The following is a 113,510-nucleotide window of genomic DNA, read 5'->3' on the forward strand; positions in this document are numbered from 1 at the left end:
CGTTCGACAACGCCTACCGCACGCTCGGTGTGCTGCCACCCTCGGCGGAACCGCGTGCGACCGGGCACATCACCCAGATGGTGGAGCTGATGCAGCGGTTGATCGATCGCGATCACGCCTACGCCTCCGAGGGCAATGTCTATTTCGACGTGCTGAGCTACCCCGATTACGGCAAGCTGTCCGGGCACCGCCTCGATGACGTGCATCAGGGCGAGAGTGCCGGTCTCGGCAAGCGCGACGGGCGCGACTTCACGCTGTGGAAGGCCGCGAAGCCGGGCGAGCCCAGTTGGCCGTCGCCATGGGGGCCTGGTCGGCCCGGCTGGCACCTGGAATGCTCCGCGATGGCTGAATTCTATCTCGGCTCCGAGTTCGATATCCATTGCGGTGGAATGGATTTGGTGTTCCCGCACCATGAGAACGAGATCGCGCAGTCGAAGGCGGCCGGCGACGGATTCGCCAGGTATTGGTTGCACAACGGCTGGGTGACCATGGGCGGCGAGAAGATGTCCAAGTCGCTGGGCAATGTGCTGTCGATTCCGAATGTGCTGCGACGGGTTCGGCCCGTGGAACTGCGCTACTACCTGGGCAGCGCGCATTACCGTTCGATGCTGGAGTACTCCGACAAGGCGTTGCACGACGCCGCGCAGAGTTACCAGCGCATCGAGGCTTTCGTGCATCGCGCCGTCGACCGTGCCGGTGAGATTCCGGTGGGTAAGTGGACGGATGCGTTCGCCGCCGCCATCGATGACGATCTCGCGGTGCCGAAGGCGCTGGCCGAGGTGCACCGGGTGGTGCACGAAGGTAATCGCGCGCTGGAGGATTCCGAGCTGGACGTGGTGCGTGAGCTGGTCGGACAGGTCCGTGCGATGCTCGGCGTGCTGGGTGTCGACCCGTTGGACCCGCAGTGGTTCACCGCGAGCGATTCCTCGGCGGCGTTGGGTGCGTTGGATGTGCTCGTGCGCGCCGAACTCGACCGCCGCCAGCAGGCTCGTACCGAAAAGGACTGGGCCACCGCCGATTCCGTGCGCGACCGGTTGCAGACCGCGGGCGTAGAAGTGACCGACACGCCGGGTGGTGCCGAATGGGCACTCGGCACCCCGGCACCACCACAGCGAGGAAAGGCCAACTGATGGCAGGCAATTCGCAGCGTCGTGGTGCGATTCGTAAGGGCGGCACCAAGAAAGGCGCGGTAGTCGGTTCCGGCGGACAACGCAGGCGCGGGCTCGAAGCCCGTGGCGCGACCCCGCCTGCGGTGGCCCGCACCAAGCATCCGGCCGCCAAGCGGGCTGCCGCGAAGTCGAAGGCCGAGGCCAAAGCCAATACCGGGCGCGGAGGGTCGGCGCCGAGGCCAGCCGGACGCAAGAACGACGACGCGCCCGAGGTGGTGCTCGGGCGTAACCCGGTGGTGGAGTGTTTGCGCGCGGGTGTTCCCGCGACGGCGCTGTATGTCGCGGTCGGTACCGAGAACGACGAGCGGCTCACCGAAAGCGTGCGGATCGCCGCCGAGACCGGCATCAGCATCCTCGAGGTGCCGCGCACCGACCTGGATCGGCTCAGCGCCAACGGATTGCATCAGGGTCTCGCGCTCCAGGTGCCGCCGTACCGCTACGCGCACCCCGATGACCTGCTCGTCTCCGCGCGCGATTCGGGCCAGCCCGCGCTGCTCGTCGCGCTCGACAACATCACCGACCCGCGAAATCTCGGTGCGGTGATCCGTTCGGTCGCGGCGTTCGGTGGCCAGGGCGTGGTGATTCCGCAGCGCCGCAGCGCCAGTGTTTCCGCGGTCGCGTGGCGCACCAGCGCCGGCGCCGCCGCCCGGCTTCCGGTCGCGCGTGCGACCAATCTCACTCGCACACTGAAAGATTGGGCGAGCAAGGGAGTGCGGGTCGTTGGCTTGGACGCGGGTGGCGACACCTCACTCGATGACTTCGACGGCAGCGATCCCACCGTCGTGGTGGTCGGCTCGGAAGGTAAGGGTCTTTCGCGTCTGGTCAGGGAGAACTGCGACAACATTCTCGGCATCCCGATGTCGGGTTCGGTCGAGTCGTTGAACGCTTCTGTCGCCGCCGGGGTTGTGCTCGCGGAGATCGCGCGGCAACGCAGGCGCTGAGCGGGGTGCAGCGGGTGGCGCACTCGCCCAACGGATCGGCCGCACCGTAGTCGCGCCGACGGTGGCCGGCGCGGAGCCGAACATGACACTGCCGATTTCGGCGGCGTACTCAGTCCGCTCGCCGGTGTAGGCGTCTGTGCGGCAACGCTATTCGACGCCCGGCTGCGGGCAAAGCGTCGGCGGCGCGCGGGCGGTGTCGGTCAGTGCGAGGGCGCGTTCTAGCTCCCATATCCGGCGTCTGCTCGGTGATCCCTTCCGAAGGGTGCGGTAAGAGCGGGTGGTGTGCGAGTAAGTGCGTGGCGTTGGCGAATTCGGGTCGGTGCTCGTCGCATTAGCTCGCGTTCCAGTTCCGGTGTGGGTTCTAGGGCGCGGCTGTGGTGGCCAGATGGTGTGTGCGGGGCGTGGCCAGCGCGCGGATGCGGCCTGGCGCCCGCCACACTGAGGCGCGATCCCGGGGGCTGAGGTGTCCGCGCGGTTGCTTCTGTGGGTGGGATCGTGCCGGTTCCAGGGATGCTGGTGGGTGCCGAGGGGGTAGCCGACTCGGTGAGCAATACCGCAGTCGCCGCGATGGTGGAGGTACCGCACATGATGGTGCCGACGGCGACCGGCACCGCGGAATCCGGATCGATAGCCAACGCTCGACCCAATAGCAATGCTGGTCTGCGGTTGTGTGGCGGACTGTCAGTAGCACTGGGTGGGGTGAGTGGGCCGGACTCTACGATATATCCGCGATATCGGTCGGCCGCGGCGCCGAATAGTGGTGTGCGAGAACTTGTTCAGTGCATCACTCGGCGCGTGGGCGCGGTGCGGTTCCAGGGTCGTCTCGGGTGGGCGCGCAGCGCGCTTGGTCGGCAAAAGACGCGCGAGTGCCGCTGCGCCCCGTAGAATTCGATCGGTGGTGATACCCAACCAAACCATCGGCGACCCGGTCGAGCATCCGAACGCGACGCTCGTGCTCGTCCTCGGCGCGCTCAGCTTGTTCTGCTGCGGCCTCTTCGGGCCGGTGGCATGGGCTCTCGGCAAGCGCGCGCTCAATCAGATCGAAGAATCCGGCGGCGCGCTCGGTGGCCGTACCCAAGTGTTGGTCGGGTACATCCTCGGCGTCGTCGGGACGATCTTCATGGTGATTTTCGCGGTGCTGTTCATGCTGGTCGCCTTGCGCTAGTTCGACATCCGGGTCAGTCCAAGCGTGACCGTCGCGGCTTGTCCTTGCGCTCCCACGTCGGCCATTCGTCGTTGACGCTGCCGGTCCAGTGTGGCGGCCTGCGCTCACGGAAGGCCGACATCGCCTCCCGGCCGTCGACGCTGCGGGCGGTGTGTTCGTTGAGTTCGTTTTCCCACTGCCCGACCATCGTTGGGCTCATGCCGAGCCCTTCCCACAGCAACCGCTTGGACAGCGCCACCGGGAGCGGAGCCGACCCGCCCGCGATGTCCTGGGCGATGGCCAGCGCCTGCGGCAGTACCTCGTCGGCGAGCATGCAACCGTTGGCCAAGCCCATCGCCTTGGCCTCCTCACCGTCGAAAGTCCTTCCGGTGAGCATGATGTCGGCGGCGTTGGCCATGCCGACCAGCCGAGGTAGTGCCCAGTGCGCGTAGCCGTCGGCTACCACGCCGCGACGCACCTGGTTGAGTCCGTACACCGCGTCCCGCGCCATGTAGCGCAGGTCGCATTGCAGCGTCAACGCCAACCCGATGCCGACCGCGTGCCCGTTCACCGCCGCGATCACCGGTTTGCGCACCTGCCACGGCGCCGGATCGAAATTCGCGCTCACCTCGCCGACGCGGTGGGAGAGATCCGCGCCGGCGCAGAAGGCGTTCGGTGTGCCGGTGACGACCACCGCTCGGATCGCGTCCTCGGTGTCGCAGCGACGGAACGCGGCGTTCAACTCGGCCGCCATGGTCGGCGTGAACGCGTTCTGTTGGGCGGGACGGTTGAGCGTGAGTACTGCGATTCCGGCGGAAACATCAACGAGCAGTTCCGAACTCATGCCAGGAGATGCTAGTTGTGTTCCCGATATGGTGGAGCGGAGTATCCGGATTGTGCGCGGGATGCGCGCGGTGTTACCGAAGAAGTTACCGAAGAACTTTCTTGCCGATCGCGTACTTGTGCACCTCGGTCGGGCCGTCGTAGAGCCGGAAGGCGCGCATGTCGCGGAAGATCATCTCCACCACGGTCTCGTCGCTGATGCCGATGCCGCCGAGCACCTGGACGCAGCGGTCGGCGACCTTGAACAGTTCCTCGGAGACGTAGGCCTTGGCGATGGAGCTTTCGTGGCGCGCCTTCTCGCCCTGATCCATCAGCCAGCAGGCGTGCCAGATGGTGAGGCGGCACTGGTGCAGCGCGATCTCGTTGTCCGCCAAGAGGAATGAGACACCCTCGTGCTCGCCGATCGGCCTGCCGAAGGCGGTGCGGGTCTTGGCGTGCTCGACCGCGATGTGTTGCGCGCGTTCGGCGGCGCCGAGCCAGCGCATGCAGTGGGTGAGACGCGCGGGGGCAAGGCGCAGTTGGGCGTAGCGCAGGGCCTGACCGGCCTCGCCGAGTAGTGCGGCTTTGGGCAGCGTCAGGTTGTCGAACCGGACGACGCCGTGGCCAGCGACGTAGTTGCGATCCATGGTGTTCATGGTGCGTTCGATGACGATGCCCTGCTGGTCGCCGTCGGTGAGGAACAGGGTGGGTCCCGCTGGCAGGTGCGGGTTTTCGGCGAGCCTGGCCATGATGATCCAGGTCTTGGCGCCGTTGGCTCCGGTAATGAGCCATTTGCGGCCGTTGATGGTGAAGTTCTCGCCGTCGAAGGTGGCGGAGGTGGACAGCTGGTTCGGGTCCGACCCCGCGCCGTCGGGTTCGGTCATGGCGAACACGGAACGTTGTTCGCCCGCGATCACCGGCGCGAGGTATGTCTGGATCTGCTCCGGGTCGGCGACCTTGCCGAGCAGGAACATATTGCCCTCGTCGGGCGCCGCGCAGTTCATCGCGACCGGCCCGAGCGTCGACCACCCCGCCGCCTCGTAGAGCACCGCTTGTTCGACATGCGTGAGCCCGCGCCCCCCGAATTCCTCGGGTGCCTGAATGGTGAGCAGCCCCGCATCCTTGGCCAGCTGAACGAGCTCTTGGCGCAGCTCGTCGGTGGGCCCGTGCGAAGTCAACCGTGAATCTCGTTCGTAAGGAACAATTTTGTCGGTGACGAACTGCCGAACTCGATCACGTTCGGCAGCGAGTTCGGTAGAAATCGAGAAGTCGATCATCGTAATCACCATTCGTCCGGGGGTGTTCCGTCGAGCATACGAAACACCCACCCACCGACTGAAGGCACCCGCCATCAACGCGTGTACCCGTTGGCACACCAGGGCACCCCCGCGCACCACCGAGCTCACGCCCCAACGGACAACCCGGTGAAACCACCACCACCCGTACCCAACTCAACCCACCCCACGGGCCGCCCAAACACCTGTTCCGAGCGTCAGCGAGACCGGCACGGCAAGTTCGCGGCCGTCTCGCTGTTGAGTGCCCGTTTCGTAGGCGACGCAGGAGCAAGAAACGGGTACTCAACAGCGAGACTCTCCGGCCGCGAACCACGCGGCGCCAGCCGCCAAAAACACAGCGAGGAAGCACTCGCCCCCGCGTACCACCCCGCACCCCTCGAACCCAACCCAAGATCACCGGGACACCCGCGCGCATAACCTCGAACAACCCCACGCTCACGTCCGGGTCACGCGCTAACACCAGTGAGGTTCGCCGACGAGGCCATGCGGTTGGCGGTTGGTTTTGGTGCGCCGGTTAGCGAGCCTTGGCGAGCTTTCGGCGGCGCGTGCCCACCACCCTCGCGACGAGGTAGATCGCGAACGAGATGGTCGTGACGAACGTGGAGACGGGGACGCCGGGGGCCAGGGAGAGCAGAATGCCGCCGACGGCGGCGGCTTCGGCGAACACCACTGCGAGCACGGTGGCGCGGACCGGGTTGGCGGTGAGTTGGGCGGCGGCGGCCGCGGGGGTGATCAGGAGGGCGAGGACGAGGAGCGCGCCGACGATCTGGACGCCGAAGGCCGCGGTGATACCGAGGAGGACGGCGAAGACGATCGAGAGGGCGCGGACGGGGACGCCGCGCGCCACCGCTACTTCCGGGTCGGAGCTGGCGAACAACAGTGGGCGGTAGACGAATGCGAGCACCGCCACCACGCCGACGGTGCACAGGGCGAGCAGGCCGAGGCCGCTGCTGCCCACGCTGACTACCTGCCCGGTGAGCAGTGAGAATTTCGATCCGGCACGGTCGGGGCCGAGCCACAGGAACAACACCGAAAGCCCGAGACCGAACGAGAGCACCACCGCGATCACCGAATCACGTTCGCGGGCACGGGATCCCAGCAGGCCGAAGAGGATGGCCGCGACCACCGAACCGGCGATCGCGCCGATACCGACGCCGACACCGGCCAGCAGTGCCGCCGCGGCGCCGGTGAGCGAGAGTTCGCTGGTGCCGTGCACGGCGAACGACATCTGCCTGCTGATGATCAGCGGGCCGATCACGCCGGAGAGCAAGCCGAGCAGTGCCGCCGCGAGCACGGCCTGCTGCACGAAGTCGTAGGACAGCAGATGTCCGGTGGTGGCGAAGTCGAAGGTCGCGAGGAAGACGTCGGAGAGCTTGTCGATCACCGGGTCGCTCCGCGCGAATGCTCGTGCGCACCCGACAGCGTGCCGAGGTCGATCGGCTCGGGTGCGGTGTGTTCGAGGGGGGCCGGGTGCTCGTCCGCGCCGTGGCAGTGTGGTTCGCCCGCGCCGAGCGCGTCCATGGCGTCGCCGGTGCCGACGACGACGAGCCGTCCGCGTACCCGCAGTACGTCGACCTCGGTGCGGTAGAGCTCCGAAAGCACCTCCGAGGTCATCACCTCGTCGGGTGTGCCGATTCGGAACTTGCCGTCGACCAGGTACAGCACCCGATCCACCAGCGGCAGAATGGGATTGATCTCGTGGGTGACGAACAGCACCGCGGTGTCGTGGGTACGACGCCTGCGGTCGATGAGTTCGGCGACCAAGCGTTGGTTGGCCAGGTCGAGGCTCAGCAGCGGCTCGTCGCACAGCAGCACCTTCGGGTCGCCGACCAGTGCCTGGGCGACGCGTAGCCGTTGCTGTTCGCCGCCGGACAACGTTTCCAGCGGTGCGTTCGCGAAGTGCTGCGCGTCGACGGCGGCGACGGCGGCGTCGACCTTGCGTTTGCGTTCGGCGCGCGAACGCAGGCCGAGACCCCAGCGGTGCCCGTCGACGCCGAGGCCGACCAGGTCCACGCCGCGCAGTTGTACGCCCGCGTCGATGGTTTTCTGCTGTGGCACGTAGCCGATGTCGGGGTGCCCGGTGCGTGCGGGCACGCCCGTGATTCGCGCGGTGCCCGCGCCGAGGGCGAGTTGGCCGAGCAGCACCTTCAGTAGCGAGGTCTTCCCGGAGCCGTTGGGGCCGAGAATGGCGATGAACTCGCCGCGGCGCACCGCGAGGTCGAGGTCGTGCCACAGGGTGCGCTCGCCGAACGACAGCCGGGCGCCGGTCAGCGCGACGGCGACCGAATCACGGGCGGCGCGCGGGTCGGGCGCCGGGTCGGTGTGCTCGGTCAGCGCGGCTCCCTTGCTCGTGGCGTGTTCGCTCGCGCCCGTTTCGGGTGCGCCGGTCGGCCCCATGGGCTCAGGCCAGCGCGGCGGCGAGCGCTTGCGCGTTGGTGGTCTGCCACTGAATGTAATCGACGCCTTCCGGCAGCGTCTCGGTCACCTCCAGCACGGGAATGTTCGCCTTTTCGGCGACCGCGCGCAGGTCTTGGGTGATCTTGTCCTGGGTCTGCACGTTGTAGACGAGCGCGCGAACCTGCTTGTCGGTGAGCAGGTTTCGGGTCGCGGCGACGGTGGCGGGCGCGGGGTCGGTCTCCTGCTCGATGGCCTCTTGGAAGTCGTGCGGTGTGCGGTCGTCGGTACCGGCGGTGCGCAGCAGGTAGTGCGCGAGCGGCTCGGTTTGCAGGATCGGTGTCCTGGGGTGCGCGGTGGCGACCTGCTTCGCGATCGCGTCGATGCCGCCGAGCTTGTCCTTGAAGGTGGTGGCGCGGCCGGTGTAGTCGGCGGCGTGTTCGGGATCGAGTTCGCTGAGGCTGCGGGCGATCTGGTCGGCGACCGTGGCGACGGTGCGGGTGTCGTAGAAGACGTGCTCGTTCTCGTCGTTCTTGTCGGGGCGCGCGTCGAAGGCGGAGACGGTGCGTTGGTCGCCGCCCGCCAGCGCCTTCTCGACGAATTCGTCGTAGCCGCCGCCGTTGTAGACGACCAGGTCGGCGTCGCTGAGGTCGGCGGATTCGACGGCGGAGGTCTCGTGTGAGTGCGGGTCGGCGGACGGGTCGCTGATCAGCGATTCGACTTCGGCGTCGGACCCGGCGATAGTCTCGGCGATGTTGCCCCAGACGTCGGTCGAGGCGACGACCGACGGCTTGCCCGAGTCCTCGGAGCCGGCGCAGGCGGTGAGCGTGAGCGCGGTGGTCGCACCCAGGGTGATGGCTGCGAGTCTCATGGCGGGTCGAATTCTCACGCGGGTTTCTCCTGGCCTTGCTCGGCGGTCGGGCTGAGACCGCTTCAGAACATAATGGAAATCGTTACCGTTAACTTTAGCAGGCGTTCGCGCAGGTCACCCGCGCCGGTGGGCAACCGAACCCGGTACAGCGACATCGGGTCCGCGAGCGGAAGCGGCTCGCGGACCCGATTTGAAAATGGTTGCTTTCAAAGACGCTGGGCGACAACGTCGTTGCTCAGACCAGTACCTCCGCTGGCTTGCCGAGCAGCTGTGCGCAACGCAACAGACCCAGGTGGCTGTAGGCCTGCGGATGGTTGCCGAGCGAGCGTTCGGCAACCGGGTCGTACTCCTCGCTGAGCAGTCCCGTCGGACCGGCGACATCCACCAGTTGCGCGAACAACGCCTCGGCATCCGAGCGCCTGCCGATCAACAGGTACGCCTCCACCAACCATGCGGCACACAGATGGAACCCACCCTCGCCGCCGGGCAGGCCGTCGTCGTGGTGGTAGCGGTACACCGTGGAACCACTGCGCAATTCGGCCTCGGTGGCCACGACCGTCGCGGCGAAACGCGGGTCGGACGGATCGATCAGGCCGCTCAGGCCGATGTGCAGCGTCGCGGCGTCCAGGTCGGTGCCGTCGTAGGCGGCCGTGTAGGACTGCACCTCGTCGTTCCACCCCTTGGCCTTCACCTCTTCGGCGATGGTCTCCCGCAATGTCGGCCACGCGGGGTCGACCTCGCGGCCGAACCGCTCCGCGAGCGTGACCGCGCGATCGACGGTGAGCCAACCCATCACCTTCGAGTAGACGTGATGGCGCGGATTGCCACGGATCTCCCAGATGCCGTGGTCGGGTTCCTCCCAGCGCCGCTGCACGGCGGAAACCATGGCGCGCACCAGGTCCCAGTCCGCGTCCGGCAGCACCAGTGCGGGATCGTCGACCCCCTCGCGCTGTCTGCCGTTGGCCAGATCGGCGATGAGGTCGACGATCGGACCGAACACGTCCAGCTGCACCTGCATGTTCGCCGCGTTGCCGACGCGCACCGGGCGCGAACCCGCGTAGCCGGGCAACTCGTCGATCACGGCTTCCGGGGGCAGCGTCTCGCCGTAGAGCGTGTACAGCGGGTGCAGCCGCTCGGGGCCGGGCAGGGTGGAAAGCACCTGGTGCACCCAGCCGAGGAATTGACCGGCCTCGCCGAGTGAACCGAGCGACACCAGTGCCTTCGCGGTCAGCGAGGCGTCGCGCAGCCAGCAGTAGCGGTAATCCCAGTTGCGTACGCCGCCGATGTCCTCGGGCAGCGAGCTGGTCGCCGCGGCCATGATCGACCCCGACGGCGCGTGCACGAGGCCGCGGAGGGTGAGCGCGGAGCGCTTCATCAGGTCCGGCTTCAGCGGCGGCAGTCGCAGCGAGTTCGCCCAGTGCAACCAGTACTCTTCGGCGAGCTTCCTACGTTCCGGCTCCGCGGTCTGCGCGGGCTCGAGATCGGCCGTGCCACAGCGCAGTTCCAGGACGACCGGCCCGTTCGACGGGTTGATCACCGCTCGTGCGGAGTCGTGGGTGCCGTCGCTGGTGATCTCCCAGTCGAGGCCCGGGGAGCGCAGCACCATCGGGTCGTTGGTGCCGAGCACCCGCAGACCCATGGTGTCGGCGTTGATGGTGACCGGGACCTGGCCGAACTCCGGTCGCGGCGCGAAGGTGACGACGGCGCGCGCGTCACCGGTGATCACCCGGGTCAGGTCGGTGCGGGTCGGCGCGACGTCGTGCGGGAGGTAGTCCACCACTTGCAAACTCGCCCACCGGGTTTCGACGGTCATGGTGCCGTCGACATAACGCTGGGACAGTGGCAGGCCCGGCCGTTCCGGCTCGATGGTGAAGTGACCGGCCTGGGTGCCGCCGAGTAGGTGGGCGAACGCGGCCGCGGAGTCGGGTTCGGGATGGCAGAACCAGGTGACCGTGGCGTCCGGGGTGAGCAGTGCCACCGAACGCGGGCTCGACAGCATCGTGAGGCGTTCGATTCGTGGCGCGCTCGCTCCTGCCAGCCAGGTGCGCCGCTCCTCGAGCAGGAAAGCGAGGGCCCACGAGACTGCCTCGGTGCTGTCGACTCGGTATTTGGCCAGGCTCTCGCCCGCGCCGACCTTGATGCCGACATCCGGTCCCGAGAGCACGCGGAAGGCCTTTTCGTCGGTGACGTCGTCGCCGAAGAAGACCGCGGCCGACGCGCCCGCCTGATGGCGCACGGTGTCCAGGGCCGTGCCCTTGTCGGTTTGCACCACCGCCAGCTCGATCACCGACTTGCCCTCGGTGACCTCGACGCCGAACCAGCTGGCCGGGCCCTGCCGGGTTTGTCCGAGCGCGCGCCGACCGACCTCGGGGGCGGCGTTGCGCACGTGCAGCGCGATGCTCGCGGGTTTGATCTCGACCGAGACGCCGGGGTTGTCCTCGGCGATCGTGGTCAGCGCGGCTTGCAGTTCTTGCAGCAACTGCTTGGCGTCGTTGTCGATGGCGTGTACGAAGCCGACGTCGAATTCCGACCCGTGGCTACCGATCAACTGCACCTCGACCGGGAGTCTGGACAGCGCCGCGAGATCGCGCAGGGCGCGACCGGAGATCACGGCGGCCGTCGTCCCGGTCAGCGCGGCGAGCGCACGCAGCGCGCTCACCGACTCGCGGTGGGGGAAAGCCTTGGTGGGATCGGAGACGATGGGTGCGAGGGTCCCGTCGTAATCCGATGCGATCAACAGCCGTGGCACCCGTGCGGCGGTAGACAGTGCACGGCGAAGTTCCAGTGGCAGATCCTGTGCGCTCACGCAATCCAACCTAATGACCGGAGGAGAAGTTTCATGGGCGGCCAAGACAATACTGGGTTTCGTCGCACACGGTCGCCGCGTGTGACCTACCGTGCTCGTTCCGAGCCCCACCGGTGCGGTCGTCGTGTTCGGCCACCGTCACGGGGCTGCGCGCGGGCGAGGCCCCGTGACGGTCGGCGATCACGGTCGTGAGATATGCAGCATCCTCGCGGCCCTGCGGTAGCCGACGCGCTGGTAGACGCGTTCCTCGGCGGCTCCGACGGTCATCAGGAACGGCGTACCGACCCCGACGCTCGGCGCCGAGCGGGTGAGTGCGGCCGTCACGGCCGCGGCGATGCCCCGACGACGGTGCGAGGCCAGAACCGCGATCGCGGCGATTTCGCTGATTCCGCCGATTTCGTCCGCCGAGCCCGTGCGCTGACCGGATAGGTGCGGCGGACCGAGTTGGCCGGATCCCACCGCGATCCCCGATGCGTCCTGCACCGCGAGGGCGACCAAACCGCCACCGTCGATGACACGCCGCAGCCGCGCCGCGTCGTGGGTCGTCGCGTCGGTGCCGCCATAGGCGAGTGCCTGCACCTGCGCGGCCTGACGAACCTGCGCATCGGTGCTCGCGAACAGCACGGTGATGCCTGCTGTGCTCGGCGCGGACGCCGCCTCGGGTGCGCACGTCAGGATCGGTACCGGAGTCTCGACGGTGAAGCCGGCGGCCATCAGCGCCGATTCCAGCGCGGGACACGCGGCGGGTAGGTACTCGAGTCGCGGCATTCGTGACTTTTCGTGGAAGTGCGCGATCAGTGCGGCGATGTCCTGCGCGGTGGGTTCGAAATCGTCGTCGGGGACGGCGTAGTTGAAGTATCGACCCGAATCGTGCTCGTCGAGTAGGACGAGGAACGAGCCGAGTCGGTGCGTGCGCTGCGCGGCGCTGGCACGCAGATACGCGTGAATATGCTGCTCGAGCATGGGAGTGGTCCTTACTGGCCTGTGGTTCGAACGACGTTGTCGTGCCGCCATCGACCAGCGCCGAGGGTCAGTGCCCCTCGGCGATGCGCGGCGGCCGGTTTCGGCGCGCCGACATAGGCCTCATCCTCCCGAATGCGAAATCCTCGAAGTCTTCGGATGAAGCTAACGCCGCTCGGATCAGCGACGCAACGGATTTTTTCGCGGCCACCGATCCGGTGGCCGCTCAACCACTTTCACCGACCACCCGGGTGTGGCGGGTGGGAAGTGGGTCAGGACTTGTCGCCGAGCAGCAGGTCGACGGTGAGTTCCAGTCGCTCGGTGACGTCGGTCGCCGAGGCACGGCGGGTCAGCCAGGCCACCAGGTTCGACAACCACACGTCGCTGATCACGCGGGCGATGGCCAGTTGGCGCTCGTCGGGATCGCCGTCGTTCATGGCCCTGGCGAACACCCGGTCCATCACCTTGCCGACGCGGTCCACTTCGGCGGCGGCCGAGGCATCGGCGAACATGAACGCCCTGGTCATGGCTTCGGTGAGCAGGGGATCGCGCTGCATCATGCGGGTGATCTGGGTGAGTAGCAGGTGCATTCGGTCGCGCGGTGACTGGCCGACCAGCGGTCTGCGCTTGCTTTCGATCTGCTCGAATTCGCGCGAGAGCGCCGACACCAGTAGGTGCACCTTCGAGGGGAAGTACCGGTAGAGCGTGCCGACGGCGACGTCGGCGCGTTCGGCGACCGCGCGCATCTGCACCGCGTCGTAGCCCCCCTTGGAGGCAAGGGCGAGTGTCGCGTCGAGGATGCGCTTGCGCCGTTCCCGCTGGGCGGTCGAACTCAGCTCGTCCTCGCTGAGCGTCGTGACCGGGTTGGGGCGAGCCGAGTTCGAGTCGGCCGGCTCCGATCGGGAAGGGCTTGCCATTGGCGCTAGTCCTTTCGGTGCGTGGTTTTCGCGCGCGGCGAGCAGGGGCATGCCGTGTCGCCGTCGCCGTTGTGCGGTCGCCGGAGATCGTCGCTTGACTTGAACCCGGCTAGGATATTAGAACATGTTCTAGGTGTGGGAGTCACGCCGGAAAGGCGGTACGGACTGTGACCATCGCCACCAGTGACGAGCATAAAGCCGTTCAAGAGTCGATGAGCGGGTGGGCAGGATCGGTCGGTCCCATTGCAACAATGCGGGTCGACCCGGAAGGTTTCTGGCGTGGATATTGGCCCGCGTTGGCCGAACTCGGGATCTTCCGAGTAGCGGTTGCCGAGGACGCGGGTGGAGCGGGCGGATCGGTCGCCGATCTCGCCGTATTGGTGGAGCAGGCGGCGCACGATCTGGTGGGTGGCCCCGTGCTCACCACCGCGGTGGCCAATCTGATCACCGTTGGCGGCCTCGATGAAGACCTGCCATGCGGCATTGCTATCGATTCGTTGATCGGTCCGTCCGAGAGCGTACCGATCGACCGCGCCGAAGGGGCACGGTTCGACGCATCCGGCGCGGTAACACTCACGGGTGCTTGGGAATTCGTGCTCGGCGCCGCCGACGCGACCGCGGTCCTGCTGCCCGTGACCAGCAGCGAAGGCACCCGCTGGTGTCTGATCCCGCCGAATACCGACGGTCTGCGGGTGGAATCGCTCACGCCGTTCGACCCAGGCACGCCGTTGGCCAAGGTGCGCTGCGCCGACGTGCGCATCCCCGCCGAACACGTCTATGCCCCACCACATCCGGTGGAAGACCTGCTCGTGGTGCTCGCCGCCGCGGAACTGGCCGGTCTCGCGGGATGGTGCTTGTCGACCGCGGTCGAATACGCGAAGGTGCGAACCCAATTCGGTCGCGCGATCGGCTCGTTCCAATCGATCAAGCATCTGTGCGCGTGGATGCTGTGCCGCACGGAACTGATCCGCGCCGCCGCGGCCGATGCGGCGGCGGCCGTCGACGAGGGTGGCGCCGAACTGTCCATCGCCGCGGCCCTCACCGCGACGATCGCGTTGGACGCCGCGGTCGACACCGCCAAGGACTGCATCCAGGTGCTCGGTGGCATCGGCTTCACCTGGGAACACGACGCGCACTTCTACCTGCGCAGGGCGGTGGCGCTGCGGCAGTTGCTCGGCGGCTCGGCGCGCTGGCGGTCGCGGGTCACCGAGCTGACCCGCGCCGGTGCGCGCCGCACCACCGGCGCCGACCGGGTACTCGCCGCCGACAGCGTCGCACCGGTCGACGAGCACAGCGCCGACGCGCTCGCCGCCGAGGTTGCCGCGATCGCGGCACTGCCGGTGGACAAGCAACGCGACGCGCTGGTCGAGGCCGGGTTGGTGATGCCGCACTGGCCGCCGCCCTACGGTCGCGACGCCGGTCCGATGACCGGACTGCTGATCTCGGAGCAGATGCGCAAGGCGGGACTCGACGCTCCCGACCTGACCATCGGCGGCTGGGCCATCCCGACCCTGCTGCGGCACGGCACCGAGGAACAGATCGACCGCTTCGCGATGCCGACACTGCGCGGTGAGGTGGTGTGGTGTCAGTTGTTCAGCGAACCGGAGGCCGGCTCGGATCTCGCGGCGTTGCGCACCGTCGCCAAGCGGGTCGAGGGCGGCTGGTCGCTGACCGGTCAGAAGGTGTGGACCTCGCTCGGTGATCAAGCCAACTGGGCGATCTGCCTGGCGCGCACCGATCCCGACGCCGCCAAGCACAAGGGAATCAGCTACTTCCTGGTGGATATGCGGGCACCGGGTTTGCAGGTGCGCCCGCTGGTACAGATCACCGGGGAGGCGCGCTTCAGCGAGGTCTTCCTCGATGACGTGTTCGTGCCCGACGACTGTGTGGTCGGCGCGTTGAACAACGGGTGGAAGATCGCGCGTTCCACCCTGTCGAGTGAGCGGGTCGCCATGGGCGGCAACGGGATCGGCCCCGCGCTGGAGGAGCTGATCACGAAGCTCCCGGATACGGGTCCCGGCGCGGAATTGGTGAACGACCGACTCGGCGCACTCGTCGCCGACGCCATCGGCGGTGTGTTGCTCGAACAACGCGCCGCGGTGCGCGCGCTCTCGGGCGAGGATTCGGGAGCGCAAAGCAGCGTGCGCAAATTGGTCGGTGTGCGGCATCGGCAGGCGGTGGCCGAATTCGCGGTCGAGACCGCGGGACCGCTCGGCGCACAGGAGGTGGAGGTGACCAAGGAATTCCTCCTCACTCGCTGTCTGTCGATCGCGGGCGGAACGGAACAGATCTTGCTGACCGTGGCTGGTGAGCGGATTCTTGGGCTACCGCGTGACGCGGGCAGCTAGCAGAAGTGACTGGGAGACAAGCGTGGACTTCACCAGGGACGAGGGCCAGGACGCCGTGGCCGAGGTCGTCGTCAGTTTGTTGGAACACGAATCGGCGCGCGATTTCGAGCTGTGGCCGAGCGTGGTCGGCAGCGGGCTACTGTCGGTAGCGCTGCCCGAACGGTTCGGCGGCGACGGCATGGGGGTCGGCGAGATCTCGGTGCTGCTTACCGAGTTGGCTACCGACGCGGTGGCGGTGCCCGCCTTGCCGACCTTGGGGTTCGGCGTGCTGCCGCTCGTGGGCACGGCACCGGAAAGCGTAGCTGATCAGGTATTTCCCGAGGTCGCGAAGGGCGCGATCCTCACGGCTGCCTTGAGTGAGCCGGGAGCGCCGTTCACCGAGGCACCCACGACCCGTGCGGTCGTCGACGGGGATTCGGTACTGATCAGCGGCCGCAAGGTCGGTGTGCCGTATGCCGAACAGGCACGCTGGATTCTGGTGCCGACTGATTCGGGTATCGCGGTCGTCGACGCCAAGGCCGAGGGCTTGACCACGACCACCTCGCCCGCCTCGGGTGGTGCGCCGGAGGCCACCGTGGTGCTGGATCGAGTGCGGGTACCCGCCGAGTGGTTGCTGACCGGAACGTCGGCGCAGTTGCACCGATTCGCGCTGGCCTCGATCGGTTCGGTCGCCGACGGACTGATCAAGGGCGTGCTCGTGCTGACGGCCGAACATGTGCGTACCAGAACGCAGTTCGGCAAGCCGTTGGCGCAGTTCCAGGCGGTGGCACAGCAGATCGCCGACGTGTACGTGGTCGCGCGGACCCTGCACGCGGTCACCGTGTCGGCGAACTGGGCGCTGGCGCAGGAGGACCCGGATGCGGATCTCTTGGCGCGGATCGATGACGACCTCGATGTCCTCGCCTACACCGTGGCCACCGAACTACCGCCCGCCATGCAGAAGTGTCATCACCTGCATGGCGGACTCGGGGTGGATATGACCCACCCGATGCAGCGCTACTACTCACAAGCCAAGGACCTCGCCCGCTGGCTCGGCGGCGCGTCGTTCCGACTCGATCGATTGGGGACAAGATGTTCATCGATCTGACCGTCGAGCAACGTCGACTGCGCGACGAATTACGTTCCTATTTCGCCGATCTCGTGACCGCCGAAGAAGAGGCGCAGATGGCGGTGAACCGGCACGGTGACGCCTACCGCGCGGTAGTGCGCAGGATGGGCAGTGACGGGTGGCTCGGTGTCGGCTGGCCGAAGGAGTACGGCGGCCAGGGTTTCGGCCCGATCGAGCAGCAGATCTTCTTCAACGAGGCGGTGCGCGCCGATGTGCCGTTGCCGCTGGTGACCCTGCTGACGGTGGGGCCGACGCTGCAAGAGTTCGGCACCGAGGCGCAGAAGGAACGCTTTCTGCCCGGAATCCTTTCCGGCGACATTCATTTCGCGATCGGCTACTCCGAGCCGGAGGCCGGGACCGATCTCGCCGCGTTGCGCACCTCGGCGGTGCGTGACGACGCGGGCGACTGGATTGTCAACGGGCAGAAGATTTTCACCACGGGTGCGCACGAGGCGGACTTCGTGTGGTTGGCCTGCCGTACCGGTTCGACGGAGTCCCGGCATCGCGGCATCACCATTCTGATCGCCGACACCACCGACCCCGGCTTCTCGTGGACGCCGATCATTACCTGCGACGGCGCTCACCACACCAACGCCACGTATTTCGACAATGTGCGAGTACCGGCGGACATGCTGGTCGGTGCGCAGGATCGTGGCTGGAAGTTGATCACTACCCAGCTCAATCACGAGCGAGTGAGCCTCGGACCCTCCGGCAAGATCGAGCAGCTCTACGACCGCGCGCGGGCGTGGGCGGTGACCAATGGTGTGCTCGCCGAGCCGGATGTGCGGCGTTCGCTGGGGCGGGTGCACGCCATGGTGCGACTGAACGAGCTGTTGAACTGGCAGGTCGCGGCCACTGTCGACGGTGATCAGTCCGCGGTGATCGCGGATGCCTCTGCCACCAAGGTGTATTCCACCGAGTCCTTGCAGGAGGCGGGTCGACTGGTGGAGGAGATCGTCGGGCGCTACGGCGATCCGGCCGAACCGGCGACCGCCGAGTTGCTGGTCTGGCTCGATCGCAGGACCAAACAGAACCTGGTGGTCACCTTCGGTGGTGGGGTCAACGAGGTGATGCGCGAACTGGTCGCCACGGCGGGCCTCGATTTGCCGCGCGTGCCGCGTTAGCCGCCGATCACCCACCATCCGACAGCAGACGAAGGAGCCGCGCGTGCCGGAAACCACTACGCCGGAAGCGATTATCGCCGCCGCCGAGAAGATCAAGGCGGCGGGGGAGAGTGCGCCGCGGTTGGCCCGCGATCCGGTGAACCAGCCGATGATCAACAACTGGGTCGAGGCGCTCGGCGATACCAATCCGATCTACGTCGACGCCGAGGCCGCGGTTGCCGCGGGGCATCCCGGTATCGTGGCGCCGCCCGCTATGGCGCAGGTATGGACCATGTTCGGGCTCAACGGTTCTCGTCCCGAGGACGATCCGATGGGTGCGGCGACCGAGCTGCTCGATGCCGCCGGATACACCTCGGTGGTGGCCACCGACTGTCAGCAGACCTATCACCGGTATCTGAATGTCGGCGAGGAGGTTTCGGTGACGAGCACCTTGTCGGACATTCGCGGACCCAAGCGCACCGGGTTGGGTGAGGGCTGGTTCGTCACGTTCCAGACCAGCTGGCGGGTCGGCGACGAAGTGGTCGCGGAGATGCTGTTTCGGTTGTTGAAGTTCGCGCCAGGGACGGCAGCGCCGAAACCCGATGCCGGGCAACGGGTTACTCCGCTCGTCTCATTGGATACCGAATTCTTCTGGGCCGGAACGAAAGTCGACGAGCTGCGGATTCAGCGTCTGCCCGACGGCACGCTGCGGCATCCGCCGATCCCCGCGATCTGGCTCGACAAGACCGAGACCACCGATTATCTGGTCGCCTCGGGGCGTGGCACGGTATTCAGCTACGTCGTGCACCATGCGCCGAAAGTGCCTGGGCGCGAACTGCCTTTCGTGGTGGCGCTGATCGAACTGGAGGAGGGCGTTCGCATGCTCGGTGAACTGCGTGGCATCGACCCCGCACAGGTCGAGGTCGGCCTGCCGGTGCGGGTGGAATTCGAGAAGCTGCCCGACGAGACGGTGCTCCCGGTGTGGCGGGTGATCGCGTGAGCGCGACTCTCGACCCGGCGCAGGCGCGAGTCGGCACCGAACTGCCGGAGCTGGTGATCACTGTCGACCCGACCTTCGTGATCAGTACGGCCTTGGCTACCAGGGACTTTCAAGACGTCCATCACGACAGGGACAAGGCCGTCGCGCGTGGCTCCAAGGACATCTTCGTCAATATCCTCACCGACACCGGCCTCGTGCAGCGCTTCCTCACTGATTGGGCCGGTCCGCGCGCGGTGGTGAAATCGATCGCGCTGCGCCTCGGTGTCCCGCTGTACGCGGGTGACACCCTCACGCTCACCGGCACGGTGACCGCACGCGAGGGCGACGACCTACACCTCGAGGTGGTCGGGCGCGACAGCCTCGGTGACCACATCACGGCACAAGCCGTTCTCACCTATCGGAGGGCCTGATGAGCGAGCAGGGTATTTCGGGCCGCGCCGCCATCGTCGGCATCGGCGCCACCGACTTCTCCAAGGAGTCCGGCCGCAGTGAGCTGCGCCTGGCCGCCGAGGCGGTGACCGCCGCGCTGAACGACGCTGGTCTGACACCGGAGGACGTCGATGGTTTGACGACGTTCACCATGGACACCAATACCGAAGCGGCCGTGGCCCGCGCGGTCGGCATCCCGCAGCTGACGTTCTTCAGCCAGATCGGTTTCGGCGGTGGCGCCGCGTGCGCGACCGTGCAGCAGGCCGCCATGGCGGTGGCGACCGGCGTCGCGGACGTGGTGGTGGCTTACCGCGCGTTCAACGAGCGCTCGGTGTCGCGTTTCGGCCAGTTCTCCACCGCGCTCGCGGCGGCGCCGACGTCGTCGGGGATCGACGCGGGTTGGTCCTATCCGCACGGACTAGGCACGCCCGCCGCGCAGGTGGCGATGGTCGCTCGTCGCTACATGCACGTGTACGGCGCGACGAGCGCCGATTTCGGTCGCATCGCGGTCGCCGACCGCAAGCACGCGGCGGTGAATCCCTCGGCGTTCTTCTACGAGAAGCCGATCACGTTGGAAGACCACCAGAATTCGCGCTGGATCGCCGAACCGTTGCACCTGCTCGATTGCTGCCAGGAGTCCGACGGCGGCGTGGCGATCGTGATCACCAGTGCCGAACGCGCCCGCGACCTCCCGCAGCGGCCCGCCGTGATCGCCGCCGCCGCACAGGGTTCCGGCGCCGACCAGTATGTGATGACCAGCTACTACCGCGACGCGATGACCGGTCTGCCCGAGATGGGTTTGGTCGGCGACCAGTTGTGGGCACAGAGCGGGCTACGCCCCGAGGACATGCAAGCCGCGATCCTCTACGACCACTTCACCCCCTTCGTGCTGATGCAATTGGAAGAGCTCGGCTTCTGCGGCCGAGGCGAGGCCAAGGATTTCATCGCCGACGGCGCGATCGAAGTAGGCGGCAGACTGCCACTCAACACCCACGGCGGCCAACTAGGTGAGGCCTACATCCACGGCATGAACGGCATCGCCGAAGGCGTCCGCCAAATCCGAGGCACCTCGGTAAACCCGGTCCCCGACGTCGCCAACATCATCGTCACAGCAGGCACCGGCGTCCCCACCTCGGGCTTGGTCCTCACCGCAGGCTGAACACCAAGATCACCAGGACACCACCGAGGCAGTGGCCCGGGCATCGGCCAGCCCATGTCCTGGTGGCTTGTTCGCGCTGGGGTCACTATGCGTCAGGTCGGTGTTCCGGCGAAGTATGTGCGCAGCAATCGCTCCAGTTGTCGAACGCTGTCCGCGCTCCCGGCCGTCAATTCCCTTCGGCGCCCGGCGAATCGATCGAAGACCGCGCCTTCGAGAAGGGCGAGAAAATCGGCGGCCGCTGTCGCGGGGTCAGAGACTTCCATGGCGCTGAACAACTCTCGCGCGCGCTCGACGGAAAACAAGCTTGCCGTGAGCTTCGCGGTGATCTCGTCGTCATCCAGGAGATCGATGATCAACGCATGCCGAGCGATGAGCTGATCTCGACGTTCGGTGAGGAGCTGGTCGAGCCAGACGGCGATGCCGTGCGCGGCATCGGCTAGGTCGGTGGGTGCGGGGCCGCTGGCTACCGCTGCCTGGAAGTCGGCGCGCGATCGCAGCGTTATTCGGGTGACGACGGCGTCGATCAGTGCCGCTTTGGTGCGGAAATAGTACGAGGTCGACCCGGCTGGCAGGTCCAGGGCGGCGTCCAGGGCGCGGTGGGTCAGTGCCCGGAGTCCGCGCTGGGCGATCAGGGTGATTGCCGCGTCGATGAGCTGTGTGCGTCGGTCGGGTGTGGACACGGTCACCTTTCGTGTTGTTCGTCGAAGCAGTCCTCTACAAATGTAGAGGAAAGGAGCGTGCGATGACACACGACGCGATTGAACTGGACACCGACCAGCATCATGCCGCCGCCATGTTGGGAAAATTGGTCGATCGTCGCGGCAGGCCGATCAAGCGGCACCGGGGGATCTACCTGTGCGGCAGGCCGGGGCGAGGCAAGACCATGCTGATGGATCGCTTCTTCGCCGAGGTCGACTCGCAGCGCAAACTGCGCTACCACTTCCACCAATTCTTCGCCGAGCTGCATAGGGCGGTGTACCGGTCGGGCTCCCTCGACAAGGCACTGGACGCACTGCTCGGCAACGCGCGCCTGGTCTGCTTCGACGAATTCCACGTCCACGACATCGGCGACGCGATGCTGATCGCACGGTTGCTCGACGACCTGTTCGCCCGGCGCATCGTCCTGGTGGTGACCTCGAACTACCCTCCGCGACAGCTTTTGCCGAATCCGCTGTTCCATGACCGTTTCGTGCCGACGATCGAACGGATCGTCGACCACCTCGATGTCGTCTCGGTCGACGGCCCGACCGACTATCGCACGATCGGTTCGCCCGCCGGCTCCGGCTTCGCGTCGGGTCACTATCTGGTGGCAGGTGAATCAGGCTCTGCGACAGGTTGTTCGGTGGCCGATGCGGTGGGAGTCGACGTTCCTGTCGGGGCCAGGACCATCCGGGCGCGCCACGTCCGAGACGATGTCATCACGATCGATTTCACCGCGTTGTGCGCCACCGCGACCTCGGCGGCGGACTATGTCGCACTCGCGCAGCGTTTTCGGCACTGGATCATTCGCGAGGTGCCGTTGTTGCGCGAAGTTCCCGCCGACTGGGCGATGCGTTTTGTGAACGTGATCGACGTTCTCTATAACTCCGATCGTGCGTTGACTCTCGTTGCCGCGGCGCCACCGGCCGAGTTGCTCGACGGCGTGCGCGGTGTTCCCGATATGGACCGGATCGCGAGCCGACTTTGTGAACTCACACAAGCGGACTCGCTACAATTCGGGTAGCTTCCACGCTGCGGTTTCAACCACCATGCGCAGGGATAAAACTGACGTACTCCTAATATCCGATTTCATCACAAACCGGCAGCTGGACATGTAACTATGTCCTGATTGTCTGCCGCGATGCGATCGTGCGGGAGATGTTTGTGCAGTATCGAGGTTTGGTGGTAACGCAGTGGCAGGGGCGAGAGCGCCGATATCGCGCGTGATCGTACTGATCACGCTCCTCGGTCTTGCCGCGTTCGCGGTGCACGGGATCGTTCCCGGCACCACCGAGTCCGCGACGCATTCCGCCCCACCGTCGGCGGTGTCGGTCGCGCTGATGCCGGTGCTGCTCATGGTGTCGGTGGTCGTACTGCTGGCCGGGGTGATCGCCAGTCAGCATCGGCTGCCGCTGTCGATGCCCGAACCGGAGCGCGACGGCGAACGCCAGCCGTGGCGGCTCGGCCGAGGGGGGCTGGTCACCCTCGGGGTCCTCGCCCTGCTCGCGCTGGTGTTGACCGTGGTGGCGGCACTCTGGTTCCTGAACGCGGGCCGCGACACCGAGATCGCCCCGCCGCCACCGGCTTCGACCACCGGCGCGCCACCGGATCACACGCCCGCACCCGCGCCGGATTCCACCACCACGCCCGAACTCACCGGGCCAGCGTTGACGGTGGCCGCTCTCGCCGCGGCCGCGCTGGTGGCGATGGCCGTCGCCGGGCTAACGGCGGTTGGTGTTCAATCGCGGCGACGCAAACAGCCCGAGGCACCCCCGGTCGTGGAATCGGCGCCCGAAACCATGGTGGATTCGCTGACTCGCGCCGCCGAAATGGGCTTGGCCGCCATGAATGTGCCGGGTCAGGACCCGCGCACCGCGATCATCGCCTGTTACGGCGCGATGGAACGCGGCCTTGCCTCCGACCGTTCGGCGGCGCCACTGGACTCCGATACGCCGATGGAGGTGCTCGCCCGCGCGTTCGAACGTGGCGCGCTGCGCGACGCGTCGGCGCGGGAACTGGTCGCGTTGTTCGAGGAGGCTCGGTTCAGTCCGCACTCGATGCTGGAATGGCAACGGATGCGTGCGCAACAACTGCTGCGTATCGTCCTCGCCGATCTGCAAGGGGAGGAGCGGGCCGATGCGCGAACGAGTGTGTGACCCGTCGGCGCGGCGGGCCGCGCGATGAGTCGAATGGGGATAGCGACGGTCTGCGCGCTCGCCGTTCTCGCCCTCGAAGCGGCCACCTTCCGTGAGGCGCGCGGGATCATGGTGTTGCTCACCGGGATTCCGGTCGGGCTGACGCTGCTCTGGCTGATCTGGACGCTGCTGCGGCGCGCGGAACCCCGCGAGGAGACCTACGTCGACGACATGGACAACGGTCCCGCCGACACGCTGCGCCGCTGGCAAGCCAAGTCGACCATGCTGGCCGACCGGGCCGAGGGCACCCGCGCGGATTGGGATCGCCACCTGCGCCCCATGCTGGCCAAGGAGTTCGAACTGTCCTCGGGTCAACGCATCGCCAAGGACCGCAAGGCCACCGTGGCCGCGGGCATCCACCAATTCGGTCCCGAATTGTGGAAGTGGGTCGACCCGACCAATTCGGCGCTACGAGACCAGACGACGAAGGCACCCGGCCGGGCAGCGCTGGACACCATCCTGAGTCGACTGCAAGAAATGTGAAATGGGTTGAGGCAAGTGCGGGTACACATATGACGATGCCGATGGACTTGACCGTCCAGCGCAGCGAGGCCGTGCTCAGGGAGCTTTCCCGGGTGATCGTCGGCAAGCGGGACGAAATGCAGTTGATCATGATCGCCGTCTTGGCCGGCGGACACGTGCTGATCGAGGACCTTCCCGGCCTCGGGAAAACCTTGATCGCCAGATCTTTCGCGGGTGCGCTCGGGCTGCAATTCACCAGGGTGCAGTTCACCCCCGACCTGCTGCCCGCCGACCTGCTCGGCTCGACGATCTACGACATGTCGACCGGACGGTTCAACTTCCGGCGCGGCCCGGTGTTCACCAATGTGCTGCTCGCCGACGAGATCAACCGGACCCCGCCGAAGACGCAGGCGGCACTGTTGGAGGCGATGGCCGAAGGCCAGGTCAGTATCGACGGCGAAACCTTCCCGCTGCCACAGCCTTTCGTGGTGCTCGCCACCGACAATCCGATCGAGTACGAGGGCACCTACCCATTGCCGGAGGCACAGCTCGATCGTTTCGCCATCCAGTTGCGGCTGGGGTACCTGTCCGAACACGATGAGACGCAGATGATCCGGCGCAGACTCGAACGCGGAACCCAGGTCGCCGAGGTGAACCAGGTCGTCGACGCGACCGGGCTGATGGAGATGCGTCAGTCGGTCGAATACGTCACGGTGCACCCGGATGTGGTGAATTATGTGGTGGCGCTGGCCGGGGCGACCAGGGCGCATCCACAGGTAGAGGTGGGTGCGAGCCCGCGTGCCGAATTGGATCTCGTGCAGATGTCGCGCGCGCGTGCGCTGCTGCTCGGCCGCGACTATGTGATCCCGGAGGACGTGAAGGCGCTGGCCGTGGTGGCCATGGCGCATCGCATCACGTTGCGCCCGGAGATGTGGGTGCGGCGTATTCGCGGCGAGGACGTGATCACCGAACTGTTGCGTCGTCTTCCGGTCCCGCGCGCCACCGTGACATGAGGCACAGGGACGCCAGCTCCACCGTCGAGGCCGAGCTGCAATGGCGCCCAGCGCCATTGGTCTACATGCTGGTGATCGCGGCGGCGGTGGCGTTGGTGCTCGCGGTGGCCCTGGGGCGCTGGCAACTGGTGGTGTTCGCGGCACCCATGCTCGGGGTGCTCGCGACCGCGCGCTGGCAGCAGTCCAGCTCCAAGATTCAGGTCGACGGCGACGCGACGTTGCGCTGCTTCGAGTCCGAGCAGGTGGTACTGACTGTCGCGGCCTTCGTCGACCAGGGGCACGCGCTGCTGCGAATGAAGCCGGAACCGTTGGACGGCTTGGCGATCGAGATCGAGGAGGCCAGCGATTCCGGGCTGGCTCCCGCGGGTTTGCGGCTGGCGCTTTCGGCGGATAGGTGGGGTCGTTACCCGGTCTCGGTGCGAGTATCGGCACTGAGTCCCGCGGGGTTGGCGGTCGCGAACGTGGTACTGCCCGCGGGACAGTTGTATGTGTATCCGGTGACCGACCCGCAGCGAATGCGGTTGCCGCGCACCGAACTTCCCGAGCGCCTCGGGGTACATCTGACCAAGCGACATGGCCCCGGCGTCGAGTACGCCGATATTCGGGCTTACGCGCCGGGCGACCAGTTGCGTACCGTGAATTGGCCGGTCAGCGCGCGACGGGGTCGGCTGTATGTCACCGAACGCCTCACCAATCGCTCGGCGGATGTCGTTGTGCTGGTGGATACTTCGATGCAGGCCCCGGGCCCGGCCGCCGATTCGCTCGAACTCTCGGTACGCGGCGCGGCGCAGGTCGTGCAGTCGACGCTGCAAGCCGGTGATCGCACCGCGATCGTGTGCCTCGGCCAGACACCGAGGTGGCTGCACCCGGACATCGGGCGCAGGCAGTTCTATCGCATCGTCGATACCGTGCTCGGCGTCGGGGACGAGCACTTTCCGGTCACCGGCACACTCGCCCCGCACGCGGCCGTCCCGCTGGGCGCGATCATCGTGGCGTTCTCGACCATGCTCGATACCGAATTCGCGTTGGCGATGATCGATCTGCGCAAGCGCGGGCACGTGGTGGTGGTCGTCGATGTGTTGCGCGGCACGCCATTTCAGCAGGAGCTGAACCCGACATTGGCCAAGATGTGGCAGCTGGAGCGTTCGGCGATGTACCGCGATATGAGTACGGTCGGGGTGGATGTCGTGGCCTGGTTGGCCGATACCAGGCTGGATCAGATCATGCGCGCGCTTCCACAGCAGCGCCGTACCGTTCGGGTGCGCCGATGACTCGTTTTCTCGCCATTCTGTCCGGATTGCTGCTGGTGACCGCGGTGACGCTGACCGAACCGCTGGCCGGTGTGCCCGCCTTGGTGCTGGTGGCGCTGGGGTTGTGGTGGCGGCCGGTGGCGGTGTGCGCGGTCTTGCTCGCCGTCGGTGTGTTCGCCTTCGCGGGGTCGGGGGTACTCGCCGCGGCGGCAGCGGGTTTGGTGGCCACCACCTATCTGTTGAACGCGGCGACGGTCACCGCGCCCTACGGTGTCGTGCCGACCACGGTGCCCTCGGTGGTGGGTGCTGTCGCCTTCACCGTGGTCGCGGCGGGGGCCGCACTGATTCCGATCCGGCTGGAATGGGCGCCCGCCGTCGCGCCGATCCTGGTGGTGTTCCTGTTCACCCTGATAATTCAGGGCGTCGCGGTGCGGCGAGTTCGTCAACCGAAACGGTCGACCGAGTTCTGATACTCGAACGCCATTGTTTCGCGCCGTATCGGCGAGAAACAATGGCGTGTCGAGAATTTCGGGGACGATTCAGGAAGTGAATTCCAGTGTGACGTTGTCGAGTACGGGTGCGTCGTCACGTTCGACCGCGCTGGCCGCGATCACCAAGGTGTTGTCCTCGCGCCAGATTCGCGTGCGAATGGTTTCGCCCGGATAGAGCACTCCGGCGAAACGCGCGCCGAATGCGGTCACCCTACTCGCGTCGGAATCGAGCACGGTGTCGGTCGCCGCTTTGCACACGATCCCGTAGGTGCACAGTCCGTGCAGAATGGGCGCGGGAAATCCGGCACCCGAGGCGAATTCGGGATCCGAATGCAACGGGTTACGGTCGCCGGACATGCGATAGAGCAGGGCTTGCTGCGGCAACGTCGCGGTGTGTACGTCGAAATCCGGTGCGCGGTCGGGCAATACCGACTTGTTGCTCGGCCCGCGTTCGCCGCCGAACCCGCCTTCGCCGCGCGCGAAGATCGAGGAGCGCGTGGTCCACAGCGCCGCGCCGTCGGAGCCGGTGACCGTGTTCTCCTGCACGACAACCGCGGCCGAACCCTTGTCCCAGATCTCCACGACCTTGCCGGTACTTGTGGCTTTGCCGTCGGCGGGGATGGGCCGGTGGACGCGCACCTCCTGATGGCCGTGCACCACCTTCGCCAGGTCGATCTCGATGCCGGGGAAGCTGACCTTCGGCGCTTCGGTCTCGTGCACGGTCGCCGCGACCGCCGCGAAGGTCGGCAGCACCTGGGGATCATTGTCGGCGAGGTAGCGCAGCTCGGCCGGATCCTGCCAGCGGGTGCCCGCGCCGAGCCCCAGGTGATAAAGCTGCACATCGGAAGTGGTCCAGGCGAATTCGCGGCTCGCCAGTGCGGCCCCGAGGGCGATGTTCGGGTCGATCGGCATCAGTTCTCCTCGAGGGCGGCTGTCCGGTCGGCGGCGGCGGTGCCACGACCGGCTTTGCGTTCGACGATATCGAGCACGGCGAGGTAGCCGAAGGTCAACGCGGGACCGATGGTCGCGCCGGGGCCCGCGTAGGTGTGGCCCATCACCGGTGCGCTGCTGTTGCCGCAGGCGTAGAGACCCTCGATCACCGTCTCGTCCTCGCGCAGCACGCGCCCTGAGGTATCGGTGACGAGTCCGCCCTTGGTGCCGAGGTCGCCGGGCACGATCTGCACCGCGTGGAACGGCGCCTGCACCAGTGCGCCGAGGCAGGGGTTCGGCTTGTTGGTCGGGTCGCCGTAGTACTTGTCGTAGGCGCTGTCGCCACGGCGGTATTCCTCGTCGACGCCGGTGGCCGCGAAGTCGTTGAATCGACTCACCGTTTCGCCCAGCGACTTGGCGTCGACACCGATCTTCTCGGCCAGTTCGGTGATACTCGGCGCGGAGGTCACGACACCCTTGTCGATCCACCGAGACGGAAAGCGTTGTCCCGGCTGCAATCCCGCGAAGATGTAGCGGTTGCGGTAGCGCTGGTCGAAGATCAGCCAGGCCGGGATGTTCTCGGCTTCGCCCTCGCCCTGGCCGAATTCGCCACCGTACATCGTGTGCACGGCCTCGACATAGGGCGCGGATTCGTTGCCGAATCGCTTCGCGCGGTTGTTGATGATCAGGCTGCCCGGCAGATTGCGTTCGGCGAGGCAGAACCACGGTCCACCGGTCAAGGGCACCGAGGGGCCCCACCACGCGTCTTCCATCAAAGCGACCGCGCCACCGACCTTTTGGCCCGCCCGAATACCGTCGCCGGTATTGCCGGCCGCGCCGGTGGTCCATTCGGTGGTGATCGGTTCGCGCTGATACTGGTGGCGCATCTCGGCATTGTGTTCGAAGCCGCCGGTCGCGAGCACGACGCCGTGGCGGGCGCGCACGAGCACCTGCTCGCCTTCGTGCTCGACGGTGACGCCGGTGACCACGCCGTTGTCGCTGTGCAGTTCGACGAGCGGGGTGTTCAGCAGCAGCGGAATGTTCGCGTCCAGCACGCCCTTGCGCAGCGCGGAGGCCAGCGCCTGGCCGCGTCCGACGAGGCGCTGGCCGAGTGCCTTGGCCTTGAAGGTGCGCGCGCCGACCTTCAGTACACGCACGAAGCCACGTGCGGTGCGCCGGTGCAGGTTGAGCCACTTGTAGTCGGCCTGGGTAACCACGACGTTGAGTGGTGCCTTGCCGAAGTCGGGTTCGAGCTTGGCGGCTTCGGCGCCGAGCACCTTGGTATTGAACGGTTTGGGTTCGACGGAGCGGCCGAGCGCGCGACCGCCGGGGGCCTCGGGGTAGTAGTCGGAGTAACCGGGGACCCACTGCATCTTCAGCGGGGTGCTGCGCAGCAGGAAGTTGAACGCCTCGGGACCTCGGTCGATGTAGGTATCGATGCGCCGCTTGTCGACGATGTCGCCGATGATGCTGTGCAGGTAGGTGCGCGCCGACTCCAGGTCATCGGGGCCCGCATTGCGCAGCGCGTCGTTGGTGGGTATCCATACGCCACCGCCGGAGCGTGCGGTCGAGCCGCCGTAGTACTGCGACTTCTCGACGATCACCACGCTCAGACCCCGGTGCGCTGCGGTGAGTGCAGCGCTCATCCCGCCCGCGCCGCTGCCGACGACCACCACATCGTATTCCCGATCAATCATGTAGAACACGTTATAGAATGAGTGGGCGTTTGGTCTATGTTGTGAGGCAGAAGACTTGAATAAGCCTCCTTTGGTCTGGGAAACTCGTTGCAGTTTCGTGAGGGAGTGAGTGCATGGGGTTCGACGGAGACCTGGTCGCCGACGTTGTAGTGGTCGGATTCGGTGCCGCGGGCGCGTCCGCCGCCCTGGAAGCGGCGGCCGAGGGCGCGCAGGTTCTCGCGCTCGAACGGTTCAACGGCGGCGGTGCCTCCGCGCTGTCCGGCGGCATCATCTACGCCGGCGGTGGCACCAGCGTGCAGCACGAAGCCGGTGTCCTCGACTCGCCGGAAGCGATGTTCGCCTACCTCGAACGCGAGGTCGGCGACGTGGTGGCACCCGAAACGCTGCGCCGTTTCGTCGACGAGAGTCCCGCGTTGATCGATTGGCTGCGCGGCCACGGCGTCCCCTTCGAAGCGTCGCTGTGTCCCTACAAGACCTCGTACCCGAACGACGACTACTACCTCTACTACTCCGGCAGTGAGATCTCCGGCGCGTTCCGCGACATCCCCGCCGCGCAACGCGGCCATCGGGTCAAGGGCAGGGGTACCTCCGGCAAGAAGCTGACCGGCCCGCTCACGGCGTCGGCCCTGCGCAACGGGGTGCGGTTGGAAACCATGACCACCGCGACAAGCCTGATCATCGATGACAGCGGCACCGTCACCGGCGTCGAGTGCCGCACCCTGCGCGACGCACCGGGGCATGTTCGCGCCCGCTATCGGAGGCTGGCCGCGATCGGGGCGAAGCCGGGTATCTATTACCCGCCGCTGCGCAAGGCAATGGACAAGATTTTGGCGCGACTCGACCGCGCATACGGCAAGACCATCCGCGTCACCGCCCGCCGAGGGGTGATCCTCACCGCGGGCGGATTCATCGCCAACCGTGCCATGGTGGCCGAACACGCGCCGAAATACCACGGTGGTCTGCCGCTCGGAAGCAGCGCTGATGACGGCAGCGGAATCCGGCTCGCCCAATCGGTCGGCGCGGACACCGACCGGCTCGGCCGCGTCTCCGCGTGGCGATTCCTGTTGCCGCCCAGCTCTTTCACCGGTGCGCTACTGGTAGATGCGAAGGGCGCCAGGGTGATCGATGAGACGCGCTACGGCGCCGCCGTCGGCCAAGCGCTGGTCGAACAGCACGACGGCAAGGGTTGGCTACTGGCCGACGAGGAGCTCATGCGCACCGCGATCGGCCAGATCGGCAAGCAAGCCGCCTGGTTTCAGCGCGCGCAATTCGAGGCCATGCGCCGCACCGCCTCCCGTGGGCGAACTCTGGAGGCGGCAGCCACGAAAGCGGGTATCGATCCCGACGGCTTACGCGCCACGGTCGAGGAGCACAACGCGGCCATCACCGATGGCACCCCCGACCCGGTCGGCAAACCGGACGAATTCACCAGAACCGTTGGCGCCGGACCATTTTGGCTACTCGATGTGGGTATCAAACCCAGCCTGATCAACCCGTGCCCCATGCTCACCCTCGGCGGCGCCGTTGTCGATGAGGACACCGGCGCGGTGAAAACCACTGCGGGAACAGCTATTCCGGGCCTCTACGCGGCAGGCCGCACCGCACTCGGCATCTGCTCGGACTCGTACGTCAGCGGCCTTTCCTTGGCAGACTGTGTTTTCTCGGGCCGTCGAGCGGGAAAGTTCGCGTCGATCGACCGGGTTTCAGCTGAACCCGTTGCGTGAGTCGTAGCTGCCCGTCGATCCGGCGTGATGAGTACACCGCACGCGTGGGCGGCGGACGTGCGCAATGGTGGGAGCGCACGTTCGTCGCCTACCCGGTCCATGTCAGCCGGTGAACGGCCCGGCTGTCACGCTTGCGGTGAAGGTTGTCCACTCCTCCGGTGTGAACACCAGGGCGGGGCCGGTGGGGTTCTTGGAGTCGCGCACGCCGACAACACCTTCATCGAGGAACGCAACTTCGACGCACTCCTTCGCGGCGTCACTCCGAGTGCTCTTGAACCACTGCGCCTTTGATAGGTCAACATTCACGGTCGAACTCCCTTGCTGCCTGACGAAGCCGGTCCCTGCTGCTTACTGCGTCTAGCGCGGCCGACAGAATCGCCCCGTGTGCTTGATCATACCGGTGCAGGTCATGTTCCTTCTCCAAATACATATCGCCGGTATGGCTCGGTACATACGCCACTCGTGGCTCCTGCGTGCCGCCTCGAACACCGTGCCCGAAGTCGAGAATTATGAACTGCCCGGTGAGCCTGCCTCCAGGCATCCCTGCCGTGAACGGTAGTACGCGAAGTTCAATGTTCGGTCTCGTACTGACGTCCGCGAGGTGGCGCAACTGCGTCGACATGACTCGTCGACCACCGATCACTCGATGCAAGATCGACTCTTGCAGGACAACATTCATGATGGCTGGTCGTGTTCGGCGAGTGATCAGAGTCTGTCGCCGCGTACGCATTTGAACGCGACGAGCGTGGTCGACCTCTGATTCCGCAGGGAATCCGATTTTGATGAGCGCACGTGCGTAGTCCGCAGTCTGGAGCAGTCCCGGAACCAGTTCGACGTGATACGACGTGAAGCTCCGGGCGGCGGCCTCCAATCCCATGTACACGTCGAAGTTCTCCGGGATCAAATCCCCGAACTCATGCCACCACGACTTCACCTTCGCCTGCTGCGCCAGCCCGGTGAGGGCCGCGGTTGTGGTGTCGTCGGCGTCGTAGATGCGGCACAGTGCTTCGACGTCTAGGACTCGGACGCGGTCGGCGGTGCCCTTCTCCAGTCGTTGGAGTGTGCTCGAGCCGCGCTCGATCAAGTCGGCGGCCTCGGAGATCGTGAGACCGGACTCCTGTCGTAGCTCGCGCAGATACCGACCGAGCTGCCTTCGGGGGACAGTGGATTCGATTTCGGGCATCGCAGACGCTTTCTCTGGGTTTCGACCTGTCGTTATCTCGGGTTTCGTGCTGAACGTGCTCGGGAAAATTCACTAGATGGGCCGGGCCGCTCACATGGCTTATGCACCGCTTCCCCTGGAGCGCCCAGAATCGCTTGCCCATCAACGATTCCGGGCCTTTTCTGTATCTCCGATCGGCATCCGGGAGTAGTCGAATGCCGAACAGAATCTCACTCTGTCCCACGATCGGAGACTCAACCTTGATGGATCACATACCTTTTGGTGACACACCTTTGAGTCGGTGTCACTTCTACCGGCGTGTGTGCGACCTGCCCGCCGTGATCGATCCACCCCACCTCGGGCGCATCATCATGCCCGCCACCCACGTATGGGCACTCATGTTACCCGGATTGCTCGGGCAAGCAATCAAAGTTGAAATGCAAAGCACTGAAACGGAACTCGGTCCGATCATCGCGCATCCGCGTTCACGGCGGTGGACGTATCTGGTTCGCCCTGACCTGCCCGAGGAGGACAGCCTGTTCCGGGAGATGTTCCGCCTCAACGTCTCCATCATCCGGTCCGGCGCCACCATCGCGCTGCCTTCACCCACCGACCAGTGCGTCGAATTCCGACGCTGGGTTCAGCCGCCGCGCAGCTTCTACCGTCCGTCCGGGCTCGCGGTCCTCGATGCCATCCGCAGATGTCGTGGCGTTCACTATCGGAGGGCTGCTCTTGACTGACGACGGCGCTGGCAGCGGTCCGTGGATCTTCTGGTCGCACTGCGGGTCCGCGAAGTTCGATCCTCGCACCAACCGGATCACTGAAATAGCTTGCCCCGCACCGTGTTGTGCCATGTGGGTGCCGCTGGTCGAGGACATGATTGTCGAACACCGCCGTATCGATGGCACCCCTTGTCATTGGCACGGCATCCGTGTCATCGATGACCGTGGCGCCGCCCGGTAACGATCATGGTCTCGGCGAACTGTCCACAACCATCCCCACGTCCCGGCGAACCTGACGTTCACCTCACCGTTTTCCTCCACGGCACCCGTTTCGATTTCGTCGCCTGCCGAACCGCCGCGACCGTATTCCTCCACAACCATCACATCCGTCCACACGCGGAAGCGGTAACCGTCCGTGCCGCAAGCGCTGCTGACCTGCCGCGTTTACCGTGTGAGCGCCTTTACCTGGAGTCCTGACCGGCGTCTCCTGGAACCCCAGGTGCGCATAGAGATTCACGGCTTCCACGGCCCGCGACAGGCACAGGTCGTGCGTATGCACGCGGGGTTGGTCGGACGCGTCGCGACGAGCGCACACCAACTCCCCGACTCTGCCGACGAGCTGATGCGCCAACTCCAATCCCGCATCGACGCCGTGCAACGTGCCCGCACTGGCAGTTGGTGACACCGACCTCAAGCACCGCTTAGACGATGCTTTCCTACGGTCGGCGAAGACCCCACCCCCCTGTGGCTGTGATCCGCTGTGTCGCGTGTTAGTCGACTCGTGGTCGATGATCTGACGTAACGTCTTGTCCCGAAAGAGCTCTGGGCCCAATCGATCCGTTGCTGCCCGAGTTCTCAGCGTGTCCGCAGGGCGGTGGCTGCGCCCCGACCGAGGAACGGGGCGGGTGTGCTCATCGCGCCGGTTCGACGGGCAACCACAACTCACACGTCGCGGTACTGAAATCGTCCGCGCGCTCCAGCACCGCGACGATCGAAGGGCCGCGCCGCAACCGCCACGGGTTGGACGGCAACCAGTCGGTCGCGGTGGCTGCCCAGGTGGTCTGCAAGACCTCGGGGTGCGGACCCTCCGTACGGAACACCGCCCATGTGCCCGCGTCGACCTCGATGGTGTCGAGGTCGACGGGGGTCTGTGTGCCGTTCGTGACGGCGACGCCGTGCAGGTAGGTGAGTTCGCTGCCTTCGGTGCCGTCGGGATCTATGTCGTCGCAAACCTGGAGCAGGCCAGCGGGTTCGGTGTCGCTGAGCGCCCTCAGTCGCGCGTGCTCCTGCTCGGGCAATGCGCCGATGTGTTGCTGGATATGCGGATTGATACCGCGGTGGATGAGCGGAACGCGCGCCGCGTGTCCGAGGAGTCGGAACGCGGGGTGCTCGATGATGCGGGTGTCCATGGGCGTGCTCCCTTCGATGGTCAGGCGGAACCTGAGCTGCGGTTGTGTGCGAAGGGGGCCACCGTCGCGGCGCACGTCACCGGGACTCGCGCCATGGACGGCACGGAACGCGCGTCCGAACGCCTCGGTCGAGCCGTACCCGTACCCGACCGCGATACTCAACAGATCGCTCTCGCCGCGGACGACCTCCGCGGCGGCAACGGTCATGCGCCGCCGTCGCACATACTCCGACAGCGGCATTCCGGCCAGCGAGGAAAACATCCTGCGCAGGTGATACTCGGTCGTGCCGAGCGTCCGTGCCAATTCTTCAATGTCGAATTCCTCGCGGAGTTGCTCTTCGACAAGATCGACCAGCCGGTTGAGCGCCGAGATCATATGGCCTCCCTTCGCCGTCGACTCTGCTGGAACACCCGCCTTGCCCGCCCGATCGTTGCGGTCCGATCCGATCATGCGCGCTGCCGCCTGACCTGCGCCGTCGAGGTGGTGCCTCGGCGATCGGTTCGATCGCACGGCAACGTAGGGGTACGACGGGCACTGTATGCCGCTTCGACGTGTACGACGAATGGGTGATGTGCCGTGCGGGCGATCGCTCGACACCGACGCGGCGGCACGCAGGACGTATCTCGGGAGCGGGTATATGCCGCGTTCACCCCTGGCACCGCTGCTGGTTCGGGATGACGAGGGCGCGACTGCTCGCATGGCCGAGGCCGATCACAGCCCCACGGTCGTGACGCAGCATCCGCCTGGGTGTCGAGCCAATGTCACTTTCGGCCGGTGAACAACCTGCGCAACCGGCTCGGGCGTGCAACGTGCTGTGCGCGGGCGCGTTCGTACCAGGCGGGCAAGGGTTCTCGGGCCGAGAGCCAGTCCCGCGGTATGCCGGTCATCGAGTCGGCGCCGGCGGTGTTGGCGGCGATGATTCCACCGACGATGGCACTGGTGGTGTCGATATCGCCGTCTGCGGCAATGCATGTGGTGATCGCGGTGCGGTAGTCGTTCAGGTGCGTCGCGGCGACCCAGATCGTGAACGGCACCGTGTCCTGCGCGGTGACACGCGAGCCGTTGCCCAGTTCGTGTGCGGCATCGGCGGGGGAAGCGCCCAGCAGTGCTTGGGCGCGTTGGATCGCACGACCCGTCTCGCTGTCATTGAGTTGGCCGAGGATGCTTGTGATGAATTCGCTTGGGGTGAGTCGCGTTTCGGACAGTCGTGCGTGAGCTGCGCGCCCTGCGGCCAACGCGACCGCGACGGCGCCGACAACTCCTTCGCGATGCATGTGCGTCACCTGTGCGGACTTCACCGCCTCGGCGACAATCCTTTTCGGGTCGTCTGCGTAGTAGGCGCCCAGCGGCGCGACCCGCATCGCGCCACCGTTCCCGCAGGAACCCTCGTTGCCATAGGCGGCCCCCGCGGCTTCCCGCCACGGCGCACCGTCTCGAATCCGACTCATCGTGCCCACCGCGTGGAACCCGTAATCCCGGCCGGGATCCATCCGCCGCGCGAAGGCGCCTGCCAACCGATCCTGGCCTATTTCCCCGTGTTCCAGCAGCTCGGCGACCACCGAGCACGCCATCTCGGTGTCATCGGTCCACTTCCACGGCCCGTAGGACAGCTCGCCCGCCCGGAGCTCCGCCAGTGAGCGCCGCATCACGGGGAATTCGTTCCCCAACGCGTCCCCCACGGACAGCCCGTCCAAAGAATCGAGCATCAAGTCGATACGCATCGCGTCAAGGATATTCGACGCGCGTTGCCGCGACTACAGCTCGATCTTCATTCCCTCATGACTCGCCACATAGCCGAGTCGTTCATAGAACCGATGTGCGTCGGTGCGCCGCTTGTCGGTGGTGAGTTGAGCGATGCGGGCACCGTGATAGCGACCGTAATCGGCCGCCCACCGCAGCATCGCACCGCCGAGTCCCGCACTACGAGCCGCGGCGGCGACACGCACCCCCTCGATCTGCAACCGGGTCGCCCCCTCCCTGGACAGACCGGGGATAAGGGTCAATTGCATGGTGGCAACCGCTTGACCCCCCGCGTCACGCACGAGCGCGAGCAGCTGCTCCTCGGACCGCTCGATCGCCTCGAACGCGGCAAAATAGGTTGCGAGATCAGTAGATTCACGCCCAGTCCCGAGCACATCATCACGCAACATGTCGACGATCGCGGGCACATCAGCACGCCGAGCCCGCTCGACCACGAAAGTCTCTGCTCCGGCGGCAACCTCGAAACTCAACGCCGTATTGGAATCCACGCGCGACTACCTTACTCGGCGTCCTTGGCTAGCGCAGAGTAGGCGCACGGGGTCACACGGGGCCGGGCGATTCCAGCACCGGGGGTAACACGAGGCCACGTCGTTTCTGTTGGAAAGCTAGCGCGGCACAACCGAACACGGAGTCGAAAGTGAGGTTTCGGTCGAACGCTCGACCGCAGCGAGCGACTTGCGTCATTCTGGTGGTGGTCGGTGACTTGCGTATAGCCGATCCTGCTCGACTGCGAAAGTCTCTGTTCTGGAGACGGTCTCGAAGTTCAGTGCAGCGGTGGAATCCATGTCCGATCGCCGTATCCAGAGCTGTGCCAGCTGTATCACCCACGGCGTTTGCGGGCGATGAGCACGAGCACAACGATGCCGACGAGCGCGAGGACGCCGATTCCGGTCGCGGTGAACAGGATCCAGCTGTTCGATGAGTGCTCACCGGCGACGGTGGGGTCCTCGTGTGCGCTCGTGGCCGACTCGGGTGTCTTGGGCTTGGCGTTCTCGCCGAAGACACCGTCGTTGCTGGTCGCATACGTCGGGCCGTTTTCCTTGGTGCCGTCGACTGTGAGATCCAAGCGCACGGGCACCGCCGACTGGTCACCCTTCTCCGTGAAGGTGGAGCCGACCTTCACGGCGATGTAGTACCACCCGGCCACCGCCTGTTTGCGAGTCTCGGTCGGGGCGGCGTCGCGGTTGTGATAGCGGATCGGCACGGTGCCCGTGGAATTGGTCACCGGCAGCGCGGTATCGCTACCGGTGTAGACGCCGGAGTCGGAATTGATGCGTTCGCGAATCGGGCTGTACAGGGTGGTGGTGAGGTTGGAGACCGAGTCCGAGCCCTTGCTGCCGTTCGGGGCGAAGTGCACCCGGTAGGCCAGGCCGCGACCCCAGTCCAACCGAACCCGGTAGAAGACGAACTCGCCCGGCCGCACGGCGTCGGCGTAACTTCCGCTCTCCGCGAGCGTGGCGGCCGAATTGAACGACCCGCCACCGGTGACCGGTGTCGTTTCGCCCGTGGGTTCGGTGAACTCGGTCTTGGGAAGTGCCGCAACGGGTCCGGCGTCGGTGGCGGCGGGTTCGATGCCGACGAGCAGTTCCAGCGGCAGTTGCTCGGGCACGCCCGCGGACACGGTTTCCCAGTTCAAGGTGAAGTAATAGCGGCCGCCGCCCTTGCACGTGTCACCACGTCCGCCGGTGCGCTGCTTGGTTGCCCCATCCCATGTTTTCGCGACCGTCAGCGCGACTCCATCGCTGGAACTGGTTTTCTGTTCGAAGTCCGAGGCATGACAGTCCTGGCCGTCACTGCCGAAAACCCGTAGCTGGACGACATTGTTGTCATCGACCGAGGGGATGCCCGCCAGTCGCGGAAACGACACGGTGCCACTGAAATACGCGGTGGCGCCCTCGGGCACATCGACGGCCCAGTACTTGGGTGTGTGCTGGCCGAGGGCGTCCAGGTACTGGCCGGGAGTCGCGACGGGCGCCTTGTCGTAGCTCGCGGTGCCGGTGATCGGCGTGCCCGCCGATTGGTAATTGCGCAATGCGGCCGCACTGACCCTCGGCAGAATCCGTTTCAAGGCGGGGCCGTCCGCCGCGTCGGTGTATGTGCCGCCGGTGCTTTGGGCCATGCAGGTCAGTTGGGCGCGCGCGGGGGCGTCCACCGCGAACCCGATCGCATGCACGACGAGGTCGATGCCCTTCTGCTTCAATTCCTGTGCGACAGCGCAGGCGTCGGGTGGCGCGCAGGTGTCCTCACCGTCGGAGACCAGCACGATCGAGCGCGGACCCGACGAAGGCAGCGTCTCGGCGGCCTGCCGCAGCGCGGGCCCCATCGGCGTCCACCCTCGCGCCTCGATGCCGTCGACGGCACCGTTCAACGCGCCCTTGTCCAGCGTGTCCGGCTGGTGCAGCACCCGCACATCCCGGCAGCCCGCCTGCATTTCGGCGTCGGTATTGCCGGTTCCGGTGCCGTAGGTGGTCAGCCCGACCTTCGACTCGGCGGGCGCCGAATCGACGAAGCTGTGCACCGCGTCTTTGGCGGCATCCATCATGGTCCCCGCCGCGTCCGGCCGCTGCATCGATCCCGAAGCATCCAGCACGAGCATGGTCGGGGCATACTGCGGCCCGTCGGTCTGCGCCTGCGCGTACTGCGCGGCCGCGGTCAGGGTGATGAGACCTGCCGCGAACACGGCACAGAGTTTGCTGAATACCGACATTGTCCCTCGCCCCGTTTGTGTCGCTACGTTCTTGCCCGGCACGCGCCCCGGATCAATGCCCAGCTCCACACATGCATCTCGGCCTTTCGGACCGAGCGGTTCCGACCATATCCCAATCGGCCGCTGTGGCAACACGTGTTTTGACCCCACAGCGGGGACGCCCGCCCGCTCGACTAACCGCTCACGGTTGATGCCGAAAAATTGGGGACCTACCTGGTGTTATCTGAGAGAAGTACAGTTCTCATAACTGTAGTTCTCTCAGGAGTGGCATACAGAAGCCGTCGGACGTGTTCTAAGACCTTGCGGCTCGCAACAAAATTCGACACGGCCATGACCCGCCTGCTTTGTTTCTCGGGCGTGGGGTTCACCGCTGATCTGGAGCGAGCGCAGGAGCGAGGAGAGGTGGAGCTGGTTGGACTCGACGAACTGTACGGGCGGTGAACGCCGCTACAGCCAGGTATCCAAGGTCGTGGTGGTGAGGAAATGGTCGAGGTCGGCGCGCCAGGGGGCCGGGGTGGTTTTGGCGGGTTCGATGGCGGTGTATTGGCCCCGGTAGAACAGGAGGGGGCGGTCGGCGGTGGGAGATTCCGCGAGGGTTTGGACTCGGCCGATGGCGATGTAGTGGTCGCCGCCGTCGACGACGCGGTCGACCAGGCATTCGATGGTGGCCAGCGCGCCGTCGAGGACGGGGAGGTCCAGGTCGGAGGTGTGCCACGCGGCGTCGGCGAACTTGTCGGGTTCACGAGAGCCGAAGCGGGCGCACAGCTCTCGCTGCTCCTCGGCGAGCACGTGCACACAGAAGCGCCCGGATTCCTCGATCGCCGCCCAGGACCGTGACTGCTTGGTGGGGCAGAACAGCACGAGCGGCGGATCGAGGGAGAGGGCGGCGAACGACTGGCACGCGAACCCGATCGGCGTGTGCTCGGTGGTGAAGGTGGTGATCACCGTAATGCCGGTGGTGAACTGTCCCAACACATTCCGGAACGCCCTCGGATCAATCTCCGGCTCCCCATCCACGGTCATCATCTCACTCTCCTCTCACTAATCCCCAAGGAACCCAAGGTCATCCCAAAGGAAACCAAAGTGGAATCCTACAAACCACGTTCACTCGGGCCAGGCAATACGCCGAAGGCGTTGGCCCTGCCAGGCAATACGCCGAAGGCGTTGGCCCTGCCAGGCAATACGCCGAAGGCGCTAGCCCCGCCCGCTCGTTCATCCCGAGGCAACCAAAGTCGATTCCGCCAAACCATGGTCACTCGGGCCAGGCAATACGCCGAAGGCGCTAGCCTCGCCTTCTCGTTCATCCCGAGGCGACCAAAGTCGATTCCGCCAAACCACGGTCACTCGGGCCGGGCAATACGCCGAAGGCGCTAGCCATGTTGGCCGATCGTGAAGTCGTGACCCCACAGGCTCACCGCGGTGGATTCCCTGGCGATCCACTCGTGATCGTCGACTTCCAAACCTTCGCAACCGAATTCGACATCGAATCCGCCGGGGGTCTTCATGTAGAACGAGAGCATCTTGTCGTTGACGTGCCGACCGAGCGTCGCCGACATCTTGACCTTCTTGCGCAGCGCGCGGTCGAGGCCGAGGCCGACATCGTCGGAGTTCTCGACCTCGATCATCAGGTGCACGATGCCGCTCGGTGTCGGCATGGGCAGGAATGCCAACGAGTGATGACGCGGGTTGCAGCCGAAGAAGCGCAGCCACGCCGGTTCACCGTCGGCGGGACGGCCGACCATCTGTGGTGGCAAACGCATGGAGTCGCGGAGCCGGTAGCCGAGCACGTCGCGGTAGAACTCGAGCGCGGCTTTGTCGTCCTTGGTGCTGAGCACGACGTGGCCGAGACCCTGTTCGCCGGTGACGAAGCGGTGGCCGTACGGGCTCACGACACGCCGATGTTCCAGTGCCGCACCGTGAAACGCCTCGAGCGTATTGCCGGAGGGATCCTCGAATCTGATCAGCTCGTAGACTCTGCGGTCGGCCAACTCCTGGGCGCTGCCCTCTTTGTAGGGCACCCCGGCGTTATCGAGACGGTCGCGAACGTCTTGGAGCTCTTCGGCATTCGCGGTTTCCCAGCCGGAGACCTGCAAGCGGTCGGCTTCGCCGGGCACGATGACAAGACGGGCAGGGAACTCGTCCATGCGCAGATACAGCGACTCGGGATCGGTGCCCTTGCCCTCGACCATGCCGAGCACTTTGAGGCCGTACTCACGCCAGGCCGCCATGTCGGTGGCCTCAATGCGCAGATACGCCAGTGATCGAATACCCATCACGCCTCCTGTGTCTTGCGGGTGTTCCCGCACCCCGTCGGTGTGATGAGCGCTGCGCGATTGTGTCTCATCACCCCTCCTGTGTTTCGCGGGTGTTCCCGCACCCCGTCGGTGTGATGAGCGCTGCGCGATTATTTCTCATCACCCCTCCTTGATCCCAGCGAGGAAATCAATGGTCAGCCGGTTGAATTCAGTGAACTTCTCCAGCTGCGCCCAGTGCCCGCATCCGCCGAACACGTGCAGTTGGACGCGCGGGATCACCTTGGTGGCGATGAGCGCGCCGTCGAGCGGGTTGACCCTGTCCTCGCGACCCCAGATCAACAGCACCGGCTGGCGCAGCTTGTAGGCGTCGCGCCAGAGCATGCCCTTCTCGAAGTCCGCGCTGGCGAACGACTTTCCCATCGCCCGCGCGGCAGCCAGCGACTCGGGTGTGCTCGCCGCGGCGAAGCGTTCATCGATCAATTCGTCGGTGATCAGCTTCTGGTCGAAGACCATGATGCGCAGGAACGCCTCCAGGTTTTCCCTGGTGGGTTGGTAGCTGAACTTGCCGAGCAGCTTGACGCCCTCGGTGGGGTCGGGGGCGAACAGGTTGGTGCTCAACCCGCCGGGACCCATCAGCACGAGCTTGCCCGCCCGGTCGGGGTAGTCCAGCGCGAAGCGCACAGCGGCACCACCGCCGAGCGAATTGCCCAGCAGGTGTACGCGTTCGGTGATCTCGAGATGGTCGAGCAGGTCGTGCAGGGCCGAGGCACTGTGCACGAAGTATTGCGGGTGCTCGGTGGGCTTGTCCGAGCGCCCGTATCCCGGCTGGTCCACGGCGAGCACATGGAAGTGTTCGGCGAGCACCGCGATATTGCGGGAGAAGTTCGACCACGAGGACGCGCCGGGGCCGCCGCCGTGCAGCAGCACGATCGTCGGCCCGTTGCCGACGCCCGCTTCGTGGTAGTGCAGTCGTAGGTCGGGCCGCACCTGGGCGTACTTCGAGGTGGACTCCGCGGTGAGTTCGGTGGTTGCGGTCACGGGGAACTCCTACACCATGCCGTCGGTGACGGGCAGACCGAACGCGTGCGTGCCGTACATCTGGTACGCGCGCTCGGGGTCGTTGGCAGCGTGTACCCGGCCGGCGTGTGCGTCACGCCAGAACCGTTGCAGCGGTGTGCCGTTGGCGAGCGCGGTGGCCCCCGAGCTCTCGAACAGCTTGTCGATGGCGGCGATGGAGCGTCCGGTGGCGCGCACCTGATCGCGGCGAGCGGCCACGCGCAGGTCGAACGGAATCTCCTTGCCCGCCAACAGTAATGCGTATTCGTCGGCGACATTGCCCGACAGTTGACGCCAGGCCGCGTCGATATCGCTGGCCGCCTCGGCGATGCGCACTTTGGCGAACGGGTCGTCCTTGGCTTTCTCACCGGCGTAGGCCGCGCGCAGGCGCTTGCCCTGATGCTCGACGTGCGCGTCGTATGCGCCGTATGCCATGCCGACGATCGGTGCCGAGATGGTAGTGGGATGGATTGTGCCCCAAGGCATCTTGTACACCGGGTCGGTGTTGTTCTCGAGCCCGCCCGCGGTGAGTTCGTTCATCGAACGGTAGGAAAGGAAGCGGTGCCTCGGCACGTAGGCGTCCTTCACCACCACCGTATTCGAGCCGGTGCCGCGCAGTCCGACCACATTCCACACGTCGTCGACGTGGTAGTCGGTGCGTGGGATGAGGAAGCTGCCGAAGTCGACCGGCTTGCCGTCCTTGATCACCGGTCCGCCGACGAAGACCCAGTCGGCGTGATCGCTGCCCGAAGACCATGCCCACGACCCGTTGACGGTGTAGCCGCCGTCGTCGGTGACGACGCCGGCGCCCATCGGCGCGTAGGAGGAGGAGATCCGCACGTCGGTGTCCTCGCCCCAGACCTCGTCCTGGGCTTGCTGCGGGAACAACGCCAGATGCCAGTTGTGCACGCCGATGATTCCGGCGACCCACCCGGTGGATCCGCACGCGCTGGCGATCTTGCGGACGGTGTCGTAGAAGACGACCGGGTCGGCCGCGTGTCCACCCCACTGTGTGGGCTGGAGTAGCCGGAAGAAGCCGGTCTCTTGCAACGCCTTGATGGATTCGTCGGGGATGCGCCGCAGATCCTCGGCTTCTTGCGCGCGTTCACGCAGCGTCGGCAACAGCGCCTCGACCCGTTCGGTCACTTCTTGCGTCATCTCGGGACCTGCTCCTGCCTGGTCGGTGGGAATAACCGCGATGGCTATTTGCTTCTGAGACTAGAACACGTTCTTATTTCTGTCGAGAACCGGTACTGATGTGTGGCCGGACATGCACATGTGCAGGAAGTGACGGGAATAGCTGGCGTTGAACACGACATTTTTGTAACGTGTTCTAGTACAGATGGAGGAGGAATCGCGATGGCAGTTACCCCACAGGGCAGCGGCGCGAAGATCCGGGAGCTGGATGTCGGGTCCGCCCCGACCCGCTATGCGCGCGGATGGCACTGCCTTGGGCTGGCGGAGTCGTTTCGTGACGGCAAGCCGCACTCGGTCGAAGCGTTCGGCACGAAGTTGGTCATCTGGGCCGACAGCGCAGGCGAGTTGCACGTGCTCGATGCCTACTGCAGGCATATGGGCGGTGATCTCACCATGGGCGAGGTCAAGGGCGACGACATCGCCTGCCCGTTCCACGACTGGCGCTGGGGCGCGAACGGCAAGTGCACCGCGATCCCCTACGGACGCCGCGTTCCGCCGTTGGCGCGTACCAGGAAATGGACCACGCTCGAGCGCAACGGTCAGCTGTTCGTCTGGCAGGACCACCAAGGGACCCAGCCACCGCCCGAGGTGACGATCCCGCACATCGAGGGTCCCTACACCGACGCCGACGGTAATCCGAGCGAAGAGCGCGGCAGCGGGTGGACCAACTGGACCTGGGATTCGTTGCGGATCGAAGGAGCCAACTGCCGCGAGATCATCGACAACGTCGTGGACATGGCGCACTTCTTCTATATCCACTTCGCCTTCCCGACGTACTTCAAGAATGTCTTCGAAGGTCACGTCGCCACCCAGTTCCTGGAGACCAAGGGTCGTCCCGACGTCGGCGCGGCGGCCAAGTACGGCGGCGACACGTTGTTGAAGTCCGAGGCGTCCTACTTCGGACCCTCGTACATGATCAACCCGCTGGTCAACTCCTATGGCGGGTATGAGATCAAAGTGGTGCTGATCAATTGCCACTACCCGATCACGCAGGACTCGTTCATGTTGCAGTGGGGCCTGACGGTCGAAAAGCCCGAGGGCATCGATGACGACGTGGCGCAGAAGATCGCCGAGACCATGGCGAAATTCTTCGGCGAGGGCTTCCTGCAGGATGTGGAGATCTGGAAGCACAAGTCCAAGGTCGAGAATCCGCTGCTGTGCGAGGAGGACGGTCCGGTCTACCAGCTGCGTCGCTGGTATGACCAGTTCTACGTCGACCTGGACGACGTGACCGACAAGATGACCCAGCGTTTCGAGTTCGAGGTGGACACCACCAAGGCCAACGAGGCGTGGGAAGCCGAGGTCGCCGAGAACTTGCGGCGCAAGCGCGAAGCCGACGAAGCGGAAGCGGCGTCCCAGCAAACCACGGAGGCCGGGGTCTGATGACCGCGTCCTGGGCGAAAGCACCCGACTTCGCCGACCAGCCCGAGCGGCGGGCGCAGGTGCGCGCCCAAACCGTGGTCGACAAGACCAGGTACCTGGATCAGGGCCTGACACCCTTGCGGTGTCAGGCCTGCCAGGCCCAGGTCCACGTGCGTAAGAGCAGCGCGCACCAAACCTCGGTGCAGTGGGCCGACAAGCCCGCTGACCATTGCCCGTTCTTCGCCGAGTTGAGCGCGAACGGGAAGGGCCCCGGCCGACCCGATACCTGCCCGAAGCTGGAGCGCACCATCAAATGGGCGGTCGACGAAGGCGTGGTCGAGGTCCCCGAATAATGCACCGGTGTCGTGTCGTGTAAACCGCCGACACACATAATTGCCGCTACGTTGTGCGAAACAAACCGCTGTGCCGGATTCCGGTCCACCCAGGATCGACGGCGCTCTGAAGGGAGTTTCGGCGATGCTGGTGCGCCACCTCGACTGTGCGACGATGTGTCCCGTCGGTGGTCAGGCGCGGTTCGGCGGCAGTGCGCGATTGCGGTCGGATCTCGTCGGCCACTGTCTTGTGCTCGAGACCGACGACGGATTGGTGTTGGTGGACACCGGTTTCGGTACCGAAGACGTCGCCGATGCGCGCAGACTCGGCTTCGGCGTGTGGCCGACGTTGCGCCCGGTGCTCACCCCTGAACGCACCGCGCTGCATCAACTCATCGCACTCGGTTACCGGCGCGAGGACGTACGCCACATCGTGCTGACCCACCTCGATCTCGACCACGCGGGCGGGCTCGCGGATTTTCCCGGTGCCGAGGTGCACATCTTCACCGACGAACTCGCCGCGGCGACGCGCCGCAGGACGATCGGCGAGAAATTGCGGTACCGACCCGGTCACTGGGCGCACGGCCCGAAGTGGCGCACGCACGACGCGGGTGGGGAGGACTGGTTCGGCTTCACCGCGGTGCCCATCCTCGACGACATCATGCTGGTCCCGCTGATCGGCCACAGCAGAGGGCACTGCGGTGTCGCGGTGCGCCGCGGCGCCGAATGGCTGCTGCACTGCGGTGACGCGTATTTCCATCGCTACGAAGTACATCCTTCGAATTTTCGTCCGCCGCTGGAGCTCTCGTTCTTCGAGCGGATCTCCGGCACGCTGACTCAGCAGCGACTGGCGAACCTGGCCCGATTGCGGGCACTGCACATCGAACACGGCGCGGCCGTGCGACTGTTCTGCGCGCACGACCCCGAGGAGTTTCGCCAGCTACGCAACGAGGCGGCGACCGCGGACCCGTCGACGCACCCCGACGCATCGGCCGAGCACACCTCGCCGAGCGTGGAGCATTAGCAGCCGCCGCTGGCCCACCTCACCAGCCGGCGGATGCGCACCGCGGCCGGTTTGTTCCGAGATTTCGACGAGTCGTCGGGTGTTGTCACTCGAAAGGTCGGGTACAGCTCGGAATTCGCTTTCGCCGAGGCATTCGAGCCCGAATACGGTGCTGTGCCCGGCCACTGGTCTCGGTGTGATCCGCTGTCGCTCAGCTGAACGGGGTGCGGGGGCGATCCTGGAGTTCGCCGTCGACGTAGATGTCGACCTTTTCGTTGTAGAAGCACACCAACCCGGCGACCTTCGCGCTTTCCGGTAGCGGCGTCCGGTAACCCCACACGTAGTCGGCGTATTCGGTGTCGCCGATTCGCACGTTCCAGTAGTCGGCGGTGCCCTTGTACGGGCAGCCGGAGTGCGAATCCGATGGTCGAAGCAAATCTTGCCGTACATCGGTCAGTGGCAGGTAATACCTTGCGGGAAGTCCGGTTTCGAAGAGTATTCGGGGGGAGTGCGAGTCGGCGACGGTGACGCCGTCGATCTCCACCCGGATGTGTCGTGAGCTGCCGAGAATGTCGACGCGGGTGTACGGGCTGCGCGGGTGGATGTAGACCGGCTCGTCTTCCTCGAACCATTCGTCCATCGAAGCCCAGTCGAGGCGAACCAATTCGCGCAACTGGGCGAACGGCGAATCAAGATAACGCAGTGCGGCTTTCGGTGCGGTGACGGTGTCGAGGACCACGTCGTAGCCGGTGGCCTCGCCGCGGCTGGGGGAGCGCTCGGTGGTGCCGTTCGGCTCGAGTTTCGCACGCAGATCGGCGACGGGCACGTAATACGTCGGATAGTGCGGGCGCTCCCACACCAGCACCGGCCGCGTCGTATCGGCCACCAACTGTCCACCCAGAAACGCACGCAGCCGCTTCTGGCCCGTTTCGACCCTGACCCGCCCACGTTCAGATTCGGTCATACCTACCGACGGTACCCGCGTCTACCTGCGTGTCCGGGTCGGAAAAATTACTGAACAATGACCGAGGGCAGCCGCGTGCTGCGGCTGCCCTCGGTGTGAAACGCTGTTTATTCGTCGCCGACGGTGATCGCCTGCGCCTCCTCGGCGCTGTGCGGTGCTGGCTCGTGCTCGTCGATGTGCGACAGCGCGTGTCGGCCGACGAACAGCACCGCGACCGCGCCGACTGTGCACGCCGCGCCGACCCAGAACGGCAGTCCGACACTGCTTTCGCCGAGTTTGCCCGCAAGGTAGGGCGCCGCGGCGCCGCCCGCGAAGCGGACGAAGCTGTAGGCGGCCGAGGCGGTGGCGCGCTCGACCGGCGCCGAGATCATCACGGCCTCGGTGATCAGTGTGTTGTTCACGCCGAGGAACAATCCGGCCAGCACGGTCCCGATGATCAGGACGGGCTTGTGCTCGGTGAACACGGCCATCACCGCGAGGTCGGCGGCGAACAGACCCAGCGCCAGCCCCATCATCGGCAGCGTTCCGAACCTGCGCTGTAGGCGCGGCGCCAGGAACACCGACGCCAGCGCGAGCAGGATGCCCCAGCCGCAGAAGATGAAGCCGATCGAGTAGGTGCCCATGTCCAGCGGGAACGGCGTGTAGGCCAGCAGGGTGAAGAACCCGTAGTTGTAGAGCAGTGCGGTGACGCTGACGGTGAGTAGTCCGCGGTGACGTAGCGCGCGGAACGGTGCGAGTACCGAGGTGTGATGGGTGGGCTTCGGGCTCTCCGGCAGGAGCGTGACGATCGCGACCAGTGCGATGGCCATCAAGACCGAAACGCCGAAGAACGGTCCGCGCCAACTGATTCCGCCGAGCACGCCGCCGACCAGTGGGCCGGTGGCGATGCCGACGCCCAGTGCGGCCTCGTACAGGATGATCGCCTTGGCGACGCCGCCGGTGGCCGCGCCGACGATGGTGGCCAGCGCGGTGGCGATGAACAACGCGTTACCGAGGCCCCACCCCGCGCGGAACCCGACGATCTGGCCCACCGTGCCCGACATCCCCGCCAGCGCGGCGAAGACGATGATGATCGACAACCCGGCGAGCAGGGTCTTCTTGGCACCGAATCGGCTGGAGACGACGCCGGTGATCAGCATCGCCACGCCCGTCACCAGCATGTAGCTGGTGAACAGCAGTGATACCTGGGACGGGGAAGCATGGAGCTGCTCGCCGATCGGCTTGAGGATCGGGTCGACCAGGCCGATACCCATGAAGGCGATGACCGACGCGAAGGCGACGGCCCACACCGATTTCGGTTGCTTGAGGATCGAGGTGTTCGCGGGTTTTTCCTCGCCGACCTCGCCGCTGCGAGCCAAGGTACTCATTGCTTGTCCCTTACTGGATTACTTTCTACTACTACGTATTTCGGATCAGCTCGGCCTCTGGGTTCCGGCGTCTTTCATGGCGTCGAGCAATTCGTTGAGTTCGGCGTCGAGAAACATGAGTCGTTCGAGATCGAATCCGGGCAGTCGGGTGAGCAGTGCGTCGGCGAAGGAGCGCCGTGCCGTGCTGAGTCGAGTGCGCCCCGTTTCGGTGAGTTCGACGACAACCGCGCGGGAATCCTCGGGGTCTTTGGTGCGCGTGGCGTAACCGTCGGCGACCAGTCGGCCGATCAAAGCCGTTGCCGCGGGTTGTGAACAACGATCGATTCGCGCGAACTCGCTGACGCGCACAGCTCCGTGCTCATCGAGTACGGCTAGCGCTCGCATCACCGCCCGCGGCAGGTCATCGCCGCTGATGGCCCCGGCTAATCGAGTCAGCCTGCCCGCGGTGACGAGAAGATCGACGACGATGTCATCTGCTGTACCTGTCTGAGCCTGCTGCACCCTGACATTATTACATAAGCTAACTATGTATGTCCGGTGAACTCGCTCACGAATGACGATTCGTCCGTAATGTCTACTTTCGGAAAACGGTAGCACGGTACAAAGCCTCGGGGATTTCTGCCCGGCTGCATCCCTGGATCGTTCAGTTCGATTGTTGCCCTGCTATTTTCGCGCAGCTCGGGAACAACTCGTCCGGGACCCAGTCCGAACGAGCAAGTGGTGGAATCCTCAGACGTGCGAGGTCAGACCTCGCCGAGATCAACCTCGACGGGGAAGGGCGCCGAGGCCTTGACGGTCCCCGTGTACATATCTCCGGTCCGGTACGTGCCTGTCGCAGGGTCGAGCACAGAGGTGTAGACCAGTACGACTCCGGTCGCGGCCTGCTCGACCCGCCAGTAGAAGGCGATGCCCGCCTTCGCGTACTGATCGACCTTGACGATGCGATCGGTGGTCTCCGATCCAGGGGAAACGACCTCCACGACCATCAGTACATGTTCGGGGCGGCTAGGTGTGCGGTCGATGGTGTCCGCGCGATACACCACGACGTCCGGTCGGCGATTGTTCAGCGGAACATCGCGGCACCGCACGTCGAAATCGGTATCGGCGTTCCAGTCCGGTCCCGCCGCGGCATCCAGTGCGTTCGCCAAGATCCGAGCCAGTCGGTTATGGCGCTTGGACGCACCGGGGCGCACAACGACCATCCCGTCCATGTTCTCGATGCCCGCACACTGCTCCTCGGACCAGGAGTCGTACTCGACCGCCGTGATCTGCTGATGCATCCACGCAGGTGTCACGGTCGCTACAGCCATGACACCACTCCTCCCGGACCCCTCGGGGTAGACCCTCATCCGCTGGTTCAGTGTACGAGTTGGTGCCCAGCACGCTGAACGAGTTCCTCGCAGGCAGGCAAACCGGTGCGAGTCTCCACCGAAACGGCGAACTCCCGGCGGTGTGACCACGCGCGGCCACATCGCCGGGAGTTCGGTGCGAGAAGGGTCAGCTCGCCGCCGTCGGGGCGGTGAGGTCGTAGAGGGTGACGCCGTCCACCTCCGTCGCGGTGAAGTTCTCCTGTACCCACTGGGCGATTTGGCTGCTCGCGTTGTTGGAAGAACCGCCGGGGCCGCCGTGGCCTCCGCCACCGATGTAGTAATGGATTTCTCCGTCGGCGACGTACTGCTGGAACTGGGCCAGGGTGGGGGAGGGGTCGCTGCCGTTGAAGCCGCCGGTCGGCATGACCGGGAGTTCGGTGGCCAGCTGGAAGCCTGCGGCGCTATTGGAGCCGGAAGCCGCTGCGGCCCAGGTGAAGTGGTCGCTATTGTTTTCCAGCAGGGCGATCACCTGTGCGCTCGGTTCGGTGGTGCCGAACATGCCGCCCATACCGCCGCGTGCTTCCGATCCGTCGCCGCCGCGCATGCCCTGCGGTTGGCCACCGGGAGCGCCATGGCCACCGGGCCCAGCTTGGCCACCCGGCATTTGCGGCATCTGCCCGCCACCGGGTCCGTCCATGCCGCGGCCGTCACCGCCGGGCCCGTGCTGGCCGAACCCACCTTCGACACTGGGACCGGCCGAGGGAATCGGACTGCTGTGGCCGACGGTGAGTGTGTTCACCGCGTAGGCGGTCGGTCCGGCCAAACCGGCGAACGCGACCGCGAGTGCGGCGACCACCGCCAGTCGCTGTCGCGCCGAGGACACCAGCACGAGGACGGTCGCGACGATTCCGACCGCCAGTACCGTCCACCGCAGCCAGGGCAGCCAGCTCGCGCTGCGCGACAACAACATCCATGCGGTCGCCATAGTGAGTGCTACCGCGAGCGCGAACAGCAGGTTCACCCACGGCCGGTGCCGCTCGCGCCACATCGCCACCGCTCCCGCACCCACCAGCGCGGCGACCGCTGGTGCGAGAGCCACCGTGTAGTACTGGTGGAAGATTCCGGCCATGTAGCTGAACACCAGGCCGGTGACCAGCAGCCAACCACCCCAGGCAATGAACGAGGCGCGGCGGGCATCGGTACGAGCCGCCTTACCGCGCAACAGAATTCCCGCGACCAGCCCGACCAGCGCGGCGGGGATCAACCAGGCGATCTGACCGCCCTGCGCGGGCTCGAACATCCTGGTGATGCCGGTGGAACCCCACATCCCGTTGCCGCCGGGCGGTAACTCGCCGCCGGGGCCGACACTGCCGCTCTCGTTACCGCTGAGGCGACCGAATCCGTTGTAGCCAAGGGTGAGCTCGAGAATCGAATTGTTCTGCGACCCACCGATCCACGGCCGCGACGACGCGGGCCACAACTCGACGGCAAGTAACCACCATCCCGCGGCGACCACCATCGCCGCCGCGGCGGCGAACAATTGCGCGATCCGCTTACCCAGCTTCGGTGGGCCCGCGATCAGGTAGGTCAGCGCAAGCGGCGGCACCACGAGCAGTACCTGCAATTGTTTGGTGAGAAAACCGAATCCGACCAGTGCGCCGGTGAGTACCAGCCAGCGCCATCGCCCGTCGGCGACCGCGCGGCTGATCGCCCACGTGGCCGCGACCATCAGGAACACCAGGAGCGCGTCGGGGTTGTTGAACCGGAACATCAAGGCGGCCACCGGGGTTACCGCGAGAACCAGTCCGGCGATCAACCCGGCGGCAGGACCGAACGGCCTGCGGACCGTCGCCCACAGCACCGCGACCGTCGCGACGCCGAGCAGCACTTCGGGAACGAGAATGCTCCAACTATTGAGCCCGAACGCGCGCACCGACAATTCCATCAACCACAACGAGGCCGGTGGTTTGTCGACGGTGATCGAGTTCGCCGCGTCGGAGGAGCCGAAGAAGAAGGCCTTCCACGATACCGAACCCGCTTGCACCGCGGCGGAATAGAACGAATTGGACCATCCGCTGGCGCTGAGGTTGCACAGGTAGGCGATACCGGTGCCGATGAGCAGCGCGGCCAGCGCCGGGTATTCCCACCGGGTCTTGCGTTCGGGTTTGTGCCGGTGCGCCGCCCCCTCGGGCGGCGCGGTGAGTGTCGCGGTCATCGCGCGTCTCCCTTGGTGTCGGCGGCTACCGCAGCCGCTCCGGATGGAATCGAAGGTGGTTGCGCGACAACGGGTTGCGTAGGGTGCGCGGGTGTATTGCGGAACACCCAGCGCAACCCGACGAAGCGCAGCAAGGTCGCGAGCAGGTTCGCCACCACGAGCACGAACAGCTCCCAGTGCACCGAGGCGTCGCCCGCCCAGTGGTGCAGCGCGAACAGGGACCCACTGGTGAGCGCCAGTCCGATGCCGAAGATCACCAGCCCTTGGAACTGGTGGGAGACCGCACCGGTCGCGCCGCGCACGCCGAAGGTGAACGCGCGGTTGGCCGCGGTATTACCCACCGCCGTGATCAGCAACGCGAGGAAATTCGCCACCTGTGGGCCGGTCATCGGTTGCAGCACGACATACAGCAGCAGATAGGCCAGGGTGCTGAGCGCGCCGACGATGGCGAAGCGCACCAGCTGTCCGACCATGCCGAGCGGGACCCCCGGTACCAACGGTTCCCTACCGACCGCGCGCCGCAGCTCCTCCAAGGGCAGGGTGCCGCTGGCGAGCGCTCGGCCGAGTCTGCCGATGCCGAGCAGGTCCTTGCGCGCGGTGTCGATGATGTCGACGCGGCTGTCGGGGTCGTCGACCCAATCCACCGGCACCTCGTGGATGCGCAGACCGGCGCGTTCGGCGAGCACGAGCAGTTCGGTGTCGAAGAACCACTCACCGTCGCGAACCAGCGGAAGCAGCTCGCGCGCGACCTCGGTGCGGATCGCCTTGAAACCGCATTGGGCGTCCGAAAAGCGCGCGCGCAGGGAAGCTTTCAATAACAGGTTGTAACCGCGGGAGATGATTTCGCGCTTCGGCCCGCGCACGACCCGCGACGAGGAGCTCAGTCGAGTACCGATCGCCAGGTCGGAGTGTCCGGTGATCAGCGGCGCCACCAGCGGAAGCAGCGCGTTCAGGTCGGTGGACAGGTCGACATCCATGTAGGCGACGACCTCGGCGTCGGAATGCTCCCACGCGGCCCGCAGTGCGCGTCCTCGCCCCTTGGCGTCCAGATGCAGCACCCGGATGCCGCCGAGTTCCTCGGCGAGCAGGTTGGCCACCTGCATGGTGTCGTCGGTACTCGCATTGTCGGCGATGGTGATCCGCGTACGGAACGGAAATCCGTCGCTCAGGTACGTGCGTAGCCGGCGCACGCAGACGCCGAGGTCGGCTTCTTCGTTGTAGACGGGGATCACCACGTCGAGGACGGGTGCGCCAACGGGGTCGGCGTGTGCGGCCGCCGTGACGGTCATGGTCTCGGTCATGCCGTCAAGATTCGACCGCGACGCTGGAGCCCAGCTGGGGCTCAGCTGTGAGGTTGCTGGGGACGCGAAATCCCTGGTCCGCGCGCTCGATCGAATCCGGCACCGACGCGGATAGCGTACGGTCGAACCATCGGGACCATTCAGGCCCTGCGAGCGAAGGACGACGATTGTCCGACAAATCTCCGCGCAGCTCGATGACCAAGAAATCCAAGTCGCTCAAGGAAAAGCGAGCAGACAAGGCGGACAAGAAGGGAAAGTCGGTCGACGACTCACCCATCGTCCCCAAGAAGCGCTGAGGGAGCGCACCGCCGTTCTCGCGCCGGGACGCGGACCGGGCTTGATGTGGCAATGATGGGCGGTGTGCGATGACGCCTTCCGCCACAGGGCGGCCCGGTGCGGGCACATCGGGTGTCTTGCCGGGTGCCCCTGGCCCGGATCAGCTTTCGTGTAGCCGCCACAGCGGGGACACCGGGCCGTGACCGGCGCCGAGATCGTAGGCCGCTGAAAGGCAGTGGTAGGTCCAGTCTTTCGCGAATTCAACGGCTGCGGGGACCGGGTAGCCGTTGGCGATGGCGCAGGCGATGGCGGCGGCGAGGGTGTCGCCGCCGCCGTGGTCGTTGCCGGTGGCGATGCGGGGGGCGGTGAACTCGAGGAAGTCGGTGCCGTCGTAGAGCAGGTCCGTGCTGACCTGTGAGGACCGTAGGTGTCCTCCCTTGACGATGGCCCACTGTGCGCCCAGCTTGTGCAGCTCACGGGCGGCGTGGCGCGCCGCGTCGTCGTCCTCCACGTCGACTCCGGTGAGCAGGCGGACCTCGTCCAGGTTCGGCGTCACCACCGTCGCCAGCGGAATGAGGGTGTGGCGCAACGCGTCCAACGCTTCGGTATGCAGCAACGGATCGCCGTGCATCGAAGCGGCGACCGGGTCGACCACCAACGGGATCGTGCCGTTCTTGCCGATACCGACCTCGCGACAGACGTCGGCGACCGCCTCGATGATCGCGGTGGAGGCGAGCATGCCGGTCTTCACCGCGCCGATGCCGATGTCGCCGACAACGCAGCGCACCTGATCCGCGACCACCTGCGGCGGAATCTCGTGAAACCCACTGACGCCCACCGAGTTCTGCACGGTGACCGCGGCGACGGCGACGCAGGCATGCACGCCGCACATGGCCATGGTCCTGGTGTCGGCTTGGATGCCCGCGCCACCCCCGGAATCGGTACCGGCGATGGTGAGCACTCGCACCGGGGTCTGTCCGTTCGAGGGCAGTGGCAGCAGGTTCACGTCAACGACCATACGGCCGCCCGCCCGGTTCGGCGCCGCGGGATTCGAGGGTCACGGATAGTAGAAAATGACAATCGTTATCATTAACGCATGGCTGCTGAAGAACGTCTCCCCGTCACCGTCCTGTCCGGCTTTCTCGGTGCGGGCAAGACCACGCTGCTCAATCACATCCTGGCGAATCGGGAGGGGCGCAGGGTCGCGGTGATCGTCAACGACATGAGTGAGGTGAATATCGATGCCGCGCTGGTAGCTGGGCAGGGGTATCTGGATCGCACCGAGGAGAAGTTGGTCGAGTTGACCAACGGGTGTATCTGCTGCACGCTGCGCGAAGACCTGATCGAGTCGGTCGGCAAGCTCGCTCGCGACGGGCGGTTCGATCAACTGGTCATCGAGTCGACCGGGATCTCGGAGCCGATGCCGGTGGCGGCGAGCTTCGACTGGGAATTCGAGGACGGGTTCACCCTCGGCGCGCTCGCCCGGCTCGACACCATGGTGACGGTGGTGGATGCCTCCACCTTCTTGACCGAGATCGCGCGTGGGCAGGAGCTGGCCGAGCGCAATCTGCAAGCGGGCGAAGGGGATACCCGCACGATCTCCGACCTGTTGGTGGATCAGGTGGAATTCGCCGACGTCGTGTTGGTCAACAAAACCGATCTGGTGAGCGAAAAGGCCGTGGGAATGGTGGAAGCCACTGTGCGCACACTGAATCCACGTGCGCACGTCTTGCGGATCAGCGAAGGGGTTGTCGAGTTGTCCGAGGTGTTGGCGACCGGCCGCTACAACCCGGTGGTCGCCGCCGAATCCGAGGGCTGGGAAGCGGAGTTGGCGGGCGGACACACCCCCGAGACCGAGGAATACGGCATCCGCAGCCTCACCTACACCGCGGACCGCCCTTTCCACCCCGAACGCCTTTCCTCGGTGCTGGGCGAACTGCGAGGCTTGCTGCGCAGCAAGGGTTTCTGCTGGATCGCCAGCCGCCCGGACCTGGCCGCGATCTGGTCCCAAGCAGGCCCGAACCTGACCTTCGAACCGGCCGCATGGTGGTCGTCGCTCGAGGTCCCGCGTGGCCAGGAAATCGTGTTCATCGGCTTACAACTGGACCGAGACGCGGTACGCGCCCGCTTGGACGCCGCCCTGTTGACGGATGTGGAATTCGCCGAAGGTTCGACTGTGTGGGCCGAATATCCCGACCCGTTCCCCGCGTGGGGTGAGCTGCACGAACATGTGTGAGCCGCGGCTACGCATGACCGGGCTATGCCATTGGTCGAGCGTGATATCACTGTGAAAAAGTGCCATCAGTGATGGCTTGCGAGGGGAGATGACAGCTTCGCAGTTGCCAGTCGCGACACAGCGCCGTTCGAGGCCGCCGGGGTACCCGTCATCGACCCGTGGCAATAACCCACCGCACGCGGTTCACTCAGGCGCGCGGTGCGATGTACAGGGTTTGGGTGCTGCGGCCCAGAGGTCCTTTTTCGTCGTAGAGGGCGGATTCGGCGAGGCCGATGCCGTGGGGTTGGGGGAGGGTGGTGGCATCGAGACAGACCCATTCGCCTTCGGGGTGGCGGTGCAGGGTGACGGTGAGGTCGGTGTTGATGAACAGGAAACTCGACCAATCGAGGACCGCGCTGATGCCGTTGCCGGAGTCCGCGGCGGCGAGGGTGCGTTCCAGCGGGCTCGGGGCGTGCCAGCGCACGCACAATCGGTGATCGCCAACGATTTCTCGGCAACCAGCAGTGCCCGGCACCGCCACGACTGTCTGCCTTATGCCCGACCGAAGGCCAGCGCCACGTTGTGGCCGCCGAATCCGAACGAGTTGTTCAGTGCGGCATCGATGCGTTGTTCGCGCGCTGATCCTGTGACGATATCGAGGTCGAAATCTGGGTCGCGATTGTCGAGATTCAGTGTGGGCGGGACTATTTGGTCGCGCAGGGTGAGTAGGGTGACGATCGATTCGAGGGCGCCGACCGCGCCGATCGAGTGGCCGAGTGCGGATTTCGGCGCGTAGACCGAGGCTTCGGGGGTGGTGGCGAGGATGGCGTTGGCCTCGGAGGCGTCCCCGATCGAGGTGGATGTGGCGTGTGCGTTGACGTGTTGGATATCCGAAACATGCAGTCCAGCGGTGGCTATCGCCTTGTGCATGGCCCGTGCGGCGCCGACCCCGGACGGGTCGGAGGCGACGATGTGGTAGGCGTCGGAGGTGATCCCGGCGCCGAGGACCCGGCCCTGGATCGTCGCGTTCCTCGCTCGCGCGTGCCGTTCGGATTCGAGGACGAGCAGCGCACCCGCCTCGCCGAAGACGAAGCCGTCGCGGTCGCGGTCGAACGGACGCGAGGCGCGTTCGGGTTCGTCGTTGCGGGTGCTCATCGCCCGCATCATGGCGAAGCTGGCGATCGGCATCGCGTGGATATGGCCTTCGACGCCACCGGCGACCACGACATCCGCCTCGCCCGTGCTGATCAGTCGCCACCCCTGCGCGATGGCTTCCGATCCGGACGAGCAGGCCGAGACCGGCGTGAATATCCCGGCTTTGGCGCCGATTTCGAGTCCGACGGTGGCGGCGGGTCCGTTCGGCATCACCATCGGCACCGACAGTGGTGAGACCTTCCGGTATCCACCCGTGCGCATGGCGTCGACCGCATCGATCAGTGCGTCACCGCCACCGAGCCCGGTGCCGATGGCGACCGCGAGGCGTTCGCCTGCCACCTCCGGCGCGCCCGCTTGTGCCCAGACGCGGCGCCCGAGCACCAGGGCCATCTGCTCGACGTAGGAATGCCTGCGCTGCTCGATCCTGGTCAACTGCTGGCTCACGGGCGTGCGCAACTTGCCACCGATGCGCACGGGCAACTCGTACTCGTCGACGAAATCGTCGGTGAGCGTGCCGATTCCGCTGTCTCCGCGCAACAGTCGCGACCAGGTGTCGTCCATGTCGTCGGCCAATGACGTGGTGGCCGCGTAGGCGGTGACGACGACGGAACGAGTTTCTGAAGCGTTCGGTACATTCACGATGTCATGAATACCTGTAGCACTCGCTACAGTCAACCTATGGCCCGACCGCTCGACCATCAGAAACGCGCCGAACTCTTGGCCGACGTTGTCGGCTACATCGCCGCGCATGGCCTGGCCGACCTGTCGTTGCGTCCGCTGGCCGCCGAGCTCGGCACCAGTTCCCGGATGCTGATCTACTACTTCGGCACCAAGGAGGAACTGCTGATGCAGGCGCTGGCCACCCATCGCCCCGACATCGCCGCGGTCTTCGCCGACATCGACGACCCGGCCGCACTGCGCGAGCGGCTGTGGGGGTTCTGGCAGGCGAATATCGACGGTCCGGAACGGGTGAGCGTGCGGGTGATGGTCCAGGTGATCGGCGCGGCCTGCGCCTCGAACGGGCCGTACGCGAGCTACGCCAACGAAGCCATCGCGGTCTTCGTCGGCGCGCTCGCGCAGGGTTTACGCAAGATCGGCTTGGCCGAGGATGCCGAAGTGATCGCTACCCTGCTCGTTTCGGGATTGCGCGGAATTCTGCAGGACCGGATGATCACCGGCGACGTTGCGCGGACCGACCGTGCCGCACGACGGTTGATCGAACAGAACATTCGCTGACGGTGGGCGACAGGCGCGTGCCCACACCGGCCCGTATGGACGGCACGCAGGTGACCAACAGGGTGAAGGGGGAGGTTGGCAGCGGCGCGGTGCCGAAACCTGATCGAAACCCTCTGTGATACTGCCTTTTTCGGTCTCGCACACAACTCCGTGAGATCGGCGAGTGCACCGACGGCTCTGTCGGTCGAACAGGGTGTCGCGGGCCGTTCGCCGCCGATGCTTCGGTCCCCGGTGGAGACTCCAGTTACGTGCGCCAGGACGAGCGCACGCTGCCCGACCGGGTGTCGTTTCCGATGGTCGGGTCGACGGCGGTGCTGGCGGCGGTCGGTGCCGGCATGACGGTGTTCGCCGGTCCCGCCCTCGCCATCGCCGACCGTGCCGCCGACAAGTCAGTAGGCAAGGTGACAGTGAGTTGAGCGATCCTCCTGATCAGAACAGCCCACCACCGCCGTGGATGGACTCGCCGGTGATCCACCGCGCGGCGTCAGAGGTGAGAAAGGCGACGACTTCGGCGATGTCGTCGGGTTGGCCGATCCGGCCGAGTGGGGTTTGCGTGGTGACGTGCGCCAACTCCTCTCGGCTTCGGTTCGAGGCCAGCGCCTCGGTCTCCGTCGGTCCCGGCAGCACATTGTTGACGGTGATCTTGCGTCCGCCGATCTCCCGTGCAAGCACCCGAACCAACTGCTCGACCGCGGCTTTGCTCGCGCCGTATACCCCCGAATCAGGGCGGTGGGTCGCGGTGACCCCGGAGGAGATCACCACGATGCGTCCGTTGTCGCGGAGGCGATTGGCCGCCTCGCGCAGCGCGACGAAGGTGGCCTTCACGTTGGTGGCGAACACCAGATCGAAGTCGGCGTCGGTGGCCTCGGCGATCGTCGCGAACCTGGCGACGCCCACATTGTTCACCAGGATGTCGAGCCCGCCGAAGCGCTCTTCGGCCAGGTCGAACAGTCCGCGGAGTTGGCTCACGTCCGTAACATCGGCCTGCGCCGCGATGGCTTGCCCACCCGCGGCTTCGATTGTGGCGACGACCTTGTCGGCCGCGCCGCGGTCGGAATGGTAATTGACGACGACCGAGTCTCCGTTCGCGCCGAGCCGTTCGGCGATGGCGCGGCCGATCCCGCGTGAGCTTCCGGTGACCAAGGCAACCGACATCGGCGCACCTCTTTCAGATAGTCGAGTAACTTGATAGTCGATATCATCGACTAATTGGGTTGAGGGTGTCAATAGTCGACCATCTAAACTATGCGCATGTCCTCGAACGATTCGGATCGCACCGACACCGGCTACGCGTCGGCGTTCTCCACGCTGCACCGCGAGATGACGGTGCTCCACGGGATTGTCGCGCGCCGCTTCGACCTGACGGTCCAGCAGGTTCAGCTGCTGTGCATGCTCAGTCGTCACCAGCCGTCGCTGGGGGAGTTGGCCGAGTTACTCGGCTGCGACAAGACCAATGTCACCGGCATGGTCGATCGCCTCGACCGTCGTGAACTCCTGGTCCGCGCCCCCGACCCCACTGATCGGCGGGTCGCCCGTGTCGTACTGACCCCCAAAGGCGTCGCTATGCGGACGCGCATTCGCGCCGCCCTCGATGCGGAGTTGGCCGCACGCCTGCCGAGGCAGGACCGCGCTCGGCTGGTCGAGCTCGCAAGCTCGGTGTCCCAGAGGCTCGCCGAAGGTCGTTGAGCCGCTGCTGGATTCGCCGAGAGATCGAATGATCGGCGTGCCCGCTGCTGTGTCGCCATTCGGGCTGCACGGCCTGATCGGGGCAACGCTGGTTCAAGGCGCCGCGGCGGTCCGCACGCGAACTCGGACGTGGACTGGCAGGCGGCTCTGATCCTGTTCGACCCTGCCGCGGTGGTGGCACGCCCGCGATCCCGCCTCGGGCGGGCCCCATGAGCGCAAACGCACGCCGATGCTCGAAGGTCGGCATCGGCGCGCGCCCGGCGAGCGGCTACGTACTGACGACGGGCAGATACACCGCATTCCCGTGGTCGGCGAACTCCGCCGACTTTTCCGCCATTCCCGCTTCTATCGCATCCGAGTCGGTAAGCCCTTGGCGCGCCGCGTATTCCCGCACATCGGCCGAGATGCGCATCGAACAGAACTTCGGCCCACACATCGAGCAGAAGTGCGCGGTCTTGGCGGGTTCGGCGGGCAGGGTCTCGTCGTGGAACTCCCTGGCCGTATCGGGGTCCAGTGACAGCGCGAACTGGTCGTGCCAGCGGAATTCGAAACGGGCCTTGGACAATTCGTCGTCGCGATCCTGGGCATGCGGATGCCCCTTGGCGAGGTCGGCGGCGTGCGCGGCGATCTTGTAGGTGATCACGCCGACCTTCACGTCATCGCGATTGGGCAGGCCGAGATGCTCCTTCGGGGTGACGTAACACAGCATCGCGGTGCCCGCCTGCGCGATGATCGCGGCGCCGATCCCCGAGGTGATGTGGTCGTAAGCCGGTGCGATATCGGTGGCCAGCGGCCCGAGGGTGTAGAACGGCGCCTCCTCACACAGTTCCTCCTCCAGGCGAACGTTCTCCACGATCTTGTGCATCGGCACGTGCCCCGGCCCCTCGATCATCACCTGCACGCCATAGGATTTGGCGATCTTGGTGAGTTCGCCGAGGGTGCGCAACTCGGCGAACTGCGCCTCGTCGTTGGCGTCGGCGATGGAACCGGGCCGCAGCCCGTCGCCGAGAGAAAAGGTCACGTCGTAGCGCGCCAGGATCTCGCACAATTCCTCGAAGTGCGTGTACAAGAACGACTCCTGGTGATGGGCCAGACACCACGCCGCCATGATCGAGCCGCCGCGCGAGACGATGCCGGTGACCCGCTTGGCCGTCAACGGCACATAGCGCAACAGCACGCCCGCGTGCACGGTCATGTAATCCACGCCCTGCTCGCACTGCTCGATAATGGTGTCGCGGTACAACTCCCAGGTGAGCTTGGTCGGCTCGCCGTTCACCTTTTCGAGCGCCTGATAGATCGGCACGGTGCCGACCGGTGCCGGTGAATTACGCAGAATCCACTCGCGCGTCTCGTGGATGTTCTTGCCCGTCGACAGATCCATGATGGTGTCGGCGCCCCAGCGCGTCGCCCACACCATCTTCTCCACCTCCTCGGCGATCGAGGAGGACACCGCGGAGTTGCCGATATTCGCGTTGATTTTCACCAGGAACTTCTTGCCGATAATGGTCGGCTCCAGCTCAGGATGACGGTGGTTGGCGGGAATCACCGCGCGGCCGGCGGCCACCTCCTCGCGCACCATCTCCGCCGAAACACCCTCGCGGGCGGCGATGAAACGCATCTCGTCGGTGATCAGACCTTGCCGCGCCCATGCGAGTTGGGTTGGCGGCCCGTCGACTTCGGGGCGCGTCCAGGTGTCGCGCAGTTTCGGTAGGCCCGCCTCCAGATCGATCCGGGCGTTGTCGTCGGTGTATGGGCCGGAGGTGTCGTACAGGTCGAAATGTTCGCCGTTGGTGAGATTGACCCGGCGTACCGGGATGCGCAGACCGTCGACCTCGCGGTAATGCTTGGTACTGCCCGCGATCGGTCCGGTGGTGACAGTGTCTACGGCGGATACAGCTGTGGATTCCATCGAAGTCCTCCCTACGCCGGCATTACCCGGTCAGGTTCATACGGTCGACAGCCCTGGCGCCGAAATCGGCTAGCCGTCCTCTCAGCCCGCTGGTGCGAGCCCCCGTGTGTGTGTAATTTTCCGCCGCCGACCATACCCGGCGACGGGCCGTCCGCGCAGGGCTACGGCGGGCGCCGAGTGTGACGACCACTGCCCGCACTGCGAAAATCGGCTGTCTACAGGTAGATTCGACACAATGAAATTCACTCTGGAAGTGGACCTGGATGCCTTGACCGACGGGGTCGAAGCGCCGGACCCCGCCGGTGAACTCGGCCGCATCCTGCGCTATTGGGCAGCGGGCGTCCGGCATTACCCTTTCGTCGACGGCCGAGGATCGAGCATCTACAACTCCGTCTACCGCGAAGTGGGGTCCTGGCGGATCTGCTGAACCGCCGCTCGACCATTTCTGGCTATTCGTTCTTTCCGTCGTAGGCGTCCCGCAGCGCCTGCAAGTCGATCTTCTTCATCGCGAACATGGCTCTCGTCGCGCGGTCGACCGCTGGTTTGTCGGGGCCCGACAGCAGCGCGTCGGCCGCGTTCGGCCAGATCTGCCACGGCACGCCGTACTTGTCGTTGAGCCAGCCACACTGGACCTCCTCGCCGCCGTCGGCGGTCAATGCCGACCACAGCCGGTCCACTTCGGCCTGGTCGTCGCAGTTGATCAGCAGCGACATCGCGTGCGTGTAGTGGTACTCACCGCCGCCGTTGATGGCGGTGAAGCGCTGCCCGGCCAGCTCGAAGTCCACCGTGAGCGGCAGGTCGGTGGGTCGGCCACCGGACTCGGGGTAGTACACGATATTGGTGACCTGCGAGCCGTCGATCAGCGAACAGTAGAACTTCGCCGCCGCTTCGGCCTCGGTGTCGTACCAGAGGTTGGTGACGATCTTCTGCATGGCGACCTCCGTAGGGGGATTTGGGATGTGTACAAATACCGACGGCGTGCGCGAGTGAGATTCATCGAAATACCGCGCGAGTCGCGACCGAAACCGGCACGCGAGATGGATCATGAACAGTGGCGCGAGTCGGGTCGGTTGGGTCGGCCCGACTCGCGTCACAAGGCAGGGACGGTTATACCGGAGAATGTCGCCCCGAAGCGTCGGTCATGCTCGACGCAGGGCGCGGAAGACAGCGGCGCCGACGAACGCGCCGAGTTCGCGCGGTGTCCACTCGTTGTCCTCGTCGAGCAACGCGCGCACCGCGCCCTCGCCCGCCGCGATCCACTGCTCGACCAGTACCGGGAGCTTGCGCTCGGCCTGCTCGGTGCCCCAGGCGTGCAGCGTCGGCCGCAGCAGTGTCGTGCAGCGCTCCACCACCAGCGCGCGCCCTCGGCCGAACGAATCCGCCACGGCGGGATCGGGATTGCCGTACATCAACCGCCAAGCCGCCGGTCGTGCCGCGACCTTGTCCAATAACGCGCGGTATCCCTCGACGAACACCGTCTCGTCGGCGTTCACATCCCTCGTCGGGAGCACATCGAACATTCCGCTGATCAGATAGCTTTCCTCGCGCTGGATCAGCGCTTCGATCAGCTCGACTCGATCACCGAAGCAGGCATAGACCACCGGTCGAGTCACATTCATCCGTTCAGCGACCGCGGCCATGGTGATCGCGGCGATACCGTCCGCGACGGCGATCTCGAGTGCGGTGTCGAGCACCTGCGGGCGACGGCGACCGGGACCGAGATGTTGGGCTCGCTGACGTGGCCGTAGGCCCGATTCGCTACCCATTCATTGAACATATCAGCGCTACGGCCGGGTTTTCCCTGGTCTGAGCCCTAAAGATCGGGCCGACGAATTGGGTTATCTAACGATGGGCGACAGGTTTACGTGGCGGGGGTCACATCGAATTCGGCAATCACCGGCGCGTGATCGCTGGCGCCCTTGCCTTTTCGCTCCTCCCGGTCGATCACCGCGTCGACGGTGCTCGCGGCAAGCGTGGGGGAGGCGAGCACGTAATCGATGCGCATGCCTTCCTTCCGGGGGAAGCGCAGCTGCGTGTAATCCCAGTAGGTGTAGACGCCGGGGCCAGGAGCCAAGGGCCGCAACACATCCGAGTAACCAGCCGACACCACGGCGGCGAAGGCGTCGCGCTCCGGCTGCGAGATGTGTGTCTTGTCGGCGAAATATTCGACCGACCACACGTCGTCGTCGGTCGGCGCGATGTTCCAGTCACCCACCAGTGCGATCTTGGCTTCCGGCTGCTCGGCGAGCCAGCGTGCGCCGTTATCCCGCAGCGCGGCAAGCCATTCCAGTTTGTAGGCGTAGTGCGGATCGTTCAGCGCCCTGCCGTTGGGCACATACAGGCTCCACACTCGCACCCCGCCGCAGGTCGCGCCGATCGCACGCGACTCGACCACCGGGGTGGTGATCAGCGATTCACCGGCGTTCTTGTCGAAGCCGGGTTGATTCGGGAACGCGAACTCCACGCCGGTGAGCCCGACCCGCGAGACGATGGCCACACCGTTCCACTGGTTCACTCCCAGGTGCGCCGCCGCATAGCCCAACTCCTCGAACCGTTCGAACGGGAACTGGTCGTCACGACACTTGGTCTCCTGGATGGCGAGCACGTCGATGTCGTGGCGGTCCAGCCAGGCGGTCACCCGATCGATTCGGGAGCGGATCGAGTTCACATTCCAGGTCGCGAGGCGCACAGCTCCGTTCTACCTCAGGAGGCGGACTCGTCGACCACCGCGTATCGGTAGCTGTGATGCTCGACGAAGCCGAGGTCCCGATACAGGGCGAGCGCACCACCGTTGTCGGCGGAAACCTGCAGGTAGGCGTGGGTCGCACCACGGTCGTGACCCCAGCGGATCAACTCGGCGCAGACCAGTGACCCGAGGCCGCGCCTGCGGTGCTGCGCGCCGACAGCCACACAGCTCAGACCGACCCAGCGCAGGCCGTCGGAGCCGGTGGTGAGCGCGCCGCGGCCGATCGCGATGGGCTGTGGTAGTCCGAGTGCCGCGAAACCGAGTTCGCCCTCGTGCACCGCGGTGATCACACCGGTATCCGGTATAGGTGCCGAATCCGTCTGCGCGGCAGGGTCTTCGCCCCGAAATCGGTGCATCCGTAACCAGGCGGCATCGGGTTGCGGATGTACACGCACCATCGAAGGACCCTGCGGTAGCACGAAATTCGCGATGTCGATGGCGAGGACGACGACGGTCTCCGAATGCCCGGTCCAACCCGACGGGATCGGCGCGAGTCGATCGGGTAATGCCAGTTCGGCGGGCAGTCCGCGTGCGGCGTACCAGTCCACGATCCGGTCGAGGACCTCCGGTGCGATCGTCGCCGGTTCGGTACTCGAATTACCCAGCGGCAGCGCGGAATTGGCGCGACGGGTGGACCCGTTCCCCGCGCGCACCAGCCAACCGTCGACCCATGCGTGTTCCAGGCCGGGCCAACCGTTCGCGGCCGCGGCCTCCAACGACCGAATCTCTTTGGTGCGAATAGGCCGGGGCCCCAACGCTTTCAGTGCTACTACCTGATCGGCGGCCACCGATACGGTCTGCCCGTCGGCGGCACGCACCGTCGGCGGATCGAGCGATACCAGCTCGCCGATCACGTCGGTCATCGTGTGCGTGTATCCCGACGGCAGTCGGTATCGAAGCACTACCCGCCGACCGAGCGGAATGTCGCCGAGCGAGTCCGGTTCAGTCGTCATCGTCATCATGACCGAAGGGGTCGGCCACCGATCCGGGCAGCCAACTCAGACCCGGTGTACCCCAACCACTTCGCTTGATCGCCTTCTTCGCCGCCCGCGCGTTGCGACCGACCAGCACGTCGACATACAGGAAACCGTCGAGATGACCCACCTCGTGTTGCAGCATGCGCGCGAAGAATCCCTTGCCTTCGATATCGACCGGCTCGCCGTGCTCGTCGATGCCGGTGACCCGCGCCCAGTCGGCCCTGCCGGTGGGGAACTGCTCGCCGGGCACCGAGAGGCACCCCTCTTCGTCGTCGTCCGGGTCCGGCATGGTCTCGGGGATCTGCGAGGTCTCCAGCACCGGATTGATCACCGCGCCCCTGCGGCGGGTGGCCTTGCCGTCGGCGAGGTCGGGGCAGTCGTAGACGAACAGCCGCAGCCCGACACCCACCTGGTTGGCGGCCAAGCCGACGCCGTGTGCCGCGTCGAGCGTCTCGTACATGTCGGCGATCAGCCCGGCCAGTTCCTCCGGCGTCTGCTCGACCCGTTCGGTCGGGTTGTGCAGAACCGGGTCGCCGACGATCACGATCGGGAGGATTGCCATGCCTCGATTATTGCGGTGCCGCCACGCCCGCCCATGCCCAGGGTGGTGCGGGCGCGCCCAGGGCCGTATCGGTGCGTCCGACAGCGGTTTACCCGTCGGTAACGAACACGCCGAGCCGTAGACCGGGCAACTGTCGGGCCGCGTGGTTCAATGATTCGCGACGTATGAGCACCGATTTCGACTGGTGACCACTTGGGCTAGGGAGCAAGATGGACGGCGCAGCGGCGCGGAATCTTTCCGCGATCCAGGACGGCCTCTCCGCGAGCGATGAAGTCACGGTTGCGGTTCCCGCTGCGGCGGAACCGGCGACGAACCCGTACAACACCGCCGCGGACGCGCACAGCACGGCCGCCGAGGACGATCCGCAAGACGGGTTGACCCGTCGCGAACACGAAATCCTCGCCTTCGAACGGCAGTGGTGGAAATACGCGGGGGCGAAAGAAGAAGCCATCCGCGAACTGTTCGGCCTCTCGCCGACCCGCTACTACCAGGTCCTCAACGCGCTGGTCGACCGGCAGGAGGCGCTGGCAGCCGATGCCATGCTGGTGAAGCGACTGCGCAGGTTGCGGGCGAGCCGTCAGAAGGCACGCGCGGCGCGGCGACTCGGTTTCCAGGTCTAACCGGGTGATGCGGGCATCCGCGTCTGGTATGCGACTAGGCTGCGCAGGGTGAGCAACCCGAATCCCACCTCCGGTGGGCCGCCATTGCGTGCGTTGGCGATGGTGTTGATCGCACTGGCCATCGTGTTCGGCGGCCTGGGTGCGATGTCGTTGTCCAGCGCCGACACCGACGATTCGCAAGCCGACGCCGCCCCGACCTCCACCTCGTCCCAGGCGCCCGTCGCCACCGAGGCCCCGGCCCCGGCGCCGACCTCGGATGCCGACGAGCCGAGCGCGGCCCCGACTACCACCAGTGCGGCGCCGACCACCACGACTTCGCCCGTCGCCCAGAGTGTTCCGGTGCGCGTACTGAACAACAGCATGGTGATGGGCCTCGCGGGGAAAACCGCCGATGAGCTGAAGGGCAAAGGGTTCTCGGTCGTCGAGACCGGCAACTATGGCGGCAGCATCCTGCCCACCACGACGGTGTATTACGGGCCGGAGGCGGGGGCGCAGGAGACCGCGAAGCGCATCGCCGATGAACTCGGTGGCGCTGCGGAGCCCGATACCGGTGCGGCGGGCGGCACCGGCACGGGCGTGACCGTGATCGTCACCGGACAGTGAAAACCCACCGCGACTCCGACGCCGTTACCAGCGTCGGTGTTCGCACGGCCGCAGGCCCTGCCACGGCGCGACACGTCGTGCGTGGCATCATTTTGTCACTCGTAACTCGGTACTCGTAAAGGAGTCCCTCGATGGCCCCGTTCACAACTCGTCGCCGGTCCTGGTGGACCGTGACCCCGATGCTCGCCGTCGCGGCGCTCGCTGTCGCGGGGTGCTCGAACAGTCAGGAATCGAGTGACGTCGAGGGCACCACTCCGCCGGTGTGGTCGGCTTCACCCGAACCCGCCGGCGGCTCCGAGTCCGGTGAAAACGAGTCGGGTAGCGAGGGTCTGAAGGTCGACCTGAAGGACCCGGCGGGCATCACCCTCGGCACCGCCGTGTTCGCCGACCAGAGCGGCCACCTGCAGGTCACCGTCGAAGCGCACGGGCTGACGCCCGGCTTCCACGGCCTGCACGTGCACCAGGTCGGCAAGTGCGAGGCGAACTCGGTCGCGCCTACGGGCGGCCCCGCGGGCAACTTCCTCTCCGCCGGAGGGCATTTGCAGGTCGGCGGCGCCACGTCGCACCCGGCCAGCGGTGACCTGACCTCGTTGGAGGTGCGCGGCGACGGCTCGGCCAAGCTCGTCACCACCACCGACAAGCTGACCATCGAGGACATCAAGGACAAGGCCGTCGTCGTGCACGCCGACGCCGACAACTTCGGCAACATCCCCGGCCGCTACACCCGCGCCGACGGCCAGACCGGCCCCGACGAGTCCACGCTGTCGACCGGCGACGCGGGTGGTCGCGTCGCCTGCGGCGTCATCCAGTAGGTACCGACATGGGTCGGGCAAGGATCGAAGAGGTTTCTTTCGGCGGCTCGCCCGAACCCACGCTCGGTGTGGAGTGGGAGATCGCGCTCGTCGACAAGGTGAGCCGCGATCTATCGAATACCGCTGCGGCGGTGTTCGATTCACTCGATGATCCCCGCGCGCACGACGGCACACCGCAGGTCAGCAAGGAACTGCTGCGTAATACGGTCGAGCTCGTCACCGGTGTACATCACACTGTCGGCGAGGCGATCGACGACCTCGGCTCGTCGATGGACCTCGTGCGCCGCGCGGCCGACCCGCTCGGCGTCGACCTCTTCTGCGCGGGCACACACCCGTTCGCGCAGTGGTCGGCCCAGCAGCTGACCAGGTCGACGCATTACGACGAACTGATCGAGCGTACGCAGTGGTGGGGCCGCCAGATGATGATCTGGGGCGTGCACGTGCACGTCGGGGTCTCACACCGGGACAAGGTCTTTCCGATCCTCAACTCGCTGCTGTTGTCCTACCCGCATCTGCTCGCGCTGTCGGCGTCCTCGCCGATGTGGGCGGGCTCGGACACCGGATACGCGAGCAATCGCACGCTGATGTTCCAGCAACTGCCCACCGCCGGTTTGCCTTTCCAGTTCGAGAACTGGACGCAGTTCGAGAAGTTCGTGCACGACCAGCGGGTGACCGGGGTGATCGAGCAACTCGGGGGCCTGCACTGGGACATCCGGCCCGCACCCAAATGGGGCACGATCGAGGTGCGGGTATGCGACGGATTGTCTTCGCGCGCAGAGCTCGCGGCCATCGTCGCGCTGATTCATTGCCTGATCGTCGATCTCGACCAGCGGATCGACAACGGTGAGACTTTGCCCACCCTGCCGCCGTGGCATGTGCAGGAGAACAAGTGGCGCGCGGCGCGCTACGGGTTGGACGCCATCCTCATCGTCGACGACGACAACCACGAACGCCTGGTGACCGACGACCTCACCGATCTGTTGAATCGATTGGAGCCCACCGCGGCCCGGTTGGGGTGCGCGCGCGAGCTGGCCTCGGTCGAGCGCATTCCCGAACACGGCGCCTCCTATCAGCGTCAGCGTCGGGTCGCCGCCGCGGCGCAGGGTGATCTGATCGCAGTGGTGGACGCGCTGGTCGAGGAGTTACGCGGCTAGCGGCGGCTTGTCGTCGGCTGCTGTTCAGCTGGCCAGGGGGATGGCGTTCACCTGACGTTTACTATGGGTGGGTGCTAGTCGAGAAACCAGGTTTCAGCGCGGGGGGAAACGCGCGAGTATTCTCCCGCGGTCCGCGCGCCCGAAGCTGGGTCCTCGCGGGGGTGGCCGCGGTCCCTGTGCTGTTGATCGCGTTGCAAGTGTTCGCGGCGCTGCGGGGTTTCGAGGGACCGCTGGAAAGTCTCTGGCACGACTACGTATCGACGCCGAAGTCCATGTCGGTGCCGTGGGCGGGATTGATCCTCGCGGTGGTCGGCATCTCCTGGCGCCGCCGCGTCCTCGCCGTCGGCGCCGCCGTGGCCATCGACCTGGTGTGGGTGGCGATCCGGCTGTCGTCGGGGGCATCCTTCGCGGTGGGCAACGGGCCGGTCATCGTGCTCACCGTTCTCGGGGTGGTCGCGCTCGTGCGCTGGCAGGGCGTCGAGCGGCGCGACGCGCTGCACGCCGTGGCGCTCGGCGCGCTGCTCATCCTGGCCACCAAGGTCAGCGACGTGTGGTTGCATATCACCGTCCTCGCCGGACCCTCGGTGTTCGACGAATATCTGATGCTGGCCGATCACGCGCTCGGCGACCCGTCATGGGTACTCGGTCGGGTGCTCGACGCACTCGGTCCCGGCGTGTACGCGGTGCTGCACTGGGTGTATATCGAACTGCCGGTCGCCGCGATCGTGGTCGCGGTGTGGCAATTGCGCCGGGTGGTCTCCAGCCGACGATGGCCTTCGCATTATCTGGTACGCACGTTCCTGGTGCTCGGGTTGCTCGGACCCGTGGTGTACCTGATCTTCCCGGTCGTGGGACCGATGTTCGCGTTCGGACCCGACGGGCACGGCCTGCAACTGGGCAACTACTGGCCGGGTGTGGTGGCACCGATCGACCACAACCCGATGCCGCTGGCCTTCGACACCGAGACCCCGCGTAACTGCATGCCGTCCATGCACACCGCGTGGGCGCTGTCGGTATTCCTGCATACCCGCCGGGATACCGACGGCACCCGCGCGCCACGGCTGCTGCGCTGGATCGGCACCTTCTGGTTGTTGGCCACCCTCGCCGCCACCCTCGGCTTCGGCTACCACTACGGCGTCGACCTCGTCGCTGGCGCGGTACTGTGCTTGACCGTCGAATCGGCGCTGCGTGAACCCGAGCGCGGCTGGGGATTGTTCCGGGTGCGGTTGGTCGGGCTCGGTCTCGGCCTGCTCGCCGCGCTGCTGCTGACCTACCGCTACCTGGCGGTGTGGATGGCGGAATATCCGGTGCCGTTCGGCACCCTCGTGCTCGCGGGATTGGCGGCCTACGCGGTGGCCTTCCATGCGACCTGGTTCGCCGAGAATCGCGAAAGCGTCGGTGCGCGAACCGAACCCGAATTCAGTGTGTGAGAGCGACCGGGGCTGAACGGGATTCAGTCGGTATCGTTGTCGGGGTCTTTGTCGCCGAGCTCGTTCACGCGGAGTAAGCCGTCGCGGTGGCGTTGTTCGCGGTAGGCGGTCCTGCCCACGAGGTGCCCGGTCACCGGCGCGGTGACCAGCGTGAAAACGCCGACCAGGATCAGCGCCCAGACATTGCCGTGGCCGCGCAGCTCGATCGTGGCACCCATCAACACCAGCACCAACCCCACAACCTGGGGTTTCGTCGCGGCGTGCATGCGGGTGAGGGTGTCGGGAAAGCGGACGACGGCGATCGAAGCGGTCAGCGCGAACAGCGAGCCCGCCAGCATCAACGCCCCGGAGATCCAGTGCCACAGGTTCATCGGTCATCACGCACCCGGAATCGAGTGACCGCCGCCGAGCCGAGGAATCCCACCAGCGCCAACGCCACGATCGCGGGGACGACGGTGGTGTCGTCGCTGAAGGCCGCCCAGACCGCGAGGCCCGAGGCCGCGATCGCCACCAGCGAGTCCAGACCGACGACCCGGTCGAGTGTGCTCGGCCCGGCCAGTGTTCGGAAACTGGTGAGGAGGGCCGAGGCGATCAGCAGCACGGCCGCGATGAGTACGACAACGGTCATGAGGCCAGCTCCGGGGGTTCGGGGTTGTTGCGACCGGTGTGCGGATCCACCGACCGCCACTCGGTCGGTCGCTCCAACGCGTTGATCAGCAGACGCTCCACATGCCTTGTCGTGCGGTAGAACTTGTCCACCGCCTCCTCGCTGCCCACATCGAGCACATGCACGTAGACGATGCAGCGACGACGGTCTATCTCCAGCACGATCGTGCCGGGAATCAGGTTGAGCACGTCGGTGCACAGCGCGAGCACCAGATCCGAGCGGGTGCTCAGGTACACCCGCAGGACCCCGGAGACCGGTGGTGGTGCGGGGCGAATCGCGAACCAGGCGATCTGCAAACTGGACTCGACCGCGTAATACGACGCGACGACGATCAATTGCAGCAACGACAACGGGTGCAGTCGCCCGGAGACCGGCACCCTCGGCAGCGGAAGCAGCAGCATGATCAGTGCGCCGATCGCCAGGCCGCCCAACACATTCGCGATGCTCAGATCGCCCCACAACGCGATGTAGACGATCGTCAACCACAGCAGCACCCCGATGCGCACCAGGGTTTCGCGCTGCACGCCCTTGACCCGATCCATGTTGCTCATCGCGGCGTCCCGTCGTCGCCACCGAGCACGGCGGTGATGTAGTGCCCCGGATCGCGCAGTTCGTCGGCGGCGCGATCGGCGATGGCGAGGATTGGACCGGCGAATACCGTCATGCCGACGCCGACCGCGACCAGCACCGCCGTCGAACCGACCATCAGAAACGGCATCCGGCCGGGTAGGGTGCGCTCGTCGTAGTGCACATAACTGGAATCCTCCACCAGCGTCGGCGTGCTGGCCGCCGTCAAGTGCCCCTCCGGTGCTTCGGCGCGCGGGCGCCAGAACGCCTTGCTCCATACCCGCGCCATGGCGTAGAGCGTCAGCAGGCTGGTGACCACCGAGCCGCCGACCAGCACCCAGGCCAGCACACTGCCGTCGATCGCACCGGCTTGCAGCAAAGCCACCTTGCCGATGAAACCGGAGAACGGCGGTATCCCACCGAGATTCAGCGCCGGAATCAGGAACAACACACCGAGCAACGGACTCGCCGAGGCCAAGCCACCGAGCCTGCGCAGCGAGGTCGAACCGGCCTGACGTTCGATCAACCCGGCGACCAGGAACAACGCGGTCTGCACGAGAATATGGTGGGCCACGTAGAACACCGCGCCGGCCAACCCGGCGAGATTGGCGAGCCCGACTCCGAAGATCATGTAACCGATATGACTGACCAGGGTGAACGAGAGCAGTCGACGGATGTCGCTCTGCGCGATCGCGCCGAAGATGCCGACGAGCATCGTCAGTAGCCCGCACACCAGCAGTACCGTGTTGAACTCCTTGCCGGGGAACAACAGCGTCTGGGTGCGGATGATCGCGTACACACCGACTTTCGTCAGCAACCCGGCGAACACCGCGGTCACCGGGGCTGGCGCGGTCGGGTACGAGTCCGGCAGCCAGTTCGACAGCGGGAACACCGCCGCCTTGATGCCGAACGCCACCAGCAGCACCGCGTAGATGGCGGTGCGGGTGCCCGTGGGCACCAAGGCCATTCGTTCGGCCAGCTGCGCGAGATTCAAGGTGCCGGTGGCCGCATAGACCAGGCCGATGCCGGTCAGGAAGATCATCGACGACACCATCGACACCATCACATACGACACACCCGCCCGGATGCGCTCGGCGGTGCCGCCCACCGTCAGCAGCACGAACGAGGCCGCGAGCAGCACCTCGAAGCCGACGAACAGGTTGAAGAGGTCACCCGCGAGGAATGCCGCCGAGACGCCAGTGCTCAGCACCAGATAGGTGGGTTGATAGATCGAGGTCGGCTGCCGCTCGCCGCCGTCGCGGATGTTCTGGCCCGCACCGTAGAACGCGACGGCCAACAGCACGATCGAGGAAACCAGCAGCATCGCGGTCGAGAGTCGATCGGCGACCAAGGTGATGCCGATGGGTGTCTCCCACGCGCCGATCTGCAATGCGGTGGTGCCGTCGCGGTCGGCCAGATATAACAGCAGACCGCAGATCACGACCAGGCTGCTGAGCACGGTGAGCATCAGCACCCGCTGGGTGCGCGGCCGACGGCCGAAGATCAGGGTGCCCGCCGCGGCCAGCAACGGCAACAGCACCGGAAGCGGCATCAGCGTCGGTAACAAGCTGGGGGAGAGGCTCAATCTTCCGGGTCCTCTCCTTCGCGCCGACTCGCGACGTCGACGTCCTCGGGATCGTTCTCGACATCGTCGGTGGTGGTGAGCAGGAAGGAGCGGTAGGCGAGGGCGAGGACGAACGCCGAGAGCCCCATCGTGATGACGATCGAGGTGAGCACCATGGCTTGCGCCAGCGGGTCGGCCGAGGACTGTGCGTCCAGATTGCCCGCTTCGCCGGAGTCACGGATGGGCGGTTTGCCTGCCGCGCCGCCCGCGCTGATGATCAGCAGATTGGCCGCGTTGCCGAAAAGGATCAGTCCGAGCAGCATTTTCGATACCGCGCGTTCCAGCACGAGGTACACGCCGCAGGCGACCAGGATGCCGATGAGGACCACCAGGGTCAGGTTCACCGTCATGCCGTCACCTCGCCGTCGGCCGGGATCGGTAGCTCGGCTTTCATACGGCATCACCACGCACGGGGGAGGTGTCCTCGTTGGCGGCCAGTTCGCTGTCCAGGCGCGCGCCGAGGCTGCGCAACACGTCGAGGACCAGGCCGACGACGATCAAATACACGCCGAGATCGAAGAACAGGGCGGTGACCAACTTGATGTGGCCGAGCACCGGCAGCGTCACCTCGAAGATGGCCGAGGACAGCGGCGGCGCGCCGAAGAACAGTGACGCCGTCGCGGTGCCCGCGGCCAGTGCGAGGCCCGCGCCGAGAATGTGTCCCGCGTCGACCGGCAGCGCCTCGCCGAGTTCGTAGCGTCCGCCCGCGAGGTAGCGCAGGGTGAGGGCCAGTCCCGCGGTGAGTCCGCCCGCGAAGCCGCCGCCGGGCGCGTTGTGTCCGGAGAAGAAGAAGTACACCGAGAGCACCATGATGGTGGGAAACACCAGGCGGGTGGTGATTTGCAGGACCATCGACCGGTCGGCGCGCGAGACCAATCGGCCCGCGGGCAGCCAGCTGACCAGGTCTGGGTCGTAGTTCGGGGCGTCGGCCGCGCGGGGTGCGCTGCCGAAGCGTCGGCTGCGGAACACCAGTGAGGCGACGCCGGTGGCCGCGACCACGAGTACGGAGATCTCACCGAGGGTGTCCCAGGCGCGAATGTCGACGATCAGCACATTGACCGCGTTCTTCCCGCCGCCGAATTCGTACGCGGCATCGGAGATCCGGTCCCAGATGGGTTCGCTGTTGCGCGCGGCGAGCGCGAAGGCCAGCAGCACCGAGACCGCGGCGCCGACCACGACCGAGAAGATCGCCCTGCGCGCCTTGAAGGCCGCTGTGCGCTTCGCCTCGATCGTCGCGGGGAAACCACGCAGCACCAGGACGAAGATCACCAGGGTGAGGGTTTCCACCAGGAACTGAGTGAGTGCGAGGTCGGGTGCGCCGTGCAGCGCGAAGATCACACCGCACCCGTAGCCGGTGGCACCGACGACGAGCACGCTGGCAAGACGATTGCGCAGCACCGTCGCGCTGATCGCCATCGCCACCATTATCGCGCCGATCGCCAATTGCAGCGGCGAATCCCACAGGCGTAGCCGCACTTCGGTGTTGGCGCCGACGATCAGCAGAATGATCGGCAGCAGGACCAGGGTGGTGAGGATGGTCGCCAGGCTCAGCGGCAGCGAACCGCGCTGCACCGCCGCGGTCATCCGCAGCGACAACCGGTCCATACCGCGCAGGGTGGCGTCGTAGGCGCGGTCGGCGTTGCCGAGCATCGGGTGCACCGGGTCGGCGAGCCTGTTGCGCAGGCCGAACAACAGGCACCCCACGACGATGATGACCGCGCTCAGTGCGAGCGGGAGAGTGAACCCGTGCCACAGCGCCAAGTGCGATTCGAGGTGTCCCGGAAGGCTTTTCGGATAGTCGGCCACTGCCCGGTCCAGTAGGGCGGCCGCGGGGCCCGCGACGAGGCTCAGCACCGCGAGTGCGGCGGGCGCCGCGACGAACAGTGCGCCGGGTGCATGCCAACTGTGCGCGGGACCCGACACGGTCGGATCGGTTTCGGCGGGTGTGGCGTGCTCGACTTTCGCCGCGGGATCCACGTCGATCACGGGGACTCCCGGTTTGCTCGCGAAGGCACCCCAGAGGAATCGGACGCTGTAGGCGACGGTCAGCATCGAGCCGACCACCAGGGCCACCACGAGCGCCAGTCGTGCGGGCCATGCGAGGACCTCGGCGTCGAGTACCGCGCCCAACGCCCCTTCCTTGCCGACGAACCCGAGCAGCGGCGGTATTCCCGCCATACTCAGCGCGGCCAGTATCGCGGTGGCGCACAGCACCGGAGCGCGGCGACCGACCCCGGATAGTTTGCGCAGATCCCTTGTACCCGCGCTGTGGTCGATCACGCCGACGACCATGAACAGGCAACCTTTGAACAGCGCGTGTGCGATGACCATCGCGATCCCGGCCAGCGCCGCGTCGGGTGTGCCGAGCCCGACCAGCACCATTATGAAGCCGAGTTGGCTCACTGTGCCGAAGGCGAGCACCAGTTTGAGGTCGGTCACCTCGAGCGCGCGCAGTCCGGCCAACAGCATCGAACCAGTGCCGAGGATCAGGATCAGCGGCCGCCACACCGGGTCGTCGGCGAAGATCGGCGCCAGCCGCGCCACCAGGTAGACCCCCGCCTTCACCATGGCGGCGGCGTGGAGATACGCGCTGACCGGTGTCGGTGCGGCCATCGCGCCCGGTAGCCAGAAGTGCAGCGGCACCACCGCGGATTTGCTGAGCGCGCCGACCAGGATCAGCGCTACGGCAACGTGTATCGACGCCGCACCGACCGGCCGCGCGCCCGACAGCAGATCCGACAACAGGTAACTGCCGGTCGATTCGCCGATGATGACGATCCCGACCAGCATGGCCAAGCCACCGGCGGTGGTGACCAGCAACGCTTGGATCGCGGCGCGGCGACTGACCGCCTGTTCGGCGTTGTGGCCGACGAGCAGGAACGACAACACCGTCGTTGTTTCCCAGAAGATATAGAGCACCAGCATGTTGTCGCTGGTCACCAGGCCGAACATGGCACCGGCGAAACCCACGAGCAACGCGGCGAACAGGCCGAGGCGTGGTTCGTCGTCGTGGAAGTACCTCGCGCAGTAGGCCAGTACCAGCGCGCCGACACCGAGCACCAGCGCGCACAGGACTCCGGCCAGCGAATCGAAGCGCAGGTCGATGTCCATCGAGAGGCTGGGCGCCCACTCCCACTGAACGCGTTGGGTGCTACCCCAATTCGCGAGCACCCAGCCGAAGCCGCCGAGCGGGACCAACGCGAGGAGGTAGAAAGCGTTGCGGCCCAGCACTCGTACCAGAAGCGGCGCCACCAGTGCGGCGGCGCCGTGAGCGAGCAGGATCGCGAGCAAACTTCACTCCGTCGGGTCGGGGTGGCGCGTCGTCCTGGACGATCTTACGTGGAGCCTGGGAGCATTCCGTGCTGCGGTGAGCACGGCGTTGGCCATGTCACATCCGGTGGCAATGCCGCCGCTACTGCGTTACAGGTAGCGCCCCTCGTTCCCGGACGCCGAATTGCTCGCGGCCTGGCCACGATTCTCCGCGTAGCGGCGCAGTGATTCGACCTGGTCGGTATCCAGGGAGGGGTGCACCACCGCGCGCGCCGCCGTCACGTCGGCGACGGTGACGTCGGCGGCGTCGAGATCGCGGCGCATCGCCGCGAGTGCGGCCTCGCGCAACAACGCGGCACAGTCCGCGGCGGAGTAGCCGTCGAGTCGTCGGGCCAGCGCCGCTAGGTCGACGTCGTCGGCCAGTGGCACCGAGCGTCCCGCGGTGCGCAGGATCTCCAGTCGCGCCGCACCATCCGGCGGCGGCACGAACACCAGCCGTTCCAGCCTTCCCGGCCGCAGCAATGCGGGGTCGATCAGCTCGGGCCGGTTGGTCGCGCCGACCACCACCACGTCGCGCAGCGCCTGCGCGCCGTCCATCTCGGTGAGCAGTGCGGCGACCACCCGGTCGCCGACCCCGGAGTCGCTGCTCTGTCCTCGGCGCGGCGCGAGCGCGTCGACCTCGTCGAGGAAGATCAGCGATGGTGCGGAATCCCTTGCGCGCTGGAACAATTCGCGCACGGCGCGCTCGGAGGAGCCGACCCATTTGTCCATCAGTTCCGCGCCCTTGATCGAGTGCACGCTGAGCTGACCGGTTCCGGCCAACGCGCGCACCAGAAACGTTTTGCCGCAGCCGGGCGGGCCGTAGAGCAGCACGCCGCGCGGTGGTTCGATACCGAGCCGGGCGAAGGAATCGGGGTGGCGCAGTGGCCACAGCACCGATTCGGTGAGCGCCTGCTTGGTCTCCACCATGTCGCCGACGTCGTCCAGTGCGAGGCTGCCGACGGCGAGTTCCTCCATCCCCGAACGCGACAACGGCCGGATCACCTCGAGTGCGCCGACCAGGTCCGCCTGCGCCAACTCCGGGTCGGCGTGGTCTCTGCTGGCCCGCGACGCCGCGCGCAGCGCCGCCTCCCGACACAGCGAGGCCAGGTCGGAGACGACGAAACCCGGTGTGCGCGCGGCGATATCGTCGAGTTTCAGGGCCGAGGTCGGCACCTTGCGCAGCAGTTGTTCCAGCAGGGCCTTGCGGACCACCGCGGTCGGGAGCGCGAGTGTCAGCTCCCGGTCACACAGGTCGGGGGCGCGCAGCCGCGCGTCGATGCCGGTCGGGTGCGCGGTGGTCGCGAGGAAGGCCACACAGGTTGCGGCGACCGCCGCGCGCAACTGGTCCAGGATCAGCGTGGCGACCGGCTCCGATTGTGCGGGCAGCAGCGCGTCGATATCGGTGATCAGCAGAATCCCGCCCTGCCCGGAGGCGACGTCGGCCACGGCTTCGGCGACCGCGCGCAGCCGTGCGCCGCTCTCGGTCGCGCCGACCGTCGGGCCGTCCAGTTCCACGATGCGGCGGGGGACCGTCACGGCACAGGCGAGGGTGGCCTTCCCCACCCCGGCGGGACCGGTGATGAGCACGCCGAGATGGGGTGTCGCGCCGAGGGTGCGCAGCAGTTCCGGTTCGTCGAGGGCGAGGCTCAGCCATTCGGCGAGCTTGGCCGCCTGGGTTGTCGACCCGGCCAGATCCTCCACCGGTATCGACAGCGGTGCTTCGGTCGGCGCGGGCGCATTCTCGGCGGGATCGGTCACGGCGTGCTCGGCGGTGGGGGAGTCGATCGTCGAGGTGGTCGTGCTGGGTGTGGTGGTCGCGGTCGCGGGCCGTGCTGTCGGCCGATCGCCGTCGTCGGAGGGGGTCGCCGCGCCGGAACCCCAGTCGGCGGCGGTATTGGGTTGCACGCTCACCGGGCCGCTCGGGTCGGTCGCGGTGACGGTGAGCAGTTCGGTGGTCCACGCGATGCCGAAGGCACGCGAAAGCGCCTGTGTCGCAGCCGAAGAGCTGATGTCGGGGCCCAGATCGCGCGGCAACAGCGAGACCGCGTCACCCACGGTGACAACCTTGCCGAGCAGTGCCTGGCGCAGCGTCGCCGCGGCGATGGTGCGGGTGGCCTGCACCGAGCCGCTCACCGAGATCCGCCGCGCGCCGAACACGGTGACCGGCGCGACCGCCACGCTGGCGTCCTCACGCAGACCCGCGTTGGAGAGGGTGACGTCATCGAGCAGTGCGACCCCCGCGGGTGTGCCCGAGGGGGCGACGGCGACCACCGCCGCCGTGCGCCGCGACCCGATGACGGCGATCGCGTCCCATTCGCGTAGCCCGAGCGCGGTCAACGCCTCGGGGTGCAGTCGGACCACACCGCGTCGAGCGTCGGCGGCGGATTGGTTGAGACGGGCGGTGAGCGCTAGGTCGGCCACCTAGCCAGGTTAGGTCACCGCCGAAGTGTGGCGGTGCGAAGACGATCAGCTGCCGGGCAGCGCCGGCGGTCGCGACACCGACCCGTCGCGCAACGACAACGTGACCGCGGGAGCCGGGTGCGCGCGGCCGACCCGATCGCACCGCAGTGCGCGATCGGCACCTCTGCCCGGCGGCCCGGCGGCGCCGTGCGATCTGATCGACGGCAGGGGAACACGCGGTGCCTGAGTGGTGCCCGAGCCGGGCCGACACTTCGCTGTGGTGATCGCGCTCGGTAACGGGTGGTCGTGGCGCTGCGCAGCATCGGATTCGGCGCTGTGCGAACGTGCGTGGTGTGTGACGAATCCGCGCGGTCGAGTCGCCGAGCGGATCACGTTCAGCAGGGTCAGCGCTTGACGATCCCGGCAGCCTTGGCGACGGGAGTGTCGGCCTGGCTGGCCGACAGGCACACGAGCTTCGCGGTACCGAGCGCGACATTGGGGGAGCCCTCGAACGGGCTACCGGGGTTCTCGGCGAGGATCTCCTCGATCCGCGCCTTCTCCGCCTCGCCTTGCAACTGCTTGAACTCCGCGCACGTGGTCTGTGAAGCGGGCCCGAGGTCGGGGTCGGGCTGGTTGACGGGCGCGGATTCCTCGGTGCCGGGTTCCTGTGACTGCTCGGGTGTCGCGGAACTCTCCGGTGCTTCGGTGTGTGGCGCGCTCGCGGTGGTGGTGCTGTTTCTGCGCAAGCCGTTGGCGTCGGCGGCGGTGTCGGTGTCGGACCCGCATCCGGCCAGCACCGCGACCGCCGCGGCGGTGGCGATGACCATGATGGAAGTTCGCTGCATACCGTGCTTTCCCCGGTGGATCGGTGCGCCGGGGCCTCCGGCGCGCTCGGTGCAGCGTACCGGGTTCGATCGGTCTGTGGTCATAGCAGCCTCCCGTGGCTAGAGGACCGGCGCCGATGCGCGGTGCTCGAGCAACAACCATGGGTCGACGTGCTTGCGATCGTCTGAACGATCGCTGAAATCAGTGGATCTGGGACTGCCAGTCCGCCGGGACACGCTCACGCGGCCCCGGTGCGCCTTGGTCGGCGGGATGGCTGTTGGGTGGCGCCAGTTCCGGTCCGCCGCTGTAGCTTTCCTCGGTGTCGAAGTTGTAGAACCAGTCCTCGCCCGGCTCGAAGCTCTGGATATACGGATGACCGGTCGCGGTCGCGTGTGCGGTGGCGTGCTGGCCGGGCGAGCTGTCGCAGCAGCCGATGTGGCCGCATTGCGCGCAGCGCCGTAGATGCACCCACCAGCCCTGTGCCGCGTCGCATTCCGCGCAACCTGTACCGCTCGGTGTCGCGCCGGGGTCGATGCCTTCGAGCTGTGCTGCCATCACCGGTCTCCTGTCGCGGGGGGCGTCTGTGGGGTTTCGGTCGTGCTCGCTTCGCTGTTCTCGGTGGTGGGGTGCAGTGGCAGCCACACGGTGAATGTGGTGTTGCCTGGTTCGGATTCGACCCTGATGTCGCCGTCGTGCTTGTGCACGACGATACGGAACGAGATGTCGAGACCGAGTCCGGTGCCCTCACCCATCGGCTTGGTGGTGAAGAAGGGCTCGAAAATGCGCGCGCGGTTGTCCTCGGGGATGCCGGGTCCGGTGTCGCCGATTTCGACGACGGCGCAATCGTTCTCGTGCCTGGTACGGATGGTGAGTGTGCCCTCGCTGTGCATCGCGTACACCGCGTTGTCGATCAGGTTGGTCCACACCTGATTCAATTCCGCCGCGTAGCAGGGTAATTCGGGCAGCGACCGGTCGTAGTCCTTGGTGACCCGCACCCCGTCGCCGATCTTGCGGCTGAGCATCACCAGTGTGCTGTCGAGCAGGTCGTGGATGTCGACCACCTGAAACGGGGCCCTGTCCATCTGGGAATACTGTTTGGCCGCGTCGACCAGTGCCGAGATTCGCGTGGTGGAATCGCCGATCTCGTTCATCAGCAGTTCGGTCTCGATGGTGTAGTTCAGCCACCGAATCGCGCCCTGGAACACCGATTCCGGCGCGCCCTCCAGGGTGCCCGCCACGCGTTCGAGCCAGTCGATGTCGATCCCGGCCTGCACGAAATTCGGCGCGAGGTCCCAGCCGTCGCTGATGCCGTGCTCGTCGAACCAGTCGGCGAGCAGATCTTCCCGGTCCGCGGCCTCCATCGGCGTCAGTTCCGGCGCCTTGGCCACCTGGTCGGCGGCTTCCTCCTGCATCAGCACCAGTGCGCCGAGGGACTCGGGGTCGAATTTGCCCTCCGCCATCATCGCCAACTTGTGGCGTTGGCCAGCGACGCGATCACGCAGCCCCGAGGTGGCGCGGACCGCCGCGGCCGCGGGGTTGTTCAGTTCATGGGTCAGACCAGCCGACAGCGACCCGAGGGCCAGGAGCCGTTCACGTTGCGCGATCCGCATTTTGGCGTTGCGGTTGCCGAAGAACACGCCTTCGAGCAGGTGCACCGCCATCGGGAACCATTCCTGCATCATCCTGGCGAAGATCTCGGCGTCGAGGACGAAGAACCGTGAGGTCCTTCTCACCTGCATGGACCCGTTGTAGTTCTGTTCGACGCGGTCGCCGATATAGGACATCCACGCACCCGCGTACGCGCCACGATGTTCGGTGCGCACCATCTCGATCTCCACGCCGCCCGAAAGCTTGGTGAGGATCACTTCGCCCTCGATCAGCACGTAGAAGCAGGTGGCCGGTTCACCTTCGCGGTAGACGACGCCGGGTTCGATGGTCTCGATGCGTCCGTCGCGGCACAGCCAATCGAGCTGGTCGGCGTCGAGTTTCTCGAACAGGAACAGTGTGCTCAATTCCGCGGGGTCGCACGCCGCGCGGTTACGGCCCTCGGCCGTCGAATCCGAATCCATCTGTGTTCCTCCTGATTACGCGAGGTAGCGGTGCACGAGCATGACGGCCATCGCGCCCTCGCCGACCGCGGAAGCGACCCGCTTGGCGGAATCGGCGTGCACGTCACCGGCGACGAAGACGCCGGGCACGCTGGTCTCGAGGTGGTGTGGGGGCCGAGGGAGTTCCCAACCGGGCGGGCGCGCACCGTCGACCAGGAGGTCGGGTCCTGCCAGCACGTAGCCCGCGTCGTCGCGCAGGACGACGCCGTCGAGCCAATCGGTCTGCGGCGCTGCGCCGATGAACAGAAAGAGCCGTTCGGTGTCGACCTTCTCTTCCTCGCCGGAGCTGTTGTCGCGCAGGATGATCCGTTCCAGATGGTCGTCGCCGTCGGCCGAGCTCACCTCGGTGTTGGTGTGCACAACGATGTTCGGGATCTGCTCGATCTGTTGAATCAGGTAGTGCGACATGGAATTCGCCAGTGCATCACCGCGCACCACCAGGTGCACGGTGCGCGCGCTGCGTGACAGGAATACCGCCGACTGGCCCGCCGAGTTGGCCCCGCCGACGATGTACACGTCGTGTTCGGCGCAACCGGCCGCCTCGGTCATCGCCGAGCCGTAATACACGCCGCGCCCGGTGAATTCGTCTACGCCGGGTGCCGGGTGGTGTCGGTAGTCGACGCCGGTGGAGATGATCACGGTGTGCGCGCACAGCCGCCCGCCGTCGGCGAAGCGCACGGTGCGCGCCGAGCCGTTCACCTCCAACCCGATCACCTCACGGGTGGTGATCACCTCGGCGCCGAATTTGCTGGCCTGCCTGCGCGCGCGATCGGCCAGCTGCGCGCCGGACAATCCGTCGGGGAAACCGAGGTAGTTCTCGATCCGCGAGCTCTGCCCGGCTTGGCCGCCGGTCGCGGTGCGTTCCACCAGCACCGTGCGCAATCCCTCGGAGGCGCCGTAGACCGCCGCGCCGAGCCCAGCGGGCCCACCGCCGACGACGATCAGGTCGTAGAACTCGCCCTCGGCGTTCACCGCGAGCCCCACGTGCTCGGCCAGCTCGCTGTCGGAGGGTTGGATCAGCACCGAACCCGCCGAGGTGATCACCACCGGACAGCGCTGCGGGTCGGCGCTCGCCGCCTCGAGCAGCCGTGCGCCTTTCGGCTCGTCGGCTAAAAACCACCGATACGGTAATTGGTTGCGCGCCAAGAACTCCCGCAGCGAAGACGAGCGCGGCGACCACCGATTGCCCACCACTTTGGTCTCGGTGATCGGCCGCTGATCACTGGCCCGCCACGCCTCCAGCAGACTGTCGAGTACCGGGTAAAGCTTCTCCTCCGGCGGGTCCCACGGCTTGAGCAGGTAGTGGTCGAGATCGATGACGTTGATCGCCTCGATCGCCGCGCTGGTATCGGCGTACGCGGTGAGTAGCACCCTGCGCGCGTAGGGATGCAGGTCCATCGCCTGCTCGAGGAACTCGATGCCGTCCATGCCCGGCATTCGGTAGTCGGCGATGAGTACCGCCACCGCCTGTCCCCGCAGTTCGAGTTCGCGTAATGCGTCGAGGGCCTGCGGGCCGGACTCGGCGCGCACGATCCGGTAGTCGGCGCCGTAGCGGCGACGCAGATCGCGCACGACCGCGCGCGAGACGCCAGGGTCATCGTCGACGCTCAGGATGACCGGCTTGCTGATGGCGGGGGAACTCACCTACGAATTATGAAGCGTCGTGGGCGGGCCTGTCCTGCTCGTTCGCTGCGGGCGCAAGTTCTTTGCCGGCTGTTTGCGCAATCTCGATGCGGACTCATGATTCCGGCCCGGTCAGCGCCGTTGTCCTCGGATAACGTCCAGCTCGTTCGGTGTGAGCAAGCGTTCGAGGCTTTCCTGTGCCGCACTGCGCCGCGCGGGCTCCTCGTCGTCGGTGTCCGCGTCGTCCTGCGGCAGCATCGTCGGATGTTGGTGGCAATAGTCCGCGTACTGCGAATAGTCGTAACCGGGATGATCGTCGTGGCGGCTGGCGTCATCGCCGAGCGAGTTCCGGAACACCGAGGTGTGTTCGGGTGCGATAACGGGGTGCCAAGCCAGACGGTCGGTCGGTCGACGTGTCAGGAGGGAGCGCAGGTTCACGGCGAATCACCTCACGGTTGGACGGAAACCTCGCGGCGGTTTCCGGTACGTGGTCGTGCCTGGTGGGATTTGATTTGCTGCGATGATGCTCTGTCAGCCATTGTGCGCCGAGCGTGACCGTTGGTGAAGACCATGGTGTGAAAATGTGACACAACTGCCTTCCCCATTAGGATGCCGAAGACCTGTCGAAAGCGTTCCGACCGGCCAATGGGCGGGCGCGGGTAGTCCCGGAGGCTGTTATGCCGAAAGATCTCGAAGCCGTTATCGATGTCGCCGCACCACCGGAGCGAGTGTGGGCGGTGGTGTCGGATCTGAAACGGATGCCGGAATTCAGCCCGCAGTGCGTGCGAATGATTCCGCTCGGGCGCACCAAGGAGGGCACGTGGACGATCAACTTCAACCGTGACGGCAAGAAGTTCTGGCCGACCACCGCACGCGTTGTCCGCTACGAGCCGAATCGGGAATTCGCGTTCCGGATCAACGAGAACCACACGGTGTGGAGCTACACGATCGAGCCCACCGAGACAGGCACGCGCCTGACCGAGCGCCGCGATGTCTCCGCCGGCGTGACCCTGTTCTCGCGCAAGCTGATCGATGCGATGCTCGGCGGCGAGCAGCCGTTCGAGGGGCTGTTGGAGCGCGGTATGCAGGAGACGCTCGGCAGGATCAAGGCCGCGGCGGAATCGGGCTCCTGAGTCGAGCGGTCTCCCGCACGGTGTCGACGCACCGTGCGGGAGCACGCGTCCTACCTACCGCCAATCGGGCAGCGTCACGACCTGGGCCGCGTAGGAAAGGCCAGCGCCGAACGCGATGAGCAGCGCGGTGTCGCCCGGCTTGGATTCGCCGTTGCGCAGCAACGCTTCCATCGCCAGGGGCACCGACGCGGCGGAGGTATTGCCCGCTTCCTCGATGTCGTTGGCTAGTGCGCAGTGTTCGGGCAGTTCGAGGACGCGCGCCATGATCTCGATGATCCTGCCGTTGGCCTGGTGCGGGATCATCGCGTCCAGGTCGTCGGTGCTCAGTCCGGCCCTGTCTACCGCGTCACGGCATACCTTCTCCAAAGAGTGCGCCGCCCAACGGAATACCGCGGTGCCCTCCATGCGCATGTACGGCCGGACGGCGTCGAGTCCCTTCTCGTCGATCTCGGCGAAGAACTCCATCCAGTCCTTGTCCTGGCGGATGGCGTGGCTCTGGGTGCCGTCCGAACCCCACACCACCGGGCCGATGCCCTGCTGCTCGGCGGGGCCGACGACCACCGCGCCGGCGCCGTCGGCGAACAGGAAGGCGGTGGAGCGGTCGGTGGGGTTGATCGTGTTGGTCAGCTTCTCGACACCCACCACGAGTACGTGATTCGCGGTGCCGACCCGAACCAGGTCCGAGGCCATCGCCAATGCGTGGCAGAACCCGGCGCATCCGGCGGACACATCGAAGGCGGCGGGTGCGTTCATGCCGAGTTCGGTGGCGATCTGCGGTGCGGCTGCGGGGGTGAGCAGCAGGTGGGTCGAGGTCGCCACGATGACGCAGTCGACCTGCTCGGCGGCGATGCCCGCGGACTCGAGCGCGCCCCGGGCCGCGCCGACGCTCATGCTGTGGATGGTTTCGGATTCCCCGGCGAATCTGCGGGTCTTGATCCCGGATCTGGTGCGAATCCACTCATCGCTCGAGTCGATCGGTCCTGCGACTTCGTCATTGGTGACGATCCGGGTCGGGCGGTAGACGCCGAGACCCAGAATCGCGGTGTGTGCTGCCCCCGTGGTCTGGGCGATTCGAGCAGCCATGTGCGTCTCCTATGTACCTGCGGCTGCGCTTGTGACCTGCGGCGGCGCTGCCGGGTTGTTGCCGAAACTTCGAGCGGGTGTTCCCCATCATCCACCACCTACGACTGCGTAGACATGAGGCCACCTCATATTATCCCGATTGTCGCGTATGCGCCCGGCGTATTTCGACTCGAACGGGGTAGGCCGCTCGTACCATGACATTCGTTCCACATCGCGTGGACACACAATGGATTCGAGGGAAGCCATGTTGGGTCTCGGAATTATCGGCTGGATCATCATCGGCGGCATCGCGGGATGGATCGCCAGCAAGATCATGAAGACGGATGCTCAGCAGGGCATCATCCTCAACGTCGTGGTCGGTGTGGTCGGCGGACTACTCGGCGGACTGCTGTTGGGATGGCTCGGTGTCGATGTCGACAGCGGTGGTTGGTGGTTCAGCTTCTTCACCTGCCTTGCCGGTGCGGTCATCCTGTTGTTCCTGGTGAAGCTGGTGACCGGAAACCGAAGCAGGACCTGACCGGTAGCGGTTGGGTATACGCCCAGGTGTCACCGGCTCCTTTCCCGTAGGGTGTGATCGCTTGCGCCGGACCCCCGTCGTCCCGGCGCGAACCGTTCGCGTCTAGCACGAAAGAGGAGCCTGTGGCCCGCCGTCCCACCCCACCCGGCACGCCAGCACGTACTGGGATCGGCCACGTCGCCGACCTGGTACGCAAGGCAATTCCACCGCTACACCCCGCCGGGCTGCCGTTCGTCGCCACGCCACTGGCCGTGGCCGTCGTGGGCGGTAGGAACAAGTGGGTGCGCAGGGCAGGGCTCGGCGCCGCCGCGGCGTGCGCGACATTCTTCCGGCATCCCGACCGGGTGCCGCCGAACCGTCGCGGCGCCGTGGTCGCGCCGGCCGACGGTGAGATCGCACTCGTCGACACCGCCGTCGCACCCGCCGAACTCGGGCTCGGCACAGCGCCGTTGCCTCGCGTCAGCATCTTCCTGTCCGTGCTCGATGTGCACGTGCAGCGCACCCCGGTCTCCGGTCTCGTGCGGTCGGTGATGCACCAGCCCGGCCAGTTCCGTTCCGCGGACCTGCCCGAGGCAAGCTCGGTGAACGAGCGCACCACGATGGTGTTGGAGACCCCCGAGGGCCAACGCCTCGTCGTGGTGCAGATCGCGGGCCTGCTCGCGCGCCGCATCGTCTGCGATGCCCAGGTCGGCGACGTGTTGACCATCGGTGACACCTACGGCCTGATTCGCTTCGGCTCCCGCGTCGACACCTACTTCCCCGAGGGCACCGAACTTCTTGTCCGGCCGGGCCAACGCACCATCGGCGGGGAAACTGTTCTCGCCGTGCTGGACTCGGCGTTACCGGGATCGGGCGACCCCTCGGTGGACGCCGGTTCGTGATGGAATCGGCAGTCGCGCCACGGCGCAGTAGGACGATCCGCCTGCTGCCGAGCATAGTGACCATCATGGCGCTGTGCGCGGGTCTGTCCGCGGTGAAATTCGGCCTCGACGGCCAGCTGCCGACCGCGCTGGCCATGATCGGCGCGGCAGCGGTGCTCGACGGGCTCGACGGCAGGCTCGCGCGCATGCTCGACGCGACCACCAAGATCGGCGCCGAGCTGGATTCGTTGTCCGACGCCATTTCCTTCGGCGTCGCACCCGCGCTCGTGCTGTACGTGACCCTGCTCGACAGCAACAGCGCGGGCTGGATCGTCGCGTTGCTGTACGCGGTGAGCATCGTGCTGCGCCTGGCCAGGTTCAACACCCTGATGGACGACGACGATCGCCCGGATTGGGCGCGTGAGTACTTCGTCGGGGTGCCCGCGCCCGCCGGTGCGTTGATCGCCATGGTGCCCGTCGCGTTGCTCGTGCAGTTCGGTGACGGTTGGTGGGTCGGCTTCTACGCGGTGCTGGTGTGGACGGTGTTGTCGGCGGCCTTGGCGGTGAGCACTATTCCGACGCTGGCGTTGAAGTCGGTGTCGGTCGCGCCGCAAGCCGCGGCGGGTCTGCTCGTGGTGGTCGCGGCGGCGGCGGCCGCGTTGCTCGTGTATCCGATCGTGCTGCTGCTGGTGCTCGTCGGGCTGTATCTCGCGCACATCCCGTTCGCCTGGTATTCGCAGCGTTGGGTCGCGGCGCGACCGGAGACCTGGGAGCACAAGCCTTCCGAGCGGCGCGCGCAGCGTAGGGCGGCACGCAGACCGGTGATTCGGCGGCCCGCGTTGCGCAGGCCCGCGCTCCGTCGGCCCGCGCTTCGCAGGCCCGCCATCCGTGGGTCCACCGCGCGGCTTCGGTTGCGTAGGCCCGGCGGCAAACCGAGCGAAGACGAACTCTAGAACCCCAGGGCACGCGCTGATTTCGAGCGATCGCGCATCGGCGTTGCAAGAATGCCGCAAGGATACGAAAAGTTCGCGGTGCGAGTCTGCCGAGACAGCAATCATTCGTGTGCGCGAGCGCTTCATCGTTCCGAAGCTCGGCACTCGGATCGGCACAGGAGGGTGACGATGGAGCAGGACGGTCTGCACGAGTTCCTCGCACATCGACCCCGGCTGTTCGCGTTGGCCTACCGCATGCTCGGCTCGGCGAGCGAGGCCGAAGACGTTGTGCAGGAGACGTATCTGCGCTGGGATGGCACAGATCGGGCCGAGATTCGTTCCGTCGAGGCGTGGTTGACTACGGCGTTGGTGAATCTCTGTCGTAGCGAACTTGTTTCGGCGCGTGTGCGCAGAGAAAGCTACGTCGGGCCGTGGCTGCCCGAACCGATGCCCACCGCGGGTGGCGAACTCGGCCCCTTGGAGACGGTCGAAGAGCGCGAACAGGTTTCGCTGGCCTTGTTGACCGCGTTGGAGCGGCTGACCCCGGTGGAGCGTGCGGTATTCGTGTTGCGCGAGGCGTTCGGGTACGCCCATCGCGAGATCGCCGACATGCTGTCGGTGACCGAGGTCAACTCGCAGCAGATCTTCCGCCGTGCCCGGATGCATGTGCGAGAAGACAAGGTGCGCTTCGAGATTCCACCCGAGGACGCGCGCGAGTTGGTCGAGCGTTTCCTCGGTGCCGCGCGTGACGGTGACGTCGAGGGGTTGCGCAGGATGCTCGCCGCCGAGGTTGTCGCGACGGCCGATGGCGGCGGTGTGGTGAATGCGGCACGGCGTCCGGTGGTCGGTGCCGAGCATGTGGCGCGGTACCTGGCCGGTTTGCTGCGCTGGGCGGTACCGGAGATGAAGATGGCGGTGGAAGAGGTCAACGGCGAGCCGGCGGCCGTGGTGCGGGTGCGGGGCGGGGTGGTGCTCATCGTCGGTATCGAACTGGGTGCCGACGGTATCGGCGCGCTTCGGCTGCTGGTCAACCCGGAGAAGCTGGCGCGCTACACCGAGCTCGCCGGGCCTTCGTCGCGGTAATAACCGCAGGTCGAGCCGGTGTGAGCTGGTTCACGCTCGAAGTGTGTCAGGAATCCGCGCGGTGTCCGGTCTTGGGTGATGTAGGCCATCGAAAAGGAGCCACATCATGAGCGAACAGCATCGGATCGTCGTCCTCGGCGCGGGGTACGGCGGGTTGTCTTCGGCGCGCAGGCTCGTACGCAAGGCGCGCGGGGCACGGATCACCGTCGTCGATACCCGGACGCGTTTCGTCGAACGGGTTCGACTGCACCAACGTGCCGCGGGTCAGGACATTCCCGCATGGGATCTCGCAGCGGAGTTGGGGCGCAAGGGAATCGAGTTCATCCAGGCCCGCGCCACCGAGATCGACACCGAGGGAAGGCGGGTGTTGCTCGACCCGGTGGGCGCGGGCGACCGGGAGTCGGTCGGTTACGACACCCTGATCTATGCCCTCGGTAGTGGCAACAGTCAGCACAGTGTTGCCGGGGTGAGCGAGCACGCGTACTCGGTCTCGACCCCCGAGGACGCCGAGGCCATCGTGTGCGCCGATGCGCTCGACGGTAAGACCGTCGCGATTGTCGGCAACGGGTCCACCGGGATCGAGCTGGCCGCGGAACTCGGGGAATCGCAGCCGAATACGCGCGTGCTGTTGCTGGGTTCGGAGGAGGCGGGCGCGTGGTTGTCACCGCGCGGGTGCGCGCATGTCGGTCGAACGCTGGCCCGGCTCGGGGTCGAAACCTATGCGCAGGTCAAGGTGATCGAGGTGACCTCGGCGGGGGTGCGGCTGGCCGACGGGCGGCTGATCGAGGCGGATGCGACGGTGTGGACCGCGGGTTTCGGTGTGCCCGATCTCGCCGCGCGCTCGGGGTTCGAGGTGGACGCGTCGGGGCGGGTCGTGACCGATGCGACGTTGCGTTCGGTGTCGCATCCCGAGGTGTTCGCGGTCGGTGACAGTGCGGTCGTGGTGGGGTCCGATGGCAAGCGGTTGCGGATGGCATGCGCGACGGCCCTGCCCACCGGCAAGTACGCCGCGGATGTCGTCATCGCGCAGTTGCGGGGAAAACCATTGCCGGAGCTGAAGTTTCGCTTCGTCGCACAGTGCGTGAGTCTCGGCCGCAAGGACGGGGTGATCCAGGCGCTGCACGCTGATGATTCGCCGGGGCGGTTCGCGGTGACGGGCCGAGCGGCGGGGTGGTTGAAGGAGCAGGTGGTGCTCGGCGCTGGCCGGTCGGTGCGAGTCTGAAGATCGTCAACCAATGGTTGACGATTGCGTATCGTCAACCTACAGTTGACGGCATGACTGCACCGAATGTTCGGCTCGACGATCTGATCGACGCCATCAAGAAAGCCCGACCCGACAATGTCCTCGAGCAACTGTCCGACGCGGTAGTCGCCGGTGACCACCTCGGCGAAGTGGCCGACCACCTGATCGGCCACTTCGTGGACCAGGCCCGCCGCACGGGCGCCTCGTGGACCGACATCGGCGCCAATATGGGCGTCTCCAAGCAGGCCGCGCAGAAGCGGTTCGTGCCCAAGGGCCCTGGCGATCCCGAGCAGATGAATCCGAGCGCGGGGTTCGCCAAATTCACGCCGCGCGCCAGGGCGGTGGTGGTGGCCTCGCAGGAGCAAGCGCGACGGGCGAAGAACAAGGAGATCGGCACAGCGCACCTAGTGCTCGGATTGCTGACCCAGTCCGAATCGCTTGCCGCGCAGGCGATTATCGCCAACAACGTCACGCTGGAGGCGGTACGCGGCGCGGCGGAGGCGCTGCTGCCCTCCGCTTCGCCGGAAGTGGATCAGGTCGCGCTCATCCCCTTCGGTTCGGACGCGAAGAAGGTGCTCGAACTGACCTACCGCGAGGCACTTCGCCTGGGGCACAACTACATCGGCACCGAACACATCCTACTCGCGCAGCTCGAACAGGAGAACGGCGACGGCGTGTTGACCGGCCTCGGCCTCGACAAGGCGACCGTCGAACAACAGCTCATCGAGCTGTTGGCACCCCTTGTCGCCGCGGCGGAAGCCGCCGAGCAGGCCGAGTGAGCGCTAGCCGCGCCCGCGCAGTCCTCCGCCCCATCGCGGCCAGCTGGCCTCGGGCTTCGGCTCGGGGACCAGTGGGCCACGGCGAATATCGGTGACGAACAGCGGCAACTGCGGCGCCAGCCGGTTCAACAGTTCCAGTCCGCGCTCGCGTCGCCCGCGCGCGGTGCGGTACTCCGGCATCGTGAGTCCGACGATCTGGAGGAAGCGGACGCCCCCGTGTGGGGTGTCGATGGTGCCGAGTTCGGGATCGGCGGTGAAGCAGACCGCGTGTATCGCCGAGTCCCGATGGCCCTCGGCGATCGGACCGTTCGCCTTGATCGCCTGGCCGGGCTCGAACACCTTGCCGGACTGGAAGACGTAACCCGCGAGATTCTGCGCGAAGGTCACCGGCCACCGCGGCGGTTCGGTGTCGCCGGGGTCGCGCAGGAGGCGGAAGGTGAACTCGAAACCCCAGCCGGAGACCTCCTGGCTGTCCCATTCCTTCTCATACAGCTCGGTCATGCCGTAGCTGATGTAGTGCCAATGCGGGACCGGGTCGAGGCGTGGATAGGCGCTGACGCCGTCGAGCGGATCGCCGCCGCCCGACCACGGTTGGTCGTTCGCCCAACGAACCGGCTCGGTATCGCCGTACAGCGGCCGTAGCGCGCCATCGATGGCAGCCCAGCCCGGTGCTTCACTCACTCCGCCACCATAAGTGGCCGCATCGTGTGGCCGCTGCGGTGTCACGTGCCTGCTCGTCGGGCTCGTCCGCCGCCACGCGAAGGCGGGCGAGCCGAATCACACCGACTTCCCTACCGTCGATGGAATCGGTGAATCGCCTGCTCAGTACCGACGTGGGGGGTGCGAGGCGGTGCGCCGAGGGAAGCGGAATTCGGCGATGTCCGACTGACCGGCCGGATTCGGCGATCTTGCCCGCTAAGCTATAGCAATGGCGGATGACACCGATTCCGACCTGATCGCGGGGGAGCGGCGCGCGGACCTGCTCCACGCGCTTTCTTTTGTGTCCACGGAGTCCCAGCCCGACGGCAGCTACGTCGTGAACGGCGACCTGCCTCCGGAGGTCGCGCCGCCGTTCATCAGGGCGGTGATGCGCGTCGAGGCGGAGTTGCTGCTCAATGACGCTGAGCTCGTCACCGTCGAGGAGGGCGAGCCGAGGACTCCCGAGGAACGACGCACCGACGCCTTCGTCGCCTTGGTATTACGGGTGGATGATTTGAAGTGAGCCTCGGGGCGTGTGGGCGCCACCTGGGTTCGGTGCGGTGTCGTCGCGGCGCGCGTTCGTTCGGGAGACCTTGCACTCACCACACCCGAGTGCTAGAAATGGCATTGGCACTCCCGACCTGTGAGTGCCAGGTCGGGACGGTGAGATCGGGTTCCATCGACACCCTCGGTCGTCCGTCGCGGGCACCGAACCTGGCCAGCGTAACTGGGGCGGCCCAACCGGACGTCCTGCGTGTCAGCCATAAACATGGAGGATCTCAACAACGCCATGGCCAAGACAATTGCGTATGACGAAGAGGCTCGCCGCGGCCTCGAGCGGGGCCTCAACGCCCTCGCCGACGCGGTCAAGGTGACGCTGGGCCCCAAGGGTCGCAACGTTGTCCTGGAGAAGAAGTGGGGCGCCCCCACGATCACCAACGATGGTGTTTCCATCGCCAAGGAGATCGAGCTGGAGGACCCGTACGAGAAGATCGGCGCCGAGCTGGTCAAAGAGGTCGCCAAGAAGACCGACGACGTCGCGGGCGACGGCACCACCACCGCCACCGTGCTCGCCCAGGCGCTCGTGCGCGAGGGCCTGCGTAACGTCGCGGCCGGCGCCAACCCGCTCGGCCTCAAGCGCGGCATCGAGAAGGCCGTCGCGGCCGTCACCGACAGCCTGCTGAAGACCGCCAAGGAGATCGACACCAAGGAGCAGATCGCTGCTACCGCGGGTATCTCGGCGGGCGACGCGTCCATCGGTGAGCTCATCGCCGAGGCCATGGACAAGGTCGGCAAGGAAGGCGTCATCACGGTCGAGGAGGCGCAGACCTTCGGGCTGTCGCTGGAGCTCACCGAGGGTATGCGCTTCGACAAGGGCTACATCTCGGGTTACTTCGTCACCGACCCCGAGCGTCAGGAAGCGGTCCTCGAAGACCCGTACCTGCTGCTGGTCGGCTCGAAGATCTCGACCGTCAAGGATCTGCTTCCGCTGCTGGAGAAGATCATCCAGGCCGGCAAGCCGCTGCTGATCATCGCCGAGGACGTCGAGGGCGAAGCCCTCTCGACCCTGGTCGTGAACAAGATCCGCGGCACCTTCAAGTCCGTCGCCGTCAAGGCGCCCGGCTTCGGTGACCGTCGCAAGGCGCAGCTCGCCGACATCGCCATCCTCACCGGTGGCGAGGTCATCAGCGAAGAGGTCGGCCTCTCCTTGGAGACCGCCGGCATCGAGCTGCTCGGCACCGCGCGCAAGGTTGTCGTCACCAAGGACGAGACCACCATCGTCGAGGGTGCGGGCGACGCGGAGGCCATCAAGGGCCGGGTCGCGCAGATCCGTAGCGAGATCGAGAACTCGGACTCCGACTACGACCGTGAGAAGCTGCAGGAGCGCCTGGCCAAGCTGGCCGGCGGTGTCGCGGTGATCAAGGCGGGCGCGGCCACCGAGGTCGAGCTCAAGGAGCGCAAGCACCGCATCGAAGACGCCGTTCGCAACGCGAAGGCCGCCGTCGAAGAGGGCATCGTCGCCGGCGGTGGCGTGGCGCTGCTGCAGGCCGCTCCCGCGCTGGAAGGCCTTGGCCTCTCCGGTGACGAGGCGACCGGTTCCAACATCGTGAAGTTCGCGCTGTCGGCTCCGCTGAAGCAGATCGCCTTCAACGCCGGCCTCGAGCCGGGCGTTGTCGCGGAGAAGGTGTCCAACCTTCCCGCGGGCCACGGCCTCAACGCCGATTCCGGCGCGTACGAGGACCTGCTCGGCGCCGGTGTCGCCGACCCGGTGAAGGTCACCCGCTCCGCGCTGCAGAACGCGGCGTCGATCGCGGCTCTGTTCCTCACCACCGAGGCCGTTGTCGCCGACAAGCCGGAGAAGAACGCCGCTCCCGCCGGCGATCCGACCGGTGGCATGGGCGGCATGGACTTCTGAGTCCTGCCTCTGCGCAACACTGTTCGAACCGAAAGCCGATCCGCCAGCAGGCGGGTCGGCTTTCGGGCTTTCGGTGGCGTCTCAGGCGTCTCAGGCGTCTCGGTCGATGGCGGGTTGACGCTGTTTCGCCTTGGCGGCGTTGGCGTTTCGTCGGGTGCGTCGCTTGAAGAACCAGGTGGACAGTCCGGTGACCATCAGCGCGAGCGGGCTCAGGCCCAGGATCGCCCACACGATCCGCCACCAGTCGTTGACCAGCCAGCCGAAATGCGCGGGTTCGAAGACCTTGTCGTAGAAGGTATTCGCGAGCGGACGGTCGTGTGACTTGTCGACGACCTTGGTGTCGGTGGCGTCGGCGGCGTTGACGTAGACCGAGACATCACCGCTGTAGAAGGCGCGCTCACCGTAGGGTGCGTAGTCGCCGGCGACCGAGGCGACGTAGTACGGCGTCGCCGGTGTCGGCAGCATCAGGTAGGCGAGGCGGCCAGGCTTGGCGCGCAACGCGCTGTCGGTGGCTTCGGTGACGGAGATCTGTCTGCTGCCCTCGGCGCTCGGGCGTGGGGTGTAGATGTCTTGTGCGGGTGCGAGTTCGGTGTCGCCACCGGTTGTGGCGAGCCATGCCTTCTCGACGAAGGGCATTTCGATCGCCGCGCCGGTGACGCCCCACATCAGTAGGAAGGGGACGCTGATGATCCCGATGACGTTGTGCAGGTCGAAGTCTCGCGCGAATCGGCCTTTGCGCCGGCGCACCCGGAACCCGTGCTTCCAGCGTTTCAATGACGGCCACCAGATGATCGCGCCGGTCACGGCCAGCACGACGAGTAGCAGTCCGAGGACACCGAGAATCAGTGCCGACCAGGTGAGGTCGAGCAGCGGGACCGTTTCGTGCAGCGCGGGGACGGCGCCCGGGGAGGACAGGCAGCCGAAGGCGCAGTCGTGCAGGTTCACCAGCCAGCCCAGCGGCCCTTCGACGAGATCGACGCGCTCGTTGATCCTGCCGGTGCCGGGGTCGATGCTGTAGGCCGAGGCATAGGCCTTGTCTCCGACGGCGATGATGCCGCCGTCGGTGCCGACCCAGCCGATGTCGAACGCGGGGTCGCTCGCGCGTACCAATTCGACGGCTTGCTCGGTGCTGATCACCGGCGCGGTGTCGGTGTGCTGGTAGAAGGCGGAGTGCTGAGCCCGGAAGATTTCGGCGTGGTAGAGCAGGACGACGCCCGTGGTGCATTCCACGACCAGGACGAGTCCCAGGATCAGCGAAGACCAGCGGTGCGCGACGATGAGCGCGCGGCGCACCGGCTTGCGACCGCGTCGACGTGCGCGTCCGCGTGGGTGGGTGGGCGTCGCGGTGTTTCGGCGCCGGGCGGGAGGTTGGCCGCCACGCAATCGGTCGCGCCACGTGCGCGGTGTTTGCTCCGACCGGTCCTGCGGTTTCTCCGGCCGCGGGGTGCTCGGCGCACTCACATCCAGATCACTCATTAGGATAGGCTAACTTGGCGAGGTGGGTTTTCGCGACCCGATGGTGTTCTCCGGTCGGGGGAGCCGCGGGGGGATGTGCGCGGGTGGCGAGTAACGGGCGCGGCGGTTTCGCCGACTCTGTTGGTGTCGGCCGGTTACGGTATGCGGCACTAGTTCGCGAAATTGCGAAAGCCCGATTGCGTTACGGAAATTCACTGGCCGTAGCCGATAGTCGGCGAAACCAGGCTCGCAGCATCGGGATGCTCGGTCTGCTTGGTTAGCGAATTAAAATCTATTGATATCCGCTAAAACTGGAGTATCGGTGGAGATCCGACCTATTGCCGACTCAGCAAACATCCAGTAACAATTATAAAATAAGTACGCGTATGGCCGGTTGTCTTAATTATCGGCCATTGGTCGAGGTTGAACGATCAAGAAAAATGGTACCAGTTTTTATTACCGGTTAGTAGTGAATCGAGTTGCCGATCAGTTGTAAACATCTGGCGAACTTCTGGCGGCTGCCTGCAAAATAGCGAAAGGGTGGATACTTGTCGGGCCGGTCCAGGGCTTCTGTATTGTCTGGTTCAATGTCACAGGATGCGAATACGGGTCGAATGTATGCCGGGCAACCCGTCGAGGACCGGCAACGTCAGCGGCGTGCGCGTTTTCTGGAATCCGGCCTGACGGTCTTTGCCCGCGACGGATACGCCAATAGTTCGGTCGGCGCCATCTGTAAGGATGCCGGGCTGTCCTCGCGACAGTTCTACGAGGAGTTCACCGGTCGCGAATCGCTGCTATTGGAACTCTACGAACAGATAGATCGCGAGTCGCGCGAGACGGTCGAGAAAGCGCTTGCCGTGACAGCCAAGACCGGTGCGGGTCCGCTCGAGGTCATCAACGTGGCCGTGCGTGCCTACGTCGAGTCCATCGGTTCGGATCCGCGTAAGGCGAGGGTTGCCCTCGTCGAGGTGGTCGGCGCCACCCTCAAGGTGGAGAAGTTCCGGCTGGAACTGCGCAGGGTGTGGGGTTCGGTGCTCGCCGGGGCAGCGGAGAACGCCGCTCTTCGTGGTGCGATCCCCACCGGCGACTACGAGATGCGCTCCTTGGCCATCATCGGGGCGGTCAATTACGTGGTCGATTCGTGGAGTGGTGCGGAGCCGCGGCCCGCGCTCGATGACGTGATTCGGGTGCTGAGCAGGGTAATCGTCGGCGCCGTTCAGGCCTAGCGGTACCGGGCGATGGCGGGGTCGACGCGGTAGCGTTTTCGCCCATGCAGACAGTCCCGATCCAGATGCCGGACGGAAGCACCGTTCCGGTGCGGCTGATCCCGGCCGAAGGTGCGCATCGGCATCCGGTCACCCCGGATATGCCGCGCCCGGTGCTGGTGATCGTGCCGGGACTCGGTGTCCCCGGTGGCTATTACGAACCATTCGCGACCGGCCTGGCCGAGCGCGGTTTCGACGTGGCGATCGGGGAACTGCGTGGCAACGGTGACAGCAGGCCGAAACCGAGCTTGGCGAGCACCTTCGGCTACCACGAGCTGGTATCGGTCGACTTTCCCGCGATCTTCGGTGCGGTGCGTGACCGGTTTCCGCAGAGCACGCCGTACCTGGTCGGCCACAGCATGGGCGGCCAACTCGGCGTGCTGTACGCGGCGCGGGTGCGCGGCCGGCTCGGCGGACTGGTGCTGCTCGCCTCGGGAACGCCGTATCACCGCGGCTTCCGCGGGCTTTCGGGCCCCGGCATGCTGCTGGGCACCGCCGCCGTCTCGCTCACCGCGAACCTCGCCGGTGTCTGGCCGGGTGACCGGGTCTCGATGGGATTCGGTCGCCAATCTCGCGTGCTGATGTCGGATTGGGCGCGCCTGGCGCGCACCGGCCGCTTCGTCCCGGTCGGCGCCGATATCGACTACGAGGAGCGGATCGGCCGCCTGAAGCTGCCGGTGCTCTCGATCACGATGACCGGCGACGATCTGTCCCCCGCGGGCGCGGCGGCGCATCTGTTGGCGAAATTGCCGAAGGCCGACGTCACCACGTGGCACCAGCCGCAACCGTTGGGGCACAACGGCTGGATCCGACAGAACGTGAGCACCATCGACCGGATCGAGAAGTGGTTGCGCGATCGGTAACCGGCGGGTCAGCTGTCGGAGTGGTGGGCGAATCCGTCGAGCACCGCGTCGAGGCCGGTTTCGAAATGGTCGGCTCCCGCCGCCGCATCGTCTGCGGCGGCCAACGAGTTGTATTCGACAGCGCCGGGTTTCGGCTTGCGGCTGCGAGCGACCGAGGCCACGGCGTGGCTGAGGATATGACCGATGACGTACTCGCGCAGACATCGGGCAAGATGCGGCGCGGACGAAAGCGGAAGGAAGCGAGTCGGCGGCCGAGGGTGTGCCGCCGACTCGGCGAAATCAGGTGGTTTCGGGGCGCTCGATCAGCATCTGGGTGAAGAACTCGTAGATCAGGGTCGCCTGGAAGGCCGACTGTTTGTTGTCGGCCGCGCCGCCGTGGCCGCCCTCGATGTTCTCGTGGTACCAGAACTCGCGGCCCTGAGATTCCAAGAGTGCGGCCATCTTTCGGGCATGGCCGGGGTGCACTCGATCGTCGCGGGTGGAGGTGGTGAGCAGGATCGGCGGGTAGGTGAGATCGGTGCGGGTGTTCTGGTACGGGGAGTACTTGCCGAGGTATTCCCACTCCTGCGGCTTGTCGGGGTCGCCGTACTCGGCGACCCAGGACGCACCCGCCAGCAAGAGGTGGTAGCGCCGCATGTCCAGCAGTGGAACCTGACAGACGATGGCGCCGAACAGTTGCGGGTAGCGGGTGAGCATCACGCCCATCAGTAGTCCGCCATTGCTGCCGCCGACGGCACCCAACTGTTCGGGGGTGGTGATCCCTCGGGTGACGAGATCGGTGGCGATCGCCGCGAAATCCTCATACACCTTGTACCGGTTGGCTTTCTGCACCGAGGTGTGCCAGTGCGGCCCGTATTCGCCGCCGCCCCGGATATTGGTCATCACCCAGGTGCCGCCGCGTTCGAGCCACCCCATCCCCGACGCGCCGCTGTAGGCGGGGGTGCGGGAGATCTCGAAGCCGCCGTAGCCGGACATCACGGTCGGGCCAGGGATCGCCTTGCGGTCGCGGTGACGGATCACGAAGTACGGGATCCTGGTTCCGTCCTCGGAGGTGGCGAAGTATTGCTCGGTCTCGATGCCCTCGGTGTCGAAGAAATCGGGTTCCTGTCGCAATACCTCGGTGCTGCCGCCGACCGATGTGCTGAGCAAGGTGGTGGGTGTGGTGAAACCGCTTGTGGTGAGCATGAATTCGTCGCCACCCTCGAGCGGGTCGAGGTTCATCGCCCCGGTGGTGGCCATCGGCGGGGTGTCGGCGAGTGGTTCGGTCTGCCAGCCGTCGGCGCCGGGTGTGAGCACGTAGAGCCTGGTCTGCACGTTCTCGAGGGTGATCAGCAGCAGGTGGTTTTCGGTCCAGCCGTACCCGTGTAGCGCGGTATCGGCACTCGGTGTGAAGATCTCCTCGAAGGCGACTGTGCCGGAAAGGAACTCGGGGAAGTTCCCGGCAAGCAGGGTGCCCGACCGGTAGTGGTGATCGCCCACCTGCCACGGGGACTTCAGCCGCACGAGCAGGTGGTCTTTGTACCAGGAGACCCCGGCGTCCGTCGGCAGGTCGAGCAGTCTCAGCTGCCCGTCCTCACCGATCAGATACGCCTCCTCGTTGTAGAAGTCGGTGGCTCGGCCGACGAAATGCCGTTCGTAGCCGGGGGTTCGGTCATATGCCGCGGAGACCGAGATGTCGCTGGCCGCCCCCTCGAAGACCGTCACGGCCTCTTCCAGTGGTGTGCCGCGCCGCCAACGCTTGGCGATGCGCGCATAACCGGAGTCGGTGAGCGAGCCCGGGCCGAAATCGGTTCCCACATAGACGGTGTCGATATCGATCCAGCTGATCTGCGACTTCGCTTCGGGCAGGGAGAAGCCGCCGTCGGCGGGCTCCAGAAATGTTCTTGTCGTCAGGTCGAATTCGCGCACCACCTTGGCGTCGGCGCCACCGCGCGACAGGCTGATCAGCGCGCGCGACTGTGTGGGCCGCAGCACCCCCGCGCCGCCCCACACCCAGTTCTCCGCCTCGGCGGCGGCGAGCTCGTCCAGATCGAGCAGCACATCCCACTCCGGGTTCTGCCCGGCGTATTCGGTGAAAGTGGTGCGCCGCCACAGGCCGCGCGGGTGCGCGGCGTCGCGCCAGAAGTTGTAGAGCCAGGGCCCGCGCCGACCCGGATACGCGATCTTGGTGTCGGTATCGAGCATGTCGAGGATGCGATGCTCGAGCACGCTGAACCGGTCGGAGGAGGCGAACCGGTCGATGACGACCTCGTTGTGTTCGCGCGCCCAGGCCAATGCGCGGTCGCTGGTCACTTCCTCGAGCCAGAGGTAGGGATCGTTCACGTTCTGCTCGACGCCACTCATGCCCACATTGTCGCTGAAGGGCCGTGCGGTGGGCGGATGGGGCGCGGGCCGCCCACCGAGGTTCAGTTGTTGCCCCATTCCCAGGGCAGGCAGCCCGCCAGCTTGAGCCGCGTCACCAGTCCTGAGTTGACGTTGGTGCTCGACCCGCCGCCCGCGCCCATCGCCAACAGCAGGTCGGCACCGAGTCCGGCGCCGAACGAGCAGCCGAGCAGGTTGACGTCGACGGTGAGGAATTCGTCGGGTTGCTGGAAGTCCGGTTGTCCCGGTTCGGACTTCTGTTGCTCGGACTGGCCGGGCTCGGCGGGCTTCGGCTCGTCCGCGTACGCCGAACCGGCCGCGGCGACCGTGGCGATGGTCAGCGCGACGGCGAGGGCGGTGATCCTGCGCAACGACGGCGTCAGCAAGCGGTCCTTGACGATACGCACGAAGTTCTCCTGTTGTGGCGATGAAGGTTTCGAGGACGGCCCATCGACTGCTTCGGCGGCCGTGCGTGCCAGACCGTATCGCACAGTTCGGTGTGGTTCCCATTCGTGCGCTGCCCCGATTTGCGGGGTGTTGCTTCCCACCCGTGGCACGGAAGCACCGGTGCGGTGTGGCAAATCGCTCGAGTTCGGGGGAGGCGGTGGGCGGCGGACGCGGGCGCGGCTAGGCTCGGGTTGTGACTTCCCATTACGACGTTGTCGTTCTCGGTGCCGGTCCAGGCGGTTACGTCGCCGCCATCCGTGCGGCACAGTTAGGCCTCCGAACCGCGATCGTCGAGCAGAAGTATTGGGGTGGGGTGTGCCTGAACGTCGGCTGCATCCCCTCCAAGGCGCTGCTGCGCAACGCCGAGCTGGCCCACATCTTCACCAAGGAGGCCAAGACATTCGGCATCTCCGGTGACGTGACCTTCGATTTCGGCGCGGCTTACGACCGCAGCCGCAAGGTCGCCGACGGCCGGGTCAAGGGCGTCCACTTCTTGATGAAGAAGAACAAGATCGACGAGTTCGACGGTAAGGGCACCTTTACCGGGCCGAACGCGCTGTCGGTCGAATTGTCCAAGGGTGGGACCGAGTCCCTCACCTTCGACAACGCGATCATCGCGACGGGCACCACCACCAAGCTGCTGCCGGGCACCCAGCTCAGCGCCAATGTGGTGACCTACGAGGAGCAGATCCTCACTCGCGATCTGCCCGGCTCGATCCTCATCGTCGGCGCGGGCGCGATCGGCATGGAGTTCGCCTACGTTCTGAAGAACTACGGCGTCGATGTGCGCATCGTGGAGTTCCTGGATCGCGCGCTGCCCAACGAAGACGCGGACGTCTCCAAGGAGATCACCAAGTCCTACAAGAAGCTCGGTATCACCATCAGCACCGGTGCGGCCGTGCAGTCCATCGACGACGACGGGGCGAAGGTCACCGTCTCGATCAAGGACAACAAGTCCGGCTCGGTGGAGACCGTCACCGTCGACAAGGTGTTGCAGGCCGTTGGTTTCGCTCCCCGCGTGGAAGGTTTCGGCTTGGAGAACACCGGTGTCGCGCTCACCGATCGCGGTGCCATCGCGATCGACGACAACATGCGCACCAACGTCAATGGCATCTACGCCATCGGTGATGTCACCGCGAAGCTGCAACTCGCGCACGTCGCCGAGGCGCAGGCTGTGGTGGCGGCCGAGACCATCGCCGGTGCGCCGACGGTGACCCTGGGTGATTACCGCATGCAACCGCGTGCCACCTTCTGCCAGCCGCAGGTCGCCAGCTTCGGGCTCACCGAACAGCAGGCGCGCGACGAAGGTTACGACGTGAACGTCGCGACCTTCCCGCTCACCGCCAACGGCAAGGCGCACGGTCTGGGCGATCCCACCGGTTTCGTGAAGCTGATCTCCGACAACACCTACGGTGAGCTCATCGGCGGCCACCTGATCGGCCACGATGTCTCCGAGCTGTTGCCGGAGCTCACGTTGGCGCAGAAGTGGGACCTCACGGTGAACGAGCTCACCCGCAATGTGCACACCCACCCCACGCTTAGCGAGGCGTTGCAGGAGGCGTTCCACGGCCTGGCCGGGCACATGATCAACTTCTGATCGACCGTTCCGTGAAGGAGGCGGTGGTGGTTCGCGGGAGTGCGAATCCACCACCGCCTTCGTCGTTCCGATCCACGATGCGTGGGTGGAACCTGTGTGCGACAAGGATTTTCGTCCGAAGATCGACTGAGGACCGTGGTCGTCGGCGGTCGGAATCGCGCTGCGTGGTTCTCGGCTCGGGTCATGCCGATGGTGACCGTATCGGCGGCGGGGGTGTTCGAGAATCGAGCTGCGGGTTGTTGGTTCGGGTGGTGTCCGAGCCGATGTGACCGCATCGGTACCGGGGGCTGTCCGGCGAGCGGTGGTCGCAGATGGCGGCGCGTTCGCGGTTACAGTGTGCGGTCAACTGCTCGATTCTCGACTGATCGGTGACCGCGATGCGACGACGGAGGTGGTTGCTCGGTGGGGCGCTCGTGGTGGTGGTGCTGCTCGCGGTGGTGGTCGGCGGGTATCAGTTGATGAATTCGCGGACGTTCCAGTTGGCCGGGCGGTTGGTGGATCGCGTCGATTCCGCCGAGAAGGTCGTGGCTCTCACCCTGGACGACGGTCCCACCGAGCACACGACCGAGATATTGAGTGTCCTTGCGGCGGAGCAGATTCCGGCTACTTTCTATCTGACCGGCGGCGAACTCGACGAGCACCCCGAGGCGGGTCGCGCGATCGCCGAGGCAGGCCACGAGATCGGCAATCACACCTACCACCACCGCAGAATGGTCGCGGTGTCCGACCGGACGGTGCGCGAGGAGATCGAACGCACCGATGCCGAGATCGCGCAGACCGGCTACCGAGGTGCGGTCACCTTCCGACCGCCGTACGGAAAGAAGTTGTGGGCCTTGCCCAAATACCTGTCCGACCACAACCGGGTAAGTGTCACCTGGGATGTCGAACCCGATTCCGGCACCGGCGCTGGCACCGATCAGCTGGTGGCCGATACCCTCGCCGAGGTACGCCCGGGGTCGATCATCCTGCTGCATGCGATGTACGCCTCCGGTGCGCCCTCCCGTGCCGCCCTCGCGCCGATCATCCGCGAACTGCACGAAGCGGGCTACCGTTTCGTGACAGTCTCGGAACTGTTGTCGCACAATCGATACTGACTCCTGCCGCCAGAAGCCCTGGCCGCTATTCGGTGTCGGTACCGGCGTTCGCAGGTGAGCCGACGGGCCCGGTGGGGTTGTCGACCGGGTAGGTGAGTCGGGCTCGTGTCGAGCGTTTGGTGGGTCCGCTGGAAGTGACGTCGTCGACCAGGGATTGGTGGCTGTCGCTACACGAATTCGCGTGTGGCCGACCTTTCCGGCCCGGTGCACGAGATTGGGTGTCTGGTCGACTCGAAAGCCTTGGCCGCCAATATGTTTCGCTCTTTTCTTGCATAGGGGTCCGACTGCCTCGCCCGGTAGCATTATCGGCCGGGTGCCTGCGGATTGTTCGAAGCGGGCGGTCGCTGTGGGGTCAGCTCCTGCCGTAGGCGTAGGTCGGGGTGATGACGGCGAGGACGCGGCGGTCGGCGACCATGGCGGCGCGGTATTCGGCCCAGTCGGGGTGCTCACCCGCGCCGGCGCGGTAGTAGTCGACCAGGGCGTCGACGCCGGGGTCGTCGGGTGCGCTCGCCACCGGGGTGAGTTCCACCTCGCCTTCGATCACGGTGTAATCGGCGAAGTCGTCACTGCTGACGTGGACCGCGGCCCACGGAACGCGACGCAAATTGTGGTACTTCGCCCGGTCGGCGGTGATGGAGACGCGAATGATCCCGTCGTCGCCGATCACGTGCAGCACATTCGACAACTGCGGACGACCATCCCGACGAATAGTGGTGAGCACCGACCAGCGGTGCGCGCGGGCAAAGGCGACTGCGGTGCTGAGTTCCATGCCCTGATTCAACCAGGATCGAAGCCGTCATCTTCTCGATCAACTCGAAGCAGGGTCACCAGGTCGCTCCCGGTGCTACTTCTGGCGCATCCACGCGGAGGTCATCCGTGGTCGTCCGCCCTCGCGCGGAGCTCCCGGTGATCGGTCGGCTGCTTGGGCTTGGCGTGCCTCGGCCCGTTGGCTTGGCGGCTCGGTCGAGGGTCTTGGTCCACCCCGCGCGGCGCGATCGTCGAAGTGCCGGTAACCGCCTGGCGGCCTCGCTCAGCGGGGGTTCATGGGAGACAACGCCGGGGGCGTGTGGGTCGAGGGCCGACAAAGTTCGTACCAACGGGTTTCTACCCGGTGGATATCGTGTGGAGCTCCTGGTGGCCGTGGTCAATGGCGATCGTAGGCTGCTTGGGCCTCGCGCACCTTCGGCATGTTGGCTTCGACGGCTTGGACCAGGTTCTCCAGGTGATCGGCGATTTCGGCGCCCAGGTCGGTGAGGGTGTATTCGACGCGCGGTGGGATGGTTTCGTGTACTTCGCGGTGCACCATGCCGTCGCGTTCCAGGGCGTGCAGCGTTTGGGCGAGCATGCGTTCACTGATTCCGTCGACGCGTCTGCGTAGGGCGCTGAAACGGTAGGGACCGTCCCGGAGTGCGACCAGCGCCAGGGTGCCCCAGCGGCCCGCGACGTTCTGGAGGACGGGGCGCGAGGTGCATGCCTTGGCGAAGACGTCGGCTTCCAGCGTCGGATCGTCGAGGTCGTCCGACGAGCTGGGCTGGGCGTTCATATTTTCGATAGTACCCAACTGGTCGGCAGTGGTGTACAAATGGTTAGCACTAACTAATAGTAAGCACTTCTGATTTGTGTGAGCCTGGGAGGTATGTCATGACCGTTGCCGTGACCGGAGCGAGTGGCCAGTTGGGTCGGCTCGTCGTGCTGGCATTGGTGGAGCAGGGAATTGCGCCGGTCGCGCTCGTGCGTGATCCGGCGAAGGGTGGCGATCTGGCCGAGCGCGGGGTGGAGATCAGACAGGCCGACTACAACGACCCCGAGGGGTTCGAACGCGCGCTCGACGGCGTGCGCAAGCTGTTGCTGATTTCCGGCAGCGAGAACGGTTCGCGAGTTCCGCAGCACACCAACGTGATTCGAGCAGCCGAACGCGCGGGGGTCGAACTGCTCGCCTACACGAGCATCCCGGACGCGACGCACAACCCGATGATCCTCGCGCGCGAGCACCGCGCCACCGAAGAGGTGCTCGCCGAGTCCTCGCTCGGCACCGTGCTGTTGCGGAATGGTTGGTACTGGGAGAACTATCTCCCACGGCTGACGCAGGCCGCCGAATCGGGCGTGCTCTACGGCGCGGCCGGTGACGGCCGGGTGGCCGCTGCCACGCGCAGGGACTACGCGCTCGCCGCGGCGACCGTGCTCAGCACCGAGGGGCACGAGGGGCGGGTCTACGAACTCGGCGGCGACGAGCCGCTGACGTTAGCCGAACTGGCCCAGGTGTTTTCGGCGGCTTCGGGTAAGCCGATCCGCTACGAGAATCTGTCCGAGCCGGACTATGCCGCCGCACTGCGTCAGGCGGGTTTACCGGAGTTCGTCGCCGAATTCTCGAGCAACGCGGACGCCGGTTCCGCGGCAGGTTGGCTCGACGTGCGCGCCGGTGACCTCCACAAACTGATCGGCCGCCGCACCACCTCGGCCGCCGACGCGATCCGCGCCGCACTGGGTTGACCGATTGCCCGACGATCGCGTTCAGGTCCCGCGATCGTCGGTGCCGCGCACTGGTGTGGCAGCGGAGCATCCTCGCGTGCCGCTCCAGGTCGCGGCGCGCGCCGTGCATCGCCGGCTAACGGCTCGTCCTCGTGGCCTCGGGCCGATCGGGCTGTCCGATGGTCTGAGTCGCGGTGATGTCCCAGATATCCCGGGCTGATCTCGTATCCACATCGACCTCGGATGCCGTTGCGAGCCTGTCGCCTTCTTCGGCTGTCGGTGTTCCCGGGTTCGTGCCGCGCCGATCCGACCGGGCCGCACGATCGCGCTTTTCCGTTGATCGAAATTGCGGTAGTGGCCGAGGCGATCACACCCACTGTACGAGCTGGATGATCACTCCGTTCGGATCGCTCATCTGGAAGTACCGCTCACCCCATTCCTCGGTTTCGATGGGTGTCACGATCGGCACGCCCGCGTCGCGAAGCCTGGCGTATTCGGTGTCGATGTCCTCGACGATCAGGACGATGAGTAGACCGTCGCCTGCGCTACCCGCTGCGCTGGCCGGTTTGAAGCTGGACAGGCCGGTGCGTAGGTAGATCACATTGGCCCTGGCTCCTTCGTGAACGAGGGAGACGAATCCGTCGGCGGACATCTGTTCGGTGAAGCCGAGGTGTTCGATCAGGAATCGCGCCGAAGCGGCGGGTTCGGCGACGTTGAGGGAAACGGCGAAGGCGGTGGCTTGCATGGGCACTCCTCGATCTTGAACTCCGTACTATGTACACTGTATCACGTACAGTGTTGTTGTCGATGTGTCGCCGGGTCATCCCGATACGATCGGGCCGAGGAGGACACGTGGCGGGACAGAAGCAGTCGAAAGACCGCAGCGGTGCGGGCGATCCGCTGCGCACACTCGAATTGCTGTGGCGACCAAGAGCTTCGGGTACACCGGGTGGCGTGGCGGATCGGCCCGCGAAGGGTGACGGTCCGAAGCAACGCGGACCGAAACAACGCAGCAGCGTCGACGCGGTAGTCCGCGCGGCCATCGCTATCGCCGACGCCGAGGGCATCGGCGCGCTCACCATGCGCCGAGTCGCGGGCGAACTCGGCCTCACCCCGATGGCGACCTACACCTATGTGCCGGGCAAAGCCGAACTGATCGACCTCATGCTCGATGAGGTCTACGCCGAGATGGACCGCGCCGACCTGACCGGCCAACCGTGGCAAGAACGGGTCACCCGAGTAGCGGCCGAGAACCGCACTTTGCTGACCGAACACCCCTGGGTCGCTTACCTTCCGACCACCCGCCCACCACTCGGCCCTGGCCAAGCCGCGAAATACGACCACGAACTACAGGCATTCGACGGCCTCGGCCTCGACGACATCACCATGGACGCTGCCCTCACCTTCGTCCTCGGCTTCGTCACCTCGGTAGCCCGAATCGCCATAGACACCGAACGCGCGGCCGCCGACAGCACCATGACCGACCAGCAGTGGTGGGATCAGGCGCGCCCGCTCCTCGCGCAAGTTTTCGACGCGGACCGCTACCCCCTCGCCGCGCGAGTCGGCACCGCCGCGGGCGCGGCACACGGAAGCGCGCACAGCGCCGAGTACGCGTACGAGTTCGGTTTGGCCCGAGTGCTCGCCGCGCTCACACCACTTGTGCGCTGAGGCGAAAGCGAAAGCCGAGCTTCCTGGGCACGTGCTTCGCGGTGCACGACGCCGACCCGGTGCGGCTCAGACCCCGTCGCGCTCGATCCGCAATGTGGTGATCGTGCTGGCGAGGCCGTCGTATTGGTTTGTCAGCAGGACGATTTCGATCAACGAACGCTCGTCGTAGTGGTTGGCGAGGGTGGACCAGGTTTCGTCGTCGAGGTCGCGGGTGGTGACGAGTTGGTCGACGGCGGCGATGAGGGCGCGGTGTTTGTCGGACCAGCCGGGGGCGGTGGGCCCGGTGCGGATTTGTTCGAGGATGTCCGGGGTCACTCCGGCGCGTTTGCCGAGGCGGATGTGATGGTCTGTCTCGTAGGCGCATTCGCGCAGATGGGCGACGCGCAGGATGACGAGTTCGGATTCGTGTCTGCGTAAGCGCCCGCCCGGCATGAGTTTGCCGGAGTAGTGCAGCCAGCCGCGGAACAGGCCGCCGGTGCGGCCGAGGGTGCTGAACAGGTGCGCGTCCTCGGTGCCGGCCGCCTTGGAAAGTACCTGCCAGGCAAGCCAGTTGACCGGGCCGAGTTCCCGGAATCGTCCCGGCGAAATACGTGGTCGCGGGGTTGTTCCCATACTCTGCTCGCCTCCTGCGCGTGGTGGATGGCCGTGCCTCGGCCGCGATGCCGAAGGCGCGCCGTGAGCCTACCCGGCGGTAGAGCGCGTGGCTCGCTGGTCGAGACCATGGCGCGGGCGATCGTCGAATGGGGGCTGTGGGCGGGGGATTACCTCGATACCATCGAGCGGGAGTACATGGGTTACTCGATGGGGATGCCCAGAAACAACGCCGAGCGCTCGGCTCATTCGTGCGGGAGTTCGTCGGTGGCATCGGTGTTGGATGGCCCGAAGGTGTGGAGAGGCGGACGAGCTAGACAATGCTGGTGAGGATGCGGCAGGGGGCACAACCCTCCGGCGCCGAGCAAGAATTCGTCGAATGCCTGCGCACCTATCCGACGACCGCTCTCGCGGTCATCGATGTGGAAATCGGTGATCGGCGCATCGATGCGCTGATCTTCACCCCCTACGGGCCGATCGTGCTCGACGTGTGCGGCTTCCGGCGCAGGCAGAGCGGCATTCTGGCGCTCTCGGCCACGCAGCCGTGGACGGTGAGCAATAGCGTCGCCGAGTTGGACAGCGTGGCCGACAATCCGATCGGACCGCTCGAGCACGCCATGTCCGAGGTCGGTGTCGCGTTGGAACAAGCCAGCCTCGACCCCGGATACATTTGCGGCGCAATCGTTCTCGTGCCGTTTCGGGGAGCGGTGGTGCGACCGGGTCGCACGAATCTGCGTCCGGGTCTTGATGTGGTCGTCGGAAATGCTTCCGACACCACCGAATTGCGGATCTACCTGGAGGGGTTTTCCGACGGTTCGAAGAATTGGACCGCCGACCGGGTACGCGGTGCCTGTGCCGCACTGGGTCTCGACGACCGCACTCCCACTCGAGGTGAGCTCACCGACGACGGATTCGAGGAGAAGGCGCCGGAGCCGGTAGCGATCATCACCCCGCCGCCCGAAGCGCCGAAGACGCTAACCGCACCCGGTATGCCGTCGAAGGGTCAGTCCTACGCCGGCTGGATTGTCCTCGCGGTCGCCATGATCGGGATGGTGTTGGTGGTCGGCGTCGTCGTCGACTCGTGGGTTCAGGACGCACGCAATCCGGATCAGGTGACGACCACTGAGCCGAGTCCGACGCCGTCGCCCCCGCCGTACCAACCGAAGGAATGTTTCCCGCTGCAGCGGGACTGTTGATCGCCGTTCGGTCCATGCGTGGACGGTCGGTGTGTGATTTATTCGGTCACCGGCAAGCTACGGTTGCGTAGTGTCGCGGGGGTGCGGCAATCTTCGGTTTGCCATACCTCGCGAGCCGAAAACTGGAGGACACGGTGGGTCACTACAAGGCCAACGTGCGGGACGTCGAATTCAACTTGTTCGAGGTGTTGAGCCTGGACAAGCTGCTCGATACGGGTGCATACGGTGATCTCGATTCCGAGACCGTGCGCGCGATCCTCGGTGAGGTGAAACGTCTCGCGGAGGGCCCGCTGGCCGAAACGTTCGCCTCCGCAGACCGCGACCCCGTCGGCTACGATCCCGAAACCTTCTCGGTGACGGTTCCCGACTCGCTGCTGGCCACCATTCGCACTGTGCGCGAAGCGGATTGGAGTAGGCTCGGCCTCCCCGAAGGGATGGGTGGCACGAGTGCGCCCGCCGCGTTGGTGTGGGCGGTGAGCGAGATGATTACCTGTGCGAACCCGAACGCCAGCTTCTTCAACATGGGTCCAGCCCTCGGTTCGGTGCTCTACAACGTCGGCAATGACGAGCAGAAGCGTTGGGCGAGTGAGGGTTACGAACGTGGTTGGGCGGCGACCATGGTGCTCACCGAACCGGACGCCGGATCGGATGTCGGCGCGGGACGCACCAGGGCGGTCGAACAACCCGACGGCACTTGGCATCTCGAAGGGGTGAAGCGGTTCATCTCCGGCGGCGATGTGGGTACGGCCTCGGAGAACGTCTTCCACCTCGTGTTGGCGCGGCCCGAAGGTGCGAAGCTCGGCACCAAGGGGCTTTCGCTGTTCTATGTGCCGAAGTTCCTGTTCGATTCCGAAACCATGGAGTTGGGCGAACGTAATGGTGTCTACGTCACGAATGTCGAACACAAGATGGGGTTGAAGTCCTCACCTACCTGCGAACTCACCTTCGGCGCCACCGACGTCCCCGCCAAGGGGTGGTTGGTCGGCGACGTGCACAACGGCATCGCGCAGATGTTCCAGGTGTTGGAGAACGCCCGCATGATGGTGGGCATCAAGTCCAGCGGCACCTTGTCGACGGCGTACCTGAACGCGCTCGAATACGCCAAGCAGCGCGTACAGGGCGCTGACCTCACGAAGATGTCGGACAAGGCCGCACCGCGCGTGCCGATCACCAACCACCCGGATGTGCGGCGGTCGCTGGCCTTGCAGAAGGCCTATGCGGAAGGATTGCGCGCGGTCTATCTCTACACCGCCGCACACCAGAATCCCGATGTGGCGCAGCTGGTTTCGGGTGCCGACGCGGATCTCGCGCATCGGGTGAACGACCTGTTGCTTCCAGTGGTGAAGGGTGTCGGTTCCGAACGCGCCTACCAGTACCTCACCGAATCGTTGCAGACCCTCGGTGGTTCCGGTTTCTTGCAGGATTACCCGATCGAGCAGTACATCAGGGACTCGAAGATCGACAGTCTCTACGAGGGCACCACCGCGATCCAGGCCCAGGACTTCTTCTTCCGCAAGATCATTCGCGACAACGGTTCGGCCCTGGCGCATGTCGACGGCCAGATCAGTGCGTTCCTGGAGGCGAAGTCAGGCCATTTCGACACCGAACGTGGTTTGTTGGCCACCGCGCAGGCCGACGTGCGGGCGATGGCCGCCACGCTCACCGGCTATCTCATGGCCGCACAGGAAGATCCGGCCGAGTTGTACAAGGTGGGTCTCGGCTCGGTGCGTTTCCTGTACGCGATGGGTGATCTACTCATCGGCTGGCGACTGCTGGTGCAGGCCGAGATCGCGACCGCCGCACTCGCGGAGGGGGCGGCGACCAGGGACGCGAGTTTCTACGCCGGAAAGGTTGCGGTCGCCAAGTTCTTCGCGCGCAACGTGTTACCGCAGTTGAGTGCGACCAGCACGATACTGGCCGCACTCGACAACGACATCATGGAACTTTCCGAAGACGCCTTCTGAGCCGAGGTCGGTTGACGCCCAGCGGGCTCATGCGGCCGCTTCGGTTGCGCGCGTGGTGGTTCGCTGAACGACCAAGCCGAGCACGGTCATGCCGAGCGAACCAAGAAGCAACAGTGTCATGGTCCACGCCAGCGCCGAAAAGCCGTGTGGCGCGGCGGCAGCCGCCACCAAGGGTCCGACGGTGGCGCCGACGTAGAAGCTGAACATCGCTACCGACATGGCCGCCGCCCGTGCGTGACCACCCAACTCGCCCGCGCTCTGCAAGACCGCGGGGCCGATGATGCCGAGTCCGCCGACGAGGATCGCCAACAGGACGGTGAGCACCGCGAGGTGCGAACCCTCGAAGGTGGCCGCGACCATGGCCGCCGCGGCGACGAGCACCCCGAGCGCGATCTGACTGTGCTTGGACAGTCGCGCCAGCGGGACCGCCAGCAGCGGCAGCAGCACGAAGACCGGAAGCGCACCGGCGCGCAAGGCGAGTAGCTCACCGGATCCCTCGACGACACCGGTCAATTCGAGCCCGGTGTACACGCCGACCATGACGGCCATGCTCATCGCGCCCGCCACCAGCATCGGCAGCAGCGCCCAGATGCGCAGGACCCGGGGGATTGCGGCGTAGCTGTGGTGCAGCGGCAGATCGCGGCCGGTGGGGGTGTCTTCGCGCATCACACGGCGCACGGTCAGCGCCAGGATCACGAAAACGACTGCGGAGCCGAGGAATACGGTGCGCCACGGGAACGACGCGACTACCGCTTGCGAGACGATCTGTGCGATCACCGTCGCGGCGAGGAACGAGGTGGCCACCGAAACGGTCGCGACGGCCCGATGCTTCGGGGTGATCTTGGTGGCGACGTAGGCCATGATCGCGGGTGGAATGGATCCGACGGCCAACCCCTGGGCCACGCGCAATCCGACGGCCATTTCCGGGTTGACTGCCAAGCCGGTCAATATGGTTACCACTGCGGCGACGAGTAGGCCGGCGGTGAGTACTTTGCGGTGTCCGTAGCGATCCGCGAGCGGACCGAAGAGAACGAAGCCGCCCGCGTAGCCGAACGCGAAGGCGCTGATGATCCAGGTCATCACGCTAGCCTCGGCGTTCCAGTCCGCGCGCATCGCGTTGAACAGGGGAATGGGGACATACATTTGGCCGGTTGCCAACAGGGCCGAGAGGACGAAAACCGGAAGTGTGCGCGCGGTGTGCGCGCGTTCGATCTTGCCGGAGGCGCCGGAGAATTCGGGCGCGACGGCGGTGGTGTGCACGGTGGGCGATGCCATGCGGACGACAGTAGGCGCGGCCGAATCGAGTTGTCAACCAAATAGTTGGTTTAACGAGATGGTAAAATCGCGTTCATGTCGGCCACCACGGTGAAACGCAGCGACGCGACCAAAAATGCCCTGCTCGGCGCGGCGCGTGACGAGTTCGCTGAGTACGGGCTCGCCGGTGCGCGGGTCGACCGCATCGCCGAGGCGGCCGGGGTGAACAAGGAACGCATCTACGGCCTGTTCGGCAACAAGGACAAGCTGTTCGACCTGATCCTGGTCGACGCCATGCGCGAGTTCGTCGAGGTCGCCCGCCCGATGCCGGAAAGCGATCCCGGTGGCTACGTGAGCAGGGTGTTCGACTATCACGACAAGCACCCACAGCTGCTGCGCATGCTGCTGTGGGAGGCGCTGCAACGCGGCGGTGACGACGTGCACGACGTCGACGGTTGGCGCGCACAGCACTACGAACGCAAATTCGACAGTGCCATCACCCAATTCGGCGTCGACGCCGAACACGCGGGCTACGTGCTGCTCGCCCTGTGCGGCCTGTGCAACTGGAGCCTCGCGGTCCCCCAAACCACCAAGCTGCTGCTAGGCGACGCCGCCGAAGACAAGCAGGCCACCAAGCGATTCCTCATCGAGTTCGCGAGAACCGCCCTACGCAACCACTTTTCGGCGCAGGGGATAGGAGCTGAGCCGACTGCCGAGGATTTGGTAAACCAATTGACCGGTGCGCCGAATCATGCTGGCGCGTCGGACACCGCCGACGTGCCGAGAGAATCCGTGGTGGCCGAGCCGACATCGGGCGCCCACGAGGGTGACCGGGTCGACGCGGCAGCAGAACGGCTCCGGCGCGCACGAGCCGCAGCCGAGGAAGCCCGCGCGGAACTCGACGCGGAACTGCGCGCCGCTCATGCGGCGGGCGCCGGTGCGAACGCCCTGGCCAGGAAGGTCGACGGCACGCTGTCGCGTCCG

Annotated in this window: 110 protein-coding genes (2 of these 110 only partly in view); 50 read left to right on the top strand and 60 right to left on the bottom strand. The window is 66.1% G+C overall.

Features of this window, described 5'->3' with window-relative positions:
* The 3 genes from cysS to ABEA50_RS08020 all read left to right on the top strand — a co-directional run.
* A protein-coding gene (cysS, locus tag ABEA50_RS08010; RefSeq protein WP_345494408.1) for a cysteine--tRNA ligase crosses the window boundary here: on the top strand, positions 1-1,130 show its 3' portion. The gene continues 286 nt to the left of window position 1, outside the view; 1,130 of the gene's 1,416 nt are visible here — the last part of the coding sequence; its start codon lies beyond the left edge, outside the window; it ends in the stop codon at positions 1,128-1,130.
* Positions 1,130-2,110 carry a 23S rRNA (guanosine(2251)-2'-O)-methyltransferase RlmB gene (gene rlmB / locus ABEA50_RS08015; protein WP_345494410.1) on the top strand — a complete coding sequence of 327 codons (981 nt, stop codon included), beginning with the start codon at positions 1,130-1,132 and terminating at the stop codon, positions 2,108-2,110. The genes cysS and rlmB overlap by 1 nt, the downstream gene beginning before the upstream one ends.
* An 895-nt stretch (positions 2,111-3,005) precedes the next feature.
* A complete protein-coding gene (locus ABEA50_RS08020) occupies positions 3,006-3,275 on the top strand; it encodes a DUF4190 domain-containing protein (protein WP_345494412.1) in 270 nt (89 codons plus the stop codon).
* A gap of 13 nt (positions 3,276-3,288) precedes the next feature.
* Here the strand turns inward: ABEA50_RS08020 and ABEA50_RS08025 are convergent, their stop codons facing one another.
* The 8 genes from ABEA50_RS08025 to kstR all read right to left on the bottom strand — a co-directional run bounded on the left by ABEA50_RS08025 (position 3,289) and on the right by kstR (position 13,319).
* Positions 3,289-4,098 (bottom strand): enoyl-CoA hydratase/isomerase family protein, encoded by an 810-nt coding sequence (locus ABEA50_RS08025; RefSeq protein WP_345494413.1) that lies wholly within the window; start codon positions 4,096-4,098, stop codon positions 3,289-3,291.
* A gap of 85 nt (positions 4,099-4,183) precedes the next feature.
* A complete protein-coding gene (locus ABEA50_RS08030; protein WP_345494414.1) occupies positions 4,184-5,353 on the bottom strand; it encodes an acyl-CoA dehydrogenase family protein in 1,170 nt (389 codons plus the stop codon).
* A gap of 532 nt (positions 5,354-5,885) precedes the next feature.
* Positions 5,886-6,755 carry a metal ABC transporter permease gene (locus tag ABEA50_RS08035; RefSeq protein ID WP_345494415.1) on the bottom strand — a complete coding sequence of 290 codons (870 nt, stop codon included), beginning with the start codon at positions 6,753-6,755 and terminating at the stop codon, positions 5,886-5,888.
* Positions 6,752-7,768 carry a metal ABC transporter ATP-binding protein gene (locus ABEA50_RS08040; protein ID WP_345494417.1) on the bottom strand — a complete coding sequence of 339 codons (1,017 nt, stop codon included), beginning with the start codon at positions 7,766-7,768 and terminating at the stop codon, positions 6,752-6,754. Before ABEA50_RS08040 ends, ABEA50_RS08035 begins: the two co-directional genes overlap by 4 nt.
* 4 nt (positions 7,769-7,772) lie before the next feature.
* Positions 7,773-8,636: a metal ABC transporter solute-binding protein, Zn/Mn family gene (locus ABEA50_RS08045; RefSeq protein ID WP_345494418.1), complete on the bottom strand. Its 864-nt coding sequence runs from the start codon at positions 8,634-8,636 to the stop codon at positions 7,773-7,775.
* A 235-nt stretch (positions 8,637-8,871) separates the two neighbouring features.
* A complete protein-coding gene (gene otsB, locus ABEA50_RS08050) occupies positions 8,872-11,442 on the bottom strand; it encodes a trehalose-phosphatase (protein WP_345494419.1) in 2,571 nt (856 codons plus the stop codon).
* A gap of 180 nt (positions 11,443-11,622) precedes the next feature.
* Positions 11,623-12,405: a GNAT family N-acetyltransferase gene (locus ABEA50_RS08055; protein ID WP_345494421.1), complete on the bottom strand. Its 783-nt coding sequence runs from the start codon at positions 12,403-12,405 to the stop codon at positions 11,623-11,625.
* Positions 12,406-12,674: 269 nt separating this feature from the next.
* Positions 12,675-13,319, bottom strand: a complete 645-nt coding sequence (kstR, locus tag ABEA50_RS08060; protein WP_345494422.1) for a cholesterol catabolism transcriptional regulator KstR — start codon at positions 13,317-13,319, stop codon at positions 12,675-12,677.
* Positions 13,320-13,486: 167 nt separating this feature from the next.
* Between kstR and ABEA50_RS08065 the strand changes: the two genes are divergently transcribed.
* The 6 genes from ABEA50_RS08065 to ABEA50_RS08090 are packed head-to-tail and all read left to right on the top strand — an operon-like array spanning position 13,487 to position 20,466.
* Complete coding sequence (locus tag ABEA50_RS08065) at positions 13,487-15,667, top strand: acyl-CoA dehydrogenase (RefSeq protein ID WP_345494424.1); 2,181 nt, start codon at positions 13,487-13,489, stop codon at positions 15,665-15,667.
* Between the two features lie 22 nt (positions 15,668-15,689).
* Positions 15,690-16,754 carry an acyl-CoA dehydrogenase family protein gene (locus tag ABEA50_RS08070; protein WP_345494425.1) on the top strand — a complete coding sequence of 355 codons (1,065 nt, stop codon included), beginning with the start codon at positions 15,690-15,692 and terminating at the stop codon, positions 16,752-16,754.
* Positions 16,739-17,899 (top strand): acyl-CoA dehydrogenase family protein, encoded by a 1,161-nt coding sequence (locus ABEA50_RS08075; RefSeq protein ID WP_345494426.1) that lies wholly within the window; start codon positions 16,739-16,741, stop codon positions 17,897-17,899. The genes ABEA50_RS08070 and ABEA50_RS08075 overlap by 16 nt, the downstream gene beginning before the upstream one ends.
* A gap of 43 nt (positions 17,900-17,942) precedes the next feature.
* On the top strand, positions 17,943-18,878 hold the full coding sequence (locus ABEA50_RS08080) for a bifunctional MaoC family dehydratase N-terminal/OB-fold nucleic acid binding domain-containing protein (RefSeq protein WP_345494427.1): 936 nt from the start codon (positions 17,943-17,945) through the stop codon (positions 18,876-18,878).
* Entirely contained in the window at positions 18,875-19,288 is a 414-nt protein-coding gene (locus ABEA50_RS08085) for a MaoC family dehydratase (protein WP_345494428.1), read from the top strand. The genes ABEA50_RS08080 and ABEA50_RS08085 overlap by 4 nt, the downstream gene beginning before the upstream one ends.
* On the top strand, positions 19,288-20,466 hold the full coding sequence (locus tag ABEA50_RS08090) for a lipid-transfer protein (protein ID WP_345494429.1): 1,179 nt from the start codon (positions 19,288-19,290) through the stop codon (positions 20,464-20,466). Before ABEA50_RS08085 ends, ABEA50_RS08090 begins: the two co-directional genes overlap by 1 nt.
* Before the next feature lie 92 nt (positions 20,467-20,558).
* Here the strand turns inward: ABEA50_RS08090 and ABEA50_RS08095 are convergent, their stop codons facing one another.
* On the bottom strand, positions 20,559-21,146 hold the full coding sequence (locus ABEA50_RS08095; RefSeq protein ID WP_345494430.1) for a TetR/AcrR family transcriptional regulator: 588 nt from the start codon (positions 21,144-21,146) through the stop codon (positions 20,559-20,561).
* 62 nt (positions 21,147-21,208) lie between these two features.
* Here ABEA50_RS08095 and zapE point away from each other — a divergent pair, with 62 nt between their 5' ends.
* The 6 genes from zapE to ABEA50_RS08125 all read left to right on the top strand — a co-directional run bounded on the left by zapE (position 21,209) and on the right by ABEA50_RS08125 (position 26,555).
* Positions 21,209-22,189 (top strand): cell division protein ZapE, encoded by a 981-nt coding sequence (zapE, locus tag ABEA50_RS08100; protein ID WP_345494431.1) that lies wholly within the window; start codon positions 21,209-21,211, stop codon positions 22,187-22,189.
* A gap of 199 nt (positions 22,190-22,388) precedes the next feature.
* Positions 22,389-23,321: a DUF4129 domain-containing protein gene (locus ABEA50_RS08105; RefSeq protein WP_345494432.1), complete on the top strand. Its 933-nt coding sequence runs from the start codon at positions 22,389-22,391 to the stop codon at positions 23,319-23,321.
* Positions 23,322-23,354: 33 nt separating this feature from the next.
* Positions 23,355-23,843, top strand: a complete 489-nt coding sequence (locus tag ABEA50_RS08110) for a hypothetical protein (protein ID WP_345494433.1) — start codon at positions 23,355-23,357, stop codon at positions 23,841-23,843.
* Positions 23,844-23,872: 29 nt separating this feature from the next.
* Entirely contained in the window at positions 23,873-24,835 is a 963-nt protein-coding gene (locus ABEA50_RS08115) for an AAA family ATPase (RefSeq protein ID WP_345494434.1), read from the top strand.
* Entirely contained in the window at positions 24,832-26,106 is a 1,275-nt protein-coding gene (locus ABEA50_RS08120; RefSeq protein WP_345494435.1) for a DUF58 domain-containing protein, read from the top strand. Before ABEA50_RS08115 ends, ABEA50_RS08120 begins: the two co-directional genes overlap by 4 nt.
* Positions 26,103-26,555, top strand: a complete 453-nt coding sequence (locus tag ABEA50_RS08125) for a hypothetical protein (RefSeq protein WP_345494436.1) — start codon at positions 26,103-26,105, stop codon at positions 26,553-26,555. The genes ABEA50_RS08120 and ABEA50_RS08125 overlap by 4 nt, the downstream gene beginning before the upstream one ends.
* 69 nt (positions 26,556-26,624) lie before the next feature.
* Here ABEA50_RS08125 and ABEA50_RS08130 read toward each other — a convergent pair whose 3' ends face one another.
* On the bottom strand, positions 26,625-27,488 hold the full coding sequence (locus ABEA50_RS08130) for a MaoC family dehydratase (RefSeq protein ID WP_345494437.1): 864 nt from the start codon (positions 27,486-27,488) through the stop codon (positions 26,625-26,627).
* On the bottom strand, positions 27,488-29,203 hold the full coding sequence (kstD, locus tag ABEA50_RS08135; RefSeq protein ID WP_345494438.1) for a 3-oxosteroid 1-dehydrogenase: 1,716 nt from the start codon (positions 29,201-29,203) through the stop codon (positions 27,488-27,490). Before kstD ends, ABEA50_RS08130 begins: the two co-directional genes overlap by 1 nt.
* 113 nt (positions 29,204-29,316) lie before the next feature.
* Here kstD and ABEA50_RS08140 point away from each other — a divergent pair, with 113 nt between their 5' ends.
* Entirely contained in the window at positions 29,317-30,927 is a 1,611-nt protein-coding gene (locus ABEA50_RS08140; RefSeq protein WP_345494439.1) for an FAD-binding protein, read from the top strand.
* 102 nt (positions 30,928-31,029) lie between these two features.
* Here ABEA50_RS08140 and ABEA50_RS08145 read toward each other — a convergent pair whose 3' ends face one another.
* Both ABEA50_RS08145 and ABEA50_RS08150 read right to left on the bottom strand, forming a co-directional pair.
* A complete protein-coding gene (locus ABEA50_RS08145) occupies positions 31,030-31,233 on the bottom strand; it encodes a DUF397 domain-containing protein (RefSeq protein WP_345494440.1) in 204 nt (67 codons plus the stop codon).
* On the bottom strand, positions 31,223-32,110 hold the full coding sequence (locus ABEA50_RS08150; protein ID WP_345494441.1) for a helix-turn-helix domain-containing protein: 888 nt from the start codon (positions 32,108-32,110) through the stop codon (positions 31,223-31,225). The genes ABEA50_RS08145 and ABEA50_RS08150 overlap by 11 nt, the downstream gene beginning before the upstream one ends.
* Positions 32,111-32,352: 242 nt before the next feature.
* Here ABEA50_RS08150 and ABEA50_RS08155 point away from each other — a divergent pair, with 242 nt between their 5' ends.
* Positions 32,353-32,829, top strand: a complete 477-nt coding sequence (locus ABEA50_RS08155) for a DNA-directed RNA polymerase subunit beta (RefSeq protein WP_345494442.1) — start codon at positions 32,353-32,355, stop codon at positions 32,827-32,829.
* Between the two features lie 481 nt (positions 32,830-33,310).
* Entirely contained in the window at positions 33,311-33,493 is a 183-nt protein-coding gene (locus tag ABEA50_RS08160; protein WP_345494443.1) for a hypothetical protein, read from the top strand.
* A 229-nt stretch (positions 33,494-33,722) separates the two neighbouring features.
* On the opposite strand, the gene ABEA50_RS08165 is transcribed toward ABEA50_RS08160, so the two are convergent.
* From ABEA50_RS08165 to hsaA, 8 genes are all read right to left on the bottom strand, one after another.
* Positions 33,723-34,670, bottom strand: coding sequence for an AraC family transcriptional regulator (locus tag ABEA50_RS08165; RefSeq protein WP_345494444.1), 948 nt, complete (start codon positions 34,668-34,670; stop codon positions 33,723-33,725).
* Between the two features lie 311 nt (positions 34,671-34,981).
* The gene (locus ABEA50_RS08170) at positions 34,982-35,941 is read right to left on the bottom strand and encodes an ADP-ribosylglycohydrolase family protein (protein ID WP_345494445.1); all 960 of its coding nucleotides are present in this window, start codon (positions 35,939-35,941) and stop codon (positions 34,982-34,984) included.
* Between the two features lie 33 nt (positions 35,942-35,974).
* Positions 35,975-36,469 (bottom strand): GNAT family N-acetyltransferase, encoded by a 495-nt coding sequence (locus tag ABEA50_RS08175; RefSeq protein ID WP_345494447.1) that lies wholly within the window; start codon positions 36,467-36,469, stop codon positions 35,975-35,977.
* 332 nt (positions 36,470-36,801) lie between these two features.
* A complete protein-coding gene (locus ABEA50_RS08180; RefSeq protein WP_345494449.1) occupies positions 36,802-38,661 on the bottom strand; it encodes a vWA domain-containing protein in 1,860 nt (619 codons plus the stop codon).
* A 474-nt stretch (positions 38,662-39,135) separates the two neighbouring features.
* Positions 39,136-39,711 (bottom strand): 3-hydroxy-9,10-secoandrosta-1,3,5(10)-triene-9,17-dione monooxygenase reductase subunit, encoded by a 576-nt coding sequence (hsaB, locus tag ABEA50_RS08185; protein ID WP_345494723.1) that lies wholly within the window; start codon positions 39,709-39,711, stop codon positions 39,136-39,138.
* A 347-nt stretch (positions 39,712-40,058) separates the two neighbouring features.
* A complete protein-coding gene (hsaC, locus tag ABEA50_RS08190; protein WP_345494450.1) occupies positions 40,059-40,961 on the bottom strand; it encodes an iron-dependent extradiol dioxygenase HsaC in 903 nt (300 codons plus the stop codon).
* A 141-nt stretch (positions 40,962-41,102) separates the two neighbouring features.
* Positions 41,103-41,981 carry a 4,5:9,10-diseco-3-hydroxy-5,9,17-trioxoandrosta-1(10),2-diene-4-oate hydrolase gene (hsaD, locus tag ABEA50_RS08195; RefSeq protein ID WP_345494451.1) on the bottom strand — a complete coding sequence of 293 codons (879 nt, stop codon included), beginning with the start codon at positions 41,979-41,981 and terminating at the stop codon, positions 41,103-41,105.
* Between the two features lie 9 nt (positions 41,982-41,990).
* The gene (gene hsaA / locus ABEA50_RS08200; RefSeq protein ID WP_345494452.1) at positions 41,991-43,157 is read right to left on the bottom strand and encodes a 3-hydroxy-9,10-secoandrosta-1,3,5(10)-triene-9,17-dione monooxygenase oxygenase subunit; all 1,167 of its coding nucleotides are present in this window, start codon (positions 43,155-43,157) and stop codon (positions 41,991-41,993) included.
* Positions 43,158-43,358: 201 nt separating this feature from the next.
* Here hsaA and ABEA50_RS08205 point away from each other — a divergent pair, with 201 nt between their 5' ends.
* The 3 genes from ABEA50_RS08205 to ABEA50_RS08215 all read left to right on the top strand — a co-directional run bounded on the left by ABEA50_RS08205 (position 43,359) and on the right by ABEA50_RS08215 (position 45,914).
* On the top strand, positions 43,359-44,579 hold the full coding sequence (locus ABEA50_RS08205) for a Rieske 2Fe-2S domain-containing protein (RefSeq protein WP_345494453.1): 1,221 nt from the start codon (positions 43,359-43,361) through the stop codon (positions 44,577-44,579).
* Positions 44,579-44,911, top strand: coding sequence for a hypothetical protein (locus ABEA50_RS08210; RefSeq protein ID WP_345494454.1), 333 nt, complete (start codon positions 44,579-44,581; stop codon positions 44,909-44,911). The genes ABEA50_RS08205 and ABEA50_RS08210 overlap by 1 nt, the downstream gene beginning before the upstream one ends.
* A 124-nt stretch (positions 44,912-45,035) precedes the next feature.
* On the top strand, positions 45,036-45,914 hold the full coding sequence (locus tag ABEA50_RS08215; protein ID WP_345494455.1) for an MBL fold metallo-hydrolase: 879 nt from the start codon (positions 45,036-45,038) through the stop codon (positions 45,912-45,914).
* Between the two features lie 190 nt (positions 45,915-46,104).
* Here ABEA50_RS08215 and ABEA50_RS08220 read toward each other — a convergent pair whose 3' ends face one another.
* The 6 genes from ABEA50_RS08220 to ABEA50_RS08245 all read right to left on the bottom strand — a co-directional run bounded on the left by ABEA50_RS08220 (position 46,105) and on the right by ABEA50_RS08245 (position 53,050).
* The gene (locus ABEA50_RS08220) at positions 46,105-46,857 is read right to left on the bottom strand and encodes a DUF427 domain-containing protein (protein ID WP_345494457.1); all 753 of its coding nucleotides are present in this window, start codon (positions 46,855-46,857) and stop codon (positions 46,105-46,107) included.
* A gap of 107 nt (positions 46,858-46,964) precedes the next feature.
* Entirely contained in the window at positions 46,965-48,224 is a 1,260-nt protein-coding gene (locus ABEA50_RS08225) for an MFS transporter (protein WP_345494459.1), read from the bottom strand.
* A gap of 45 nt (positions 48,225-48,269) precedes the next feature.
* Positions 48,270-48,725: a MarR family winged helix-turn-helix transcriptional regulator gene (locus tag ABEA50_RS08230; RefSeq protein ID WP_345494460.1), complete on the bottom strand. Its 456-nt coding sequence runs from the start codon at positions 48,723-48,725 to the stop codon at positions 48,270-48,272.
* Between the two features lie 242 nt (positions 48,726-48,967).
* Complete coding sequence (locus tag ABEA50_RS08235; RefSeq protein WP_345494461.1) at positions 48,968-49,534, bottom strand: Uma2 family endonuclease; 567 nt, start codon at positions 49,532-49,534, stop codon at positions 48,968-48,970.
* 187 nt (positions 49,535-49,721) lie between these two features.
* Entirely contained in the window at positions 49,722-51,749 is a 2,028-nt protein-coding gene (locus ABEA50_RS08240) for a glycosyltransferase family 39 protein (protein WP_345494462.1), read from the bottom strand.
* Entirely contained in the window at positions 51,746-53,050 is a 1,305-nt protein-coding gene (locus ABEA50_RS08245) for a bifunctional glycosyltransferase family 2/GtrA family protein (protein ID WP_345494463.1), read from the bottom strand. Before ABEA50_RS08245 ends, ABEA50_RS08240 begins: the two co-directional genes overlap by 4 nt.
* A 167-nt stretch (positions 53,051-53,217) precedes the next feature.
* On the opposite strand from ABEA50_RS08245, the gene ABEA50_RS08250 reads away from it, so the two are divergent.
* Complete coding sequence (locus ABEA50_RS08250) at positions 53,218-53,346, top strand: hypothetical protein (protein WP_345494464.1); 129 nt, start codon at positions 53,218-53,220, stop codon at positions 53,344-53,346.
* A 140-nt stretch (positions 53,347-53,486) separates the two neighbouring features.
* On the opposite strand, the gene thiD is transcribed toward ABEA50_RS08250, so the two are convergent.
* Positions 53,487-54,332, bottom strand: coding sequence for a bifunctional hydroxymethylpyrimidine kinase/phosphomethylpyrimidine kinase (gene thiD / locus ABEA50_RS08255; protein ID WP_345494465.1), 846 nt, complete (start codon positions 54,330-54,332; stop codon positions 53,487-53,489).
* 90 nt (positions 54,333-54,422) lie between these two features.
* Between thiD and ABEA50_RS08260 the strand changes: the two genes are divergently transcribed.
* Positions 54,423-55,562: a GTP-binding protein gene (locus ABEA50_RS08260; RefSeq protein ID WP_345494466.1), complete on the top strand. Its 1,140-nt coding sequence runs from the start codon at positions 54,423-54,425 to the stop codon at positions 55,560-55,562.
* 187 nt (positions 55,563-55,749) lie between these two features.
* Here ABEA50_RS08260 and ABEA50_RS08265 read toward each other — a convergent pair whose 3' ends face one another.
* Positions 55,750-56,025 carry a thioesterase family protein gene (locus tag ABEA50_RS08265; protein WP_345494467.1) on the bottom strand — a complete coding sequence of 92 codons (276 nt, stop codon included), beginning with the start codon at positions 56,023-56,025 and terminating at the stop codon, positions 55,750-55,752.
* Positions 56,026-56,093: 68 nt separating this feature from the next.
* Positions 56,094-57,335 carry a KasA/KasB family beta-ketoacyl-ACP synthase gene (locus ABEA50_RS08270; RefSeq protein ID WP_345494468.1) on the bottom strand — a complete coding sequence of 414 codons (1,242 nt, stop codon included), beginning with the start codon at positions 57,333-57,335 and terminating at the stop codon, positions 56,094-56,096.
* A 39-nt stretch (positions 57,336-57,374) separates the two neighbouring features.
* On the opposite strand from ABEA50_RS08270, the gene ABEA50_RS08275 reads away from it, so the two are divergent.
* Together ABEA50_RS08275 and ABEA50_RS08280 are read left to right on the top strand one after the other, a co-directional pair.
* Entirely contained in the window at positions 57,375-57,932 is a 558-nt protein-coding gene (locus ABEA50_RS08275; protein ID WP_345494469.1) for a TetR/AcrR family transcriptional regulator, read from the top strand.
* A gap of 248 nt (positions 57,933-58,180) precedes the next feature.
* Positions 58,181-58,348 carry a hypothetical protein gene (locus tag ABEA50_RS08280; protein WP_345494470.1) on the top strand — a complete coding sequence of 56 codons (168 nt, stop codon included), beginning with the start codon at positions 58,181-58,183 and terminating at the stop codon, positions 58,346-58,348.
* Positions 58,349-58,361: 13 nt separating this feature from the next.
* Here the strand turns inward: ABEA50_RS08280 and ABEA50_RS08285 are convergent, their stop codons facing one another.
* On the bottom strand, positions 58,362-59,087 hold the full coding sequence (locus ABEA50_RS08285) for an SDR family oxidoreductase (protein ID WP_345494471.1): 726 nt from the start codon (positions 59,085-59,087) through the stop codon (positions 58,362-58,364).
* A 96-nt stretch (positions 59,088-59,183) separates the two neighbouring features.
* On the opposite strand from ABEA50_RS08285, the gene ABEA50_RS08290 reads away from it, so the two are divergent.
* A complete protein-coding gene (locus ABEA50_RS08290; RefSeq protein ID WP_345494472.1) occupies positions 59,184-59,618 on the top strand; it encodes a MarR family winged helix-turn-helix transcriptional regulator in 435 nt (144 codons plus the stop codon).
* 268 nt (positions 59,619-59,886) lie between these two features.
* Here the strand turns inward: ABEA50_RS08290 and thiC are convergent, their stop codons facing one another.
* Positions 59,887-61,527, bottom strand: a complete 1,641-nt coding sequence (thiC, locus tag ABEA50_RS08295; RefSeq protein WP_345494473.1) for a phosphomethylpyrimidine synthase ThiC — start codon at positions 61,525-61,527, stop codon at positions 59,887-59,889.
* Positions 61,528-61,762: 235 nt separating this feature from the next.
* Between thiC and ABEA50_RS08300 the strand changes: the two genes are divergently transcribed.
* On the top strand, positions 61,763-61,954 hold the full coding sequence (locus tag ABEA50_RS08300) for a hypothetical protein (RefSeq protein ID WP_345494474.1): 192 nt from the start codon (positions 61,763-61,765) through the stop codon (positions 61,952-61,954).
* A gap of 22 nt (positions 61,955-61,976) precedes the next feature.
* Here ABEA50_RS08300 and ABEA50_RS08305 read toward each other — a convergent pair whose 3' ends face one another.
* The 5 genes from ABEA50_RS08305 to ABEA50_RS08325 form a co-directional block, all read right to left on the bottom strand.
* Entirely contained in the window at positions 61,977-62,459 is a 483-nt protein-coding gene (locus tag ABEA50_RS08305) for a VOC family protein (RefSeq protein WP_345494475.1), read from the bottom strand.
* A 207-nt stretch (positions 62,460-62,666) separates the two neighbouring features.
* Positions 62,667-63,293, bottom strand: a complete 627-nt coding sequence (locus tag ABEA50_RS08310) for a TetR/AcrR family transcriptional regulator (protein WP_345494476.1) — start codon at positions 63,291-63,293, stop codon at positions 62,667-62,669.
* 95 nt (positions 63,294-63,388) lie between these two features.
* Positions 63,389-64,216: an exodeoxyribonuclease III gene (locus ABEA50_RS08315; RefSeq protein ID WP_345494478.1), complete on the bottom strand. Its 828-nt coding sequence runs from the start codon at positions 64,214-64,216 to the stop codon at positions 63,389-63,391.
* Between the two features lie 14 nt (positions 64,217-64,230).
* Complete coding sequence (locus tag ABEA50_RS08320; protein WP_345494480.1) at positions 64,231-65,226, bottom strand: N-acetylglutamate synthase, CG3035 family; 996 nt, start codon at positions 65,224-65,226, stop codon at positions 64,231-64,233.
* Positions 65,216-65,812, bottom strand: coding sequence for a peptide deformylase (locus ABEA50_RS08325; RefSeq protein ID WP_345494481.1), 597 nt, complete (start codon positions 65,810-65,812; stop codon positions 65,216-65,218). The genes ABEA50_RS08320 and ABEA50_RS08325 overlap by 11 nt, the downstream gene beginning before the upstream one ends.
* A 209-nt stretch (positions 65,813-66,021) precedes the next feature.
* Here ABEA50_RS08325 and ABEA50_RS08330 point away from each other — a divergent pair, with 209 nt between their 5' ends.
* From ABEA50_RS08330 to ABEA50_RS08350, 5 genes are all read left to right on the top strand, one after another.
* A complete protein-coding gene (locus ABEA50_RS08330) occupies positions 66,022-66,432 on the top strand; it encodes a DUF3263 domain-containing protein (RefSeq protein ID WP_345494482.1) in 411 nt (136 codons plus the stop codon).
* A 48-nt stretch (positions 66,433-66,480) separates the two neighbouring features.
* Positions 66,481-67,035 (top strand): LytR C-terminal domain-containing protein, encoded by a 555-nt coding sequence (locus ABEA50_RS08335; RefSeq protein ID WP_345494483.1) that lies wholly within the window; start codon positions 66,481-66,483, stop codon positions 67,033-67,035.
* Between the two features lie 131 nt (positions 67,036-67,166).
* Positions 67,167-67,847, top strand: a complete 681-nt coding sequence (gene sodC / locus ABEA50_RS08340) for a superoxide dismutase[Cu-Zn] (RefSeq protein WP_345494484.1) — start codon at positions 67,167-67,169, stop codon at positions 67,845-67,847.
* An 8-nt stretch (positions 67,848-67,855) separates the two neighbouring features.
* The gene (locus ABEA50_RS08345) at positions 67,856-69,001 is read left to right on the top strand and encodes a glutamate--cysteine ligase (RefSeq protein WP_345494485.1); all 1,146 of its coding nucleotides are present in this window, start codon (positions 67,856-67,858) and stop codon (positions 68,999-69,001) included.
* Positions 69,002-69,072: 71 nt separating this feature from the next.
* Positions 69,073-70,431: a phosphatase PAP2 family protein gene (locus tag ABEA50_RS08350; RefSeq protein WP_345494486.1), complete on the top strand. Its 1,359-nt coding sequence runs from the start codon at positions 69,073-69,075 to the stop codon at positions 70,429-70,431.
* Positions 70,432-70,454: 23 nt separating this feature from the next.
* Here the strand turns inward: ABEA50_RS08350 and mnhG are convergent, their stop codons facing one another.
* The 12 genes from mnhG to ABEA50_RS08410 form a co-directional block, all read right to left on the bottom strand.
* A complete protein-coding gene (gene mnhG / locus ABEA50_RS08355; RefSeq protein ID WP_345494487.1) occupies positions 70,455-70,802 on the bottom strand; it encodes a monovalent cation/H(+) antiporter subunit G in 348 nt (115 codons plus the stop codon).
* Positions 70,799-71,059 (bottom strand): monovalent cation/H+ antiporter complex subunit F, encoded by a 261-nt coding sequence (locus tag ABEA50_RS08360; protein WP_345494488.1) that lies wholly within the window; start codon positions 71,057-71,059, stop codon positions 70,799-70,801. The genes mnhG and ABEA50_RS08360 overlap by 4 nt, the downstream gene beginning before the upstream one ends.
* Entirely contained in the window at positions 71,056-71,622 is a 567-nt protein-coding gene (locus ABEA50_RS08365; protein ID WP_345494724.1) for a Na+/H+ antiporter subunit E, read from the bottom strand. Before ABEA50_RS08365 ends, ABEA50_RS08360 begins: the two co-directional genes overlap by 4 nt.
* Before the next feature lie 23 nt (positions 71,623-71,645).
* Positions 71,646-73,250, bottom strand: coding sequence for a Na+/H+ antiporter subunit D (locus ABEA50_RS08370; protein ID WP_345494489.1), 1,605 nt, complete (start codon positions 73,248-73,250; stop codon positions 71,646-71,648).
* Positions 73,247-73,639 (bottom strand): Na(+)/H(+) antiporter subunit C, encoded by a 393-nt coding sequence (locus ABEA50_RS08375; protein WP_345494490.1) that lies wholly within the window; start codon positions 73,637-73,639, stop codon positions 73,247-73,249. The genes ABEA50_RS08370 and ABEA50_RS08375 overlap by 4 nt, the downstream gene beginning before the upstream one ends.
* Before the next feature lie 40 nt (positions 73,640-73,679).
* Entirely contained in the window at positions 73,680-76,580 is a 2,901-nt protein-coding gene (locus ABEA50_RS08380) for a Na+/H+ antiporter subunit A (protein WP_345494491.1), read from the bottom strand.
* 129 nt (positions 76,581-76,709) lie between these two features.
* Positions 76,710-79,022: an AAA family ATPase gene (locus tag ABEA50_RS08385; RefSeq protein WP_345494492.1), complete on the bottom strand. Its 2,313-nt coding sequence runs from the start codon at positions 79,020-79,022 to the stop codon at positions 76,710-76,712.
* Positions 79,023-79,405: 383 nt separating this feature from the next.
* Positions 79,406-79,846, bottom strand: a complete 441-nt coding sequence (locus ABEA50_RS08390) for a hypothetical protein (protein ID WP_345494493.1) — start codon at positions 79,844-79,846, stop codon at positions 79,406-79,408.
* A gap of 181 nt (positions 79,847-80,027) precedes the next feature.
* Positions 80,028-80,381, bottom strand: coding sequence for a UBP-type zinc finger domain-containing protein (locus tag ABEA50_RS08395; RefSeq protein WP_345494494.1), 354 nt, complete (start codon positions 80,379-80,381; stop codon positions 80,028-80,030).
* Positions 80,381-81,895, bottom strand: a complete 1,515-nt coding sequence (locus ABEA50_RS08400) for an ATP-binding protein (RefSeq protein ID WP_345494495.1) — start codon at positions 81,893-81,895, stop codon at positions 80,381-80,383. The genes ABEA50_RS08395 and ABEA50_RS08400 overlap by 1 nt, the downstream gene beginning before the upstream one ends.
* 15 nt (positions 81,896-81,910) lie before the next feature.
* Positions 81,911-83,578, bottom strand: coding sequence for an NAD(P)/FAD-dependent oxidoreductase (locus tag ABEA50_RS08405; protein WP_345494496.1), 1,668 nt, complete (start codon positions 83,576-83,578; stop codon positions 81,911-81,913).
* 111 nt (positions 83,579-83,689) lie between these two features.
* Complete coding sequence (locus ABEA50_RS08410; protein WP_345494497.1) at positions 83,690-83,995, bottom strand: hypothetical protein; 306 nt, start codon at positions 83,993-83,995, stop codon at positions 83,690-83,692.
* A 239-nt stretch (positions 83,996-84,234) separates the two neighbouring features.
* Here ABEA50_RS08410 and ABEA50_RS08415 point away from each other — a divergent pair, with 239 nt between their 5' ends.
* The gene (locus tag ABEA50_RS08415; protein ID WP_345494499.1) at positions 84,235-84,690 is read left to right on the top strand and encodes an SRPBCC family protein; all 456 of its coding nucleotides are present in this window, start codon (positions 84,235-84,237) and stop codon (positions 84,688-84,690) included.
* A gap of 54 nt (positions 84,691-84,744) precedes the next feature.
* On the opposite strand, the gene ABEA50_RS08420 is transcribed toward ABEA50_RS08415, so the two are convergent.
* On the bottom strand, positions 84,745-85,773 hold the full coding sequence (locus tag ABEA50_RS08420) for a beta-ketoacyl-ACP synthase III (RefSeq protein ID WP_345494500.1): 1,029 nt from the start codon (positions 85,771-85,773) through the stop codon (positions 84,745-84,747).
* A gap of 244 nt (positions 85,774-86,017) precedes the next feature.
* On the opposite strand from ABEA50_RS08420, the gene ABEA50_RS08425 reads away from it, so the two are divergent.
* From ABEA50_RS08425 to ABEA50_RS08450, 6 genes are all read left to right on the top strand, one after another.
* Positions 86,018-86,290, top strand: a complete 273-nt coding sequence (locus tag ABEA50_RS08425) for a GlsB/YeaQ/YmgE family stress response membrane protein (protein WP_345494725.1) — start codon at positions 86,018-86,020, stop codon at positions 86,288-86,290.
* Between the two features lie 122 nt (positions 86,291-86,412).
* Positions 86,413-87,171 carry a phosphatidylserine decarboxylase gene (locus tag ABEA50_RS08430; RefSeq protein ID WP_345494501.1) on the top strand — a complete coding sequence of 253 codons (759 nt, stop codon included), beginning with the start codon at positions 86,413-86,415 and terminating at the stop codon, positions 87,169-87,171.
* Complete coding sequence (locus tag ABEA50_RS08435; protein WP_345494502.1) at positions 87,171-88,103, top strand: CDP-alcohol phosphatidyltransferase family protein; 933 nt, start codon at positions 87,171-87,173, stop codon at positions 88,101-88,103. The genes ABEA50_RS08430 and ABEA50_RS08435 overlap by 1 nt, the downstream gene beginning before the upstream one ends.
* Before the next feature lie 168 nt (positions 88,104-88,271).
* The gene (locus ABEA50_RS08440) at positions 88,272-89,165 is read left to right on the top strand and encodes an RNA polymerase sigma-70 factor (RefSeq protein ID WP_345494503.1); all 894 of its coding nucleotides are present in this window, start codon (positions 88,272-88,274) and stop codon (positions 89,163-89,165) included.
* A gap of 106 nt (positions 89,166-89,271) precedes the next feature.
* The gene (locus ABEA50_RS08445; RefSeq protein ID WP_345494504.1) at positions 89,272-90,387 is read left to right on the top strand and encodes an NAD(P)/FAD-dependent oxidoreductase; all 1,116 of its coding nucleotides are present in this window, start codon (positions 89,272-89,274) and stop codon (positions 90,385-90,387) included.
* A gap of 53 nt (positions 90,388-90,440) precedes the next feature.
* On the top strand, positions 90,441-91,187 hold the full coding sequence (locus tag ABEA50_RS08450) for a Clp protease N-terminal domain-containing protein (RefSeq protein WP_345494505.1): 747 nt from the start codon (positions 90,441-90,443) through the stop codon (positions 91,185-91,187).
* Between the two features lie 3 nt (positions 91,188-91,190).
* Here the strand turns inward: ABEA50_RS08450 and ABEA50_RS08455 are convergent, their stop codons facing one another.
* Positions 91,191-91,868 (bottom strand): suppressor of fused domain protein, encoded by a 678-nt coding sequence (locus tag ABEA50_RS08455; protein ID WP_345494506.1) that lies wholly within the window; start codon positions 91,866-91,868, stop codon positions 91,191-91,193.
* Between the two features lie 247 nt (positions 91,869-92,115).
* Here ABEA50_RS08455 and ABEA50_RS08460 point away from each other — a divergent pair, with 247 nt between their 5' ends.
* Positions 92,116-92,409, top strand: a complete 294-nt coding sequence (locus tag ABEA50_RS08460) for a hypothetical protein (RefSeq protein WP_345494508.1) — start codon at positions 92,116-92,118, stop codon at positions 92,407-92,409.
* Positions 92,410-92,676: 267 nt separating this feature from the next.
* The gene (gene groL, locus ABEA50_RS08465; RefSeq protein WP_345494726.1) at positions 92,677-94,302 is read left to right on the top strand and encodes a chaperonin GroEL; all 1,626 of its coding nucleotides are present in this window, start codon (positions 92,677-92,679) and stop codon (positions 94,300-94,302) included.
* 90 nt (positions 94,303-94,392) lie between these two features.
* Here the strand turns inward: groL and ABEA50_RS08470 are convergent, their stop codons facing one another.
* Positions 94,393-95,778, bottom strand: coding sequence for a PepSY-associated TM helix domain-containing protein (locus ABEA50_RS08470; protein ID WP_345494509.1), 1,386 nt, complete (start codon positions 95,776-95,778; stop codon positions 94,393-94,395).
* A gap of 566 nt (positions 95,779-96,344) precedes the next feature.
* On the opposite strand from ABEA50_RS08470, the gene ABEA50_RS08475 reads away from it, so the two are divergent.
* Complete coding sequence (locus ABEA50_RS08475; protein WP_345494510.1) at positions 96,345-96,983, top strand: TetR/AcrR family transcriptional regulator; 639 nt, start codon at positions 96,345-96,347, stop codon at positions 96,981-96,983.
* A gap of 44 nt (positions 96,984-97,027) precedes the next feature.
* Positions 97,028-97,885 carry an alpha/beta hydrolase family protein gene (locus ABEA50_RS08480; protein WP_345494511.1) on the top strand — a complete coding sequence of 286 codons (858 nt, stop codon included), beginning with the start codon at positions 97,028-97,030 and terminating at the stop codon, positions 97,883-97,885.
* 8 nt (positions 97,886-97,893) lie between these two features.
* Here ABEA50_RS08480 and ABEA50_RS08485 read toward each other — a convergent pair whose 3' ends face one another.
* The 3 genes from ABEA50_RS08485 to ABEA50_RS08495 all read right to left on the bottom strand — a co-directional run bounded on the left by ABEA50_RS08485 (position 97,894) and on the right by ABEA50_RS08495 (position 100,653).
* Positions 97,894-98,046: a hypothetical protein gene (locus tag ABEA50_RS08485; protein ID WP_345494513.1), complete on the bottom strand. Its 153-nt coding sequence runs from the start codon at positions 98,044-98,046 to the stop codon at positions 97,894-97,896.
* A gap of 118 nt (positions 98,047-98,164) precedes the next feature.
* Positions 98,165-100,228, bottom strand: a complete 2,064-nt coding sequence (locus tag ABEA50_RS08490; protein WP_345494514.1) for a prolyl oligopeptidase family serine peptidase — start codon at positions 100,226-100,228, stop codon at positions 98,165-98,167.
* A gap of 62 nt (positions 100,229-100,290) precedes the next feature.
* Complete coding sequence (locus ABEA50_RS08495) at positions 100,291-100,653, bottom strand: hypothetical protein (protein ID WP_345494515.1); 363 nt, start codon at positions 100,651-100,653, stop codon at positions 100,291-100,293.
* Between the two features lie 233 nt (positions 100,654-100,886).
* Between ABEA50_RS08495 and lpdA the strand changes: the two genes are divergently transcribed.
* On the top strand, positions 100,887-102,290 hold the full coding sequence (gene lpdA, locus ABEA50_RS08500) for a dihydrolipoyl dehydrogenase (RefSeq protein ID WP_345494516.1): 1,404 nt from the start codon (positions 100,887-100,889) through the stop codon (positions 102,288-102,290).
* 377 nt (positions 102,291-102,667) lie between these two features.
* Positions 102,668-103,384: a polysaccharide deacetylase family protein gene (locus ABEA50_RS08505; RefSeq protein ID WP_345494518.1), complete on the top strand. Its 717-nt coding sequence runs from the start codon at positions 102,668-102,670 to the stop codon at positions 103,382-103,384.
* A 352-nt stretch (positions 103,385-103,736) separates the two neighbouring features.
* Here ABEA50_RS08505 and ABEA50_RS08510 read toward each other — a convergent pair whose 3' ends face one another.
* Both ABEA50_RS08510 and ABEA50_RS08515 read right to left on the bottom strand, forming a co-directional pair.
* Positions 103,737-104,153, bottom strand: a complete 417-nt coding sequence (locus ABEA50_RS08510) for a PPOX class F420-dependent oxidoreductase (protein WP_345494519.1) — start codon at positions 104,151-104,153, stop codon at positions 103,737-103,739.
* Between the two features lie 375 nt (positions 104,154-104,528).
* A complete protein-coding gene (locus ABEA50_RS08515; protein ID WP_345494521.1) occupies positions 104,529-104,927 on the bottom strand; it encodes a winged helix-turn-helix transcriptional regulator in 399 nt (132 codons plus the stop codon).
* Between the two features lie 98 nt (positions 104,928-105,025).
* On the opposite strand from ABEA50_RS08515, the gene ABEA50_RS08520 reads away from it, so the two are divergent.
* Positions 105,026-105,874, top strand: coding sequence for an SDR family oxidoreductase (locus ABEA50_RS08520; RefSeq protein ID WP_345494523.1), 849 nt, complete (start codon positions 105,026-105,028; stop codon positions 105,872-105,874).
* A 346-nt stretch (positions 105,875-106,220) separates the two neighbouring features.
* On the opposite strand, the gene ABEA50_RS08525 is transcribed toward ABEA50_RS08520, so the two are convergent.
* Complete coding sequence (locus ABEA50_RS08525) at positions 106,221-106,598, bottom strand: VOC family protein (protein WP_345494525.1); 378 nt, start codon at positions 106,596-106,598, stop codon at positions 106,221-106,223.
* Positions 106,599-106,705: 107 nt separating this feature from the next.
* Here ABEA50_RS08525 and ABEA50_RS08530 point away from each other — a divergent pair, with 107 nt between their 5' ends.
* The gene (locus ABEA50_RS08530; RefSeq protein ID WP_345494526.1) at positions 106,706-107,521 is read left to right on the top strand and encodes a TetR/AcrR family transcriptional regulator C-terminal domain-containing protein; all 816 of its coding nucleotides are present in this window, start codon (positions 106,706-106,708) and stop codon (positions 107,519-107,521) included.
* A 66-nt stretch (positions 107,522-107,587) separates the two neighbouring features.
* Here the strand turns inward: ABEA50_RS08530 and ABEA50_RS08535 are convergent, their stop codons facing one another.
* Positions 107,588-108,133 (bottom strand): carboxymuconolactone decarboxylase family protein, encoded by a 546-nt coding sequence (locus tag ABEA50_RS08535; RefSeq protein ID WP_345494527.1) that lies wholly within the window; start codon positions 108,131-108,133, stop codon positions 107,588-107,590.
* 311 nt (positions 108,134-108,444) lie between these two features.
* On the opposite strand from ABEA50_RS08535, the gene ABEA50_RS08540 reads away from it, so the two are divergent.
* Entirely contained in the window at positions 108,445-109,308 is an 864-nt protein-coding gene (locus tag ABEA50_RS08540) for an NERD domain-containing protein (protein WP_345494528.1), read from the top strand.
* 134 nt (positions 109,309-109,442) lie between these two features.
* Positions 109,443-111,272, top strand: a complete 1,830-nt coding sequence (locus ABEA50_RS08545) for an acyl-CoA dehydrogenase (protein ID WP_345494529.1) — start codon at positions 109,443-109,445, stop codon at positions 111,270-111,272.
* Positions 111,273-111,299: 27 nt separating this feature from the next.
* Here the strand turns inward: ABEA50_RS08545 and ABEA50_RS08550 are convergent, their stop codons facing one another.
* Positions 111,300-112,547, bottom strand: coding sequence for an MFS transporter (locus ABEA50_RS08550; RefSeq protein ID WP_345494530.1), 1,248 nt, complete (start codon positions 112,545-112,547; stop codon positions 111,300-111,302).
* Between the two features lie 75 nt (positions 112,548-112,622).
* On the opposite strand from ABEA50_RS08550, the gene ABEA50_RS08555 reads away from it, so the two are divergent.
* Positions 112,623-113,510, top strand: partial view of a TetR/AcrR family transcriptional regulator gene (locus tag ABEA50_RS08555; protein WP_345494532.1) — the 5' portion only. Its footprint extends 36 nt past the window's final position; 888 of the gene's 924 nt are visible here — the first part of the coding sequence; the start codon lies at positions 112,623-112,625; its stop codon lies off the right edge, out of view.

Origin of the sequence: Nocardia callitridis (assembly GCF_039543305.1) — a bacterium.
Lineage (GTDB): Bacteria > Actinomycetota > Actinomycetes > Mycobacteriales > Mycobacteriaceae > Nocardia > Nocardia callitridis.

Bases quoted from the DNA above. Each gene is read 5' to 3' on its own strand.
- ABEA50_RS08520 (WP_345494523.1), top strand. From the start codon at position 105,026: ATGACCGTTGCCGTGACCGGAGCGAGTGGCCAGTTGGGTCGGCTCGTC.
- ABEA50_RS08470 (WP_345494509.1), bottom strand. From the start codon at position 95,778: ATGAGTGATCTGGATGTGAGTGCGCCGAGCACCCCGCGGCCGGAGAAA.
- ABEA50_RS08400 (WP_345494495.1), bottom strand. From the start codon at position 81,895: ATGGATTCGGATTCGACGGCCGAGGGCCGTAACCGCGCGGCGTGCGAC.
- ABEA50_RS08330 (WP_345494482.1), top strand. From the start codon at position 66,022: ATGGACGGCGCAGCGGCGCGGAATCTTTCCGCGATCCAGGACGGCCTC.
- ABEA50_RS08415 (WP_345494499.1), top strand. From the start codon at position 84,235: ATGCCGAAAGATCTCGAAGCCGTTATCGATGTCGCCGCACCACCGGAG.
- ABEA50_RS08480 (WP_345494511.1), top strand. From the start codon at position 97,028: ATGCAGACAGTCCCGATCCAGATGCCGGACGGAAGCACCGTTCCGGTG.
- ABEA50_RS08125 (WP_345494436.1), top strand. From the start codon at position 26,103: ATGACTCGTTTTCTCGCCATTCTGTCCGGATTGCTGCTGGTGACCGCG.
- ABEA50_RS08260 (WP_345494466.1), top strand. From the start codon at position 54,423: ATGGCTGCTGAAGAACGTCTCCCCGTCACCGTCCTGTCCGGCTTTCTC.
- ABEA50_RS08510 (WP_345494519.1), bottom strand. From the start codon at position 104,153: ATGGAACTCAGCACCGCAGTCGCCTTTGCCCGCGCGCACCGCTGGTCG.
- ABEA50_RS08475 (WP_345494510.1), top strand. From the start codon at position 96,345: ATGTCACAGGATGCGAATACGGGTCGAATGTATGCCGGGCAACCCGTC.
- ABEA50_RS08425 (WP_345494725.1), top strand. From the start codon at position 86,018: ATGTTGGGTCTCGGAATTATCGGCTGGATCATCATCGGCGGCATCGCG.
- ABEA50_RS08155 (WP_345494442.1), top strand. From the start codon at position 32,353: ATGGATCACATACCTTTTGGTGACACACCTTTGAGTCGGTGTCACTTC.
- ABEA50_RS08535 (WP_345494527.1), bottom strand. From the start codon at position 108,133: ATGGGAACAACCCCGCGACCACGTATTTCGCCGGGACGATTCCGGGAA.
- ABEA50_RS08420 (WP_345494500.1), bottom strand. From the start codon at position 85,773: ATGGCTGCTCGAATCGCCCAGACCACGGGGGCAGCACACACCGCGATT.
- hsaA (WP_345494452.1), bottom strand. From the start codon at position 43,157: ATGACGCAAGAAGTGACCGAACGGGTCGAGGCGCTGTTGCCGACGCTG.
- ABEA50_RS08215 (WP_345494455.1), top strand. From the start codon at position 45,036: ATGCTGGTGCGCCACCTCGACTGTGCGACGATGTGTCCCGTCGGTGGT.
- ABEA50_RS08025 (WP_345494413.1), bottom strand. From the start codon at position 4,098: ATGAGTTCGGAACTGCTCGTTGATGTTTCCGCCGGAATCGCAGTACTC.
- ABEA50_RS08055 (WP_345494421.1), bottom strand. From the start codon at position 12,405: ATGCTCGAGCAGCATATTCACGCGTATCTGCGTGCCAGCGCCGCGCAG.
- ABEA50_RS08305 (WP_345494475.1), bottom strand. From the start codon at position 62,459: ATGCAGAAGATCGTCACCAACCTCTGGTACGACACCGAGGCCGAAGCG.
- ABEA50_RS08525 (WP_345494525.1), bottom strand. From the start codon at position 106,598: ATGCAAGCCACCGCCTTCGCCGTTTCCCTCAACGTCGCCGAACCCGCC.
- ABEA50_RS08490 (WP_345494514.1), bottom strand. From the start codon at position 100,228: ATGAGTGGCGTCGAGCAGAACGTGAACGATCCCTACCTCTGGCTCGAG.
- ABEA50_RS08375 (WP_345494490.1), bottom strand. From the start codon at position 73,639: ATGACGGTGAACCTGACCCTGGTGGTCCTCATCGGCATCCTGGTCGCC.
- kstR (WP_345494422.1), bottom strand. From the start codon at position 13,319: ATGGCAAGCCCTTCCCGATCGGAGCCGGCCGACTCGAACTCGGCTCGC.
- ABEA50_RS08285 (WP_345494471.1), bottom strand. From the start codon at position 59,087: ATGTCGGTTGCCTTGGTCACCGGAAGCTCACGCGGGATCGGCCGCGCC.
- ABEA50_RS08460 (WP_345494508.1), top strand. From the start codon at position 92,116: ATGGCGGATGACACCGATTCCGACCTGATCGCGGGGGAGCGGCGCGCG.
- ABEA50_RS08290 (WP_345494472.1), top strand. From the start codon at position 59,184: ATGTCCTCGAACGATTCGGATCGCACCGACACCGGCTACGCGTCGGCG.
- ABEA50_RS08390 (WP_345494493.1), bottom strand. From the start codon at position 79,846: ATGCAGCGAACTTCCATCATGGTCATCGCCACCGCCGCGGCGGTCGCG.
- ABEA50_RS08115 (WP_345494434.1), top strand. From the start codon at position 23,873: ATGACGATGCCGATGGACTTGACCGTCCAGCGCAGCGAGGCCGTGCTC.
- ABEA50_RS08090 (WP_345494429.1), top strand. From the start codon at position 19,288: ATGAGCGAGCAGGGTATTTCGGGCCGCGCCGCCATCGTCGGCATCGGC.
- ABEA50_RS08040 (WP_345494417.1), bottom strand. From the start codon at position 7,768: ATGGGGCCGACCGGCGCACCCGAAACGGGCGCGAGCGAACACGCCACG.
- ABEA50_RS08165 (WP_345494444.1), bottom strand. From the start codon at position 34,670: ATGATCGGATCGGACCGCAACGATCGGGCGGGCAAGGCGGGTGTTCCA.
- ABEA50_RS08310 (WP_345494476.1), bottom strand. From the start codon at position 63,293: ATGGGTAGCGAATCGGGCCTACGGCCACGTCAGCGAGCCCAACATCTC.
- ABEA50_RS08130 (WP_345494437.1), bottom strand. From the start codon at position 27,488: ATGCCGATCGACCCGAACATCGCCCTCGGGGCCGCACTGGCGAGCCGC.
- zapE (WP_345494431.1), top strand. From the start codon at position 21,209: ATGACACACGACGCGATTGAACTGGACACCGACCAGCATCATGCCGCC.
- ABEA50_RS08220 (WP_345494457.1), bottom strand. From the start codon at position 46,857: ATGACCGAATCTGAACGTGGGCGGGTCAGGGTCGAAACGGGCCAGAAG.
- thiC (WP_345494473.1), bottom strand. From the start codon at position 61,527: ATGGAATCCACAGCTGTATCCGCCGTAGACACTGTCACCACCGGACCG.
- ABEA50_RS08275 (WP_345494469.1), top strand. From the start codon at position 57,375: ATGGCCCGACCGCTCGACCATCAGAAACGCGCCGAACTCTTGGCCGAC.
- ABEA50_RS08140 (WP_345494439.1), top strand. From the start codon at position 29,317: ATGGGGTTCGACGGAGACCTGGTCGCCGACGTTGTAGTGGTCGGATTC.
- ABEA50_RS08150 (WP_345494441.1), bottom strand. From the start codon at position 32,110: ATGCCCGAAATCGAATCCACTGTCCCCCGAAGGCAGCTCGGTCGGTAT.
- ABEA50_RS08435 (WP_345494502.1), top strand. From the start codon at position 87,171: ATGGAATCGGCAGTCGCGCCACGGCGCAGTAGGACGATCCGCCTGCTG.
- ABEA50_RS08505 (WP_345494518.1), top strand. From the start codon at position 102,668: ATGCGACGACGGAGGTGGTTGCTCGGTGGGGCGCTCGTGGTGGTGGTG.
- ABEA50_RS08030 (WP_345494414.1), bottom strand. From the start codon at position 5,353: ATGATCGACTTCTCGATTTCTACCGAACTCGCTGCCGAACGTGATCGA.
- groL (WP_345494726.1), top strand. From the start codon at position 92,677: ATGGCCAAGACAATTGCGTATGACGAAGAGGCTCGCCGCGGCCTCGAG.
- ABEA50_RS08325 (WP_345494481.1), bottom strand. From the start codon at position 65,812: ATGGCAATCCTCCCGATCGTGATCGTCGGCGACCCGGTTCTGCACAAC.
- ABEA50_RS08210 (WP_345494454.1), top strand. From the start codon at position 44,579: ATGACCGCGTCCTGGGCGAAAGCACCCGACTTCGCCGACCAGCCCGAG.
- hsaC (WP_345494450.1), bottom strand. From the start codon at position 40,961: ATGGGTATTCGATCACTGGCGTATCTGCGCATTGAGGCCACCGACATG.
- ABEA50_RS08110 (WP_345494433.1), top strand. From the start codon at position 23,355: ATGGGGATAGCGACGGTCTGCGCGCTCGCCGTTCTCGCCCTCGAAGCG.
- ABEA50_RS08170 (WP_345494445.1), bottom strand. From the start codon at position 35,941: ATGCGTATCGACTTGATGCTCGATTCTTTGGACGGGCTGTCCGTGGGG.
- ABEA50_RS08045 (WP_345494418.1), bottom strand. From the start codon at position 8,636: ATGAGACTCGCAGCCATCACCCTGGGTGCGACCACCGCGCTCACGCTC.
- ABEA50_RS08225 (WP_345494459.1), bottom strand. From the start codon at position 48,224: ATGAGTACCTTGGCTCGCAGCGGCGAGGTCGGCGAGGAAAAACCCGCG.
- ABEA50_RS08440 (WP_345494503.1), top strand. From the start codon at position 88,272: ATGGAGCAGGACGGTCTGCACGAGTTCCTCGCACATCGACCCCGGCTG.
- ABEA50_RS08445 (WP_345494504.1), top strand. From the start codon at position 89,272: ATGAGCGAACAGCATCGGATCGTCGTCCTCGGCGCGGGGTACGGCGGG.
- ABEA50_RS08300 (WP_345494474.1), top strand. From the start codon at position 61,763: ATGAAATTCACTCTGGAAGTGGACCTGGATGCCTTGACCGACGGGGTC.
- kstD (WP_345494438.1), bottom strand. From the start codon at position 29,203: ATGATTGATCGGGAATACGATGTGGTGGTCGTCGGCAGCGGCGCGGGC.
- ABEA50_RS08395 (WP_345494494.1), bottom strand. From the start codon at position 80,381: ATGGCAGCACAGCTCGAAGGCATCGACCCCGGCGCGACACCGAGCGGT.
- ABEA50_RS08205 (WP_345494453.1), top strand. From the start codon at position 43,359: ATGGCAGTTACCCCACAGGGCAGCGGCGCGAAGATCCGGGAGCTGGAT.
- ABEA50_RS08450 (WP_345494505.1), top strand. From the start codon at position 90,441: ATGACTGCACCGAATGTTCGGCTCGACGATCTGATCGACGCCATCAAG.
- ABEA50_RS08235 (WP_345494461.1), bottom strand. From the start codon at position 49,534: ATGGCTGTAGCGACCGTGACACCTGCGTGGATGCATCAGCAGATCACG.
- ABEA50_RS08360 (WP_345494488.1), bottom strand. From the start codon at position 71,059: ATGACCGTTGTCGTACTCATCGCGGCCGTGCTGCTGATCGCCTCGGCC.
- ABEA50_RS08515 (WP_345494521.1), bottom strand. From the start codon at position 104,927: ATGAACGCCCAGCCCAGCTCGTCGGACGACCTCGACGATCCGACGCTG.
- ABEA50_RS08240 (WP_345494462.1), bottom strand. From the start codon at position 51,749: ATGACCGCGACACTCACCGCGCCGCCCGAGGGGGCGGCGCACCGGCAC.
- ABEA50_RS08540 (WP_345494528.1), top strand. From the start codon at position 108,445: ATGCGGCAGGGGGCACAACCCTCCGGCGCCGAGCAAGAATTCGTCGAA.
- ABEA50_RS08245 (WP_345494463.1), bottom strand. From the start codon at position 53,050: ATGACCGAGACCATGACCGTCACGGCGGCCGCACACGCCGACCCCGTT.
- sodC (WP_345494484.1), top strand. From the start codon at position 67,167: ATGGCCCCGTTCACAACTCGTCGCCGGTCCTGGTGGACCGTGACCCCG.
- rlmB (WP_345494410.1), top strand. From the start codon at position 1,130: ATGGCAGGCAATTCGCAGCGTCGTGGTGCGATTCGTAAGGGCGGCACC.
- ABEA50_RS08320 (WP_345494480.1), bottom strand. From the start codon at position 65,226: ATGACGACTGAACCGGACTCGCTCGGCGACATTCCGCTCGGTCGGCGG.
- hsaB (WP_345494723.1), bottom strand. From the start codon at position 39,711: ATGACCGTGGATGGGGAGCCGGAGATTGATCCGAGGGCGTTCCGGAAT.
- mnhG (WP_345494487.1), bottom strand. From the start codon at position 70,802: ATGAACCTGTGGCACTGGATCTCCGGGGCGTTGATGCTGGCGGGCTCG.
- ABEA50_RS08075 (WP_345494426.1), top strand. From the start codon at position 16,739: ATGTTCATCGATCTGACCGTCGAGCAACGTCGACTGCGCGACGAATTA.
- ABEA50_RS08120 (WP_345494435.1), top strand. From the start codon at position 24,832: ATGAGGCACAGGGACGCCAGCTCCACCGTCGAGGCCGAGCTGCAATGG.
- ABEA50_RS08345 (WP_345494485.1), top strand. From the start codon at position 67,856: ATGGGTCGGGCAAGGATCGAAGAGGTTTCTTTCGGCGGCTCGCCCGAA.
- ABEA50_RS08550 (WP_345494530.1), bottom strand. From the start codon at position 112,547: ATGGCATCGCCCACCGTGCACACCACCGCCGTCGCGCCCGAATTCTCC.